Source organism: Nonomuraea aurantiaca, assembly GCF_020215705.1.
GTDB lineage: Bacteria > Actinomycetota > Actinomycetes > Streptosporangiales > Streptosporangiaceae > Nonomuraea > Nonomuraea aurantiaca.
In genome coordinates this window covers 166,089-275,934 of sequence record NZ_JAIWNB010000008.1, presented here as the reverse complement: position 1 = coordinate 275,934, position 109,846 = coordinate 166,089, and the positions used below count along the sequence as shown (strand labels likewise).

Genomic DNA, 109,846 nt, shown 5'->3' with positions numbered 1-109,846 from the left:
CACCGCCCCGCCGGGCGCCACATGCCGGGCGCAGGCCGACAGCAGCGCCCGCCGGTCGTCCTCGTCGGCCGTGTTCACCAGGTACGAGCCCAGCATGACCGCGTCGAACCGCCGCTCCAGCCGCAGATCCTGCACCCGGGCCCGTACGGTCCGCGCGCCCCGTACGTGGGCCAGCATCTCGGCCGACTCGTCCACGGCCACCACCTCGAAGCCGTGCTCCAGCAGCGCGTGCGTCACCCGGCCGACGCCCGCGCCCAGCTCCAGGACGGAGCCGCCACCCGGCACCACCCCCGCGACCAGCTCCGCCTCGCCGCGGGGCTTCAGCAGCGTGTAGTACTCGACGGGGGAGCCGTCAGGAGTGATCGAGCCGGGGCCGGTACCGGAGCGGGGGGTGATCGCCATGCCTTGGAATCTAACTCCGGGTGAGCGCACATGGGATCCCGTTCTCGCGGGGACGAAGCTTGCTGTGTCCCCTCAGGTGCGTCATCTGATCGGCGCGGTGGCCGGGTCGGCCGCGCTGCCCCTCGTCTACTACCTGACCGAGGCGGGCGCCCGGGCCCTGCGAGCGGCGTACGCCGCCTTCCGGCCCGCGCCCGCCGGGCTCGGCTACCTGACGGCCGTGGCGGCCATCGTGGCGCTGCTCGCCGCCTGGTCGTGGCTGTCGCCGCTGGCCGCGCTGGTCTGCGGGCTGCCGCTGACCGCCACCGCGGCACTGTTCGCATTAGACCTCGACGTCGCACTCGACCTGGCGGGCCGGCTGCCGAGCTTCGCAGTGCCCACCGGTCAGCCGGAGCCCACCGGTCAGCTGGTGGGCGCGGTGGCCGGCGAACCGCCGGGCGCCCTGGCCGGGGTGACGGGCCTGTACGCCGTCATCGGCGTCCTGCTGGTGCTGTCGGCGCTGCTGCCGCGCAGGCGGCGATCTATCCTGGGCGGATGAGCGGACGGGACCCGGATCGGCGCAAGGCGCTGCTGGACGCGGCGGACCGGGTCATCCTGCGCGAGGGCCCCGAGGCGTCCATGGCCGCGATCGCCGCCGAGGCCGGGATCACCAAGCCGATCCTCTACCGCCACTTCGGCGACAAGAGCGGCCTCTACGAGGCACTGGCCGACCGCCACGTGCGCACGGTCATCGCCCAGCTGCGGCCGGGGTTCGCCGGGCCCGCGTCCGACCTGCGCCCGGGGTTCGCCGAGACCCCGAACGACCTGCGGCCGGGGTTCGCCGAGGCCGCGGCCGATCTGCGCGGCCGGGCCAGGACGACGATCACCGTCTACCTGGACCTGATCTCGGCCAACCGCAACCTCTACCGGTTCTTGTTCCACCGGGCCAGCGCCGAGGACACCCGGATGCGCTCCCACATGACCGCGCTCGTGCGCAGCCTCGGCGAGGAGCTGGGCGGGGTGCTGGCCGCCGAGCGGGTGGTGCCGGAGTCCGTACGCGCCCAGGTGCTCGGTCACGCGTTCGTCGGCATGGTGCAGACCACGGGCGACTGGTGGCTGGAGCATCCGGAGGTGGATCGGGCGGAGGTCGTCGAGGGCCTGGTGGACGTGATCGTCGCGGCCGTCAGTCACCGAAGCGGGAGAGCCTCCCATGCCGCCGGGCGTAGTTGAGCGCCCACCCGAACACCGCCAGCGCGGCGGCCAGATAGACGGTGTTGAGCCCCATCGCCCACGCCATCCGGTCCCACGGCACCGCACCGCCCGACATGACCGTGCGCATCCCCTCGAAGACGTGCGAGGCGGGCAGGAACCACGCCACGGTCCGCACGGGCGCGGGCAGCACCGACATGGGGTAGAAGATCCCGGCCAGCGGTTGTACGAAGAAGACCACCGACCAGGCGATGACCTGCGCGTTCTCGCCGAACCTGAGCACCGCCGAGATCCCGACCAGCCCGAGCGACCAGCCGAGCAGGAGCAGGATGCCCATGAACGGCACCAGCCCCACGCCCAGGCTCGTCACCCCGAACCCGTAGAGCACCAGCGCGAGACCCGACATCACGGCGACCGCGAAGACCACCTTGCCCAGCGAGAACAGCATCAGCCCGATCAGGTATTCGACGCTGGACAGCGGGCTGACCTGCACGTTGAGCAGGTTGCGCGACCAGATGTCCTCCAGGAAGGCCATCGAGATCTCGTTGCTGGCCTTCTGCAGCACCTGCCAGAGCAGCACCGCGCCGATCAGGAACGCCACCACGAAGGGCACCTGCTGCGTCCGGAGGAACAGCGTGACGAACCCCCACAGCAGCAGCTCCACAGTGGGCCAGAACAGGATCTCGAACATCCGGACCGGGCTGCGCCGCAGCGCGGCGAAGTCCCGCCGGATCACGCCGGAGATCCGGCTGCGCCGGGCGGCGAGGCCGAGCGGGGGCAGGGTGAGCGAGGACGAGGGGGGCGGGGACGGGGACGGGCTGAGGGATGTCATCCGCGTGCCACCTTCAGGAACACCTCTTCCAGGTCGTCGACCCCGTAGTGGCTGGCCAGCTCCTCGGCGCTGCCCGTGGCCACGATCCGGCCGTCGGACATGAAGTGGATCCGGTCGCACATCCGCTCGACCTCGCGCATGTTGTGCGAGGTGATCAGCATGGCGCTGCCGCTCTCCTCGGCCAGGCGCGACAGCAGGCTGCGGATCCGGTCGCCCACGTCGGGGTCGAGGTTGGCGGTGGGCTCGTCGAGCACCAGCAGCCGGGGCGCGTTGAGCAGGGCCTTGGCCAGCTGCACCCGGGTGCGCTGGCCGGAGGACAGGTCCATCATCCGGCGCCTGCGCAGCGGCCCCAGCTCGAACAGCTCGACCATCTCGTCGACCCGCGCGGTCGGCCGCCGCAGCGCGTAGAGCCGGGCGAACGCGTCGAGCACCTCCTCCACCAGCAGCGGTCCGGGCAGGTCCACGTAACTGGCGGCGAAGTTGACCCGGCTCAGCACCTCGATCCGGTGCCGCGCCAGGTCCTGGCCGAACAGGTTGACGCTGCCCGCGTCGGGGGTGATCAGGCCGAGCAGCATGTGAAGCGTCGTCGACTTGCCCGCGCCGTTGAGGCCGAGCAGCCCGATCACCTCCCCCTCGGCGACGGTGAGGCTCAGGTCGCGGACCGCCGTCACGGACCCGAACCGCTTGACCAGATGGGTCGCCTCCAGGATGGTCACCCGACAAGAGTGCGGTCCGTACACGATCACCGGCAACGGGTTTTCCATCGAGCGGCCGCGGAACAGGTCCTCAGGCGAGCAGCCGCAGCAGGTCCCACTCGTTCTCGCACACCCTGCGCCCGATCGCGGCCAGCTCGACCGAGCGAGCGCCGCCCCGCAGGTGGCGCATCGTCTGCATGACGCAGAGGATGCCCCACTTGAGCACGCCGAACGTCTCCCACCAGCGCAGCGCGTCACGGTCGACGGGCTGCCCGCCCGCCTTCTCGTACGCGCTCACCAGGTCGTCGTAGCCGCCGAAACCGCCGACCGGCAGCGGCGAGCCGAACCGCCACGCCTTCACGCACAGCCAGCCGAGGTCCTCCACCGGGTCGCCCGCGTGGGCCAGCTCCCAGTCGAGCACCGCCCGGATCCCCTCGGGCCCGACGATCAGGTTGCCGTTACGGAAGTCGCCGTGCACCACGGTCCGCCGCGCGCCCGGCGGCCGGGTCGCCGCCAGCCGCCGGAAGGCCAGCTCGAACACCGGATGCGGCTCCCCGCACTGATCGAGCACGTCCCGCCACTGCCGCAGCGGGTCCTCGGCCACGGGAACGGGGGGCAGCGCCGCCAGCGGCATCCGGTGGATCGCCGCGAGCGCCTCGCCGCACTGGGCGGCCAGCCGCGGCCGGGCCCGCGCGTACGCCTCGTCGCGCAGGATCCTGCGCGGGATCGTCTCGCCCGCCACGCGCGTCATGAGGATGTACGTCTCACCGGCCGCCACGATCCGCGGCACCGGCACCCCGGCCTCGGCGGCGGCCCGCATCAGCGTGGCCTCGCTCGCCAGGCTGCCACCGGCCTCCAGGGCGGCGCCGGGGGAGTCGAGGCGCAGGATCAGCTCGTGCCGTTCGTCCCCGTCGAGCACGTCGAGCGCCCACGTCTCGCGTGAGGCCCCGCCGGGGAGCCGCGCGCTGAAGGGCACCGACGCGCCGGGCCCGAAGACCTCGCGGACGATCGAGTGGACCGTCTCCGTCATCGCAGCCCGAACTCCCAGTTCCCGCCCGCCGCGTAGGCGCCGAGTATCCGCCGTCCCACGGAGTCGATGTGCACCTCGTCGGGGCCGTCGTAGATCCGCCCGGCCCTGGCGTGCCGGTACATCCGGTCCAGCGGCGTGTCCGGCGTCAGCCCCGCCGCGCCGTACACCTGGATGGCCCGGTCGATCACGTTGTGCAGCATGCGCGAGCCCACCACCTTGATCGCGCCGATCTCGACCCGGGCCTCGGAGCCGGCGTCGATGGCCCGCGCGGCGTCGAGCGTGAGCAGCCGCGCGGCCTGGATCTCGGTGTAGGAGTCGAACACGTGCTGCCGCATGAGCTGCTTGGCGGCCAGCGGCTCGCCGAACGCGCTCCGCTCGCGCAGCCGGCGGCACATCAGGTCGAAGGCCCGCTGCGCCTGGCCGAGCCAGCGCATGCAATGGAAGATCCGTCCCGGCCCCAGGCGCCGCTGCGCGATCACGAACCCGTCGCCGCGCCCGCCCAGCAGGTTCGAGGCGGGCACCCGGACGTTGTCGTAGCGGACCTCGCAGTGCGCGCCGTCCAGCCCCAGGACCGGCGTCTCGCGGATGATGTCGTAGCCCGGCGTGTCGGTCGGCACGAGGATCATGGAGAAGGACCGGTGCGGCGCCGCGTCGTCCTCCGTCCGGCACATCACGGTGGTGTACGCGGCCCGGGACGCGCCGGTCGTGAACCACTTGTGCCCGTTGATCACCCATTCGTCCCCGTCGAGGACGGCGGCCGTCCTGAGCTGCGTCGGGTCGCTGCTCGACACGGACGGCTCGGTCATCGCGAAGCTCGGCGAGATGTCGCCGCGCACCAGCGGGTCGAGGTAGCGCTCCCGCTGCTCGGCCGAGGCGTGCTCGTGCAGCATCAGCGAGTCCTGCAGCGTGTACGTCCCCAGCGCGATCTGCCCGAACTCGCTGCGCCCCTGCACCTCGTTGACATAGACGTAGTCGAGGAAGGGCAGCCCGCCCCCGCCCAGCTCACGCGGGTGACCGAGGGCCCACAGGCCCTCCTTCTTGGCCTCCGCCCGCAGCTCGTCGAGCGCCGCCCCGGCGGCGGGCCCGCCCTGATGGAGCACGTTCTCGGCGGGCTCGACCCGCTCGGTCATGAACGCGTGCACGGCATCGCGGATGGGACGGACGCTGTCCGGGACGGCGAAGCTCATGACAGGATCACAACCGATAATCGTTGCCCGGTCAACGGATTCGGTCGCGTTTCCAGGCCGCCAGCCGGCTCGATGCGGCAGGGTCAGCACACGCCGGGCAACCTGCACACCTTGGCCGCCATCTTCCTGGCCTCCTTGGTCAGGCCGCCGGGGTCGTAAGCTCCCTCGTCGGTCGTGTAGATCATCAGCGCGCTGCCCTTGCGTGCGACGATGCCGGTGACCGTCTGGTTCACCTGGCCGCCCTGCCGCGTCTGGTACCCCATGCCCAGGGCCTCATCGGCCGCCTTGGCCTTGCTCGTCCGCCACCGGATCGACAGCTCGGGCGACGACGGGTCGCCCTTGCGCGCGCATCGCTTGACCTCGGCGCGCAGCCGGGTGAGCGCGGCATGGGCGGCACGCGAGCTCTTGTAGACGATGAGCTGTTCGGAGGAGCCGCTGGGGGCGGAGGTCCCGCGCGTGATCGTGCGGGCCGCCAGCCGGCCACCATCAACGGCACGCCGGTGCCAACACGGGTTCAGCTCCAGCGGCCTGGTGAGTCTGTCGCTGATCTCGTAACTGACTTCAGCGGCCTCGTCAGGGCTCAGCGGCTTGCGCGCGTCGCGCTCCATGAGCAGGAAGTTCTTCGGAATCTCGGTCATGGTCACCGGGGACAAGGCCAGCGCCAGGGAAAGAGCTACATGGATCATGAAGGGTTGGACGCCGGCAGGGACGACATTGTTCGCGCGGCGGCGGCACCGCGCCGTGCGCCCGCTACGCGACCGCGTCGGCGGCGGACCTGGGGGGATCACGTAGCCGTCGGGAGCCGTGCCCCTTCCACGGGATCCACCTGCCGGTGAGTGGGATGCTACGGCACAGCTCGAGGATCAACGGATGAGGAGTTCCTTATGGCGGCCCCGCACGACGTCCCCTCGGCGGCCCACCTGGTGGCGGCCGTCCGCGACTTCCTGGCCGACGACGTGCTGCCCGCGGTCGAGGGGCGGGTGCGCTTCCACACCCGGGTGGCGATCAATGTGCTCGGCATGGTCGAGCGGGAGATCGAGCTGGGCCCGGCCCAGGCCGGGGAGCATGAGCGGCGGCTGGCCGGGCTGGGGGTGGCCGACGACGCGGAGCTGGCGGCGGCGGTGCGTGAAGGCCGCTTCGACGACTCGGCTCTGGTCGAGGCGCTCAGGGACGCCGTACGGGCCAAGCTGGAAGTGGCCAACCCCGGATATCTCGGCGACTAGCCGATCCTGACCGGCTGCGGCTGGTTCCCAACCGGGAACCGGCCGTCAACCGGTCAGGAAGGCGATCAGTGCGACGCCGCCAGGTCCAGGTCCTTGACCTTGGGGTCGCCCTCGTCGGCGAAGTAGTCCTCGCGAGAGGTCACGTCCGGTCCGTCGGCCACCTTCAGCGCCCGGAACACCAGCGTGCCGAGCGCCGCCACGATCAGGTTCACGGCCAGCGCCAGGAAGCCCGCGTAGATCGTCATCTTGGTGTCGATCCCGAGGTTGGACAGCCCGAACGCCGACCCGCCGAAGTGGGCCTTGCCGTTGGCCGGGTTCGGGACCATGTACAGCATCCAGATGCCCGCGCTCATCCCGGCGACCCAGCCGGCGATCAGGCCGCCCTTGTGGAACCAGCGGGTGTAGAGGCCCAGCCCCACGGACGGTAGCGTCTGCAGGATGATCACGCCACCGATGAGCTGCAGGTCGATGGAGAACTGCGGGTCGAGCAGCAGGATGCAGAGCACCGCGCCCACCTTGACCACCAGGGACACCAGCTTGGAGACCCTGGCCTCCTCCGCGTCCGTGGCGTCCTTGCGCAGGTATTCGCGGTAGATGTTACGGGTGAACAGGTTCGCCGCCGCGATCGACATGATGGCCGCCGGGACGAGCGCGCCGATGCCGATGGCCGCGTAGGCGACGCCCGCGAACCAGTCGGGGAACATCTGGTCGAACAGCGCCGGGATGATCGTGTTGTTGTCCACCTTGCCGTTCGCGCCCACGACCCCCTTGGTGCCCGCCGCGATCGCCATGAAGCCGAGCAGCGCGATCAGGCCGAGCAGGAAGCTGTAGGCGGGCAGCGCCGCCATGTTCCGCTTGATGACGCCGCGGTTCTTGGAGGCCAGCACGCCGGTGAGGCTGTGCGGGTAGAGGAAGAGCGCCAGTGCCGAGCCGAAGGCCAGCGTGACGTACTGGAGCTGGTTGTTGGCGTTGAGGGTGATCCCGTCGCCGGGCGCCGGCGACGCGGCGAACTTGGCCTTGGCCAGGTCGAAGATCGATCCCCAGCCGCCCAGCTTGGCCGGGATGTAGATGACCGCCGCCAGGATCACGATGTAGATCAGCGTGTCCTTGACGAAGGCGATCAGCGCCGGCGCCCGCAGCCCCGACTGGTAGGTGTAGGCGGCCAGGATGGCGAAGGCGATGATGATCGGCAGGTGCCCGGTGATGCCCATCGTCTTCAGCACGGCCTCGATGCCGACGAGCTGCAGCGCGATGTACGGCATGGTGGCCACCAGACCGGTGATCGCGATGATCAGCGCCAGCGTGGGCGACCCGAACCGGGCCCGGACGAAGTCGGCCGGAGTGACGAACCCGTGCACGTGCGACACCGACCACATCCGGGCCAGCACCAGGAACACCAGCGGATAGACCACCACCGTGTACGGCAGGGCGTAGAAGCCCAGCGCTCCGGCCCCGAAGACCAGCGCGGGCACGGCCACGAAGGTGTAGGCGGTGTAGAGGTCGCCGCCGACCAGGAACCAGGTGATCCAGGAGCCGAAGTTCCGGCCGCCCAGCCCCCATTCGTGCAGGCTCTCGATGTTCTCGGGCCGCCGCCATTTGGCCGCCACGAAGCCCATCACGCTCACCGCGAGGAACAGCAGCGCGAAGACGACCAGCTCGGTCACGTTGGCGTTCACTTGGTCATCCTGTACACGATCGTGGTGCAGCCGACGCCGACGATGATGAAGGCGATCTGCAGCCAGTAGAACAGCGGGAAGCCGAGCAGCCGGGGCTCATCGGCGTTGAACAGGAAGGTCAGCAGCGGCAGCACGATGGGCAGCACCAGCAGCCAGTTCCAAGGGCTGCGGTCACTGCGTGCCCGCCCGGGTTCCCCGGTTGTCATCGACCCCTCCGAAGCATGGATCAGGAGCCGGTCCATGCTCTGAACCAGCTCCTGACATATCGTCAATGGGAGGAGATTAGCTTTACCAGGGGATTAATCCCAATGTCGGCTGGGTTACGGTTTGGCCTAAATGTCGGCTGAGCTGAGGGTCACGTCGAACCGGACAGATTGAGGTCCTTGATGCGCGGGTCTCCCTCGTCGGCCGTGTAGTGCTCGGGCGCGGTGCCGTCGGGGCCGTCGGCGACCTTGAGCGCCCGGAACAGCAGCGTGCCGAGCAGCGCCACGATCAGGTTCACGGCCAGCGCCAGGAAGCCCGCGTAGATCGTCATCTTGGTGTCGAGGCCCAGCTTGGCCAGCGCGAACGCCGAGCCGCCGAAGTGCTCGTGCTTGGTGGCCGGGTTGGCGACGTTGTAGAGCATGAGGATGCCGGCGCCCATCCCGGCGACCCACCCCGCGATCAGCCCGCCCTTGTGGAACCAGCGGGTGAACAGGCCGATGGCGACCGACGGCAGCGTCTGCAGGATGATCACGCCACCGATGAGCTGCAGGTCGATGGAGAACTGCGGGTCGATGAACAGGATGAACAGCACCGCGCCGATCTTCACCACCAGCGAGGTGACCTTGCTGACCCCGGCCTCCTGGGCGTCGGTCGGATCGCGGTTGATGTACTCGCGGTAGATGTTGCGGGTGAACAGGTTCGCCGCCGCGATCGACATGATGGCCGCCGGGACGAGCGCGCCGATGCCGACGGCCGCGAACGCGACGCCCGCGAACCAGTCGGGGAACATCTGGTCGAACAGCTGCGGCACGACGGTGTTGACGTCGGTGCCGATCGGCTTGATCTTCGCCGAGATCGCCATGTACCCGAGCAGCGCGATGAGCGCCAGCAGCAGGCTGTAGGCGGGCAGCGCCGACATGTTCCGCTTGATCACGTCGCGGTTGCGCGAGGCCAGTACGCCGGTGACGCTGTGCGGGTAGAGGAACAGCGCCAGCGCCGAGCCCAGCGCCAGCGTGACGTACTGGAGCTGGTTGTTGGCGTTGAGCAGGGTCCCGTCGCCGGGCGCCGGGGTCGCGGCGAACTTGGCCGTGGCGTCGCCGAAGATCTGGCTCCAGCCGCCCAGCCGGGCCGGGATGTAGATGATCGCGACGAGGATGACCAGGTAGATGAGGATGTCCTTGACGAAGGCGATGAGCGCGGGCGCCCGCAGCCCCGACTGGTAGGTGTAGGCCGCCAGGATCACGAACGCGATGATCAGCGGCAGGTCGGTGAGGAGCCCGCTGCCGGACACACCCATCGTCTTCAGCACGGCCTCGATGCCGACCAGCTGCAGCGCGATGTACGGCATGGTCGCCACGATCCCGGTGATGGCCACCAGCAGCGCCAGCGTCGGCGAGCCGAACCGTACCCGCACGAAGTCGGCCGGCGTGACCAGGCTGTGCACGTGCGACACCGACCACAGCCGGATCATGATGAGGAACACGATCGGGTAGGTGATCACCGTGTACGGCACCGCGAAGAACCCCGCGGCGCCCGCCCCGAACAGCAGCGCGGGCACGGCCACGAAGGTGTAGGCGGTGTAGAGGTCACCGCCGATGAGGAACCAGGTGATCCACGCCCCGAAGCTGCGCCCGCCCAGCCCCCACTCGTTGAGGCTGGCCAGGTCGGTGGGCCGGCGCCACCGGGCGGCGAAGAAGCCCATGCCGCTGACCACCAGGAACAGGACGGTGAAGACGATGATCTCGGTCAGGTGCTCGCTCACCGCTGCCTCCGGCGCTTGGTCATCTGATAGACCAGCGTGGTCGTGACCACGCCGAGGACGATGAAGGCGATCTGCAGCCAGTAGAACAGCGGGAAGCCCAGCAGCCGGGGTTCGTCGAAGTTGTACAGGAACGTCATCAGGGGGATGGCGATGGGGAGGAGCAGCAGCCAGTTCCAGGGGCTGCGGTCACTCTTGTCATCGGGCAAGGCGGTCTCCTTGGGGAGATGCGGCTCTTGCCCTCGCAGACTAGTGAGGTGATTATTTCGGTCAGGTCACTGATCGACGAGTGGTCGTCTCCCCGCGACGAACGGTCGGTCCCACGATGAGGCTGGGACGCCTGCCGCGGCGTCAGACGGTCCGCTCGGCGGCGGTCCTCGGCTCGTGCCGCACGTCACCGGCTGCCCGACCGGCCGGGTCCAAGCGGCGAACTCGACCAGCACCCCACCGGGGTCCTCAAAGTATATCGACCGGACGAACGCGCCGTCGTGCACCTCCGCCGCCACCTGGGCACGCCCTCGGGCGTGCCGGGAAAGATAAAACATGACATGAGATGTCCTCTTTCCGGGCGAGCATGGGCCCATGATTGCTCTGGTGGCGGGCGCGACCCGCGGAACGGGACGAGGAATAGCGGTCCAGCTGGGCGCGACCGGCGCGACCGTCTACTGCACCGGCAGATCGACGCGGGAGGGCCGCTCGGAGCTGAACCGGCCCGAGACCATCGAGGAGACGGCCGAGCTGGTCACGCGGGCCGGCGGCACCGGCATCGCGGTGCGGGTGGACCATCTGGACCCGGCACAGGTCAAGGCGCTGGCCGAGCGGATCGAGCGCGAGCAGGGACGGCTCGACGTGCTGGTCAACGACGTGTGGGGCGGCGAGGGGCTGTACGAGTGGGACACGCCGGTGTGGAAGCACGACCTGGACAACGGGCTGCGCCTGCTCAGGCTGGCGATCGACACCCACCTCATCACCAGCCACCACCTGCTGCCGCTGCTGATCCGCCGGCCGGGCGGGCTGGTGGTCGAGGTGACCGACGGCACCACGGGCTACAACGACACCCACTACCGGGTCTCGCCGTACTACGACCTGGCCAAGGTGTCGGTGAACCGGCTGGCCTTCAGCCAGGCGCACGACCTGGAGCCGTACGGCGGCACGGCGGTGGCGCTCACCCCGGGGTTCCTGCGCTCGGAGGCCATGCTGGAGCTGTTCGGCGTCACCGAGGAGACCTGGCGCGAGGCGAAGCCCGACCCCGCGTGGGCGGTGTCGGAGACCCCGGCCTACGTGGGCCGCGCGGTCGCCGCCCTGGCCACCGACCCGGACAAGCGGCGCTGGTCGGGCCGGTCGGTCTCCAGCGGCGAGCTGGCCCAGGTGTACGGGTTCACGGACATGGACGGCAGCCGGCCGGAAGTGTGGCGCTTCATCACCGAGGTCCGGGAAGCCGGTAAAGAAGCCAACCCGGAGGACTACCGGTAGAGGGCCGCCAGCCGGGCCGCCGCCCCGGCGACCAGGGCGCGCAGCTCCGGCGGCTCGAGCACCTCCGCCTCCGGGCCGAAGCGCAGCACCTGGCTGTAGGCCACCTGCACCGACTCCACCCCGAGCCGGACCGTGCCGTCGGGCCGGAGCGAGGCCAGCGCGTCGGGCAGGGCGGCCGGGTCGGCGATGTGGCGCAGCAAGCGCACGCCCGCCTCGCTCAGCCGCAGCGTGATGCTCTCGCGCAGCAGCGAGCGGGTGAACGCCGCCGACTGCCCCGCCCAGAAGGCCGCCAGGTCGAAGCCCGGGTCACGCTCGAAGACCCGGGCGAGCACCTCGATCTCCCCGAACCGGTCCACCCGGAAGATCAGGAACCGCTCGCCGCTCCTGGCCGCCAGATACCACGCGCCGGCCTTGAGCACGAGCCCGTACGGCTCCACCGTCCGCTTCGCGCCCTTGTAGAAGGCCGTCACGGCGAGGTCCCGCCAGACGGCCCTGGCCAGCGGCGCGAGCGCGGCCGGTGGCGGGGAGTCGCCGGCGAACCAGCCGGGCGCGTCCAGGTGGAAGCGCTGCGCGGCCGTCGCGGGCGCGTCGCGCACGCCGGGTGACAGCGCCGCGGCGGCCTTCAGCCGGGCCGTCGCGGCCACCTCCTCCAGCCCCATCTCGCGCAGCGCCGCGGGCACCCCCGACAAGAACAGCGCCTCCGCCTCGGCCCGGTCGAGCCCGGTCAGCCGGGTACGGTAGCCGTCCAGCAGCCGGTAGCCGCCGCCGCGCCCCCGGTCGGCGTAGACCGGCACGCCCGACTCCGACAGCGCGAGCACGTCGCGGTGGATGGTCCGCTCGGACACCTCCAGCTCCCCGGCCAGCTCTGCGGCCGTCATCCCGCCGCGCCCCTGCAGCAGCAGGAGCAGCGACATCAACCGCGCGGCGCGCACAGCGGCAGGATCATGGCCGAGGGGTGCTCGGGGGAGTGGAACACCTCGACGTCGGCGGGCACCATCTCCCCGCCCAGCCCGAGCGAGCGGCCGGTGCCCGGATTGCGGGCGATCGTCGGGTAGGCCCCGGCGGCGACGTGCACCCGGATCCGGTGGTCGCGGGCGAAGCGGTGCCCGATCGGCCACAGGTCCACCAGCACCCGCCGGATGTCGCCGGCCGCCGAGCCGGGGCCCAGGCGCCGCACGCCCTCGCAGACGTTGAGCGAGCGGCCGTCCGGATGCACGTCGCAGACGCGCACGACCACGTCCACGTACGGGGTGCTGGACCTGACGAACAGCTCGGCGCCGACCGGCCCGATCAGCTCCATGTCCGACTCCAGCGCGGCGGAGCTGTAGACGAGCACGTCGCGCCGCGCCTCCAGCCGCCGCTGGTCCCTCGGCCTGGAGTCGGCCAGCAGCACCGGGCCGCCGAGCACCGGCGTCGGATGGTCGGGGTGGTAGCGGAAGCGGTCGGGCTCGTCCTCGCGCGGGAGCTCGGTGCCGAGCCCGAAGCCGTGCTGCAGGTGCCAGCGCTCCGGCCGCATCGCGGGCACCGGCCAGTCGGGGTAGTCGCGCCACTCCTCGGCCCCGGTCACGTACAGCCGTACCGGATCGGGGCGCAGCCCGGACGGATCGTCCAGCAGGTGCGCGCGGAACCAGGCCAGCGCGTCGGCCATGGCGGGCCGCCCGTGCCGGCGGTCCACGTGGTACCAGGGCCCGATCGTCAGGTACGGCCGCCGCCCGGCCGCCCGCATCGCCTGGTAGTCCTTGAGCTGCCACGGCAGGAACACGTCGTACCAGCCGCCCAGCATGGTGACGGCCGCCTCGACCTTGCCCACCTTCGGGGAGAAGTCACGTTTCTCCCAGTACGGCACCGCCGGGTCGGCATGGTGCTCCAGGAGGTTCTGGAAGAAGGGCAGCGGCCGCCCCGCCGACACCTGGTCCAGCTCGGCCACCGGCCGCCCGGACAGGACCGCCCGGCGGGTGAGCCGGGGCGCCGTCAGCATCGCCGTGCCGCCGAAGGGGCGGGATATGGCGTCGGTCAGCGTGGTCCAGCTCAGCGCGGACTCCAGCGCGAACGCCCCGCCCACGTAGGCGGCGTCCCTGAACTGCGAGGCGGTGATCTGCGTGGCCATGGCCTTCAGCTCCGGCCCGGCCTCGGCCGCGATGGCCCACTGCGCGTAGCCGAGATAGGAGGGGCCGAACATCGCGAACGACCCGCCGTACCAGGGCTGCGCGCGCATCCAGGCGACGGTGGCCAGGCCGTCGTCGTGCTCGTCGCCGAGGGGGTCCAGCGTCCCGCCCGAGCCGAAGCCGCCCCGGCAGCTCTGGATCACCACCTGGAAGCCGCGCCTGGCGAAGCCCCGGCCGCACATCCAGCCGAACAGGCCGCGCCGGCCGTACGGGGAGCGGATCAGGATCACCGGCGCGCGGTCCCCCCCGACCGGCGCGTAATGGTCGGCCAGGAGGGTAACGCCGTCGGGCATCGGAATGGGAAGGTCACGCCGGACCCGCACACGTCGCATTACCTACCAGTAACAGATGCCGCCCGGGGTCCGGTAGCCCGGGGGCACCCCAACGGCCGGGCGGTCAGTCGAAGTGCTGGTAGCGGGGCCAGGCGACGCTCCACGGTTGCTTGAGTCCCCGGCACAGGAAGATGCCCATGCCCTGCAGCTCGTTGTCGATGCCGAGGCCGTTGTCGACGCGGTCCTTCTGTTCGCAGCCGTTGTACTGGAAGTCCATGCCGCGCGGGCCGATGTTCACCATGACCGCGACGGTGGCGCTCTCGGGCGGCGGGCCGTACTCGTGGAGCTGGTTCTGGCCGCTGTAGACGCGCGGGATCCCGGCGCGCACGAGCGCGCCGTGCTCGCCGTAGCTGCCGGTCATGACGATGGCCCGCGCCTGGTCCGCCGGCGGCAGCGAGCGCAGCACGTTCTGGACCTTGGCCGCGAACTGCGGCCAGCCGATGGACTCGCGCACGACCTCGTCGATCGCCGGCACCGGGGTGGCGGCCAGCTGGGCGGCCGGGATGAGCGGCAGCGCGATCACGGCCGACACCAGGCCGTTCACCACGAGGAAACCCGTCGCCAGCCGTACCTTGCCCAGACCCGCCGCCTCCACGCTCACGCAGCCCGCCGCGAACAGCAGCAGGATCAGGCCGGCCGTGTAGTCGAAACGCCCGCCGCTGATCAGCGTCGCCACGGCCGCGGCGGGATAGGCGACGGCCAGCGCCCGCACCCGCCGGTCGCGCCACAGCCGCACCCAGCCGAAGGCGCCGATGGCCGTCACGACCGGCCCGAACAGCGTGAGCTGCATGGGCACGAACAGCGCCCGCATCTCCCCGCCCCGGTCCCCGCTCAGCGCCGCCGCCATCTTCAGCTGCGGCCAGTCGTGCGTGGCCTGATAGAGCAGGTTCGGTACGGCCAGCGCCGCCGCGATCAGCGCGCCGCCCCACAGCCAGGGACTGGCCAGCACCCGGCGCGGCCCCACGGCCACCAGCCCGACCGCGAGTCCCAGCACCAGCATGACGATCAGGTGCTTGTTGTAGGTCGCCAGCCCGACGATCACGCCGACGGCCGGCCACCACCGCGGCTGCTCGCGCGTCAGCGCCTTGGTCATGAACAGGATGGCCGCCGCCCAGAACGGCAGGTCGAAGCTGAGCGTCAGCAGCGTGTGCCCGGCGATGAAGGTGTAGGCGCCGGTCGCCGTGCCGAGCGCGGTCAGGATCTGCGCGACGCCACGGCCGCCCAGCTCGCGGGTGATGAGCGTGACGAGCACGACGAGGATCGCCGCGGCCAGCGCCGGCAGCACCCTGATCCCGAAGAGCGTGTCGCCGAACAGGGCGATCGACAGCTTGGCCGCCATCGGCGCGAAGGCGGGCTGATCGACGTAACCCCAGGCGGGATGCTCGGACAGCACCCGGAAGTACATCTCATCGCGGTGATATCCGTAGCTGCCACTGAGCACCAGCAGCACCGCGAACAACAAGATCGAGATCAACGTGACCGAGCGCCACGCTAGTAACGGGGGGCGTTCCATGATTGCTAAAGTTAGCCGCTCGTCAGAACTCCCGTCAGGAGTTGCGCACCCCTATTTGCCGGGCGTTTCGCCCATCTGGGGACCACCCGGCGCGGGCGCGTTGCGTGATCATCGCGCGCCGGTTACGCTTGCCACATGCGAATCTCGTTGCAGCTTCAGTGGTGGCGCCGCTAGTAGGCGGCGCGTGATTCGCATTCCACAACGGACGGCCGCCCCGGAAGGCGGCCTTTCTCGTGTCCGCCCCCGGGGCATCAGTGTCGGTGTTCGATCATCGATTTTCGACAAGGGGCAGCAGTGGAGACGAGCGGATATACCACCGCCGGGGGCATCGGCGTCGAGCGCGAGGTACGCCAGGTGCCTGAGGAGGCGCTCGAAGAGATCGTGACGGCGCTCGGAGAGAGACGCGGCGGCGCCTTCTCCTCCGGGATGGACTACCCGGGCCGCTACAGCCGATGGGCGTTCGGCTACGTCGACCCGTGCCTGGAGCTGGTCGCCAGGGGCCGCCACATCTCCGCCAGGGCGCTCAACGCCCGCGGCCGGGTCGTGCTGCCCGCCGTGGTCTCCTGCCTGCTGGCCGCCGGCAAGCCCGTCGAGGAGCCGACCGCCGACCACGTCGAGGTCTACGTGCCCGAGTCGGGCGACCTGCTCACCGAGGAGATGCGCAGCCGCCGGCCCACCGTGTTCACCGCGATCCGCGAGGTCATCGCCGCCTTCCGGGGCGACGACCCGCACCTGGGCCTCTACGGGTCCTTCGGCTACGACCTGGCCTTCCAGTTCGAGCCGATCAGGCAAGAGCTCGTCCGCCCCGACGACCAGCGTGACCTGGTGCTGCACCTGCCCGACAGACTGGTGGTGATCGACCGCCAGCGCGAGACCAGCGTCGAATACCGCTACGAGTTCACCGTCGACGGCGCCACCACCCGCGGCCTGGAGCGCACCGGCGAGTCCGTGCCCCTCACCGAGCCTGCCGAGGTGCCCGCCGACCCGAAGAAGGGCGACTACGCCAAGGTCGTGGCCGCCGCCAAGGAGAAGTTCAAGCGCGGCGACCTGTTCGAGGTCGTGCCCGGCCAGGTCTTCCACGCGCCCTGCACCGACCCGTCGGCCTTCTTCCGCGGCCTGCGGCACAGCAACCCGGCCCCCTACGAGTTCATCATCAGCCTCGGCGAGGGCGAGCACCTCGTCGGCGCCTCGCCCGAGATGTACGTCCGGGTGAGCGGCGACCGCGTCGAGACCTGCCCCATCTCCGGCACGATCGCCCGCGGCAGCAACCCGATCGAGGACGCCGAGGCCATCCGCACCCTCCTGACCAGCGTCAAGGAGGAGTCGGAGCTGACCATGTGCACCGACGTCGACCGCAACGACAAGTCGCGCATCTGCGTGCCCGGCTCCGTCCGGGTCATCGGCCGCCGCCAGATCGAGCTCTACTCCCGCCTGATCCACACCGTCGACCACATCGAGGGCCGGCTGCGGCCGGAGTTCGACGCCCTCGACGCCTTCCTGACCCACATGTGGGCCGTCACGGTCACCGGCGCGCCCAAGACCTGGGCCATGCAGTTCATCGAGGACCACGAGGCCACCACCCGCCGGTGGTACGGCGGCGCCATCGGCTTCATCGGCTTCGACGGCTCCATGAACACCGGCCTGACCCTGCGCACCGCCCAGATCAAGAACGGCCTGGCGACCGTCAGGGCCGGCGCCACGCTGCTGTTCGACTCCGACCCCGAGGCCGAGGAGCGCGAGACCGAGCTCAAGGCCAGCGCCCTGCTCGGCGCCCTGGCCGCGGTCAACCAGCCGCACGCCCAGCCGGCCGTCCCGGTCCGCGAGCAGCCGGGCCAGGGCATAAAGGTGCTGCTCGTCGACCACGAGGACTCCTTCGTCAACACCCTGGCCGACTACTTCCGCCAGGAGGGCGCCGACGTCGTCACGTTGCGCCACGGCTTCCCCCCGGCCATGCTCGACGACATCGCGCCCGACCTCGTCGTCCTGTCGCCGGGCCCCGGCTGGCCCTCCGACTTCGGCATGTCGGCGCTCATCGACGAGATCTACGCCCGTGACCTGCCGGTCTTCGGTGTCTGCCTCGGCCTGCAGGCGATGGTCGAGCACGCCGGCGGCTCGCTGGAGCTGCTCGACTACCCCGAGCACGGCAAGCGCGGCCAGGTCACCCGGCTGGGCGGCGGCGACGCGCTGCTCGACGGGCTGCCCCAGGAGTTCGTCGCGGCCCGCTACCACTCCCTGCACGCCAAGCGCGTCGGCGTGGTCGGCTTCACCCCGACCGCGCTGACGCCCGACGGCAACGTCATGGCGATCGAGGACACCGAGAGGCGCCGCTTCGCCGTGCAGTTCCACCCGGAGTCCATCCTGACCGCCGAGGGCGGCGCGGGCGCGCGCGTCATCGCCAATGTGCTCCGCCTGGCCCGCCGGTGAGGGTTCTCACACGTGAGGATCTAGCGCGTCTATCGGGTAGGTAAAACGGCCGCGGGGGCGTGCGGAGGACACCTAGAGTCTCCGCATGCTCCCCGTAGATCTTCCCGATACGGTGCGTGACGCCCTCCTCGCCCCACTCGTCGACCACCACTGTCACGGGGTGCGCCGCGACGACCTGACCAGAGCCCAGTTCGAGCTGCTGATCAACGAGGGCGGCTGCCCCGCGCCGCCGGGCACCACCCACTTCGACACGCCGATCGGCGCGGGCATCCGCCGCTGGTGCGCGCCCGTGCTCGGCCTGGAGCCGCACACGCCCCCCTCCGTGTACCTGGCGCGCCGGGCCGACCTCGGCGCCGAGGAGGTCAACCGGCGGCTGCTGCGGGCCGCCGGGATCGGGGCGCTGCTGGTCGACACCGGGATGGAGAGCGCCGAGCTGCTGACGGCCGCCGAGCTGGCCCGCTACGGCGACGCGGCCGCGAACGAGGTCGTCGGCATCGAGCAGATCGAGCAGGACGTCGTGGAGATGGCCGAGACGGCCCTCGACTACATGGACAGCCTGGCCGAGGAGCTCACCGCCAGGGCCGCCAGGGCCGTGGGCATGGCGACGGTCATCGGTCACCGGTGCGGCCTCGCCTTCGACCCGTCGAGGCCGAGCAGAGGCTCTGTCATCGCGGCGGCCAACCGCCGGCTGTCCGACCCCAAGGAGCCGCTGACCGACCCGATCCTGCTGCGCCACCTGCTGTGGACCGCGGTCGACGTGGCCAGGGACCGCGGGCTGCCCCTGCAGTTCCACGCCGGATTCGGCGATCTGTCCTACTCCGGCCTGCATCGCACCGACCCGGCGCGGATGACCACGTTCGTCAGGGCGCTGCAGCCGGCCGGCGTGCCGGTGGTGCTGCTGCACGGCTACCCGTTCCACCGCCAGGCCGCCTACCTGGCCGGCGTCTTCCCGCACGTCTACGTCGACGTGGGCCTCGCGCTGACCCACAGCGCCGCCGGGTCCGCGCGGATCATGGACGAGCTGCTGGAGCTGGCGCCGTTCCACAAGCAGTTCTTCGGCTCCGGCTGTCACGGCGTGGCCGAGACCGGCCACCTGGGCGCCCTCTACTTCCGCCGGGCCCTGGGCGCCGCGCTGAAGTCGCGGGTCGACGCGGGGGAGTGGAGCGTCGCCGACGCGGCCAAGGTGGCCCACATGATCGGCTCCGGCAATGCCCGCCGGGTCTACCGGCTCTGAACTCCTCCTTGGGGAGGAGGTGGGCGCGGTGCTCGAAGCCACCAACTTCCATCCGGGCCGCACGGCCCTCAACCATCTCCGGATGCTCTGCGCGGCGGCCCGGCTGCCCCGCGAGCGCGCGACGGAGGCGCTGGAGCAGGCCGGCCTCGCCGACGTGGCCGGCAAGCGGGTGCAGGTCTTCTCGCTCGGCATGCGGCAGCGGCTGGCGCTGGCCACCGCGCTGATCGGCCATCCCAAGGTGCTCATTCTCGACGAGCCCGCCAACGGGCTCGATCCGGCGGGCATCCAGTGGCTGCGCGGCTTCCTGCGCTACCTGTCCCACGACCAGGGCGCCGCCGTCCTGGTCTCCAGCCACGTGCTGGCCGAGGTCGAGCAGATCGTCGACAACGTGGTGATCATCGCCAAGGGCCGGCTCGTACGCTCGTCCCGGCCCTCGAACGTGCCGGCGCCGCGGTCGAGCAGCAGGACGGGTTCCTGCGCGTACGGGGCCTCGGTGCCGAGGACATCGGCCGGATCGCGCTCGACGCGAAGGTCGTGCTGAGCGAGGTCGCGACCGAACGCTCCGACCTGCAGCAGGTCTTCCTGGAGCTGACCGGGGAGGGGCAGGGCTGATGACGCTGATCAGGGCGGAGCTGCTCAAGCTCCGGACCACCAGGCTCTGGTGGGTGATGCTGGGCGTCACGGTCGCCTACGTGCTTCTGCAGCTCGGTCTCACGATCGGGTTCGCCGGACAGGCCGCTCAGAACGGCCGGCAGGTCTTCCCAGCAGGGGCTCCGCGCCGTTCCAGGAACTCCTGTGGGGGCTCGGCTCGAGCGGCGCGCTGTTCCCGATGATCCTCGGGGTCGTCATGATGACCGCCGAATACCGCTACCAGACCATCACCACCACGTTCCTCGCCACGCCCCGGCGCGAGCGGGTGGTCGTGGCCAAGCTCGGGGCGGGGGTGGTCGTCGGACTGGCCTTCGGACTGATCGTGCTGGCGCTGACCGCCATCGCGGTGGTCGTGTCGGTCCTGCTGTCCAGCGGTGAGCTGGTCCTGTCCGCGAAGGTCCTGCGCATCGCCACGGGCGTGCTGCTCGTGCTCGTCCTCTACACGCTGTTCGGGGTCGGGCTGGGCGCGCTGATCAAGAACCAGCTCGGCGCGATCATCGTCGCGGTGGTGTGGGTGTTCATCGTCGAGGCGCTGGTCAACGCGATCCCGGCGCTGCAGCCCGTCGGCAAGTGGACGCCGGCCGGCGCGGGCAGCGCGGTGACCAACAGCGGCGTCGACCTCGGGCTCGGCACCGACTACCTGCTGCCGGCCTGGGCGGGCGCCCTGGTGCTGCTCGGGTACGCGGTGCTCTTCTCGGCGGTCGCCTCGGCCACGACGATCCGGCGCGACATCACCTAGCCACACCCGGTGGGGGCCGGGCCCTCTCTCCCGCGGTCGTCCGCCATGCAGGCGCCGAGCTTGGCTCCGACGCTCTGCATGGCGTCTGCCAGCGCGGCGACCTGCTCGGGCGTGAGGTGGTCGAACAGCACCTCGCGCAGGGCCCGCGCGTGGTCGGGCGCGATCGCGGTGATGACCGCCCGCCCCTCGGGGGTGATCTCGGCGACGCTGGCCCGGCCGTCGCTCTCGTCGGGCCGCAGCAGTACGTAGCCGCGCTCGACCAGCTTGCTGACCCGGTGGCTCAGGCGGCTGATCGAGACGTTGCCCAGGGTGGCCAGGTCGCTCAGCCGCAACGGCCCGGCGGCCAGCGTGTTGAGCAGGCCGTATTCGATGTGGACCAGCCCGTGCGCCCGGAACGTGCGCTCCACCCGCGGAATGCCGACGAGCATCACGGCGAGCAGGCCCTGCCACGCTCGCTGCTCGTCATGGCCGAGCCCTTCGACCAACAGACCCCCAGCGTCAGAATCGGCCGACCGCGACGATGACCGTCAGCGCCAGCAGTACCAGGTTAACCGCGAAGCTCTCCTTGCGCCGCCGGTGCACCTGGGCGGCGACGATCATGGTGATGGCGAGCCCGGCCGCCGCCAGGGGCGTGAGGATCGGGGCGATGCCGGTGGCCCAGGGCAGCACCAGGCCGAGCGCGCCGAGGATCTCCACCGCGCCGATACCCCTGACCTGCGCCTGGCTGAAATCATCCACCCATCCCATGCGCGGCTGGAGCGTCTCCTTGGGCTGGGTGGCCTTCATGAATCCGCCGAAGAGGAAGGCGGCGGCGAGCAGGGCTTGGAGGACCCAGAGGACGACGTTCATAAGTTGTCCCTTCAAGTATCGAGGGTCTGACTGTAGGGCGAAAAACTTGAAGCTACAAGTGTTCAGGCGGGCCTCGCGCCGAGTCGCGCGCAGGTCCGCGACCTGGTTTGCTGGGGGCCATCACATCGCCTAACCCGAGCGGGGGCTCGCCCATGCGCACCGTCGAACCCGAGGTGTACCTCATAGCCCGTCCAGACCTCGACTACGACGAGCTCGCCCGCTACCTGGGCGAGGTCGGCGGCGAAAGCTGGCTGGAGCGGCTCGACCGGGGCGACCTCGACGCCCAGAACCTGGCCGAGTTCGCCGGGCGCCTGTGCTACCGCTCCTTCGAGCCCGGACTCAACCCCAACGTCGTGCGCATCCGCGAGGACCAGGGCGACTACCTGCGCAACATCCTGGCCAGCGCCCACGGCTCGGTGCTGGAGCATCTCAACTTCAGCTTCGTGCTGCACAACGTCAGCCGCGTGCTCACCCACGAGCTCGTCAGGCACCGCCCCGGAGTGGCCATCTCGCAGGAGTCGCTGCGCTTCGTCCGCCTCGACGAGCTGCCGTTCTGGTTCCCCGAGTGGGCCCAGTCCGATCCCGAGCTGATGAAGCGGGCCACGGCCATGCTGGAGCAGATGGAGCAGTTCCAGATCTGGATGGCCGATCACTTCGGGCTCGACGAGGAGGGGGTGCCGTTCTCGGAGAAGAAGCACCGCACCTCGTTCATGCGCCGCTTCGCCCCGGAGGGGCTGGCCACCGGGCTGGTCTGGACGGCCAACGTACGCACGCTGCGGCACACGATCGAGGCGCGCACGGCGGCCGGGGCCGAGGAGGAGATCCGGCTGCTGTTCCAGCACATCGGCGCGCTCATGGTCAAGGAGGCGCCCGCCCTGTTCGGTGACTACGTCATCGAGGACGGGGCCTGGGTCCCCGGCTGGCGCAAGGTGTGAGGTGAATCAGCGCGGGTGATCAGGCCAGCGCCGGCATGACATAGACCTCGGCGCCCGGCGGCAGCGCGCAGTCGAGGCTGCCGAGGCCGCGGGCGTTCTCGCCGCACACGATCATGTTGATGTGCCGGCGAATACGCCCGTAGTCGTCGCGCAGCCGCTCCTCCAGCAGCGGATGCGTACGCCGCAGCATGTCGAGCGCGGAGCCGAGCGTCGGCGGGGTGTGCTGGTCGGCAGCGACGGCGAAGACCTTCACCTCGCTGTCGCCGCTCACCCAGCGGCGCAGCGAGTTGGGCAGGACGAAGACCACCATCATCACGTTCTTGGCCATGGACTACAGCACCGCCGCGCGCACGCTGAGCACGTCGGGCAGGTGCCGGACGACCGTCGACCAGGTGCCGCCGTCGTCCCGCGAGCAGTAGACCTCGCCGTCGCGGGTGCCGAAGAACACCCCCGCCTCGGAGGCGGTCATCGCGTCACGCAGCACGCTCGCGTGCACCGGCCCCTCGGGCAGCCCGCGCTCCAGCGGCTGCCAGGTGCCCCCTGCGTCCTCGCTGCGGAAGACCCGGTAGCGGTGGCCGACCGGGGTGCGGTCGATGTCGGCGTTCAGCGGCAGCACGTAGACCGTGTCGGGCCGGGCGGGATGCACCACGATCGGGAAGCCGAAGTCGGACGGCAGCGACGAGCCGATGTCGTGCCAGGTGCCGCCGAAGTCGTCGCTGCGGTAGACGCCGAAGTGGTGCTGCAGGAAGAGCCGCTCGGGCCGGGACGGGTGCATGCCGACCTTGTGCACGCATTGCCCGTATTCGGGATATTGCTGCCCCTCCGGCATGAACGGCGCGCGGATGCCCTGGTTGGCGGCCTCCCACGAGAGGCCGCCGTCGGTCGTGCGATAGAAGCCGCCCGTCGAGACCGCGACGCCCATGACGTTCGGATCGGTGGGATGACTGACGACCGTGTGCAGGCACAGCCCGCCGCCGCCCGGGGCCCAGTGCTGCCGGTGCGGGTGCTCCCACAGCCCTTCGGCCAGCTCGTAGGTGACGCCGCGGTCCGCCGAGCGGAACAGCGCGCCCGGCTCCACCCCGGCCCAGACCACCTCGGGCTCGGCCGGCGACGGCATGAGCTGCCACACCCTGGTCAGGGTCGCGCCCGTCTTCTCGGGGAAGGCGATGGGGGGACGCTCGGCCTCCTGCCAGGTCTCGCCGAGGTCGTCGGAGTACATCACCGAGGGGCCGAAGTGGCCGTACTCGATGCCCGCCAGGATCCGCGGCGTGCCGGCGCGCGTGTCGATCGCCACCGCGGTCACGCCGACCGTGGAGAACTGGATCGGCGCCACCTCGAACGGGCCGCCGTCCGTCGAGCGGGCGAGGAACAGGCCCTTGCGGGTGCCGATCGCGAGCACTGCGTCGCTCATAACAAGCTCCCATCGCTCCCGTGTTCGCTTCCCGGCCATCGTGCCACGCCGTGACCAGGAGCGCCGAGGACTGGGCGATTTGCCGCGCGATTACTTCCGAGGTAATCGTGCTGCTTCCCTGCCGTTCGGTAGCGTTGCCGTATGGGGTCGGTCAATGGCGCGTTCGCGGTGGGGGATGAGTCGTTCGGGGATCTGCTGCGATCCTGGCGGCAGCGGCGGCGGGTGAGCCAGCTCGATCTGGCGATCGAGGCCGAGGTGTCGGCTCGCCACGTCAGCTTCCTGGAGACCGGGCGGGCCCGGCCGAGCCGCGAGATGGTGATGAAGCTGTCGGAGGAGCTGGAGGTGCCGCTGCGCCACCGCAACAGGCTGCTGGTCGCGGCGGGGTTCGCACCGGTCTTCCCCGAACGCGAGGTACGCGCCCCCGAGATGCAGGCCGTCCGGCAGGCGCTCGACAAGATCCTCGCCGGGCACGAGCCCTACCCCGCCCTGGTCGTGGACGCCGCCTGGAACCTGGTGGCGGCCAACTCGGCGACCGCCCTTTTCATGGACGGGGTGCCCGCGGAGCTGCTCAAGGAGCCGGTCAACGTGATGCGGCTGTCGCTGCACCCCGAGGCGATGGGCGGCCGGCTGGTCAACCTGGCGGAGGTACGCGCCCACCTGCTGCACCAGCTGCGCAGGCAGGCGGAGGCGTCGGGCTCGGGGCAGCTGGCCGAACTGCACGACGAGCTCGCCGCCTACACCTACCCCGGCGTGGATCTGAACGTGGTGCACGTGCCGGGCCCGGCCGACCTTCTGGTGCCGCTGCGGATCAGGCACGGCACGCGGATCCTGTCGATGTTCACCACGATCGCCACGTTCGGAACGCCTCTGGACGTGACGGTCGCCGAGCTCGCCATCGAGACGTTCTGGCCCAACGACGACGAGACCGCCGCCGCGTTCCAGCGGCCCGCCGCCCCCTAGTACTACAGCCTTGCCTCCCCGCTGTCTGGTCGGCGTGCACGGCTCGTACACCTGCGTCCGCACCTCGCGTCTTGGCCATCTGTACCCGGGCGGCCCCTGCACGTGCTCGCCCTGGGCCGTCGGCGGCGACGCGGGGATGTGGCATCGGGAACTGGTCAACGTACGCGAGCTCGCCCGGCCGATCCCGTGCACGTGTTCCAGAGCCGGACCGCACAGTCGGCGGGGCATCGCTCCAGCCCATCTGCCTGACGGTCTGGACGTCCCGGGCAATGGACGCGGGTACGGTCACCGGCCTGCCCCGCCCGGCCATCGATGACCCCGCAGGCGCGACCGTACAGGATCGCCCGGATCGCCCGCTTGCGGATCGGACGGCGCGCCGGCTGGGCCGACGAGGCCGTGGAGGTGGGCGTAGGAGACGGCGTGGATCCGGTCGCGCAGGTTCAGTTTGGTGAGGATGCGCGAGACGTGGGTCTTGACGGTCTCGTCGCCGATGCCGAGGCGGCCGGCGATCTCGGCGTTGCTGTGCGCCTGGGCCAGCAGGAGCAGTACCTCGTGTTCCCGGGTGGTGAGGAGGTCCAGGCCAACCGGGGCGGGAGGGGGTGCGATGCCGTCGGCGAGGCGGGCGCTGAGCCGGCGGGTGACCGAGGGGTCGATGAGGGTGTCGCCGCGGGCGGCCACCCGGATGGCGGCGATCAGCTCCTCCGGCGGGAGGCTCTTCAGCAGGAACCCGCCGGCCCCTGCCCGCAGGGCGCGATGGACATAGGTGTCCTGGTCGTAGGTGGTCAACAGGATCACCTTGGTGGAGTTGGCGGGGTCGGCGAGTATCGCCTCCGTGGCGCGCAGGCCGTCCAGGCGCGGCATGCGAATGTCGATGATCGCCACGTCGGGACGCAGCCGCAGCACTTCGCTCACGGCGCTCCGCCCGTCCGCTGCTTCTCCCACGCACACCAGGTCGGCCTGGGTGTCCAGGACGGCACGCAGACCGGAGCGGAACATGGCGTGGTCGTCGGCGATCAGGACGCGCAAAGTCATGAGGAGTCCAGGGGGAAGGTCACGGTGGTGATCCAGGCGCTGCCGTCGGGAGCGGGCCCGTAGCTGGTCGACCCCGCGAACATGGTGACACGGCTCCTGATGCCCTGCAGGCCGCGGTGCGGCGAGTCGGGCCGGGCACGGGTCCGGGTGGCCAGGGGGTTGGAGGCGGTCAGGGTGAGGCCGGCGCGGTCATGGCGCAGTTCGACCTCCGCCACGCCGCCGGCGCCGTGCCGCAGGGCGTTGGTGAGCATCTCCTGCACCACCCGGTAGGCGGCGATGTCCAGCGACTCCGGCAATCGGGACGGGACGCCGTGGACGGTCACCCGGGCACGCAGGCCGACGGCGCGCAGGGTTTCGAGCAGTTCGGGCAGGTTGTCCAGCCCAGGCTGGCTGTCCTCCGCGGCCGGGTCGCCGTGCAGGACGTCCAGCAGGCGTCGCAGGTCGAGCATGGCGGCCCGGCTGGAGGTCTCCACGGCGGCCAGCGATGCCGTCAGGTCCTGGGCGTTCGCCGCCGTCGCGGGCCCCCCGCGGGGGGCCGCGGGCGGGCAGGCGCGGGGGCGGCGCGGGGGGGGGGCCCCGCGTTGCCGACTGGCCGTGGGCGTCCCCCGCCGCCGGGCCCCGCATGCGGGCCGCGACGGCGTGCATGCCGATGGCGCTGACGTGGTGGGAGATCACGTCGTGCAGATCGCAGGCGATGCTGCTGCGCTCCTCGGCGATGGCCGCGGCCATCGCCTGCCGGGCCGCCGCCTGCTCCCGCTCGGAGCGCCTTTCCAGCTCGGCGATGTACGCGCGGCGCGCGGTGGTGTACCGGCCGACGAGCCAGGGCAGCAGCGCGTCGCCCATGACGTTGAGCAGGACCCGTCCCGGTTCGAGGGGCGCCCCGCCGAGTAGCGGCCGCGTGACCGCTCCCGCGGCGAGGCAGAGCAGGGACAGCACCGCCGGCCCTCGCTCCAGCCAGGCGCCCGCCCGGTAGGCCGAGATGAGCAGGCCCGCCCTGTTCAGCGGGGACATCGGCCTCGGCCCGGCAGGCAGGTCCTGGCCGGCATGGACGAGCAGGGCCGTACCCGCCACCATGACGGCGGCCTGGGCGACGGCCACCACGCCCGACAGGCGCGGCGCGCCGGCCAGACCTGCGTCCACCACGACGATGGCCGCCAGCACGGCCCAGTTCCACCCCGCCGGCAACGAGGTGGAACTGGTGGAGAGGTCGAAAGACAGGACATCCACCATCAGAACGACCACGGCGATCACGATCGCCTGGCGGGTCAGCGGCCCGCTGACGTCGCGGACGGGCCCGGCTCCGCGCCCCTCGCGCCCTTCCCTGTCGGGCACCGGCACCCCTTCCGCCCTTCGTCCCGACGGCCCGCGGTTTGGTGGGCGGGCGGTCACAACCACCCATAATGTCTGGTCACGGACCATGCGCGAGTCCCCCGGGCGGGGGACCTGCATCCCCTGACACCGTGACGACAGCGGCAGGCGGGCCTTTCTAGGCTGCCCGCACGATGAACGCCCCCTCAGCCGCCCGCCGTCTTGGCGCCGTGCTCGCCATCCTGCTGAGCACGCTCGGCCTTCTCATGCCCCCTGTGGCCGAAGCGGACTCCGCCGCCGTCGGCGACCTGCACGTCGCCCAGACGCTCGGCGGCCGGGAGCTGACCGTCATCCTGCGACGGGTCACCGGTGTGCCCGGACCTCTGCACGTGGACGTGATCACCCACAAGGGCACCGCCGCCGGCCGCCTCGACCTGGCGGTGGTCCCCACGGGCGTTTCCACGTCCGCGTCCGCCGCGTCGGTGTCGGGCACGACCGTTGACACCGCCGCGGTCGCCTTGAGCGGCCGGCCCGGGACCTGCTCCGCCGTACTGGACGTCACCCGCGCCGGCCCGTGGGAGCTGTCCCTCAGCGATGGGAACAGGACCGCGACGATCCCCTTCATCGTGCCCAAGCAGCTCACCTCGCCGCCCGAGACCGCGGTCTACCTGGGCTTCAGTGGCGCGGGTGTCCTCCTCCTCGTCACCCTTCTGGTCGCCGTACGCGCCCGCCGCGGCTGGTGGACACTGGTGCCGGGCGGCGCTCTGGTCGCCTGCCTGGCCGTGGCGGTCACCGGCGCGCTGTTGTCGTCCCGGCTACCGCCGCCACCGTCCCAGGGCGGCCAGGTCGATGCCACCATCGACGGCGTCGACGATCCCTACGCCTACTCCGGGCAGCGGATCGGCGACTACTCCCGCCCGCCGGGCACGCTGCTGCTGTCGTCCTCCACGACCAGAGCGGGCGAGGTCGCCGATGTGCGGCTGGCCCTGTCCGACGCGTCCACCGGTCTGCCCCTGGACGACGTCGTCGTGCACGACGGGGCGCTCCTGCACCTGCTGGTCGTCGGCCCTTCCGGGCAGTTGTGGCATTTGCACCCGATAAGGACCGGCGCCGGGGTGTTCGAGGTTCCGCTGTCCCTGCCCGAGGGCGGCCACTACGCGGTCAGCGCCGAGTTCGCCCGCCGGGGCGGCGGCGTCCAGCAGCTCCGCTCGGCCACCGGCATCGACGCGGTGCCCGCCACCGGCCGGACGACAACCGGCTCCCGCCCGGAGGTCGCCGCCCGGACGACAGCCGGCGATCTCCAGGTGGGAGCCGGTGCGCGGACGGTGGCCGACGTCCAGGTACGGCTCTCGGCATCGTCGCTGGTGGCGGGCCAGGCCGCCGTACTGAGCGCCCGCGTGGGCGACACGGCGACCCTGCAGCCGTGGCTGGGCATGCTCGGGCACCTGATCGTCGTCGGCCCGCTCGCGCCCGAGGCAGCGGTGGGTACGGCGACGCAGAACGCCCAGGTGTGGGCCCACTCCCACTCCATGGGCGCGATGCCGGACCGTACCCACGACACGAGCGGCACGGACGGGACGGCACACGCGCCGGGCATGGGGCCGCACTCACCCTCCCCGGGCCTGGACCCGGACATGCCCGGGATGGGCGGGCTGACCTCCGTCAACGGCGACAGCACCGCCGACGAGACGGTCGCCGCCTACGGCCCCGACATCTGCTTCGTCCACACCTTCCCGGCGCCCGGCTACTACCGCATCTGGATCCAGGCCGAGCGCGGTTACACCGTCCTGACCGTTCCGTACCTGCTCCACGTGACCGGCACCGTGGAGAAGAGGCCATGAGCCGGCGGTTCCTGGTCGCCGCGGTGGTCCTGGCGGCGACCCTGCTCACCGCGCTGTCGGTGCACGCCCTGTGGGCGCCGTGGCCCGGCGCGGCCCGGCCCGCCTCCGACGCCCCGCGGGGCGCGATCACGCTCACCGGCGGCACCGCCCGCGACATGGTGATCCTCACGGTTTCCGCGCCCGTCACCGGCAGCACCGCGCTCGACGTCCGGCTCGTGCCGCGCGGCGGCACGGCGACCGGCGGGCCGGCGCCGGTGGTCATGGTCTCCGCGGCGCTGCCCACCGCGGGCCACGCGGTACCCGATTGCACCGCCGTACGAGCCCCGGACGGCCACTACCACGTGGCCGCTCTACCGCTGATGATGCCCGGCCGCTGGCAGGTCCTGGTCACCGTCGACGGCGACGGCCACCGCGACCGGCTCGTCTTCCCGCTCAACGTCCCCCGTTGATCCGCCAGAAAGGCACAGAACTCCGATGAACCCCGCTCCCGCGTACACCGTGCTGGCCGGCACCCTGATGTCGCTGGCCGGCATCCACTGGGACGTGCAGTGGCACGTCGACGTCGGCCCGGACACCTTCTTCACTCTCCCGCACCTCATGCTGTACTCCGGCAGCGCCATCGCCGGCATCGCCAGCCTGGTGATGGTGCTGCGCGTCACCTCCGCCCAGCGGGCCGGGCACCCGGCCGACCCCGCCGTCGGCGGCAGCCCGGTCCGGGTTCTCGGCGGCAGGTTCACCGCGCCCCTCGGTTACCTCGTCGCCGGCACCGGCGCCGCGTTGTTCCTGCTGTACGGCCTTCTTGACCTGTGGTGGCACTCCCTGTACGGCTTCGACGCCGTCCTGGACTCCCCGCCCCACGTCGCCCTGTTCATCTCCATCAGCCTGACCATGGTCGGCAGCGTCATCGTCTTCGCCGCCGCCCGCGCACAGCCCTGGGGGCGGATCGGGCTCGTCGCCGGCATCCCCGTGCTGATCATGTTCACCCCGCTCACCACCAACGCCTTCAGCAGGCTGGGACTGCCCATCGACGCCCGGCTCGCGGGCAGCGTCTTCTTCGCAGTCTGCCTCGTCCTGATGGGCGCGATCACGCTGCGCCGCCGGCGGGTGGCCCTGTCCATCGCGGTCGTCCTCGGCCTGATGCAGCTGTTCCTCTGGTGGTTCTCGCCGTGGGCCGCGAGGGTCTACGCAGACTACGTGGGGTTGCCCCTGCGCGACAACCTCGTGGGCGTCCCGCCTCTACTGCCTTCCATCCCGATGTTCATGCTGGTCGCGGCCCTGGTGATCGAGGGGCTGCTTGGGCTCGGGCGCCGGCGCGGCTGGTCGGCCCGCTGGCTGCCCCAGCTCGTCGGCGCCGCCGGCGGCGTGGTGGTGAGCCTGTCGATGCTGGTGCAGATGTCGTCGCTGAGCGGCGGGGCAGGGCCGGTGGGCCGCTCCGCCGCATCCGTGACGGCGGTGGTGAGCGACGTGCTGCTCGGGCTGACGCTCGGTGCCCTGGCCGGGTTCCTCGCCGCCCGTTTCGCAGTCCTGCTGCACCTCAACGCCCCCGCCGCCGACCAGGAAGGCCGCTGAACCGATGCGCCTCACCACGCTCCTCGCCCCGTACGTCATGGGCGCGGTCATGCTCCTCACCGCCGCGCCCGCGCAGGCCGAGCCTGAGCAGGCGTACGCGCCGGTCGAGGTCGTCCACACCGAGCAGGTGCAGGCCGGCCCCTACCACCTGACCGTGGGCTTCTCCACCTGGCCGCTGCGCGCCATGCAGTCGCTGGACTTCACCTTCGTCCCCGACGGAGGGCTGAGCGGAAAGTCCGGCACCCTCGCCATGACCGGCCCCGGCCTGAAGCAGGGAATGCGCAGAGAGAGCCCGCTGTCCCGCCATCCGCGCAAACGGGACGTCTGGGGCCTGGACATCCAGTCCCTGCCCACGGCCGGGCAGTGGAGCTTCACCTTCACCGTCAACGGCCCGCGAGGGCAGGGCACGGGCACTCTCGGCAACGTCACCGTCCTGGAGCAGCCCGGCCCGCCGCTGGCACTGAGCTGGACCCTGTGCTCCCTGCCCGTCCTCGGGCTGATCGCCTTCCTGGCCGTCGCCTGGCGGCGCCACCGCCCGTCCCGCCGCCTGGCGCTGATAGGCGTCTTAAAGATCCGAACTCCATACAGGCCCTAGCTAGCACCGTCGCCTGCGTGACCACCATGGTCCCCCGGATGGTTCGTGACGGTCCGTGGTAGCTGGTGTCCTTTTGGGGCTGTACCCCCTCCGGGGGAGCGGAAGAAGACGGTCCGTCGTGGCGGAGGTCGCCATGAAAGGAGGAGCGGAGACCCGGCGGAGGGTCGTGATCACCGCATCAGCGTTCTCCCTGGACGATGTCGCGGTGGATGCGGGACAGCGGTACGCCGTCGATCCGCAGGCGCCGGACCGTCTCGTTGACCATGCCGGACGGCCCGCACACGTACACCTCGTGCTCGGCCCACGAGTGGAAGCGCTGGGTGACCTCCGGCAGCCGGCCGCGCATCCCCTCGTAGCCGGCCTGGCCGGACACCACCGGTAGCACCCGCAGCCAGGGGAAGGACGACTCCATCCGGATGAGGTCCGGCAGGTCGTACAGCTCCGCCGCCGTCCGCGCGCCGAACAGCAGGTGGATGTTGGGGCGGCGGCCCGACGCGATGATGTGCTCGATGATCGCCTTGAGCGGCGCCAGCCCGGTGCCGCCCGCTACGCACAGCACGTCGCGCGGGCTGCGGTCGCACAGCGTCATCGTGCCCATCGGCGGCCCCAGCATGATCGTGTCGCCGATGCGGGTGTCCCTGGCCAGCGTGGTGGACACCCAGCCGCAGGGGACCGAGCGCACGTGCAGCGTGATCGTGTTGTCCGGGCGCGGCGCGTTGGCGATGGAGAACGTGCGCCACACGCGCGGCCACCGCGAGACCTGCACGTTGACGTACTGGCCCGCCGTGTACGGCAGGCGCTGCGTCGGCCGCAGTGTCAGGACAGCGATGTCCGGGGTGCGGAGCTCGTGGTCGACGACCTCGGCCAGCCACCACGCGGGCGAGACCCCGGAGTCGGCCTCGGCCGATTCGATCATGAGGTTGGCGGCGGCGGTGTAGGCGGCCGCCCAGGCGGCCTCGATCTCCTCGTTCCAGATGTCGGCGGCGAACCGCTTGATGGTCGCGAGCAGGGCGTTGCCGACCGCGGTGTAGTGCTCCGCGATCACGCCGTACTTGCGGTGGTCCCGCCCGAGCTGGCCGAGGAAGGACGCCAGGCTGGCCGGGCTGTCCAGGCTCCACACGATGCGGGTCAGAGCGCCGAAGAGCCGGTCGCGCTGCAGGTCCATGGCCGGCGGGAACATGCCCCGCAGCTGCGGACTCTCGGCGAACAACCGGCCGTAGAAGTAGGCGGCGGCCTTGTCGGCCACCGGCTCCACGGCGGAGAAACTCTCCTTTACCAGGCGCGGATTCAACGACATGAAATTAACCCCACCCTTTGACCGGAATATTCTTCCGGTCGTGTCGTTACACCTCCCTGACGGTTCCGGGTAATGAGCGTGCGGCGGGCCCCGGCACGACTGCTCGCTCGAATTCGAGTCTTACACCACCTCCTGAGCGTCACAACCGTTTCGCCCCGATACAGTGCAGAGCAAAACTGTCCGTGACGATAACGTGATTTTCCGCGTTCGAGGTGTGGGAGATCTCGGTCATCAAAGTGAAAGTGTGTCTTATTCGCATATGTGATGGAAGTGAACGGACCGAGGGGGAGCCGTCGGCGGCACGGCTCCCGGGGCGGAAGTCAGGCGGGCCGTACGTTCTCCGCGAAGTGGCCGGGCTTATTGCCGGGCGCCTCGAAAACGAAGACGATGTACGTCTCGTAGAAATCCGGGCCCCGTCCGGCCACGCGTCCGGCGCCCATCCGCCGGCTCTCCCTCCATACCAGCTGGGTGAAGTGACCGCAGTCGGCGACGTTTTCCGGGTCGGCGAAGTCGTAGCCCTTGATTTCCTCGTACCATTCGGCAACCGCTTTCCCCGCGTCGAGCGGCCGTTGTTTCGAGCCGGCGCCCCAGAAAAGGTTCTCCCCGGTGCCTTCCCGTAACCCCTCGTGCCCGGCCTCCGTGTCCGGGTATTCCGATCGCGACGCGGCGCGGGATCTGGCGTACTCGACCAGCTCCTGGTCCAGGACCAGCGGCGGGGCGTGGTGCTCGGCGCGGAGGGCATTGGCCTCGGCCAGCGCCTCGGCGAGGAAGGCGGCGCTCGTGGCGTCCGGCAGAGGGGCGCGATAGCGGGCCACCGTCAGCACCTCGTTTGCGAGGGGCCGTACGCGAATACGTCATTGTTCGCAGGCACGATGAGTTTCCTTCCTGTGGTCCGGCGTTGTCCTCTGGATTGTGGGGGACGAGTTTTGCCCGGACAAGAGCCGAAGGGGGCCCAGATATTATGGCGATGACATTTCGGGTGGTCCTTATCGGGCTTTTCCTGGCTGGATAGGAAGACGCGATTCATTGACAATATTGGCCGGGAATTGTCAGGCGCGCCGCCGCTCCAGAGCCGGACATATGCCGACAAAACAGGATAAAATGCACCTTTGTGATATATCTGACAGGCGGCGGGGAATGGATTGACTCATTCAGTAGAGTCGGAATAATCGGATCTTGGCGGACGCGTCGCCACTGGGAGTGACGCAGAGGCAACGGACTGGAAGGGGAGATGCCGCTTGCTTCGGCAGAGGGGGTCTCCGTAGCCGCCTCCCGCTTGAGACCAGCGCATACTCCAGCCCGTTCGCAAAGGTGACCATGGCTCGCTCCCAACCCCCACCGCCCCAAGCTCCGGTACGTCGGACACCGTCACCTCAGTCGACCGCTCCCCAGCGGCCCGCGACGCAGACGCCGGCGCCGGCCGCTCAGACGCCGGCCACCCCGTCACCGCAGACGCAGTGGCTCTGGCCGGCGGCGCTGGCCCTGCCGGCGGTCGCCGCCTGCTGCGCCTTCGCCGCCCTGCTCCTCGGCAGCCGCAGCGGCGTCGTCTGGGCGTGCGTGGCCGCCGCGGCGCTCTCGCTCCTCGCCCTGGCCGCCGTGGCGGCGCTGCGCCAGGCGCACCAGGAGGCCCTGCGGACGATGAGCCGCCGCGAGAGCGCCATGCGCCAGCGCGAGGCCGAGTTCCAGCACCACCTCCAGCAGCGCAACACCCAGTGGAGCAAGCACGTCGCGGCCCGGTCCAAGGCCCTGCAGGAGGCGGTCAGGCACCTGGTGGACGCGCGGATCCCGGCCGTGATCGCGCAGGAGGCGGTGCCGCCGCCGTACCAGAGCCAGGGGCTCGACGAGGACGCGGCCGAGCTGCTGGAAGAGGTGCTCGACGCGGTCGGCGAGGCCGCCGAGCAGGACCGCGAGCGGCAGGAGTCGCTGCGGCTGGCCCTGCTGGCGCTGGCCCGGCGCGTACAGACCTCCGCCCACCGCATCCAGGAGAACGTCTCGGTGATGGCCGAGCGCCACCCCGGCAACCCGGACGTGCTGGAGACCAGCATGCAGGTCGACCACGCCGCCGCCCAGCAGGGCCGCCACGCGCAGAGCCTCGCCGTGCTGTGCGGCGAGTGGCCGGGACAGCAGTGGCCCAATCCGCTCGCGCTGGTCGACGTGGTGCGGGCCGCGTCCTCCAGGATCGTCGCCTACAAGCGGGTGGAGGTGTCGGGTGACCCGGACACCGCCGTCGCGGCCCACGTGGTCGAGCCGCTCATCCACCTGGTGGCCGAGCTGCTCGCCAACGCCACCCAGTCCTCGCCGCCGGCCACCACGGTGCTCGTGGCGGTGCGCAACGTACAGCGCGGCGCCGTCATCGAGATCGACGACGGCGGCGTCGGCATGGACGACCACCACCTGGAGCAGGCGCGCGAGATCGTCTCCGGGCGCCGCTCCGTCGACGTGGGCGAGGTGGGGGAGATCCCGCAGACCGGGCTCGCGGTCATCGGGCACTACGTACGCCGCCACGGGTTCCTGGCCGACCTGATGCCCTCGCCGTACGGAGGGGTGCGCGCGGTCGTCCTGGTGCCCGGCCCGGTCGTGGAGACGCTGGAGCCGGCCGAGGCGCCGCCGCGAGCCCGGCCCGCGCGCCACGAGGGCCGGCCGATCGAGACGGCCCAGGACCACCCCACGCTGGACGAGCCCGTGCCGGACGAGCCCGTCCCGGACGTGCCCGGTCCTCTGGGCGTGCACGTCGCCGGGACGGGCGGCACGACGGAGGGCACGGCGGGCGGCGGCGCGCTGCCGCGCAGGCGCTCACGCCGCGGCGAGGCGGGCTCCGACGCCGAGCGGCTCGCCGCGGCCGGACTGGCCGCCGAGCCGCCCGCCACTCCGGAACAGGCGGGCGAGTGGATGGCCGCCTTCTTCGACCACGACCCCGACGCAGGGGCACGAGACGACTGATGGCGAACGACGGACTGACGGCGAACGACGGACTGATGGCGAACGACGACTGATGAACGGGGTACCGATGCACCAAGACCAGGACTGGATGATCGCCGAGGTCGTCTGGGTCCCCGGGGTCCGCCACGTCGTCGTCCTCAGCTCCGACGGCCTGCTGAAGGCCCGCTCGGCCGGTACGGACAGAGACGTCGCCGACCGGCTGTCGGCCGCCTGCTCCGGGCTGCAGTCGCTGGCCCAGAGCGTGGGGCGCGAGTTCGGCGGCGGCAACCGGGCCGTCAGGGAGCTGATGGTGGGCTTCGAGGGCGGCTTCCTGTTCGCCCGCGCCGCCGGATCCGGCTCCCATCTGGTGGTCATCACCGATCCGGTGGTCGACCCGCGGCTCATCGCGCAGCAGATGCAGGCCCAGGTCATCAAGATCGGCGAGAGGAACTTCAGCACCCCCGCACGCCGGGCCGCGCGCAGATGAGCGGCGAGTCCCACGACAGCGGCGAGTACCACGACAGCGCGGTACGGCCCTACGTGCTGACCCAGGGCCGGGCCCGCCCCACCCGCAACACCATCGGCCTCGACACGCTCCTCGTCGTGGCCGACGCCGGCAAGCCGCTGTCGCCCTCCGCCACCCGCCAGTCGCGCGACCTGCTGCGTATGTGCGCGCGGCTGCTGTCGCTGGCGGAGGCGGCGGCGCACCTCCGGCTGCCGCTGAGCGTGGCCGGGATCTTAGCCTCCGACCTGGTCGACTCCGGCCACCTGATAGCCCGCTCCCGTATCCCGGAGGCCGGGCGTCCCGACCTGACGACCCTCCAGGAGGTGCTCAATGGGCTCCGCCGGCTCAGCTGACCGCTACCTGCCCGACACCGTGCAGCAGGCGGTCAAGATCCTCGTGGTCGGCGACTTCGGCGTCGGCAAGACCACCATGATCGGCGCGGTCAGCGAGATCGAGCCGCTGCGCACCGAGGAGACCATGACCCAGGCCAGCGTCGGCGTGGACGACCTGGCCGGGCTGGGGAGCAAGACCACGACCACCGTGGCCATGGACTTCGGCCGCATCACGCTCAGCCCGTACACCGCGCTCTACCTGTTCGGCACGCCCGGCCAGCGGCGCTTCTGGGACCTGTGGGCCGGCCTGGGCGAGGGCGCCGTGGGCGCGCTCGTCCTGGTCGACACGCGCCGCATCGAGGGCAGCTTCGAGGTGATCGACCAGCTCGAACTCCGGGGCGACCTGCCCTTCGCCGTCGCCGTCAACCACTTCCCCGACTCCGCCGACCACAGCCCGCAGGCGCTGCGGGAGGCCCTGGACCTGGAGCCCGGCACACCCATCGTGAACTGCGACGCCAGGAGCCGCTCCTCCTCGGTGGACGCGCTGATCACCCTCGTCGAGCACGCGCTCGCCCTGCAGAAGGGCCCCTCATGATCCCTCTGTCCGCCACCACGACCTGCCCCGATCCGCGCGGCGTCTTCCGCGGGCTGCGCCGTGAATGGGGCGACGTCGCCTGGGTGGAGCTGGAGCCGGGCGTCGGCGCCTGGCTGGTCATGGGCTACCAGGAGCTGCTGACCATCACCCGGCAGGAGAAGCTGTACTCGCGCGACGCCCGTAACTGGCGGCTGTTCCAGGAAGGCGTCGTGCCGCTCGACTCGGGGCTGGGGCCGATGATGTTCTGGCGGCCCAACGTGATCGGCGCCGACGGGGCCGAGCACCGACGCCTGCGCCGCCCGATCGACGACGGGGTCGCCGCGATCGACCAGCGCCGCATGCGCCGCTCCGTCGAGACCATGTGCCGCGAGCTCATCGAGGGCTTCGCCGACCGTGGCGGCGCCGACCTGGTCGGCGACTACGCGGCCGTCGTCCCGATGCTGGCCATCGCCGGCCTGTTCGGCCTCGACACCGGCCAGGGCCACGAGCTGCTGGCGGCGTTGCGCGCCCTGTTCGGCAGCGCCGAGGACTCCCAGGCGGGCAACAGGAAGTTCGAGGAGATACTCGGCGGCCTGCTGCGCGCCAGGAAGGAGACCCCGTCCGACGATCTGACCAGCCACTTCCTGGCCCACGCCGACCTGCGCGACGAGGCCGAGGTACTGCAGTCGATGGTGGTGATGATCTCCGCCGCGCAGGAGACGACGACCACGTGGATCGCGCAGACCTTCCGGCTCATGCTGACCGACCCGCGCTTCGCCGGCCGGGTGCGCGGCGGGCGCCTGGGCGTCGACGACGCGCTGGACGAGGTGCTCTGGCGCGACCCGCCCATGACGAACATGCCCGCCCGGTACGCCCTGCGCGACACCGAGCTGGGCGGCCGGCGCATCGCCCGCGGCGACGCGCTCGTCCTGGGCCTGTCGGCGGCCAACGACGACCCGCGCGTCCACGGCGGCGCGACGGAGATCGAGCTGGGCAACCGCGCCCACCTGGCCTGGAGCGCCGGCCCGCACGTCTGCCCGGCTCCCGTCCCCGCCCGGCTCATCACCCGCACCGCCGTGGAGACGGCCCTGCACCTGCTGCCCGACGTACGCCTGTCCGTGGACGCCACGGAACTGACCCCGCACCCGTCACCGTGGACCCGCTGCCCCGCCTCACTGCCCGTCCACTTCCGCGCGCTTGGAGACCGTTCATGATCCCTGTAGTCACCCTCGACCCCGCCGGGACCGACCACCACGGCGAGGCCGCCCGGCTGCGGGAGCTGGGCCCCGTCGTCCGCGTCGTTCTGCCGGGCGGCGTGGAGGCGTGGTCGGTCAACCATCACGCGCTGCTGGCCGAGCTGCTGACCGACCGCAGGGTCAGCAAGGACTGGCACAACTGGACGGCCATCCGTGACGGCCGCATCGCCGACGACTGGCCGCTCATCGGCATGGTCAAGGTCACCAACATGCTCACCGCCGACGGGCGGGAGCACCACCGGCTGCGCAAGTTCGTCACCCAGACGCTCACGCCGCGCCGCGTCCAGAGCATGCGGCCGCGCATCGCCGGGATCGTCGGCGGGCTGCTCGACGACCTGCCCTCGCACGCGGCCGCCGACGGGACCGTCGACCTGCGCAGGCACTTCGCCTACCCGGTGCCCATGCAGGTGATCTGCGAGCTCGTCGGGGTGCCGGAGGAGGAGCGCCCGGAGCTGCGGGAGCTGGTGGACAGCATCTTCCGCTCCACCACCTCCCCGGAGGAGGTGCTCAAGACCCAGCGCGACATCTACCTGCTGCTCGACCGGCTCGTCGCCGCGCGGCACGCCGAGCCCGGCGACGACCTGATCAGCGACCTGATCGCCGCCCAGCGCGACGACCCGGAGCGGCTCACCGACGAGGAGCTGGTCGGCACGCTGTGGCTGATGCTCGCCGCCGGGCACGAGACCACGCTCAGCCTGATCGTCAACGCCGCCCGCGCCCTGCTCACCCACCCGGAGCAGCGCGCGCTGGCGGTGGCCGGCGGCGAGGAGACCTGGTCGGCCGTGGTGGAGGAGACGCTGCGCTGGGACGCGCCCATCGGCAACTTCATGGCCCGCTACCCGCTGGAGGACATCGAGATCGCCGGCGTCACCATCCCCGCCGGAGAGGCCGTCCTGGCCCCGTACAGCGCGGTGGGACGCGACGAGGCGCAGCACGGCCCGGACGCCGCGCGCTTCGACATCACCCGTGCGCAGCGCAGGCACCTGGCCTTCGGCGGCGGTCCCCACCTGTGCCTGGGCGCCCCGCTGGCCCGCCTGGAGGCGACCGAGGCACTGCCCGCCCTCTTCCGCCGCCATCCCGGCCTGACGCTGGCCGTCCCGCCTGCCGCGCTGGTCCCCGTACCGTCGCTGTTCTCCAACTCCGCGGCGGAGCTGCCGGTCTTCCTGGCCGTGCCCTGATTCCGCCTGATACGACAGGGATCTTCAGGAGAGGTGACATAACCGAAATGGTGTGCGCCATGATGGGCGTGCGGCCGTCGTCACCACCGGCGGCGGCACGTACTCCACCAGGCACCCTGGAGCTCGCATGTCCCGACCGCTGATCGGCATCACCGCCTACTTCGAAGCCGCCCGCTGGGGCGATTGGGTGCGGGAGGCGGTGCTGTCGCCCCCGTCCTACGCCAAGGCCGTCGAGCGCGCCGGGGGCGCCCCCGTGGTGCTGCCGCCGCTGAACCTGCACGCGATCGACGACTACGTACGAGGGCTGCGGGGCGTGGTGCTGGCCGGCGGGGTCGAGGTGGGCGGCAGTGCCTACGGCGAGGAGCAGGACGAGCGGGTGCCCGAGGCGCAGGGGCACCGCGACAGGTTCGAGCTGGCCCTGGCCCGCGCCGCCGTCCAGGCCGACGTGCCGATCCTGGCCATCGATCGCGGCATGCACGTGCTGAACGTCGCCCAGGGCGGCACCCTGATCCCGTGGCTGCCCGAGGTGCTCGACAGCGAGCGGCACGCCGAGCCGGGCACGCCGCACGTCATCCAGGTGAGCGTGTCGAGCAAGCTCGGCAAGGCGGTGGGCGACAAGGTCGAGGTGGTCGCGCCGCACACCCAGTCGGTACGCCGGCTGGGCAACGGGCTGCTGGCCGTGGCCTGGGCCGAGGATCAGATCGTGGAGGGCATCGAGCTGCAGGGTCACCGGTTCGGGGTCGGCGTGCAGTGGCACCCGGAGCGGGCCGAGGACGGCCGGATCTTCGATGCGCTCGTGGAGGCGGCCCGCTAGGCTTCGATCATGCAACTGCACCCCCAGGCGCAGGAGTACCTCGAGCGCTACCCGTCCGATCCCGGCCCCAGGCCGGACCTGGCCGGGATCCAGGAGGCCCGGGACCGGGACGACCTCGCGCTCCAGCGCGGGCCGCTCACCCACCTGCCCTTCGTCCGCGACGAGAGCGCCGAGGACGTGCCCATCCGCGTCTACCGCGCCGACCGGGGCGACGGCCCGCTGCCCGTGGTGGTCTACTTCCACGGCGGCGGCTGGATCACCGGGGGCATCAAGCGCAGCGACGCGCTCGGCCGCGACCTGGCGATCCGCACCGGCGCGGTGGTCGTCTCCGTCGGCTACCGGCTGGCCCCCGAGCACCCCTTCCCGGCCGCGGCCGACGACGCCTGGACCGTGGTGCGCGACATCTTCGCCCGCCCCGCCTTCTACCAGTGCGACGGCGCCGTCGCGGTGATGGGCGAGAGCGCCGGCGGCAACCTCGCGGCCGTGGCCGCCTGGCAGGCCCGCGACGCCGGGCTGCGGCTGGCCCACCAGGTGCTGGTCCACCCGGCGCTCGACGCGGCCATGGATTCCCCCAGTTTCACCGAGTTCGCCAAGGGCTTCGGCCTCGACGCCGAGGACGTCGCGTGGTGCCTGGACCACTACGCCGGCCAGGCCGACCCGGCGGATCCGCGGCTGTCCCCGCTGCGGCTGCCGTCCGTCGCCGGGCTGGCGCCCGCGACTGTGGTGACCGCCGAATGCGACGTGCTCCGCGATGACGGCGAGCGCTACGGCGCGCGGCTGGCCGAGGCCGGGGTGCCCGTCGAGACACGCAGGTTCGACGGGGCGATCCACGGCTTCTTCGCCCTGCCCGGCCTGTTCGACCAGGCCGTCGAGGCCCGCGACTACGTGGCCGCCCGGCTGCGGGAGGCCCTGTGACGTACCGGGACGCGTACGAGAAGCTGAAGATCGACACGCCCGCCGACGGCGTGCTGCGGATCACGATCAGCGAGCCGCGCAGGCGCAACGCCGTCGACATGACCGGCCACCGCGAGCTGGCCGAGATCTGGCGCGACGTCGACCGCGACGACTCCGTCAGGGCGGTGGTCGTCAGGGGAGAGGGCGAGGCGTTCTCCGCGGGCGGCGATCTGTCGATGATCGAGGAGATGACCCGCGACCACGCCACCCGGCTGCGCGTGTTCGCCGAGGCCCGCGACATCGTCTACAACGTGCTCAACTGCGCCAAGCCGATCGTCTCGGCCGTCCAGGGGCCCGCGGTGGGCGCCGGGCTGGCCGTCGCCCTGCTGGCCGACATCTCCGTCGCCGGGCGCACCGCCCGCATCATCGACGGCCACACCAGGCTCGGCGTCGCGGCGGGCGACCACGCCGCGATCATCTGGCCGCTGCTGTGCGGGCTGGCCAAGGCCAAATACCACCTGCTGCTGTGCGAGCCCGTCACCGGCGCGGAGGCCGAGCGGATGGGCCTGGTGAGCCTGTGCGTCGACGACGACCAGGTGCACGACAAGGCGATGGAGATCGCCCTGCGGCTGGCGGCCGGCTCCCAGGAGGCCATCCGCCTCACCAAATACTCCCTGAACAACTGGCTGCGCATGGCCGGGCCCACCTTCGACGCCTCGCTGGCCATGGAGTTCCTCGGCTTCAGCGGTCCCGACGTGGTGGAGGGTGTGCGGGCGGTGCGCGAGAAACGGTCACCGGAGTTCGGCTGACCTGCGGTTTCACCCGCGTGCCCAGGGTAGGCGTGACCTTTGGACGGTGTGGAAGGGCTGCTGCCGCACCAGCGCCGGATCGGGGCCTGTCCGCCGAGGCCGAGAACGCCGCCCCGGGAGACGAAGCCGTGGCTCGCCGGTCGCTGGTGCGCGTGGCAGATCGGCCACACCGTCGGCCGGTCAGAAGCTGCGCGGCAGCCCCAGCACCTGGGTCGCGAGGTAGTTGAGCAGCAGCTCCTCCGTCACGGGCGCCACCTTCCCGATGCGGGCGTCCGTGAGCAGCCTGGCCACCGGATACTCCAGCGAGTACGCCATCCCGCCGTGCGTCTGGAAGGCGGCGTCGGCCGCCTCCCACGCCGCCTGCGAGGCGGTGAGCTTGGCGATGTTGGCCTCGGTGCCGCACGGCAGGCGCCGGTCGAACGACCACGCGGCCTTGTAGATCATCAGGCGGGCCAGCTCGATCTTGGCCTTGACCTGGGCCAGCGGGAACGCGATCGCCTGGTTGGCGCCGATCGGCCGGCCGAACACCTCGCGCTCCTTGGCGTACTGCACCGCGACCCGCAACGCGACCTCGGCCCCGCCGAGCGCGGAGGCGGCGAGCAGGACGCGCTCGGGATTGAGGATGTCCCACAGCACCGCCGCGCCCTGGTCGATCTGCCCCACCACACTGGAGGCGGGCACCCGGAGGTCGTCGATGAACACCATGTTCGACGGCGTCGTGTTGGCGCCGAGCTTCGGGATCGGCTGGTAGGACAGCCGCCCGGCCGCCACCGCCTCCGGCACGTTCACCAGGAAGACCGTCAGCCCGTGGGTGCGCGGCCTGGCCTCGGCCGCCGGGACGGTCCTGGTGACCAGCAGCATCCAGGTGGCCCGCTGCACGCCGGTGATCCAGATCTTCTGACCCTTGATCACGTAGTCCTCGCCGTCACGCCGGGCCGCCGTCGTGATCGCCAGCGAGTTGGAGCCCGCGTCCGGCTCCGTCAGCGCGAAGCACGTCTCCACCTCACCCGTGGCCAGCCGGGGCAGCAGCTCCGCCCGCTGCTCGGCCGTGCCGTGCCTGGCCAGGGTGAGCGCGCCGAACCCGGGCGTCAGCACGTACGTGAACGCCGAGCCGCCCGCCGCCCCCGAGGCGGCCAGCGTCTCGGTCGCCACCGCCAGCTCCAGCAGTCCCTGGCCGCCCCCGCCGAACTCCTCGGGTACGGCCAGACCCAGCCACCCGCCCTTGGCCAGCTCCGCCCAGACCTCCTCCGGCCAGCGCTTGTCCGCCTCGCACCGCTGCCAGTAGTCAAGGTCATAGTGTGCGCAGATGTCGCCGATGCCGCGCTGGACGGCCAGGGCGCTTTCGGGAAGGGTGAAATCCATCACCCCATCGTAGAAGTAAGTTCTGTTCAGGGTCGAGGCCGGCGGGCGTGGAACACGAACGCCGGAGGCGCGTTGCGCCACACCGTACGGCCCCTCACGACCTCCTCGAACCGCTCGGCCAGCAGCGCGCGGAAGCGGCGCGCCGAGTTCAGCGGGACGGCGTGGATGTAGGAGAAGGTGGTGAATGCCCCCGCCGGGCTCAGCGTCGAGGCCACCGCGCCGAGCAGCCCGCGCTGCAGATCCTCGGGGAAGGCCGCCCAGGGCAGCCCGCTGACCACCACGTCCGCCTGCCGCAGGCCGCGCTCGCTGAGCAGGCGGCGCAGCTCGGTCGCGTCGTCGTGCGCGACGTCCACGGTGGGGAACCGCTCGGCCAGCAACGCCGCAAGCGACTGGTTGACCTCAACGGCCAGGTGGTGGCCCCGCCCGTCCAGTCGGCGCTGGATCTCGGCGGTGAAGGGCCCCGTACCAGGGCCGAGTTCGACCACGGTCGGCTCGCCGCGTTCCGGGACCGGCGCGCAGACCGCCGCCGCGAGCCACCGGGAACTGGGCGCGAGCGCCCCGATGGTGGCCGGAGCGCGCAGGAACTGGCCGAGGAACATTGCGGTGTCATTGGGCATACCACAAACGTAAGGGAGTTCTCGCCCCGATTTCGTCCCCCCAAGGGACGATGCCGCGGCCACTTGGAGGAGACCGCCTCCTCCGGCGGGAGGAGTGGCGAGGGGGCCGGCGGGCGCGCGCCACCCGGATACCGTGGGCGCATGCGATGGCGTGGTGTGCCGCTCGACCTTGTGCTCGCGGCCGCGGGGACCGCTCTCGACGTGTTGCTGTCGGCCAAGGGCGGCGGCTCCGCGCTGCTGCCGGGCAACGAGGTGATCCCGATGGCCGTGGGCGTGGGCGCGCCCATGGGCCTGGTCAGGCGCGCCCCGCTGGCGGTGAGCCTCTACCTGGCAGCCTTCCTCGTCTTCACCGACCAGGTGGAGTCGTTCACCTCCAACACCGCCCAGATGCTGCTCTGCGTCTCCATCGGCCTGGTCGCCTACCGCTCGGGCCGGCGGCAGACCTGCCTGGCGCTGGGCGTGGCCATCGCGGCGACCGCGGTCAACCTGGCCGACCCGGGCATCGCGTTCACCACGAACGCGTGGATGTACTCGGTGCTCGTCCCCGCCCTGCCCGTCCTCATCGGCGCCTACCTGCGCGGCCCCGCCGGGCGGCTGAAGGACGCCGACCTCACCCCGGACGTGCTGCTGGCCGGCGGCGGAGTGGCTTTCACGGTGCTGAGCACCTGGACCGACTGGCACAGCGGCACCCAGCCGGTCTGGGTCGTGGGGCTGCTCGCGGTGCTGGGCGGGCTCTCCCTCGGCGTCGCGCGGCGCTTCCCCGGCCTGGTGTTCATGTTCCAGAGCGCGCTGCTGATCGCCGCCGACCAGTATCTCAACGACACGGTCACCACCTGCCTGATCCTGACGCTGATCGCGCTCTGCGTGTTCGCGATGCGGATCGCCTCCTGGGCCTGGATCACGGTCACCTACGTGACCTGCACCATGCTCGCCTCGATCGCGATCGTCCAGGACTCGACCGAGGTCACCGCGTTCCGCGTCGCCGTCCTGATGGCCCTGGTGACCACCCCCGTCGCGATCGGCCGCTACCTGGGCGTACGGCAGGCGGCCGCCGAGGCCGAAGGGCTGCGGCTGCGCGAGTCGGCGCGGCTGGCGGTCGCCCAGGTACGCGCCGACCAGCTCCTCGAGCGCGAGAACATCGCCCGCGAGGTGCACGACATCGTGGCCCACCACGTGGGCGCCATGGTCCTGCGCGCCGGCGCCGCCCGCTACGCCGCCCCCGAGGGGCCCGTCGCCGACGCTCTGGCCGACATCCGCGAGACCGGCCACCAGGCGCTGGAGGACCTGCGCGGGCTGCTCGACGTGCTGCGCGACCCCGGCCGCCGGCCCGACATGGCCGCCGACCCCGCGGCCGTCATACGCGAGTCCGCCGAGCGGATGACCGCCGCCGGCCTCCAGGTCGAGCTGGAACTCGACCCCGCCACCGCGCACGCCCCCCTCGTGGCCCGCGCCTCCGCGGCCCGCATCGTCCAGGAAGGTCTCACGAACGTGCTCAAGCACGCCGGTCCCGGCACTCAGGTGAGTGTCGCCGTCACCTCCGCCGGCCAAGGGCTGACCGTACACATCCGCAACGGCTCCCCGCCCACCACCATCGAACGCCTGCCCTCGTCCGGCCGCGGCCTGGCCGGCATGCGCGAGCGCGTCCGCGCGCTCGGCGGCACGCTGAGCGCGGGCCTCGACCAGGAGGGCGGCTGGCTGCTCACCGCGAACATTCCCGCCGCCCCGCACACCACGGAGCCGCCCGCCGCCCCGCACACCACTGAGCCGCCCGCCAGCGAGCCCGTTGGTGAGCGCACGGGGTGCGTCACCGACCGCTTTCTCGCCCGGGACCTCATGGGAGGTGACGCGTGATCCGCGTGCTGGTCGCCGACGATCAGGCGCTGGTCCGCGCGGGCGTACGCATGCTCCTTCAGGTCACGGGCGACATGGAGGTCGTGGCCGAGGCCGAGGACGGCGCCGAGGCCGTACGCCTGGCCGAGCTCCACCTGCCCGACGTGATCCTGATGGACCTGCGCATGCCCAGGGTCGACGGGCTGGAGGCGATCAGACGGATCCTGGTGGCGCGGCCGGCCACCAGGGTCGTCGTGCTCACCACGTTCGCCGAGGACTCCAACGTCTACGCCGCCCTGCGCGCGGGCGCCGTCGGCTTCCTGGTCAAGGACGACGAGCCCGAACGCATGGTCGACGCCGTGCGCAGGGCCGCGACCGGCGAGCAGCTCCTGGCCCCCTCCGTGCTGCGCCGGGTGGTCGCCCGCTTCCTGGCCGCCGAGGAGGCGGCGAGCGTACCGGTCCCCGCCGGGCTCACCGACCGTGAGCTGGAGGTGCTGGCGCTGGTCGGCACCGGCCTGTCCAACGCGGAGATCGCCGAGGAGCTGAGCGTCGGCGTCACCACGGTCAAGTCCCACGTCGCCGCCGCCATGGACAAGCTGGGGCTGCGCAACCGGATCCAGGCCGCCGTCGTCGCCTACCGCACCGGCCTGGTGGACGCGGCGTTCCGCCCGGTACACCACCCCTTGCGCCAGCCCCTCCGCCCCTCCCGCGGCGGCCCTCCGGGTGATCCCCTGAGCTGACCCGCACGCTGGCCGGGGTCCTTGCCCCGCGCGCTGTTCGGGGGTTGCCGGGGTCCCGGTCGCCGCCGTCCGCTCGGGGTCGCCCAGGGTCCCGGTCGCCGCCGTTCGCCGTTAGGGTCGACGGTGTGTACGTGAAGATCTGCGGGTTGAGCGAGCCCGAGCACGTGGCGGCCGCCGTCGAGGCGGGCGCCGACGCCATCGGGTTCGTGCTGACCCGAAGCCCTCGTCAGGTGACCCCCGAGCGGGCCGCCGAGCTGGCCGCGGCAGTCCCCGACCACGTCCTCACCGTCGGTGTGTTCCGCGGCGAGACCCCCGAGGCCGTCCGCGCCGCCACGATCGCCTCCGGAGTGCGCGGCGTCCAGCTGCACGGCCGGCATCCGCACGGCGACTTCACCGCGCTGAAGGATCTCGGCCACACCCTGGTCCGGGCCGTCGACGCCGAGGCCGACCTGCGCTGCGGCGCCTACGACGAGGACCTGCTCATCGTCGACGCGCCCCGCCCCGGCTCCGGCGAGCCCTGGGACTGGTCGGCTGTACGCGGCCGCCCCTCGGGGCGTTGGCTGCTCGCCGGCGGCCTCGACCCGTCCAACGTCGCCCAGGCCGTCGCCGCCGCGGCGCCGTGGGGCGTGGACGTGTCCAGCGGGGTCGAGCTGGCGCCCGGGGTGAAGGACTCCGCCCTCATCAGACGCTTCATCGCGGCGGCCCGCCCATGACCGACGGCGCCGGCGGCGAGTCCCAGGATGACTTCGCCCGTAGTGCCTCGTTAACCCATGACTTCGCCCGTAGTGTCGCCTTCACGCACGAGTTCACCCGGCGGAAGGCGGGGCGGATCGTCGAGGCGCCGGGCGGCTTCGCCGTGCTCAACGACCGCTATCCCGGCTCGTACGAAGACAACAAGCTCGTCATCTGGTCCGGCGACGATCCAGGGGCGGTGCTGAAGGCGGCCGACCAGGTGCTCGCCGGATATGCCCACCGGCTGGTCAACGTCGACGACGACCGCCTGGGCCGGGCGTACGCGCCCGCCTTCGAGGCCGCGGGCTACACCCACGAGACCAACGTGGTCATGGTCTTCCGCGGCACGTTCCCTCACGACGCGGCACCCGTGGAGCACCTCGACCTGCCCGCCCTGCTGCCCACGCTCCGGGCCGGCTGGCGCGAGACGCTGCCCGAGGCCACCGCCGACGTGATCGACCAGCTCGCCAGGCGCGTCGAGGAGCGGCTGCGCGGCGCCGACACGGTGGGCTTCCGCGGCGTACGGGCAGAGGACGGCGAACTGGCCGCGCGAGCCGACATCTACCGGCACGGCGACGTCACCCAGATCGAGGACCTCTACACGGGGGATCGCCACCGCGGCAGGGGCCACGCCCGCACCCTGATGAGGGCGCTCCTGGCCGAGGCGGCGGGCGGCGAGCTGGTGTTCCTGCTGGCCGACGCCGCCGACTGGCCCAAGGACTTCTACGAACGGCTCGGCTTCACGCCGACAGGCCACACCCACAGCTTCCTCCGCACCTGACCGCCCACCCGCCTCTGCTCACCCTCCCTCTGGCCACCGTCCCTTCGGTCGCCCGCCCGCTGCCGGACCCCTTCTGGCCGACGGTCCCCGGCTGATCCCATCCGGCCGACCCTGTCATACGGACCCCGCCCGCCCCCTGCCGCCGCCGACGGACCCTGTCCGGCCAATTCCGTCTGACCGTCCCTTGGGCCAACCGCCTGGCGGTCCCCGGCTGCCCCGTCCGCCGCCGATGGACCCCGCCTAAAGACCCTGTCCGATCGTCCCTCAGGCTGATCGTCCCTCGGGCCAACCGTTGCCCACGGACCCCGGCCGACGGTCCCCGGCTGACGTCGCTCCGGCCGACCGCCGCCGATGGACCCCGACCGACTGTTCCCGACGGTCTCCGGCCGACTGACCCCGGCCGCCTCTGGTCGACGGTCTTCGGCCGACGGTCTCCGGCCGACCGACGCTGCCGACCGTCGCCTACGGACCCCGGCCGACGGTTTCCCGACGGTCCCCAGGCTCACGTCCCTCCGGCTGACGTCCCTACGGCCGCCTGGCCCTCCGGCCAACTGGCCCCGACTGACCCCGGCCGCCTCCGACCGACCGACCTCGCCCGGCCAACTGTCCCTCCGGCCGACCGCCGCCTACGGGCCCCGACCGACCCCGACCGGCCGCCCCCGATCGCCGCAGCCGTCAACCCCCGTTGGTGGCGGCTGCCGATGGCGGTTTCGGGCGGTGGCGGAGCTCGGGGTGGTGCGGTACAGCCCGGGGCGGGCGGCTTGGCGCCAGCGGTCAGACACGGGTCTCGGGCTGGTCGGTCAGAAGCGGCCATGGGGTGGTCAGATGCGGGTCTCGGGGCGGTCAGACGAGGGTTGTGGGGCGGTGGCGGGTGGTGAGGCCGAGGGTCAGGGTCAGGGCCGTCACGCCCAGGTAGGCCGCTCCCGCCACCACAGCCGCCCCGTGCAGCCCCCCGATGAAGCGCGGCCCGCCGGGAGCGCCCGCCATCGCGCCGAAGGCGGCGACGCCGATCGCGCCGCCCGCCTGCCGGGCGGTGTTGTTGATCGCGCTCACCAGCCCCTCCCTGCCGGGCGGCGGGTCGCTCATGGCCAGGGCGACCACGCTCGGCGTCAGCAGCGCCGCGCCGAGCCCGATGACGGCCAGCGCCGGGAGCAGCACCAGGTACGGCGCGGCCGGCCGCACCAGGAGCAGCAGCCCCATGCCCGCCGCCAGGGTGAGCAGCCCGGCGACCATGACGGGACGCGGCCCGTAGCGGCCGGCCAGGCGCCCGAAGGGGGCGGACAGCAGCGCCAGCGGCACGAACAGTGGCAGCAGCGCAGCGCCCGCCGTCATCGGGGACAGCCGCAGCACGCCCTGGAGGTAGAGGGTGATCAGCAGCATCATGCCGTTGATCCCGAAGTTCATGGTCGCCGAGCCGATCGTGCCGACCGCGATCGAGGGACGCCGCAGCAGCCCCAGCGGCAGCATCGGCGCCTCCCGCCGGCTCTCGATCACCACGAACGCCGCCAGCAATGCCGCGGCGACCGCGAACAGCCGCCAGTCGGGCCCGTCGCGGCCCGCCTGGATCACCGCGTACGTCAGGACCAGCAGCGTCCCGGCGCCCGTCATGGTGCCCGGCAGGTCGATCGGCCGGCGCTCGGGCTCGTCGGCCGGAGCGGCCCGAAGCACCGCTACGAAGATGATCAGAATGAGCGGCACGTTGATGGCGAAGATCGACGGCCAGCCGAACGCCTGGATCAGCACCCCGCCGAGCAGCGGTCCGGCGGGCAGGGCCGCGCTGCCCACCGCGGCCCAGACTCCGATGGCCCTGGCCCGTTCCTGGTCGCCGGGGAAGATCCGGGTGATGACCGCGAGCGTACCCGGCAGGAGCAGCGCGGCGCCCACCCCCTGCACCGCTCGCGCCGCCACCAGGGCCCCGACGCCCGGCGCGAGCGCGCAGCCCGCCGACGCCAGACCGAACAGGGCGAACCCCGCCAGCACCACCCGCCGGTGTCCGAAGCGGTCGCCCAGCGTGCCGCCCGTCAGCAGCAGCCCGGCGAGGGCGATCTGGTAGCCGTCCACCACCCACTGCAGGTCGGCGAGCCCGGCGTGCCGGCCGGTGGCGATGGACGGCAGCGCCACGTTCACGATGGTCACGTCCAGCAGGACGACGAACAGGCCCGCGCACATCACGATCAGGACGTTCCTCTTCATCCGCTACACCTGCGCGGTGAGGGCCGCCACTAACCTCCCGCGACGCGCCGATCCGAGCGGTGCCGATCCGAGCGGTGCCGCCGGCAAGGTCGCCAGGAGAACCGCAGGCAAGGCCGCCGGGAGAGCCGCAGGGAAGGCCGCCGGAAAAGACGAGCGGAAAGGATGAGCCGATGCCGACCCCGCTGCGGAGAAAGGCGACGCAGTAGGGTCGGCAGCGTGAGCGAAACTTCCGCCGAGGATCGGATCTGGACGGTTCCGAACCTGCTGAGCTTCCTGCGCCTCCTCGGCGTTCCTGTCTTCCTCTGGCTGGTGTTGGGACCCAAGGCGGACGGCTGGGCGATCCTCGTGCTCGCGGTCGCCGGATTCACCGACTGGCTGGACGGCAAGATCGCTCGCGCCTTCAACCAGATGAGCAGGCTCGGCCGGATCATCGACCCGGCGGCCGACAAGCTCTATGTCTTCGCCACGATCCTGGCGCTGCTGGTGCGTGACGTCATTCCGTGGTGGCTGGTGGCGATCATCCTGGGTCGCGACCTGTTCGTCGCGTGTTTCATTCCCGTACTTCGGAAGAGCGGTTACAAGGCACTTCAGGTGCATTTCCTGGGCAAGGCCGCCATGTTCAACCTGATGTACGCCTTCCCTCTGCTCTTCCTTGCCTCCCACACTGGGTGGTATGCCGATATAGCACGAATTGTCGGGTGGGCCTTTGCGCTCTGGGGAACGGGCCTGTACTGGTGGTCGGGGGTGCTGTATGGGGTACAGGTACGACGGCTCGTAACCGCGGCCAAGGAGGAGTGATCGGGTGAAGGCGGTCGTCATGGCGGGTGGAGAGGGCACTCGGCTGCGTCCGATGACGGCCAACCAGCCCAAGCCCCTGCTGCCCGTGGTCAACCGCCCGATCATGGAGCACGTGCTGCGGCTGCTCAAACGGCACAGCATCACCGAGACCGTGGTCACCCTCCAGTTCCTGGCCGCGCTCGTGCGCAACTACTTCGGCGACGGCGACGAACTCGGCATGAACCTGCAATACGCCACCGAAGACGTTCCCCTGGGCACGGCGGGCAGCGTGAAGAACGCCGCGGCCCGCCTGCGTGACGACCGATTCCTGGTGATCTCCGGCGACGCCCTGACCGATATCGATTTGTCGGATATGGTCCGGTTTCATCGTGAAAATTCGGCGCTTGTCACTATCGGGTTGAAACGGGTGCCCAACCCCCTCGAGTTCGGCATCGTGATCGTCGACGAGGGCAACCGCGTCCAGCGCTTCCTGGAGAAGCCCACCTGGGGACAGGTCTTCTCCGACACCGTCAACACCGGCGTCTACATCATGGAGCCCGAGGTCCTCGACGCGGTCGCCTCGGGAGAGCCCGTCGACTGGTCGGCCGACGTCTTCCCCACCCTGCTGGAGCGCGGCGCCCCCATCTTCGGCTACGTCGCCGAGGGCTACTGGGAGGACGTCGGCACCCACGACAGCTACCTCAAGGCCCAGGCCGACGCCCTGTCCGGCAGGGTCGCCGTGGACATCGGCGGCTTCGAGGTCTCGCCGGGCGTCTGGGTGGCCGAGTCGGCCTCGGTCGACCCCGATGCGGTGCTCAAGGGCCCGCTGCTCGTCGGCGCGTACGCCAAGGTCGAGGCCGGCGCCGAGCTGCGCGAGTACACGGTGCTCGGCAACAACACGGTCGTCCGCGAAGGCGCCTTCCTGCACCGGGCGGTCGTCCACGACAACGTCTACCTGGGCCCCGGCAGCCACCTGCGCGGCTGCGTGATCGGCAAGAGCACCGACGTGATGGCCGGGGCCCGCATCGAGGAGAACGCCGTCATCGGCGACGAGTGCGTCATCGAGCCCGAGGCGTACGTCTCCAGCGGCGTCAAGGTCTACCCGTTCAAGACCATCGAGGCCGGCGCCGTCGTCAACACCAGCGTCATCTGGGAGTCGCGCGGCCAGCGCAGCCTGTTCGGCCCCCGCGGCGTCAGTGGCCTGGTCAACGTGGAGATCACCCCCGAGCTGTGCGTACGGCTGGCCAGCGCGTACGCCACCACCCTGAAGAAGGGCGAGCACGTCGTCACCTCGCGCGACTCCTCGCTGGCCGCCAGGGCGCTGAAGCGGGCCGTGATCGGCGCGCTGAACGCCAGCGCCATCAACGTCCTCGACCTGGAGGCCGCGCCACTGCCGGTGGCCCGCTTCCACACGGCCAGGGAGTCGGCCGCGGGCGGCATCGCGCTGCGCACCACCGCGGGCGACCCGCAGAGCATCGACATCGTCATCATGGACGACCGCGGCGCCGACCTGCCCCCGGCCGCCCAGCGCAAGCTGGAGCGGGTCTTCTCCCGCCAGGAGTTCCGGCGCGCCTTCCCCGGCGAGATCGCCGAGCTCCGCTTCCCCGCCAGGGCGGTCGAGGACTACGCGTACGAGCTGCTGCGCTGCGTGGACATGACCGGCATCAGGGACATGAAGGTCGTCGTCGACTGCGCCGGAGGGACCTCCGCGCTGGTCCTGCCCACGCTGCTCGGCCGGGTGGGCGTCGACGTGCTCACCGTGAACGCCCGCCTGGACGACATCTCGCCCACGGAGACGTTCGCCGAGCGCCGAAGGGACCTGCAGCGCCTGTCGGAGCTCGTGAGCTCCTCCAGGGCGGCCTTCGGGGTGCGGTTCGACCCCGTGGGAGAGCGCATCGCGCTGGTGGACGAGATGGGCCAGCTGATCGGCGAGGAGCGGGCCCTGCTCGTCGTGCTCGACCTGATCGCCGCCGAGCGCAGGACCGGCCGGGTGGCGCTGCCCGTCACCACCACCAGGGTCGCCGAGCAGGTCTGCCGCTTCCACGGCGTGCAGGTGCGGTGGACCTCCACGGCGGTCGACGCCCTCACCTCGGCCGCGGTGGACGACGACATGATCTTCGCGGGCGACGGCAGGGGCGGCTTCGTGGTGCCCGAGTTCGGCCCGGCGATCGACGGGGTGGCGGCGTTCATGCGGCTGCTCGGCCTGGTCGCCCGCACCCGGCTCTCGCTCAGCCAGATCGACGCGCGCATCCCCGAGGCCAAGCTGCTCAAGCGGACGGTGCCGACCCCGTGGGCGGCCAAGGGCGCCGTCATGCGCTCGGTCATCGAGGCCGCCGAGGCCGAGCCGGACGGCTGCCGCGTCGACACCACCGACGGGGTGCGGGTGGCCGCCGAGGACGGGAGCTGGGTGCTGATCCTGCCCGCCGCCACCGAGCCGGTCACCGATCTGTGGGCCGAGGCCGCCGACGTGGACACCGCGCAGTCGCTCCTGGAGCACTGGGCCCGCGTGGTCGAGGAGGCGGCATCCTGACCCTCGGGACCGAAATTCTCCGGCAATTCGCACGGAACCGTCACGCAGAGTGACACTGGCGGATCGGTGGCGGCGGAACGTGCAAGATCGTAATGTAGAAACGCGCGGCGGCATGGACCTTGGGGCGCGGGCGGCGGTAACTTTGTCACCGTCCGAACCCGTCGTCCAGCGCCCCGCCTTGACCTTTGCCGCTGATCAGCGTAAGTTGCGGCATTCGCAAACTTGAAGAGCGAAGCGAGGCGCGCCCAGATCCCCGTTGCCGCGTCTTCGCGGTAGGAGGCCGAGCCGATCGATGCCGAGCGTCTACTGCACGCAGTGCGGGCACGCCAACCCCGAGGATGCCCGTTTCTGTTCCCGTTGTGGGTCACCGTTGACCAGAACCGAGGTCGCCGGGGACACCACATCGACGATCTCTGTCGCGGGAATCGAGGCGTACGAGGCTGAGACCGGTGACATGCTCCTCGCCGAGCGCGCGCTGGTGGAGCAGCTGCCGCCTGGCACGGCGTTGCTCACGGTGACCAGGGGGCCCAACGCCGGGAGCCGTTTCCGGCTCGACAAGGACCTCACCACCACGGGGCGCCATCCCGAGAGCGACATCTTCCTGGACGACATCACGGTCTCCCGGCGGCACGTCGAGTTCTACCGCCTTCGCGGCGGCCAGTTCTCCGTGCGCGACGTGGGCAGCCTCAACGGCACCTACGTCAACAGGGAGCGCATCGAGGAGGTGCCGCTGCACTCCGGTGACGAGGTGCAGATCGGCAAGTTCCGCCTCGTCTTTCTGATGCGGACCGCCGTCGGCGCATGAGCGAGCGCAGCGGGCGACCGACGGTCACAGCGTTCATGCGGCTCACGGAGGAAGCCGCATGAGCGCGCAGGCGGCACGCTCGCACATGAGCATCGGGGAGGTGCTCGCCATGCTCCAGGGCGAGTTCCCCGATGTGTCGATCTCCAAGATCCGCTTCTTGGAGGGCGAGGGGCTCATCGAGCCGGAGCGCAGCCCGTCGGGCTACCGCAAGTTCACCCACCTGCACGTCGAGCAGCTCCGCTACATCCTCACCGAGCAGCGCGACCACTACCTGCCGCTGCGGGTGATCAAGGACAAGATGGCCGAGCACTTCGGCCGCCCGCGTGCCGTGACCGACCGGCCGGAGACGCGGGAGGTGCGGCTGAGCCGCGCCGAGCTGCTGGAGGCGGCCGGGCTCGACGAGGACACCCTCGCCGAGCTCGAGGACTACGGCCTGCTCGCGGCGACGGCCAGGCGCTACGACGAGGAGGCGCTCAACGTGGCGCGCAGCGTCGGCGCCCTGGCCCGGTTCGGCCTGCACGCCCGGCATCTGCGCGCGGTCAAGGCCGCGGCCGAGCGCGAGTGCGGCCTGGTGGAGCAGACGGTCGCGCCCATACTCAAACGCCGCGCCCCAGGGGCCATCGGAGAGGCCGACGAGGCCGCCAGGGAGCTGTCGGCTTTGCTGCTCGACCTGCACGCCGCTCTGGTGCGTACGGGCGTGCGGACCGTTCTAGGCCGATGACCGGACCAGCGGGACATACAAGGCCCCTCGGGTGTTACGTTGAAATGCAGAAGCGGACCGGCCCAATAGCTGTGCCGGGGTCGCCGACCAGTCGAATATGGAGCAGCCCGTGTTGCAGATGGAGGTCGTGGGCGTCCGCGTAGAGATGCCCACAAATCAGCCGATCGTCTTGCTCAAGGAGGCACACGGGGAGAGGTTCCTGCCGATTTGGATTGGGATGACCGAAGCCACGGCCATCGCTCTGGCCCAAGCGGAGGAGCCTCCAGCCCGGCCACTCACGCACGACCTGTTCAGGGACGTGCTGAGCGCTCTCGGCGTGGGCCTGCGCGCGGTCAACATCGTCGCCCTGCGTGACGGTATCTTCTTCGCCGACCTGGTGTTCTCCAACGGCGTAGAGGTGAGCGCGCGGCCCTCCGACTCGATCGCGCTCGCCTTGCGCACCGGAGCACGTATCTTCGCCAGTGAGGAGGTCGTCCAGGAGGCCGGGGTGATCATCCCCGACGACCAAGAGGACGAGGTGGAGAAGTTCAGGGAGTTCCTTGACACGATCACCCCCGAAGACTTTGGCCGGGCGGGGTAGGTATTTCAGTGCATTTACGCTTCACGACGCGCCGAGCCGGATCGTTGACTGCGCATGGTCACGGTCCTACGGTGCAAGTGAAACCCATGGCCGCGCTTTTACGAACCCCCAGATCAGGCCATGGGATGAGAGAAAGCCGGAGGTCCGCGTGGCGGTCAGCAGCGGCGAGGGAAAGACGGCCGGCCAGGAAGATCCGGTGCGGCGTGAGAGTGCGCGGCAGCGTGCCGGAGAGCAGGGCTTGCTCTTCGACGAGCAGCCCACGACACTGCCGGGAGACATCGGATACCGCGGCCCGACGGCGTGCGCGGCGGCCGGCATCACCTACCGGCAGCTCGACTACTGGGCGCGCACGGACCTGGTCCAGCCCACGATAAGAGCCGCGCACGGTTCGGGCTCCCAACGGCTCTACAGCTTCCGCGACATCCTGGTGCTCAAGGTCGTCAAGCGGCTACTCGACACCGGAGTCTCCCTCCAGCAGATCCGTACAGCCGTACAACACCTGCGTGACCGCGGGGTCGGCGACCTCGCGCAGATCACGCTCATGAGCGACGGCGTCAGCGTCTACGAGTGCACCTCGGCCGACGAGGTGATCGATCTGCTCCAGGGCGGCCAGGGCGTGTTCGGCATCGCGCTCGGCCGGGTCTGGCGTGAGGTCGAGGGCTCCCTCGCGGAGCTGCCGGGGGAAAGAGCGGCGGTCGAGGACAGCGTCCCGGCCGACCACCCCGCTGACGAGTTGGCCCAGCGGCGCCGGGCGCGCCGCATAGGGTAGTAACGCCGCATAGGGTAGCAATGCCGCATAGGGTAGCAATACGGTAGTAACCTTAGAGGGCAAGGCTGACGACCCCCTGCGGGAGAGTCCCGGGCTGGTCCCGGGGCGCCGAAGGAGCAACCCTCCCCGGAATCTCTCAGGCACCCGTACCGCTCGGGGTAGGCAACTCTGGAAAGCAGGCACGCCCGCCAGGCGCGCCTCACCGACGGTGCAAGCCCTCATGGGGGTGAAGCTCTCAGGTCGCCATGACAGAGGGGGAGATCCGGCACTCGCCCGCGCCCAGGCGCCGGTCTCCATAGCCCTCGGGAGGCACCTCCATGACCGATCTGTCAGCTCCGCCGTTCTCGACCCGGCACATCGGCCCGTCCGAATCCGAGCAGCAGCGCATGCTCGAGGCCGTGGGTTTCGAGTCGGTGGGCGACCTGGTGGCGATGGCCGTCCCGGAGTCCATCAGGATCAAGGACCGGCTCTCGCTGCCCGCCGCGGCCAGTGAGACCGAGGTCATCGCCGAACTGCGGGCCATCGCGGACCGCAACAAGGTGCTCACCTCGATGATCGGCCTGGGTTACCACGACACGATCACCCCGGCGGTGATCCGCCGCAACCTGCTGGAGAACCCGGGCTGGTACACCGCCTACACCCCCTACCAGCCGGAGATCTCGCAGGGCCGCCTGGAGGCGCTGCTCAACTTCCAGACCGTCGTCTCCGACCTGACCGGGCTCGACGTCGCGGGCGCCTCCCTGCTCGACGAGAGCACGGCCGCCGCCGAGGCGATGACGCTGGCCAGGCGCGCGGGCAAGTCCAAGAGCGCCGTGTTCGTCGTCGACGCCGACGCGCTGCCCCAGACCAAGACGGTGCTGGCCACCCGCGCCGAGCCGCTGGGCATCACGCTGGTCGAGGACACCCTCGACGGCGAGCTGCCCGAGTGCTTCGGCGTGCTCGTCCAATACCCCGGCGCCTCTGGCCGGCTGCGCGACTTCCGCGCCGTGGCCGAGCGGGCGCACGCCGCGGGCGCGCTCGTCGTGGCCGCCGCCGACCTGCTCGCGCTGACCCTGGTCACCGCGCCGGGCGAGCTCGGCGCCGACATCGCGATCGGCTCCTCACAGCGTTTCGGCGTGCCGTTCGGCTTCGGCGGGCCGCACGCCGCCTACATGTCCGTACGCGAAGGGCTGCAGCGGCAGATGCCCGGCCGCCTCGTGGGCGTCTCCGTCGACGCCGACGGCGCGCCCGCCTACCGGCTGGCCCTGCAGACCCGCGAGCAGCACATCAGGCGCGAGAAGGCCACCAGCAACATCTGCACCGCGCAGGTCCTGCTCGCCGTCATCGCCGGCATGTACGCCGTCTACCACGGCCCCGACGGGCTGCGCCGCATCGCCGCCCGCGTGCACCGGCACGCCGCCACGCTGGCCGAGTGCCTGCGCCGCGGCGGCGTCGAGGTCGTCCACCGGGAGTTCTTCGACACCGTGCTGGCCAAGGTGCCCGGCCGGGCCGCCGACGTCGTCCGGCAGGCCGCCGAACGCGGCGTCAACCTGTGGCAGGCCGACGCCGACCACGTCTCCATCGCCTGCGACGAGAAGACCACGGCGGCCGACCTCGAGCAGGTCGCCGCCGCCTTCGGCGTCAGCGGGCCGGCGGCCGGCCTCCTCACCGACGAGGGGCTGGACACGCTGCCCGCCGCGCTGACGCGGGAGTCCGGCTACCTCACCCATCCGGTCTTCCACAGCCACCACTCCGAGACCGCGATGCTGCGCTACCTGCGCAGGCTCCAGGACAAGGACATCGCCCTCGACCGGTCCATGATCCCGCTCGGCTCCTGCACGATGAAGCTCAACGCGACCACCGAGATGGAGCCCATCACCTGGCCGGAGTTCGCCGGGATCCACCCCTTCGCGCCCGTCGGGCAGGCCGCGGGCTACCGCCACCTCATCGAGACCCTGGAGGAGTGGCTGGCCGAGGTGACCGGCTACGACGCGGTCTCCATCCAGCCGAACGCCGGGTCCCAGGGAGAGTTCGCCGGGCTGCTCGCGATCCGGGCCTACCACCGCGACCACGGCGACGAGCACCGCGACATCTGCCTCATCCCGTCCTCCGCGCACGGCACGAACGCGGCCAGCGCCGTCATGGCCGGTATGCGCGTCGTGGTCGTGGCCTGCGACACCGAGGGCAACGTGGACCTGGCCGACCTCGACGCCAAGATCGACAAGCACCGTGACGCGCTGGCCGCGATCATGCTCACCTACCCGTCGACGCACGGCGTCTTCGAGGAGACGATCACCGAGGTCTGCGCCAAGGTGCACGACGCGGGCGGCCAGGTCTACGTCGACGGGGCCAACCTCAACGCGCTGGTCGGGCTGGCCAAGCCGGGTGAGTTCGGCGCCGACGTCTCCCACCTCAACTTGCACAAGACGTTCTGCATCCCGCACGGGGGTGGCGGCCCCGGCGTCGGCCCGGTCGCGGTCCGCGGCCACCTGGCCGCCTACCTGCCGGGCCACCCGCTGCGCCCCGGCTCCCCGGTCGGCGCGGTCGCGGCGGCCCCGTACGGCTCGGCGGGCATCCTGCCGATCTCCTGGGCGTACGTCAGGATGATGGGCGGCGACGGCCTGGCCGCGGCCACCGAGCAGGCGATCCTGTCGGCCAACTACCTCGCCCGGCGGCTGGCCCCGCACTACCCGGTGCTCTACACCGGGCGCGGCGGGCTGGTGGCCCACGAGTGCATCGTCGACCTGCGGCAGATCACCAAGGAGACCGGCGTCACGGTCGACGACGTGGCCAAGCGGCTCATCGACTACGGCTTCCACGCGCCGACCATGTCGTTCCCGGTCGCCGGCACGCTGATGATCGAGCCGACCGAGAGCGAGGACCTGGCCGAGCTGGACCGGTTCGTCGACGCGATGGTGGCCATCAGGGGCGAGATGGCACGGGTCGCCTCGGGCGACTACGACCGCGCCGACAACCCGCTGCGCAACGCCCCTCACACCGCCGAGGCCGTCGCGGCCGACGAGTGGGCTCACCCGTACAGCCGTACCGAGGCGGCCTATCCGCTGCCGTCGCTGCGGGAGGGCAAGTACTGGGTGCCGGTGCGGCGCATCGACCAGGCTTACGGTGACCGCAACCTGGTGTGCTCCTGCCCGCCGCTGGAGGCGTACGAGGACTGACTTGGCGTCACGTTCCCGACTAATCCGGCCGTTGCGCCCGTGACCGACCCGTACGTCACGTTCGCGTGATCGTGGCTTTCTCGGCTGCGGGACCGTGGCCCTCTCCGCCGCTGCGTTCGGTAGGGGAGGGCTACGCCCGTTTTCCGGGATTTTTTCCCGCCACCCAGGCTGAACGTGGTCAGTGAGAAGACATGATCACCGGAACTCGTTAGGCTCGGTCCGACCGTCGCCTAAGGAGCTCTCTTGACGTTCTCAGAGCTGCAGGTCCCGCCTCTCGACACCGCTCGCCGCCTGGCCGAGCACGGTGACCTCGACGGTGCGGCGGCCATACTCAGCGAGCTGGCCGCCGACCCCGAGGAGCCCGACCGGGCGCAGGCCGCCGTGGGCCTGGCCGTGGTGCTCGACGAGCGGGGCGACCCGGAGGGGGCCCGGGCGGCCGCCCGGGTCGCGCTGGCGACCGGGCATCCGGAGTTCGCCGCTCAGGCGGCCTGTCACCTCGCGCAGGGGTTTGAGCGCGAGGGCCGCACCGAGCAGGCCAGGGGTGCGTGGCAGGCGGTCCTGGGCGTCGGCACGGCCGCCTACATCCCGCTGGCGCGTCTCGCCCTGGCCCGGCTGGCCGTGCTGGCGGGCGACTACGACGAGGCGGAGAACGAGCTGCGGGCCGCGCTGGCCGCCGCCGGGCCGGACGTGGGCGCGCACGCCGCGCAGCAACTGGCCGAGCTGCTGCTGGAGCGCGGGGAGCCGGGGGAGGCGGCCGAGGTGCTGCTGGAGGCGCTCGAGGTGGCCTCCCAGGACGACGTGGCCCGGCTGCGGGTGCAACTCGGCATCGCGCACCTGGAGCTCGCCTGCGCGGAGTTCGCGGGCGCGGTGGAGGACGGCGGTGACGCGCCGACGAGCGGACTGGCCATCGAGCTGCTGGCCAGGACCCTGCCGCTGCGTGGCCGCGCCGACGATGCTGGTCGCGTCTGGACGTACGGGCTGGAGCACGAGGACGAGACGCTGGCTGCGGAGGTGCGGCTGCGCTACGACCGCGACACCTGACCAACCACCCTGTCCCGCGAGCCTTCGTCTCTCCCGATCGGGCGCTACAACGGTACGAGGTTCAGCAGCAGGGCGATGACGCCTACCGTCGTTGTGAGCAACGTCGTGCCAGGATGCATCCCGATCGACAGCCGCAGATCCTTCTTGCGCCAGACGAGCCAGACCCCCGGCAGCATGAAGACCACTCTGGACAGGAACCCCCAGGGCGACCAGAAGTGGTACAGCGAGAACAGAGCGGTGTTGACCACCGGCGTCCACCGGCCCAGCCGGGAGAGGCGGGGCATCAGGAAGCCGCGGAAGTAGAGCTCTTCGATGATCGGGAACGCCAGTCCGGTGAGCGGAACGCACGACACCAGCGAGACGATGACGGCGGTGCGTGAGCATCCGGTGAGGTATCCGGTGACGCTGCCGGCGCCTTCGAACGGGACCCACCGGAACAGCCACTGGTAGACGAAGTTGTCCACGGGTATCAACGCGAACGACAGCACCACCATCTGCACGATCAGGGCGGCGACGATGGCGACAAGCTTCCCGCGTGGGATCGGCTTGTCCAGATAGCTCACCACTCCACGCAGCGATAACCGGCCATTTCGCCGGCGGCCCAACCACAGCAGCAGGCCGAGCTGGGCCGGCGCCAGAGCCAGGCACATGGCGATCGCCCAGCCCAGGAACGGCGGATAGCCCATGGCCTTGACGAGCGGTCCGGTGATGAGCAGGTAGACGGCGACGATCAAAGCTCCAGGGACGAGGTGGAGCGCGATGGACAGCGGCAGGGAGTGGTGGTCGCCCAGCAGCCGCTCAACCATCCGGTCCGGTCGGGAGTCTTTCGTTGCGGCCATAGCTGTACCTGACGGGTGTGTGACGTCATGGAGGTTCGCCCCCTGGCGAGTCCAGGCGGCTGCTTCGGTGGCGACGAAACGGTGCGGCGCAAGTGCGGCCTCTGTCGGAGGCCGCTTCATGAGCAGGCTCATGGCCACTGTCAGCCAGGGCCGGCCGCACCTGGTGGGTGAGTGCGCGCAGCTGTTAGGAGATCTTTCGGCGGTAAGTGGCCATGGCGAAGATCCACGTGGCGATGGGGAGGCCGACACACCAGGCGAGGGCGGTCCAGATGTGGGTGTCGACCGGCTGCTGGGTGAACAGGTTGACGATGGAGGTCACCGGCTGGTGTTCGGCGAAGGCGCGCAGCGGGCCGACATGGTGGCGGTGGGCACGAATGCCGCGCTGAGGAACGGCAGGAAGATGACCGGGTAGGAGAACGCGCTCGCGCCGGCCGCGGACTTCGCGGACAGACCGGGGATGACGGCGAGCCACGTCAGCGCCAGGGTGAACAGGATCAGGATGCCGACCGCCGCGAGCCATGCCGGCGCTCCCGCCGCCGAGCGAAAGCCCATGAGCAGGCGACGAGCACGACGACCGCTCTGTCGTCTGTCACGGCTTGTCGCCCGTGGCGCGATCGATCACCCGGGGGTGGAGGTGCGGAGGTCAGCCGCGGCGCATGATGGCGGCCGCTGCGGCGACGTTGATCAGGACGATGGCGAACCAGACGATGGCTAAGCCGAACCCACCTCCCCGGGGCGCCGCGATGGCCGTCAGCGGGATGCCCATGCCCATCGACCCCAGCGCGATCGGGATCATCGCCGCCCCCGGGCTCTTGGACCTGCTCGGGCCGGGGCCGGTGCCGTGGGCCTGGAGTTCGGCGCGCACCCGGGCGGCGATCGTGACGTCGAGTCGCTCCACGAACGACTCGACCAGGGCGGCCTCGTATTCGGGGCCGAGGTCGCGGCGGGCGTCGAGGGTCGCCTGCAGGTCCTCGCGGATGGGGCGCGTCTCTGGCATGAGGCTCATCATCGCGGCTGCGCGGCACGCCGTCATCAGCCCTGAGGGCCATGGTGAACTCATCCCCAGGTACGGTTCTGACATGCGGATCATGACCCCGCGTGGGCCGGCGCACGTCGAGTTCGACGAGGTGGAGCGGCCCCGGCTGCTGCTCGTGCTGACCCATGGGTCGGCCGGGGGAGTGGACGCGCCCGATCTGCTGGCGGTGCGCGACGCGGCGCTGAACGTGGGGGCCGTGGTGGCCAGGGTGACGCAGCCGTTCCGGCTCGCGGGGGCGCGGGCGCCGGGCTCGGCCGTCCGGCAGGACGAGGCGTGGGAGGTCGTGCTGGGTGAGCTACGGGCGCGGTGGCCGGGGCTGCCGCTGGTGCAGGGTGGCCGGAGCAACGGGGCGAGGGTGGCCTGCCGTACGGCCGAGGTGGTCGGCGCGGTCGCGGTGGTGGCGCTCGCGTTCCCGCTGCACCCGCCGGGCAGGCCGGAGAAGTCGAGGGCCGGCGAGCTGCGTGAGGCGGGCGTGGACGTGCTGGTGGTCAGCGGGGACCGCGATCCGTTCGGCGTGCCCGACGCCGCCGACGCGGCACGCCTGGTTGTGCTGCCGGGCGAGGGGCACGACCTGAAGAAGGACCCCGCCCGGGTGGGCGAGGTGGTCGCCGAGTGGATCGTCGGCTATGGGTGAGTGGCGTGCCTGAGGGGAGCCGTGCGTCCACCGTCCGCGCCGCGGACGGGCCGCGGACTCAGAGGCCGCGGACTCAGGGGACATGGCCCATGAGACACGGTCCAAGGGCCGCGGGTTCAGGGGACGCGGGGGCGGGTGGTGGCTCCGAGGCTGCGTGTGAGCGGTCAGTGGCTCTGGAGGCGCCGATGAGCCGGTTGGCGGCTCAGGCGGCGCCGACGAGCGGATCCGGGCGGTGCGGAGCGATGACGGTGCCGCCAGGCAGGAGCTCCCCGGTGTCCTCGAAAAGGACGACGCCGTTGCAGAGAAGGCTCCACCCCTGCTCGGGATGGCAGGCGAGGGTACGTGCGGCCTCGCGGTCGGGCGCCTCGGCTGCCGGACAGGCCGGGTCGTGCGGGCACATCGGCGTGCCTCCGATATCTCGTGATTGGCTCCCGCGGGTCAGAAAGGGGCGGGAACACCGTGGGTGTTGTCTTTCTTTCAAGTGTGCGGCGTATGTCACACGTTCGGACATAGTCCGTTAGGACTGTTACAGGAGGATGCGAAAGTGTGACCTTCGACACAGCGTGCCTTATACAGGATAACGGTCCAAGCGAGACACGCCCACTAGCTTTGCAAGCCCCTGAGCAAGGCGTCGAGACCGCGCTCGAAGTCGACGTCGGCGCGCTCGTCGCGCCTGGTCCACTCGTCGACCTCGGGGTCGGCCCAGCCCGACTGCTGAACCTCGACCGCGACGCTGCCGAACACGAAGGCCCGCAGCGCCCGTACGGCTTCCGGCGCGTCGTTCAGGCCCGCGTCGGCGAGTTGCTCCGTCTGCTCCCTGATGGCCAGCGCGGTGCCGCCCTTGGGTGGTTTGGTCAGCGCGAGCGCCAGGACGCCGGGGTGCTCGCGCAGCAGCTCGCGACCGGCCCGGCACCACGCCCTGGCCGTGTCCTGCCAGGTGGGTCCCTGCTCCACGTGGACCGCCGTGACGTGCTCGGCCAGCGCGTCCATCAGCGCTTCCTTGCCCCGGGGCAGATGATGGTAGATGGCCATGGCCTCCACCTGCAGGGCGTCGCCGAGCCTGCGCATCGTCAGGCGCCTGAGCCCTTGGGAGTCGGCGATGTGGAGGGCGGCGTCGATGATGCGCTCGCGGGAGAGGGGAATCGGCGGTCTCTTTGCGGGCATGGAGATCATCTTACTATGTAAAGGGCCCAACGCGGGTCCGATTATGGAGCGTGTCGCGGTCGGGCGTACCCTGGTCGCCTGATACGAGCCGATTGAGATGAGGGGCAGAGTCGATGGCGTTTTTCCGGCCGCGGGTGAGCCGCGAGGCCGAGGTCCGCTACCACGCGGACGTGGAGATCTCCAAGAGCTACCCCGAGCTGCTCGACAGGGCCAGGCAGGCCGAGGGGACGCTGCGCGACCTGCGGGCCGCCGCCGCGGATGAGCTCGAGTTGCTGGCCGCCGGGGTGGCGTTCGACAAGGCGCTCACCGAGGCGCTGCGGGCGGCCGAGAGCGGGCAGCGGGCCACGTTCGGGGTCAAGGCCTATGACGATCGCATCGCCCGCCGCAAGGCCAAGGCGACGCCCGCCGGGGCCACCTGGACCGCCGAGGTCGATCGGCTGCGTACGTTGCGCGAGGACAATCGGCTGTGGGGCATTCCGCGGGTGCCGCGCCCGGTGCCTGCCGTTCGCTAGCCGTCCGCCACTTCCCCGGGTGGTTCGTCACGCGACCCTCTCGATCTCTGTGACGGTCTGTGGTGGCTGGTGTCCTTTTGGAGGGACCCTCCTTCGGGGGAGGCGGCGAAGGCGGGCCGCCGGAGACATGACGAAGCCCCGGCACGAGGAGTGCCGGGGCTTCGTCGCGGATCAGCTGGCCCAGTCGAGCAAGGGGCGGGTATTGCTCGGGTGGCGCAGCTTCGAAAGCGATTCCTTCTCGAGCTGCCGGATGCGCTCCCGGGTCAGGCCCAGGTGCTTGCCGATCTCGTCGAGTGTGTGCGGTTTGCCGTCGACCAGGCCGAAGCGCAGAGCCATGATCTTCGCCTCGCGCGGCGTGAGGTTGCCGAGCACGCCGCGCAGCTGGTCGCCCAGCAGCTGGCGGTCGACGATCTCCGACGCCTCGGGGGAGTCGACGTCCTCGATGAGGTCGCCGATCGTGGTCTCGCCGTCCTCGCCGATCGTCGCGTTGAGCGAGATGGGCTGGCGGCTGGTGCGCAGCAGCTCTTCGATCTGGTCGGGGGTCTTGTCGAGCTCGATCCCCAGCTCCTCGGGCGTGGGCTCGCGGCCCAGCCTCTGGTGCATGTCGCGCTCGATGCGCGACAGCTTGGAGAGCATCTCCAGCACGTGTACGGGCAGGCGGATCGTCCGGGCCGAGTCGGCGAAGCCGCGCTGTATGGCCTGCCTGATCCACCACATGGCGTACGTGGAGAACTTGAAGCCCTTGGTGTAGTCGAACTTCTCCACGGCCCTGATCAGGCCCAGGTTGCCCTCCTGGACCACGTCGAGCAGGGACATGCCGCGGTCGGTGTACTTCTTGGCGACCGAGACGACGAGCCGGAGGTTGGCCTCCAGCATGTGGTCCTTGGCCGCCCTGCCGTCCTCGATGACCAGTTCGAGGTCGTCGCGGGCGGCGGCGGACAGGCCGGGGTGGGTCTCCAGCTTGTACTCGGCGTACAGGCCGGCCTCGATCCGCCGGGCCAGCTCGACCTCCTGGGCGGCGGTGAGCAGCGTACGGCGGCCGATCGACTTGAGGTAGGTGTGGACCGAGTCGCCCATGACCGACTGGTTGTCGTCGAGGTCGATCGTTTCGGACTCCAGCTCGGCGGCGTCCGGGCCCGCGGCGTCCGGGCTCAGCGCGAGGTCGTCGGGGGCGTCCTCGTCGTGCGCGGCGGACTGGGCCGACTGCGCCGCCGGCTCCGTCTTTGGCTCCGCGGCCTTCGAGCGGGTAGACTTCGCTCGCTTGGTCGTGGTCTTACGGGTGGTCTTGCGTGCGGCCGCCTGCCCGAGGGACGGCTCGTCCTCGGCGGCGAGGCTGACACCAGCCTCGGTGAGCTCGCGCAGGATCGAACGGCCGTCCGAAGGGCTGATGCCGGCTTCGGCGAACGCGTCACGCAGCTCCGCCAAGGAGAGGTGACCCTGAGCTCGCCCTCGGTCAATCAGCTGGTCGAGGGTCGTGGATGGGGTCGCCACGGCGGTTCGGGGCATGAGGACACCTCCTCCATACGGAGTCGAATTCGTTCAGACCAAGATTGTGGTGGGGCGGCTGCGGCCGCTCGGCGCACCAGTATCAATAACGCCGTTGAGCGCTATTTGTTCCCGGAGGGACAAAAAAGGGGGCGGAGCGCCCTAAAGGTGACCCACCCCACACGCGAGGAACGTCACTCCCCGACGGTGAACTCGCCCGGCTTCACCTCGGGCATCGGCATGGGCTGGGCGTCCTGCATGCGCTTGTCCGTCCAATACTCGATGACCTTCTGCGGGTCCTGGTTGAGCTCCTTGGACGCCACGCTGCCATCACTCGGCGCGGGCGAGACGGTCAGCTCGGAAAGCCGATCGGTCTGAACGGACGGCTCCTTCTCCACCACTGCTTTGGTCTCCCTGTCGACCCGTTGGAGCCTGCCCGCCGAGGCGGCCGCCGCGACTGAGGCTCCGCCGACGAGGATCACGCCGACGACCGCCGCGGATGCCCACATCTTGCGGGTCTGGTTCATGAAGGCCCTCTCCTTGCTCTCCTCCATAAGACGCACCCGCAACTCATCAGGTTCCTGTCCTAAGGCGAACGAGATCCGTTTTACCATTCGCTAGCAGCGGCAAACGGGACATCAGCCGCAGTTGGCGCGGCGCGGCGTAGGCGGGGAGCCGGTCGGTGGAGTAGGCGCGGAGCTGGTCCAGCGTGGGCGGGCCGGCCGGGTCGGCGGGCACCACGACGGCCACCACGATCTCTCCCCATTCGGGATCCGGCCGGCCGATCACGGCCACGTCGGCCACCTCGGGGTGGCCGCCGAGCACCTCGGCCACCGAGGCGGCCACCACCTTCTCACCGCCGGTGTTGATGACGTCGTCGGCCCTGCCCAGCACGCGCAGTCGGCCTCCGGTCAGCTCGCCCAGGTCGGAGGTGACGTACCAGTCGCCGTCGAAGGGGGCGGGCTCGCCGAAGCGGTAGCCGGAGAAGAGCACCGGGCCGGCGACGCGGATGCGCCCGTCGTCGCCGATTTTGAGATCTACATTGTAAAGGGGCTGGCCGTCGTACACGCAGCCGCCGCTCGTCTCGCTCATCCCGTACGTCGTGACCACCCGAGCGCCGAGCGCCCGAGCCTCGGCGACCAGGCCGGCCCGCGGGGCGGCGCCGCCGAGCACGATGGTGCGGAACACCGACAGGTCGGCGTTCAGTTCGACCAGCCGATGGAGCTGGGTCGGCACCAGCGACACGTGGTCGCCGCCCGACGCGAGCACCTCGTGGGGGTCGAAGTGCGGGTGGATGATCGGCTCGCTCTCGCAGAGCAGGGCGCGGACCAGCACCTGCAGGCCCGACACGTGAGAGGGCGGCAGGCAGCACAGCCAGCGCTCGCCCTTGACCGCCTCCAGGCGGCGCAGTGAGGAGGCCGCCGAGGTGCGCAACGCGGTGGCCGACAGCATCACGCCCTTGGGCGCTCCCGTGCTGCCGCTGGTGGCGATGACCACCGCCACGTCGCCGGGCACGCCCTCGCCGTCGTCCTGGCGTACGCCGTTGACGTGCGTCGGGCGCAGCGCGCCGGGGGCGCTTCCGGCAGGCAGGGGGAGGATCGCCGGGCCGTCGCCCGACAGGGCGTCACGGATCGCCGCGAAGAGCTCGGGCCCTGGGGATCCGACCACGGCGTGCAACGGCCGGTCCGGATGCGATGGCTTCCTCAACATGCTCGTAAGGTTAATGGCGACAGGTCGGTCAGCGGTGCAGGGAGGGTCGTGACGCGTTCTCCCGTGCATTTCCGGGCTCCCGTCGTCTTCCGGGTCGCGATGCGCACCCGTTTCCGGGGTCAGACCGTCAGGGAAGGGGTTCTGCTGCACGGTCCGGCCGGTTGGGGCGAGTTCTCGCCCTTTCCCGAGTACGGTCCGCGCGAGTGCGCCCGCTGGCTGGCGTGCGCCCGCGAGGCCGCCTTCGAGGGCTGGCCGGAGCCGGTGCGCGACAGTGTGCCGGTCAACGCGACCGTGCCCGCCGTGGCCGCCGAGCAGGCATTCGAGCTCGTCCGCGGGTCGGGCTGCGCCACGGCGAAGGTCAAGGTGGCCGAGCGGGGTCAGACGTTCGCCGAGGACCTGGCCCGGGTGGAGGCGGTGCGTGACGCGCTCGGCCCGGCGGGCAGGCTGCGCGTCGACGCCAACGGCGCCTGGGAGGTCGGCGAGGCCGTACGCCACCTGAAGGAGCTCGACCGCTTCGACCTGGAGTACGCCGAGCAGCCCTGTGCCACGCTGGAGGAGCTGGCGGCGGTGCGGCGGGCGCTCGACGTGCCGATCGCGGCCGACGAGTCGATCCGGCGCGCCGAGGACCCGCTGCGGGTCAGGGCCGCGGAGGCGGCCGACATCGCGGTGGTGAAGGCGCAGCCGCTCGGCGGGGTGCGCAACGCGTTGCGGGTGGTGGAGGCGTGCGGGCTGCCGGCGGTGGTGTCGAGCGCCGTGGAGACCTCGGTGGGGCTGGCGGCGGGGCTCGCGCTGGCCGCGGCGCTGCCGGAGCTGCCGTATGCGTGCGGGCTGGGCACGATGCCGCTGCTCATGGGTGATGTGGTGGACGATTCGCTGGTGCCCGTGGACGGGCGGCTGGCCGTACGACGTCCTGCGGTGAATTTTCAGCTTTTGTCGGCATTTGAGATTGAATCTCCCTCGTGGCTTCGCCGGATGCAGGAGGCGTCACTGTGAACCCCGCTACCGCGCTGGCCACGGTCCTGGTCGACGAGCTTGTGCGCTGCGGCCTCACCGACGTCGTGCTCGCGCCCGGCTCGCGCTCCGCCCCGCTGGCGCTGGCGCTGCACGCCGAGTCGCGGGTGCGGCTGCACGTGCGCATCGACGAGCGGTCGGCCTCCTTCCTGGCGCTGGGGCTGGCCAGGCGCGCCGAGCGGCCGGTCGCGCTGATCTGCTCGTCCGGCACGGCCGCCGCCAACTTCCACCCGGCCGTCGTGGAGGCGAGCGAGTCGGGCGTCCCGTTGTTGGTGCTCACCGCCGACCGCCCGCCCGAGCTGCGCGGCACCGGCGCCAACCAGACGATCGACCAGATCAAGCTGTACGGCTCGGCGGTGCGCTGGTTCGCCGAGGTCGGCGTGCCCGAGGACCGGCCGGGGCAGGTGGCCTACTGGCGATCGCTGGCCTGCCGGGCCTACCAGCGCGCCTCCGGGCCCGCCGCGCCGGGGCCGGTGCATCTGAACCTGGCGTTCAGGGAGCCGCTGATCCCCGACGGCGACACCTCGTGGTGCGAGTCGCTCGACGGCGACGCCAACGGCCCCTGGGTGCGCGCCCGCGTCGCGCCGCCGCCCATCGCCCTGCACATCCCGCCGACCAGGCGCGGCGTGCTCGTGGTCGGCGACGGCGCCGCGAACGTCCGCCGCTACGTCGCCGCGGCCGGCATGGCGGGCTGGCCGGTGATCTCGGAGCCGAACGGCGGCGGACGCTACGGCGACCACGCCGTGTCCACCTACCACTACCTGCTCGGCACGCCGGAGTTCGCCGACGCCCACCGCCCCGACGTGGTGGTCACGCTCGGCCGTCCCGGGCTGTCGCGGCCGCTGCTGTCGTGGCTCAGGCGGGCCGGGGAGCACATCGTGGTGGCCACCGATCTCGACCGCTGGCCCGATCCGACCCGGTCGGCGACGCAGGTGGCGCAGGCGGTGGAGATCCCCGTCGCCTCGGGTGACGACACGTGGCTGCACGCCTGGCGGCAGGCCGACCAGGCGGCCAGGTCGGCCATCGACGAGGTGCTCGACGCCTCGGGCACCAGCGAGCCTCGGCTGGCCCGTGACCTGGTCGACGCGATGCCCAATGGGGCGCTGCTGTTCTGCGGCTCCTCGATGCCGATCCGCGACCTGGACCAGGCGATGCGCCCGCGGCGGGGGCTGCGGCTGCTGGCCAACCGGGGCGCGTCGGGCATCGACGGGCTGGTGTCGTCGGCCATGGGGGCGGCGCTGGCGCACAACGGGCCGTCCTACGCGCTCATGGGCGACCTGTCGTTCCTGCACGACCAGAACGGCCTCATCCTGGGCCCCCGGGAGCCGCGGCCCGACCTGTGCCTCGTCGTGGTGAACAACGACGGCGGCGGCATCTTCTCGCTGCTGCCGCAGGCGGCGGTCAGGGATCCGTTCGAGCGGGTCTTCGGTACGCCGCACGGCGTCGATCTCGGTTACGTGGCCGCTTCGACGGGCACCCCGTACCAGCTGGTGGAGGACCTGTCCGACCTGCCCAAGGCGCTGCGCGGCGAGGGGTTGCGCCTGGTGGAGGTGCGTACGGACCGGGAGGCGAACGCCGTGGTGCACGCCCGCCTGCGCGAGGCCGCCCACGCCGCGATCCGGGACTGCATGACCTGATCCGTCAGGTGGGTGATTCCCGGTGATTTGGCCGGTCTTCGCGTATCCTGCGGCTGTGGGATCCGAGTCTCCTACGGCGGTGGACACCGAGCCGGCTCAGACGCGCGTCGCGGCGGCGGCGCCGGCGGTATCGGGGCGGGGGGTCGCGGAGGCGTTCGTCGCTCTGGCCGACACGCTGGTCACCGGTTCCGACGCGGCCGACTTCACGCGCTTGCTCGCCGGACACAGCGTGGAACTGCTGGGTGTGGACGCCGCCGGGCTGCTGGTGACCGATCAGCGGGGGGAGCTGCGGCTGATGGCCGCCTCCGGCGAGCGGGCCCGGTCGCTGGAGCTGTCGCAGCTGCGGTACGCGCAGGGGCCCTGCCTGGACTGCCTCGGCGGCGGCGAGGTCGTGCACTGCCCGGACCTGTACGGCGCCGAGGCGCGCCGGAGCTGGCCGCGCTTCGCCCAGCAGGCCCGCGGCCATGGGTTCGCCGCGGTGAGCGCGCTGCCCCTGCGGGTGCGCGAGGAGGTGATCGGCGTGCTCGACCTGTTCCGTGAGATGCCCGGCGACCTGCATGCCGACACCGTCGCGTTGGGGCAGGCGCTGGCCGACATGGCCACCATCGGGCTGCTGCACGAGCGGGCCGTGCGGGCCGAGCGGCTGCTCGCCGAGCAGCTGCGGAGCGCGCTCACCAGCCGCGTGGTCATCGAGCAGGCCAAAGGGGTGCTGGCCGAGCGGCACGGCTGGGCGATGGAGGAGGCGTTCGCGCGGTTGCGCGGGCATGCCCGCGACCACAACCGGCGGCTGGCGGAGGTGGCGCGGGAGGTCGTGTCGTACGGGGGCGACCTCGACGACCCGTCCGTGGAGCGCCGTTAGTCCTATAGGGGTTTGTACGGCGGCGCGCCCGTGGGGAACTGGCGGTTGAGCCCGGTGATCAGGAGTAGCCGGTCGATCTGCGGTGGGACCCCGGACAGCAGCAACGGTATGGCGTTGCGCCGCGCGTGGTCCTGAATACTCACCAGAGCGCCCAAGCCGGCCGCGTCGATGAACGACAGCCCGCTCAGCTCCATGACGACCTCGTCGATCTTCCGGTGCCCGTTGGAGGTCTCCCTCAGGATGTCGAGCAGGTGGTCATGCAGCACCGATGTGGTGGCGATGTCCAGCTCCCCGGAGACGTGCACGATAACTTTCGCCCCCTGACGGTTCGTCGTCAGGTGCAGTGGCTCCATGCGCTCGGCTCCCCTGTTGTGTTCCCACACTGGAACATCTGCCGACTGTGGGAGCCTTCTGGGGTATGCCCGGCCGCCAACTTCGACACCTGACGTGGCGCGGGGTCCGGACGCCACGAGGAATCGCAAATGCGATTTGCACCAGATGTGTGGATTGTCACTTTGTGTAACTGTGTGCTTCCAGAACGAAGTGTACAAGTCCTTTGGCGCTCGTAGGGTCAAGAGCTGTGATACCAGCCAGAAATGATGACCACAGTTCACCAACTGCTCGGACGGGCGCCTCTGGGGCTTGCTGTAGGCCTGGGGGATTCCCACCAGATTTGCCTGATATGTACTGATACCGGCTCGCTAGGCGACCCCGACGCCGCCCGGTACCTTGGCCGCGAAGCTGCGTAGCGCGGGACCCGCTTCGGCAGGACTGGGTTCGACGATTCGCCCGCGCCGCGACTTGTGCTCGCGAGGGAGCCTCCCGGCACCCGCCGCGCAGGCGTTCCAGGTCCGAGATCGCGACCCGGGCAGGAACTCCAGCACCTCGGCTCGCCAACGCCGTTCACCGGTCGGTTGCCGCTCAAGCCCCGGTGCCGGCGGCGTTGTCGCTGGTGAATATGCGCTGAGGTGTGGCGGAAGCGGTGACACTCATGCCCAGGGGTGTCGTTCAGCTGATGATGGGGGAGGCGATGACGACGGTGACGTCGGCCGCCTCAGGGCCGGTGCGGTAGACGTGCGGGGCGTCTCCCGCGAAGGCGAGCAGGTCGCCGGATTGCAGGTCGGTGGGGGCGTCGGCGGGCCCGGCGGCGAGGCGGCCGGAGGAGACGAGCAGGTGCTCGATGGTGCCGGTCGCGTGCGGGACGCCGTCCAGGTGCGTGCCGGGGGGCATGCGCAGCCGCCAGATCTCCAGGCTGTTGCCGCTGCTGATACGGCGCAGCAGCTCGCGTCCCACTTCGCCGGCGGCCAGGTCGGTGCCGGGTACGAGCACCGGCCCCGGGTCGGTGTCGCGGGCCAGGAGGTCGGTCAGCGGGATGCGCAGGGCGATCGCGAGCGCGTCGAGGGTCTCGATGGTCGGGTTGCCCCGCCCGGCCTCCAGCTGCGACAGCGTCGCCTTGCTCAATCCCGCCCGGCGGGCCAGCTCGGCGCTGCTCATGCCGCGCTGCTCACGACGCTGGCGGATCTGCGCCCCGACCGCGATCGCCGTGCTGCTGGCGGGCCGGCGGTCGCCGGATGAAGGTGTCATCAGCGTTCCCGGTGGGCGGCGCTGTAGGAGAGGCGGATCCGGCCCTTCTTGACCTTCAGCGTGGGCAGCACGATGCCGGCGAGGTCGCCGAGGCTGCGCACGTGGGTTCCCCCGCACGGAGCCGAGTGCAGATGGGCCAGGTGCACGATGCGGCGTCCCTCGGCGTCGTTCGCCCAGGTCACGGGCAGGTCTTGTGCGATGGCGTCGGCGACCTGCGTCCGCAGTGCCTCGGTGGCCTCCTCCCGGCCCTCCGGGGTCTCCAGGCGGGCGTCGGGCCGCGGTGCGGTGAACTCGATCCGGGCCTGGCCGGGGAAGTGGTTGCTCGCGGCCAGCACCCAGCCCTGTGCCCGTCCGGCCGCCTCGATCAAGTGGCCGGCCGTGTGCAGCGCGGCATGCGCGATGCGCAGCGGCAGGTCGATGCGGACCTTGACCGGCTGCCCGACCGAGAAGACCGGCAGCGCCGTCTCACCGGAGGCCACGGCCACGACCAGCCCCAAGCCCTGGTCTCGTACGGGGGCGATCTCGTGGCCGTCTATCCACCCGCGGTCGGCGGGCTGGCCCCCGCCCTGCGGATGGAACAGACAGTGCTCGACCGCCACCCACGGCGCGCCATCACGCTCACCTACAGCGGTGACCTGGGTAAGGGCCTGTTCTTCGTACGTGTCGGCGTAGTAGGCGGGGACCTGCATTTACACCCTCGCTAGTGAAGATTGGCGAACTCTACGTTCACTATAACGAACGATTGCGGTGTCGTGTTAGGCCGCTGCGACGCCGAATTACAAGGACCTCACGCAGTGCGTACCCTCACGATCATGTTTCCAGCAGGACGCGCACGTCCCAGGGGCCGAGCCGTACCTGTGCGCCGGGCTCGTGCCCGATGTCGTCGAGCACATCGCGCACTGCGACCGGGATGGTCACCGTCGTCTCCTGCCAGGTCCAGTTGTGCAGGAAACGGACCCGGCGGCCGTCTGTGGCGGTGGCGCCGGTGCAGGTGACGCCGGTCGGCAGCAGTCCCCAGGGTTCGGCGTCCGGCAGCAGCCAGCGGAACAGGGACTCGCCCAGGGCGGGGTTCGGGATGGTGCCGACGTAGGTGATCCGGCCCTGCCCATGCCGGTGGGTGGTGACGGCGGCGAACCGCCCGAAGTGCGGGTGGTCATAGGCGGCGAGAACGTCGGCGCCGTCGGTGTGCAGCCCGTCCGCCCAGCGGGTGCCGGCCGCGCCTTCGGGCAGGGTCAGCGGCGAGCCGTCAGGGGCCTGCAACGGCAGCTCCGCGTCGAGGTTGCTGAACTCGTCGTACCAGGCTCCGGCGGCGTCGGCGAGGCGGGCGGGCTGGACGTCGCGGCGGGCGCGGGCCTCGTGGTCGGCGTAGCAGGACCGCGGCCCCAGGACCAGGTGCCCGCCTGCACCGGCGTAGGCGGCCAGCCAGTCCAAAGTGGCGTCGTCGGCCACGTACAGTCCGGCGGCCACCAGCACCGGGTGCCTGTTGGCCATTTCGGCCGGATCCTCGGCAACGGCTTGCCCGGCATGCAGCACTCGCGTCTGAAGGCCGGCGTCGAACGCGCCCCGGTAGAAGGCGTCGAAGATGGCCTCGTACGAGCGCCCGTCCGGGCCGCCGTCGGATGCGGCCAGGGCCGGCTGGGCGATCATGGCCCACTTGCTGGGGTGGGAGTACAGCATCGCGACGTCCGCGTCCGGCGTCAGATTCGCCACCAGGTCGCCGGCCCGCTCCAGCTCGACGCCGATGCGGGCGATCTCCCGATAGGTGCGGCCGGGACGCCCGCTGTGGGGCAGCACGCCGCCCCAGTAGGTTTCGCCGCCGAACACCAGCGTCCGCCAATGCCAGTACTCGACCATGGACGCGCCCCGGGCGACGAGCGCCCAGGCGGCCTGGCGCCACTGCCCGTCGTATCCGGGCTGGTTGACCCAGGACGGGCCGATGGCTTGGGCGTTGGTCTCGGTGACGAGGAACGGCTCCTGGCGGGAGGAGTACATCCTGTCGGCCGCTCGGTAGAACGCCCACGTGTCCTGGCTTGCCCAGTTCTGGCCGCCGCCTCGCTGTGCCGGCAGGGCGAGAGCGTCCTGCATCCCGTAGTACGGGTTGCCGGTGGCGACGTCGAGCCGGCGGGTCAGGTCGTCGTCGGCGAGCCGTCCGGCGTCCACAGATCGGCCCAGTCCGACAGCCGGTGCGACCAGTAGACCAGGCCCCACTCCTCGTTCAGCCTCCGCACGTCGCCGTACTGTTCGCGCAGCCGGTTCACGAAGCGCTGGAAGACGCCGTGGTTGTGCAGCAGGTGCGGGCCCGGCTCGTTGTCGACCTGGTAACCGATGACGGCCGGGTGATCGGCATAGCGCTCGACGACCTTACGGATGATGCGCTCGGCGTGGAAGCGGAACGCCGCGTGGGTGAAGTCCATTTCCTGGCGCGCACCCCAGCCCATACGCTGCCCGGTCGCCGCCTCGCCGGCGATCTCCGGGTAGAGGCGGGCCAGCCATGGCGGCGCGGCGTAGGTGGGCGTGCCGAGGATGACGCCGATGCCGCGCTCGTGCGCGCCGTCCAGCGTCGGTTGCAGCCAGTCCAGGTTGAAGTGGCCGTCGTCCGGCTCCCAGGTGGACCAGACGGATTCGCCGACCCGGATGACGGAGAAGCGCGCCTCGGCCATCAGGTCCAGATCGGTCTTCAGCAGGTCGGCGGGGTGGTATTCGGGGTAGTACGCGGCGCCGAACAGTACGCGCGACATGCGGATTCCTTTGCGGTCGTGGTCTCGGACAGGAAGGCGCGCTCACTGCTGGTGAGCACGCGGGGCTTGCCGATCAGCTCGAACGATCCGGTCAGCGCGCGGTCGTCGGAGTCGAAGCCGAGGAAGACCCCGACGGTGGCGGGTTCGACGGCGAAGTCGTGGGCCAGGTTGGTGCAGCCGAGCTGGGCGGCCGAGACGTGGAAGGTGACGCGGCAGGACTGGCCGGGGGCGAGTTCGACGCGGTGGAATCCGGCGAGCTGCTGCGCCGGGCGCGTGACGCCCGAGGTGTTGATCCGCAGGTAGAGCTGGACGACCGTGGCTCCGGCGAGCGCTCCGGTGTTGGTGACGGTGGCGCTGATGCTGCCTGCCGTGCCGGTCGTGTCCACCTCGGGATCGCATGCCAGGTCGGTGAGCGTGAAGTCGGTTTAGCTCAGACCGTGGCCGAAGGCGTACAGCGGCGTGGCCTCCATGTCCAGGTAGTGCCGGGGGATGTGGGCCGGGAGCGGGCTGCGGTAGCCGGTGCCTGCCTTCTGGTGGTGATGGACCGGGATCTGGCCGCTGTGGCGGGGGACGCTGTAGGGCAGCTTGCCACTGGGATTGACGGCGCCGAAGAGCACCTCGGCCACCGCCTTGGCCCCGTACGGCCCGCCGAAGGTGCTCACCACGATCGCGGCGGCCTCGCGTACCACCTCGGGCAGCGCGTAGGCCCGCCCCTGGACGAGCACCACCACGAGTGGCTTGCCGGTGGCGGCCACCGCCTCGGCGAGCCGGGCCTGAGCGGCGGGCAGCGAGATGTCGGCGGAGTCGCTGTCCTCTCCCTCGGTGCGTTCACCGGTGAACCATAGACTCGCGCCGCCCAGGGCCAGCACCACGACATCGGCTCGGTGGGCGGCTTCCACGGCCCGCTCCACCGATTCCTGCCCGAGTGGCCGGGTCATCGTGCAGCCCGGCTCGGTCAGCACGTCGCCGGCGAATGCGGCGATCTCCTCGGCGAGCGGACGGGCTCCATAACGGTCGCGGGCCAGGGCCGCCACGTCCACCGGTGAGAACAGCCTGTCGAACCATGAGGATTTGATCTCCTCGGCGCCCGCCATGGTGCCGTGTTCGCCGAGCTCCAGGCCGTTGACCGCCTCCCGCCACGCCGGATAGGTGTAGGCGGCGAACTGCCGGATCACGGCGTCGGCGTGCGGGCCGATGACCGCTACGGTCAGCCCCTCCTGAGGCAGGGGCAGGGTGCCGTCGTTCTTGGCGAGCACCACCGACCGGCGGGCGAGCTGCTGCGACAGCGTCTCGCCCTCGCGCGCCACGGCGGTGATGTCGATGTGCTCCTGCGGATACGGGTTCTCGAACAGTCCGAGCTCGAACTTGGCCCGCAGCACCCGCCGTACGCAGGCGTCGACGTCGCGTACGTCGAGCCGCCCCTCTTCCACCTCCGCGACGAGCGCGGACCCGTAGGCGAACGGTGTCGGGAACTCGACGTCCAGCCCGGCGGTGATCGCCAGCCGGCCCGCCTCGCCGGGGGTCGACGCGGCCCGCTGCCGGGTGACCACTTGTTCGAGGGTCGCGTAGTCGGCCGACACGAAACCGTCGAAGCCGAGTTTCCCGCGCAGCAGGCCGGTGAGCATCTCCTGGGAGATGCCTGCCGGGACGCCGTCGATGTCGGCGTAGCCGTTCATCACCGACTTCAGGCCGGCGATCTGGATCGCCGCCTCGAAGGGGTAGGCGAACAGGTCCCGGGTCTGCCGGGAACCCGCCTCGAACGCCGACTGGTTGCGCCCGCCCGCCGTGACGGCATAGCCGAGGAAGTGCTTGCCCGTGGCGACCACGCCCTCGGCGAGGTCGGCGCCCTGCAGACCGCGGGTGAAGGCGACGCTGAAGGCGGCCGCCAGGTACGGATCCTCACCGTAGGTCTCGTGCACCCGGCCCCACCGGGGATCGAGCGCGACGTCCATCACCGGTGACAGCGCATGCGGCAGCCCTGTGCGGCGCATCTGGCGGCGGATGAGGTCCGTCATCTCCTCCACCAGCTCAGGGCTCCAGGTGGCGGCGAGCCCGATGGCGGTGGGGAAGACCATGTGACCGCCCGCGAGGAACCCGTTCAGCGCCTCGGCATGGAGCAGCGCCGGAATGCCGAGCCTGGTCCCCGTCACGAACCGGTGCTGGATCGTTCCTACCAGGCGGGCCAGTTGAGCGGGGTCGTCGACGATCAGCTGGGCGACATGACCCGGCGGATTCACCAGCAGCTCCTCGGCGCCCTCCGCAGCTGAGCCGTCCGCGCGGACCAGGGACCACGGCATGACCGAGGTGAGCTGGCCGCACTTCTCCTCCAGGGTCATCTCCCTCAGCAACAACTCGGCTCGGTCATCGGCCGGCAAGCCGGTATCGCAATAGTTCGTCACTGTCGGTCGTCGACATGCAGGCCGGCGTCGCGGATGAGCGCACGGGGCGCGCGTTCACGTCCGACACCCTCGTGCTGACGTACTCATGCACGAAGGGCATGGCGTCGGTCCTGGTGGCGATGCTCATGGAACGCGGTGCGCTGCCTGCGCTGGACACCCCGGTCGTCGAGCTCTGGCCCGAATTCGGCGTACACGGAAAGGACGGGGTGACCATCGGCGACGCTCTGGCGCACCGGGCCGGTCTGTCGGCTCCGCGCCGCGACCTCACCTTCGAGGAGGTGCTGGACAACCTGCTGACGGCGGAGGCCCTCGCCGCCCAGGAGCCGCTGTGGGCGCCCGGCGAGCATCACCAGTACCACGCGGTCACGCACGGGGCGATCACCGCCAAGCTCGTCACGCTCGGCACCGGCCAGGTGATCGGGCGCTGCTTCGAGGAGCACGTCGCTCGCCCGCTGAAAGCCGACGTCTGGATCGGGCTTCCGGACTCGGAGGAGCCACGCGTGGCCCGTGTCGTCACGGACGCGCTGGAGGAGGCAACGCCGACGGGCGACCCCGAGGGGATCTTCTGGCTGGAACGCACGATAAACCTGGGTTGTGGTCTCACGATCGACCACCTCACCGAACCGCGCTTCCGCCGTGCCGGCCTGGCCGGCGTGACCGGCATGGCGACGGCGAGCGGACTGGCCCGGATGTGGTCGGCGACCGTTACGCCGACGAACGGCGTGCGCCTGATCAACGACGACACCGTGCAAGCGCTGTGCGAGGTGCGCAGCGAGGGCGCCCCGTACTTCTTCGTGGGGCCGCCGCCCTATCAGTCCTGGGGCGCCGGGGTCATGGTGCCCTCGGACTGGCAGCGATACCTGTCGCCGACGTCCTTCGGGCATGACGGGGCGGGCGGACAGGTGGCGTTCGCCGATCCTGAGGCACGGATGGGGTTCGCCTATCTGACGAACCGCATGGGCGATGGGGATCGCGGCAAGTCCGTCGTGGCGGCCCTCGCCCAAGCACTCGGCTGAAGCCGGCTGAGAGGAGAACTTCCTGCTTTTGGAATGATGGTCTAACATTCGGAATCATGTCCGAGCCTATGGAGGAACCCAAGCTCGTCGGGTCCGACCGGGTGCTGGCGGTGCTGGCCGAGCTGGCCCGCCACCCCGACGGGATCGGCCTGGAGGAGATGGCCCGTGCGGTGGCCAGCCCCAAGCCGACCGCGCATCGCGCCCTGGCCGCGCTGCGCCGTGCCGGGTTCGCCGCCCAGAACGGCCACGGCCAGTACGTGCTGGGGGATGAGTTCCTGCGGATGGCCTTCGCCCACCACGAGGCCCGGCCCGACCACGTCCGGGTCACCCCGATCCTCAAGGCGCTGTGCGAGCGCTACGGCGAGACGGTGCACTACGCGGTGCTGGACGGCCCCTCGGTCGTCTACCGCTCCAAGCTGGACCCGGCCGCCGGTGCGGTGCGGCTGACCTCGGTCGTCGGCGGCCGCAACCCGGCCCACTGCACCGGTGTCGGCAAGATGCTGCTCGCTCACACCTTGCCGGACGAGGACGCGGTGCGCGCGTGGGTGGGCGGCCGGACGCTGGAGCGGCCGACCGAGCGCTCCGTCGGCACGGCCGAGGAGCTGCACGCCGAGCTGGCACGCGTCCGCGAGCAGGGCTACGCCGTCGACGAGGAGGAGAACGAGCCGGGCGTCAACTGCGTGGCGGTCCCGGCGTACCTGAACTCACCCGCCGTGCCCAGCGGCGCGATCAGCGTCAGCGGCCTGGCCTACCGCACGCCGCTGGACAAGCTCGTCGCCGACCTGCCCGCCATCCGCGCCATCGTTTCCGGCAAGGACCTCTTGTGAGGTCCGCCACCGCCCCACTGCTGATTCACGGAGACTGATCTTGTATCTCATGCGCATCGGCGCGCCCGGCGCCGAAAAGCCCGTCGTCCGCGTGGACGACACCCACTACGTGGACGTCTCTGACCTGACGCCCGACTTCGACGAGCGCTTCTTCGGCTCCGGCGGCACGGCGCTGCTGGCCGGACCGGTCGCCGAGCGTATCGCCGCCGGCCAGGTGGCGGAGTTCGCCGGAGAGCGCGTCGGCGCGCCGATCGCCCGGCCGCACCAGATCCTGTGCATCGGCCTCAACTACAGCGACCACGCCGCCGAGACCGGCCAGGCCGTGCCGGACGAGCCGATCCTGTTCACCAAGTCGCCCAACACGCTTATCGGCCCCTACGACGAGGTGCGCATCCCGCGTGGCTCGACGAAGACCGACTGGGAGGTGGAGCTGGGCGTCGTCATCGGCCGCCGTACCTCCTATCTGGACTCGGTCGAGCAGGCGCGCGAGGCCATCGCCGGCTACTGCGTGGTCAACGACGTCAGCGAGCGCTCCTTCCAGCTGGAGCGCGGCGGGCAGTGGAGCAAGGGCAAGTCCGCCGAGACGTTCAACCCGGCCGGCCCGTGGCTGGTCACGCCCGACGAGATCGCCGACGTCACCGACCTCGGCATGCGGCTGGACGTCAACGGCGTGCGCCGCCAGACCGGCACCACCAAGACGATGATCTTCGATCCGTACGTCATCGTGCACCACCTGAGCCAGTTCATGGTGCTGGAGCCCGGCGACCTGATCAACACCGGCACCCCACCCGGCGTCGGCATGGGCCACAATCCGCAGATCTGGCTCCAGCCCGGCGACGTGATGGAGCTCGGCATCGACGGGCTCGGCGGCCAGCGCCAGCGGGTCGCAGGGCCCCGCTAGTGCGCGCCCTCGTCCTGACCGGACCGGGCAAGGCCGAGGTCCAGGAGGTCGAGCCGCCGCTCGCCGCCCGCGGCGAGGTGGTCGTCGACGTCGAACGGGTCGGCGTGTGCGGCACCGACGTGGAGCTGTTCACCGGCGAGATGAGCTACCTGCGCACCGGCCGGTCCTGGTACCCGCTGCGCCCCGGCCACGAGTGGATCGGGGTCGTCAGCGCGGTCGGCGCGGGCGTGGACGGTGGCTGGCTGGGCCGCCGGGTCACCGGCGACACCATGCTCGGCTGCGGCCACTGCGACCGCTGCCGGGCCGGCCACCACCACGTCTGCGCCGACATGGTGGAGATCGGCATCAGCCGCGGCCGTCCCGGAGCGCTGGCCGAGCAGCTCGCCCTGCCCGCCACGGCCCTGCACGCGCTGCCCGGCACGATGGACGCCACGCTCGGCGCGCTGGTCGAGCCGGGCGCCAACGCGCTCAGGGCCTTTCGCGCCGCCGGGCTGCGGCCGGGGGAGCGGCTGCTGGTCCTCGGCACGGGTACGATCGGCCTGCTCGTGGCGTTGTTCGCCCGCGCCGAAGGCGTGGAGGCGCACCTGATGGGCCTCGGCACCCCGGAGGTCGCGCGGGCCGTCGGCCTCACCGGCGTCTGGACTCGGGAGACGCTGCCCGAGCTGCCGTGGCATGCCGTGGTCGACGCCTCCAACGCCCCGCACCTGCCCGCCCTGGCGCTCGACCTGGTCGAGCCCGCGGGACGCGTCGTCTACATCGGCCTGGCCGGGACACCGAGCACCCTCGACACCCGCGACCTGGTGCTGCGGGACGTCACCGCCGTCGGCATCCTCGGCGGCTCGGCCGGGCTGGCGGGCGCCATCGCCGCCTACGCCGACGGTTCGCTGGACGCCCGCCCGCTGGTGGCCGCCACGGTGGGCCTGGCCGCGACGGCCGACGTCCTGGCCGGGCACCGGCCCGACGACGCCGGGCCGGGCCCGAAGATCCACATCGATCCGCGACTGTGAGATCCGCGACTCTGAGATCCACGACTCTCAGATCGCGACTGTGAGATCCGCGACTGTGAGATCCGCGACTGTGAAAGAAGCACGCGTGAGCAGCACACTGCCCGTCCCCGATCCCGCCGTACTGTCGGCGGTGGAGGCGGCCGTCCCCGGCATCGCCCGCACCCGGGCCAGTGACCGGCTCGGCATGGCGCACGACGCCTCGCACTACCTGCTCACGCCGCAGGCGGTGCTGGTGCCCGAGAGCGCGGAGCAGGTGGCGGCGCTGCTGCGTACGGGCCTGCCGCTCACCTTCCGTTCCGGTGGCACCAGTCTGAGCGGGCAGGCGGTCAGCGAGCACCTCCTGGTGGACACCCGGCGCCATTTCCGCGGCATCGAGGTGCTGGACGGCGGGGCGCGGGTGCGGGTGCAGCCCGGCGCGGTGCTGCGGCAGGTCAACGCCCGCCTCGCGCCGTACGGCCGCAAGCTCGGCCCGGACCCGGCCAGCGAGTCGGCCTGCACGATCGGCGGCGTCGTGGCCAACAACTCCAGCGGCATGACCTGCGGCACGCACGCCAACGCCTACCAGACCCTGGAGTCGATGACGCTGGTGCTGTCCAGTGGCACCGTCATCGACACCGGCGCCCCCGACGCCGACGAGCGGCTGCGCGCCCTGGAGCCCGCGCTGGCCGAGGGCCTGGAACGGCTGCGCGACCGCGTGCGCGGCAACCCTGACTCGGTAGGCCGCGTCACCGCCCAGTTCGCGCTGAAGAACACCATGGGCTACGGCCTCAACAGCTTCCTCGACCACTCATCGCCCGCGCAGATCCTGGCCCACCTGGCCATCGGCAGCGAAGGCACCCTGGGCTTCGTCGCCGAGGCGGTGCTGCGCACGGTCCCCGCCCACCGGCTGGCCGCCACCGGCCTGCTCGTCTTCCCCACCCTGCGCCAGGCCATGGCCGCGATGCCCGCCCTGGTCGCCGCCGCGCCCGCCGCCGTCGAACTGCTGGACGCCGAATCCCTGCGCGTCGCCCAGAGCGACCCCAAAGCCGACGACGTGCTGCGCGGGCTCGCCGTCGCCGAGCACGCCGCCCTGCTGATCGAATGGCAGGAACCGGAGGAGGATCTCCTGGCCGAACGAGAACGGACGGCCGCGGACCTGTTCCCGGCGCTGGCGCTGTCCGCCCCGGCCCGGCTCAGCAGGCAGGCGGACGGCCGGGCCGCGTTGTGGCACATCCGCAAGGGCCTGTACGCCTCCGTCGCCGGCGCCCGCCCCAGCGGCACCACCGCCCTGCTGGAGGACGTGGCCGTTCCGGTGCCCGCCCTGGCCGACCTGTGCGACGAGCTGATCGCCCTGTTCTCCGAGCACCGCTACGAGCGCAGCGTCATCTTCGGCCACGCCAAGGACGGCAACCTGCACTTCATGCTCAACGAGCGCTTCGACACCGACCTGGAGCGCTACGCCGACTTCACCGAGGACATGGTGCGGGCCGTCCTGGCCCGGGGCGGCACGCTCAAGGCCGAGCACGGCACCGGCCGCGTCATGGCCCCGTTCGTGCGCCGCCAGTACGGCGACGAGCTGTATGAGGTGATGCGCGAGGTCAAGCGCCTGTGCGACCCGGCCGGCGCGCTCAACCCCGGCGTCGTCCTGACCGACCGGGACGACGCGCACCTGCGTGACCTCAAGGCCGTCGTCACCGTCGAGCCCGAGGTGGACCGGTGCGTGGAGTGCGGCTACTGCGAGCCGGTCTGCCCCAGCCGCGACCTGACGACCACCCCGCGACAGCGCATCGTGCTGCGCCGCGAGCTGGCCGCCGCCCACGCCGCGGGCGACCACGAGCTCGCCCGCCGGCTGGAGGAGGAGTACGGCTACGACGCCGTGGACACCTGCGCCGTGGACGGCATGTGCGCCACCGCCTGCCCGGTCCTGATCAACACCGGCGACCTGACCAAGCGTCTGCGCGGCGAGCGCCACGGCCGCCTGGCCCAGAAGGGCTGGAAGGCCGCCGCCAAGCACTGGACCGGGGTGACCGGCGCGCTCGACCTGGCACTGGACACGGCCAAGGCGGTACCGCCCCATCTCCCGGAGGCTGCCAGCCGTGCCGCTCGCGCCGTCGCCGGCCCCGAGGCCGTTCCGCGATGGACCCGCGACCTGCCGCGAGGCGGAAAGCGCCGCCGCTCCGATCCGGTGGAGAACGCGGATGCGGTATATGTCCCGTCCTGCCTGAACACCTTGTTCGCCCCCGCAGACGGCGGCCCCGGCGTAATGGAGGCGTTCGCCCGCCTGGCCGCCCGGGCGGGCGTGCGGCTGCACATCCCGCAGGGGATCGGCGGCCTGTGCTGCGGCACTCCCTGGTCGTCCAAGGGCTACACCGACGGCCATGACGCCATGGCCCGCCGCGTCTGCGACAGCCTGCTCGAAGCCACCGGCCAGGGCCGGATCCCGGTCGTCAGCGACGCCGCCTCCTGCACCGAGGGCTTCCACCGTCTGACCGGCTCGCTGGGACAGGCCCTGCGGGTGCTCGACGCGGTCGCCTTCACCGCCGAGTACCTCCTGCCCCGCCTGACCGTGGGCCGGCGCCGTCCCTCCCTGGCCCTGCATCCCACCTGCTCCTCCACCCGCCTCGGCCTGGACGCCGCCATCGCCCGCATCGCCGAAGCGGTCGCCGAGCGGGTGGTCGTCCCTGAGGGGTGGCAGTGCTGCGCCTTCGCCGGCGATCGCGGCCTGCTCCACCCGGAGCTCACCGCCTCGGCCACCCATGCCGAAGCCGCCGCCGTACGGGCCGGTGACTTCGCCGCGCACGCCTCGGTCAACCGCACCTGCGAGCTCGGCCTGACCCGCGCCACCGGCAAGCCGTACCACCACCTGCTCGAACTCCTCGACGAGGCCACCGCCTGAAGACGGACGTCCGCCAATGGCGGCCCGCCGGGCTAGGGTTGCTGCGTGCACATCGACGAACTGCTGCAGGCCATCCCGCCCGCGTGGCTGTGTGCCCTGGTCGGCCTGGTGATCGGGATCGAGAGCCTCGGCATCCCGCTGCCCGGCGAGATCGTGCTGGTCAGCGCCGCGCTGCTGGCCGCCAAGGGCGTCGTCAGCCCCGTGTGGGTGGGCGTCTGCGCGAGCGCGGGGGCGATCGTCGGCGACTCCATCGGCTACGCCATCGGCCGCAAGGGCGGCAGGCCGCTGTTCGAGCGGCTCGGCCGGCGCTTCCCCAAGCACTTCGGGCCCCGCCACATCGGCAAGGCCGAGCACTATTTCGACCGGTTCGGGGTGTGGGCCGTGTTCGTCGGGCGCTTCATCGCGCTGCTGCGCATCCTGGCCGGACCGCTGGCGGGGGCGTTGCGCATGCCGTACTGGAGGTTCCTGGTCGCCAATGTGCTCGGCGGGATCGTCTGGGCGGGCGGCACCACCGCGGTGATCTTCTATCTCGGCGTGGTCGCCGAGAAGTGGCTGAAGGGCTTCTCGTGGGTGGGGCTGGTGGCGGCGGTGCTGTGCGGCATCGCCACCACCTGGTTCGTCAAGCGGCGCGCGGCCTCAGCGCTCGATGAGGGTGACCTCGAGGGAGTAGAGCGAGGCCCGGTAGACATGTGAGCCGTGCTCGACGGCCCTGCCCTGGTCGTCGTAGGTGGTGCGGAGCATGGTCAGGAGCGGGGCGCCGCGCCGCTCGTCCAGCAGCTTGGCCTCGGCCTGGTTCGCCGCGCGGGCGCCGATGCGCTGGTTGGCCACCCGCATCCGCACGCCCGCGCCGCGCAGCAGCTCGTACAGGCCGCGGCCCTCCAGGTCGGCCGCCGTCAGCTGGGCCAGGCCCAGCGGCAGCCAGTTGTGCAGCACGGCCAGCGGCTCGCCGGCGGCGAAGCGGAGCCGTTCGAGGTAGAGCACCTCGGCGCCGGGCTCGACGCCGAGGACGGCGGCGATCTCCTCGCTCACCGGCCGGGGCTCCAGCGCCAGGACCTGGGTCGCCGGCTCCTGACCCGAGCGGCGCAGGTCGTCGTAGAGGCTGGTGAGCTCGACCGAGCGCTTGACCTGCCCGTGCACCACCTGGGTGCCGACGCCGCGCTTGCGGACCAGCAGGCCCTTGTCCACCAGATATTGGATGGCCTGGCGGATCGTGGGCCTCGACAGGCCCAGCTTGTCGGCGAGCAGGATCTCGTTGTCCAGCCGGGAGCCGGGCACCAGGTCGCCTCGCCGGATCGCCTCGGCGATCTGCTCGGCCACCTGGAAATAGAGCGGCACGGGGCTGGAGCGGTCCAGGTCGATCGCCAGGTTCGCGGTCATGCTGATCAGATTAACCCAGGTCAGAATGTCCTGACAAATCTCGCGAGTAGGCAGTAGGTCGTGACAATCTGTTGTCCTGACATGATCGGCCGAGGTATGTCGAACACGCGGAATTGGGCATGACCGTGCTGATGACGTGAAGTGCCCCTGGAGGAGACATGGACGCGACACAGTTGCTCGACACCGCCTCGGAGGCGGCCAGGGCGGTCGGGCCGAGGCTGCGCAAGGCTTTCAGGTCGAGGCCGGCGGTCGCCACCAAGCGCGACTTCCACGACCCGGTCACCGAGCATGACCGGGCGGCGGAGGAGACGATCCGCACCGTCATCACCGCCCGCTGGCCCGGCAGCGCGATCGTGGGGGAGGAGGGCGGCGTGACCGGCTCGGGTGAGCTGCGCTGGTACGTCGACCCGATCGACGGCACCGCCAACTTCGCCGCCGGCCTGCCGTTCTTCTGCGTCTCCATCGCCGCCGCGGTCGCGGGCGAGCTGGTGGCGGGCGTCGTGTACGACCCGGTGCGGGACGACGAGTTCACCGCCTCGACGCTGGGCGCCTGGTGCAACGGCACCCCGATCCGCAGCAAGGGGGCGAGCCGGGACAGGGAGGCGATGCTGCTGTCCAGCTACCCCACGCCGCTGGACCTGGAGCTCGACGGGGAGCGGGCGCTGCGCCGCTTCGGCCGCTTCCTGGAGTCCTTCGCCGCCGTGCGCCGGCCGGGCAGCGCCGCGCTCAAGCTCGCGCACGTCGCCGCCGGGTGGGCCGACGTCGCGTACGGCACCCGCTCCCACCCGTGGGACGTGGCGGCGGGCGCCCTGCTGGTACGGCAGGCCGGCGGCGTCTACGTCGGCGACCCGCTGGAGGAAGGCGACTATCTGGCCCACGTGGGCGGTTTCGACCTGCGCGGCTCCGCCCTCGCCGAAGTGGCGCCCGGGGCGGGTTCGTAGATATGCGTGCCGGAAGTGATCGCTTAGGGTGGCTGTCGTGCATCACCAGCACGGCCTCGTCGCGCCGCGCGAGTCGACCGTACGCATCCTGCTGTCCCTGTAGTGGCTGACCGGCTTCCTAGCGCTGGAGGACCACGCGCGGGTCATCTACACCTACAGCCCGCAGCACGTCCCCCGCTGCTGCAGACCCGCGCCTACGCCGAGGCCGCGGTCCGCGCCGCCCACCACCCGGGCGCCACCTCCGAGCAGATCGACGGCGGCGCCGATCTGGTCATGCGCAGGCAGGAGCTGCTCGACAGGTCCGGCGGCCCGCGCCTGTGGGCGGTGCTGGACCGCAAGGCGCTCACCGACCCGCCGCTGACCCGCTCCGGCGACCGGCTGGAGCAGGTAGACGCGCTGGTCTCGGCCGCCAAGCGGCCCAACATCGCCGTGCAGATCGCCCGGCCCAGCGCCGAGACCGGCTACCTCTACCACGGAGCGCCGTTCACCCTGCTGCGCTTCCCCGAGCGTGACCGGCCCGACATGCTGGTGCTGCACCTGCTGCACGGGTCGGTGCTGGTCGAGGACCGGCGGCAGGCGGAGGACTACCGGCAGGCGTTCGCCCGGCTGTCGCTGTCGGCCTTCCGCGTGGACCGTACCTCCGGCGTGCTGGACGAGGTCCGCGGGACGCTCACCGGCTGAGACCGCCCGGCACCCGGTCAGTGGCCCTTGCGATAGTCGCCGGCCTGGCGTACGTGCTCGATCATGATGTGCTCGGCTGCGGCGCCGTCGGCGGCGGCCAGCGCGGCCAGGATGCCTTCGTGCGCGTCGAGTTGCAGGTTGACCTGCTCGTCGTCGAGCCACAGTGACGCCCCGGCGGGCACGGGGAAGCTGTCGCGGACCGCCCTGGCGTGCTGGCCGAGGAAGGCCGGGCCGCCGATGTCGGCGATGCGCAGGTGGAACTGCCTGCTCTGCTCGCCCAGCCGCTCGGGCCGGCCCTCCTCGGCGTCGCGGAGCATCGAGGCGTGCAGCTCGCGCAGCTCGGTCAGATCCGTGGCGGTGATGCGGGCGGCGGCCAGCCGGGCGCCCAGGCCCTCGACGACCGCCCGCAGGCCGTAGTACTCCTCCAGCGCGTCGTCGCCCAGGTCGACCACGGTCGCGCCGTGGTGGGCCTCGTAGCTGATCAGCCGGTCCTTCTCCAGCCTGCGCAGCGCCTCGCGGACCGGCGTGACCGAGACGCCGAGTCTGCGGGCCACCGCCCCGGCGCGCAGGGCGGTGCCGCCGGGGATCCTGGCCGTGCGGATCTCCTCGAGCAGCACGCTGTAGACGTATTCGGCCTTGCTCATGGGAGGACGCGGCTCGCTGGTCGGCATGACCATCAGTGTCCCGCAATCTGAGAAACATATTGACCTATGAGATATTTCTTATAAGTTACCTCGTTATGACGAGCCTCGCCGACCTGCGGGTCATCGACGCCGCGACGTTGTTCGCCGGGCCATCCGCCGCGATGATGCTCGGCGACTTCGGCGCCGACGTGATCAAGATCGAGCATCCGCGCCGCGGCGACCCCTCCCGCGGGCACGGCGCCTCGGTCGACGGGGTGGGCCTGTGGTGGAAGACGCTGTCGCGCAACAAGCGCGCCGCCGCCGTCGACCTGTCGCGGGCCGAGGGGCAGGAGATCCTGCGCCGCCTGGTCGAACGCTCCGATGTGCTGGTCGAGAACTTCCGCCCCGGCACCCTGGAACGCTGGGGCCTGGCACCCGGCGACCTCATGGACATCAACCCCCGCCTGATCGTGGCGCGGATGACCGGCTTCGGGCAGTTCGGCCCGATGTCCGGCCAGCCCGGTTTCGGCACGCTGGCCGAGGCGATGAGCGGGTTCGCGGCCATGACCGGCCAGCCGGACGGCCCGCCCACCCTGCCGCCCCTTGCCCTGGCCGACGGCATCGCCGGGCTGGCCATGTCGTACGCGATCATGGTCGCCCTGCGCGCCCGCGAGCAGAGCGGGCGCGGGCAGGTCGTCGACATGGCCATCATCGAGCCGATCCTGGGCATTCTCGGCCCGCAGATGAGCGCCTTCAAGGCGCTCGGCGTCGTGCCCGAGCGCACCGGTAACCGCTCCAGCAGCAACGCGCCGCGCAACACCTACCGCACCCGCGACGGCCGCTGGCTGGCCATCTCCACCAGCGCCCAGCCCATCGCCGAACGCGTGGTCACCCTGGTCGGCCGGCCCGACCTGGTCGAGCAGCCCTGGTTCGCCACCGGCCAGGGCCGGGTCCAGCACGTCGACGAACTCGACGAGGCCGTCGCCTCCTGGATCGCCGAACGCGACGCCGACGAGGTCATCGCCCGCTTCAAGGAGGCCCAGGCGGCGGTCGCCCCCATCTACGACGTCTCCGACATCGCCAAGGACCCGCAGTACGCCGCCCTCGACACCTTCATCGAGGTGCCGGACGAGGAGCTGGGCACGGTCACCATGCAGAACGTGCTGTTCCGCCTGTCCGACACACCCGGCGCGGTCTCCTGGCCGGGCCGGCGCCTGGGCCACGACACCGACCAGGTGCTCGGCGAGCTCGCCTACGGGTGCGAGGAGATCGCCCGGCTGCGCGAGGACGGGGTGATCGCGTGAGCACCCCCGTCACCTGGCTGTACGTCCCCGGCGACCGGCCCGAGCGGTTCGACAAGGCCGCCGCCTCCGGGGCGGACGTGGTCATCATCGACCTGGAGGACGCGGTCGCGCCCGCCCGCAAGGACGAGGCCAGGGCCAACGCCGCCGCCTACCTGGCCAGCCCTGGCGGATCCGTCGAGGTGCACGTCAGGATCAACGACCTGGCGAGCGGGCGCGGGCGGGACGATCTCGACGCGCTCTCCGGCCTGCCGGGGCTCGCTGCGGTCCGGCTGCCCAAGGTCGAGTCGGCCGGTGTCCTCGACGGGCTGGGCGTCAGGGCGTACGCGCTGCTGGAGTCCGCGGCCGGGATCGTCGCCGCCCAGGCCATCGCCGCCCACCCGGCCGTGGCGGGCATCGCGCTCGGCGAGCAGGACCTGACGGCCGAGCTGTCGATCACCGACGAGACGGCCATGAACCACCTCCGGCTGCAGGCGGTCATCGCCGCCGCGGCCGCCGGCCTGCCCCCCGTGCCGATGTCGGTCTACCCCGACGTCAAGGACGAGGCCGGTCTGGCGGCCTCCTGCCGGGCGGGCCGCGCGCTGGGCCTGTTCGGCAGGACCGCGATCCATCCCCGCCAGATCCCGGTGATCAGGCGGGCGTTCGCTCCCACGCGGGAGGAGACGGAGCGGGCCACCGAGATCGTCCAGGCCGCCGAGCAGGCCGAGCGGGCCGGGACGGGCGCCGTCGCGCTGCCCGACGGCCGCTTCGTCGACGCGCCGATCGTCGCCAGGGCCCGCCGTACGTTAGACCTCGCCGAGCGGCTCGCGCCCGAGGACTGACCTTTCGCGGGGTCACCGGCCTGTTCGGCTTCGTGATGTCGTACCTGTTCCGCTGGAAGGCGGGGGAGGACTGAGACCGGATCAGGGCGACCTGGGCGTCCAGCGGGCGCGCAGTTCGGTGTCCTGCGGCGGCGGGCCGGGCAGCGGCCGGTGGGCCGGCGGGCGCCGCAGCGAGTCGAGCAACAGCGCCAGGTAGCGGTGCCGGAGCTGTTCGGTGCGCTCGTGCTCGCCCAGCTTGACCGAGGCCAGCTGCTCGAACAGCAGCGCCACGTCCGACACCGTGACGTCCGGCCGCAGCACTCCGGCGCTGGCGGCCTTGCCGTGCACCTGGGTCGCCAGATCACCGGCCCGCACGGCGGCGTGGTACAGCTCCTCCGTCGGCTGGAACGTCCCGGCCAGCGCGATCGTCAGGGAGTGGGTGTCGGCGTCGACGACCTCCCGCATGAACGTGGCGAAGGCGTCCCAGGGGTCGCCCTGGTCGGCCACCGCCTTCTCCGCGGCGGCGATGTACACCATCAGCCCGTCGAAGCAGAGCTTCTGCAACAGGGCTTCCTTGCTGGGGTAGCGGCGGTAGAGTGCGCTGATCCCGACGCCCGCCCGCTCCGCCACCGCGGCGATCGGGGCGCCCGGGTCGGCGGTGAACACCGCCCGTGCCGCCTGGAGGATCAACGCGTCGTTGCGGGCGGCCTGTGCCTTGCGGCCGCTCATCGGTGCTGAAGTCGTCATCCCTCCAGCATACGGGAACGTATGATTCCGTTCTACTTCCGGGCCAGGTAGGCGGCGTAGAATCGAAGGCGATCGCGGCTCCTGTCGGTCGACGTCGTCGAGCTCATCTTTCCTGGGATCTGTGACGACCATCATGTCCTGACATCAGGACGAAACCATGATTGTCACCATTGGTCCGCATGTCTATACAAGCAGATGACATTGGGGTAGAACCAGGGACGAGCCCGTTGGTCTTGGAGGTGTCGGATGAGACGAATCCCGATCGTGGTGGCGTTGCTGGGCGCTCTGGCGTTGAGCGGCTGTTCCTCGGCGCAGCAACCCGCCGCGCAGAGCAGCGCACCCGCCGCAGGATCCGCGCCCGCCGCGGCGAGCGGCGGCACCTTCGCCGTCATCACCCACGCAGGCCCTGGAGACTCCTTCTGGGACGTGGTCAAGAACGGCGCCGAGGCCGCCGGCAAGCAGTACGCCGTGAAGGTCACCTATCAGGGCGACGGCGACCCGGCCAAGCAGTCGCAGCTCATCGACCAGGCGGTTTCGGAGAAGGTCGATGGCGTCGTGGTGTCCATGGCCAACCCCGACGCGCTCAAGGAGGCCATCGGCAAGGCCGTCGCCGCCAAGATCCCCGTCGTGACGATCAACTCCGGCGCCGACTCCTCCAAGGCGTTCGGCGCCATCACCCACGTCGGGCAGTCCGAGGAGGTGGCCGGGCGCGGCGCGGGCGAGCAGCTCAAGGCCGCCGGCGTCACCAAGCTGCTGTGCGTCATCCACGAGGCCGGCAACGTCGGCCTCGACCAGCGGTGCAAGGGCGCCGAGGCCACGCTGGGCGGCACGGTCGAGCGGCTGCAGGTCGATGTGAGCAACCTGGCGGACGTGACCTCCAAGGTCACCGCCAAGCTGCAGTCCGACAAGCAGCTCAACGGCGTGCTCGCGCTCAACCCGGCGGTCGCCATCGCCGCCCGCGATGCCATCAAGGACGCCGGGACGCAGACCAAGCTGGGCACGTTCGACCTGTCGGGCGACGTGGTGGCCGCGATCAAGGACGGGGAGATCCTGTTCGCCGTGGACCAGCAGCAGTACCTGCAGGGCTACCTGCCGATCGTCTTCCTCTACCTGTACAAGAACAACCTCAACACCGTCGGCGGCGGCCTGCCCGTCAACACCGGCCCCGGCTTCGTGACCAAGGACAACGCCGAGCAGGTGGCCAAGCTGGCAGAAGCGGGCACCCGGTGACCACTGTTCCGGCCGATGAACGGATCGGCAGCGTCGGCCTGGCCCGCCGGCTGCTGATCCGCCCGGAGCTGGGCGCGGTGGTCGGCCTGATCGCGGTGTTCGCGTTCTTCGCCGCCCAGTCACCGGTGTTCCGCTCGCCCGCCGGCATCGCGAACTGGCTCGACCCGGCCGCGACGCTCGGCATCATGGCCGTGGCGATCGCGCTGCTGATGATCGGCGGCGAGTTCGACCTGTCGGCCGGCGTGCTGACCGGCACGACCGGGCTCATCCTGGTCACGCTGGCCACCCGCTACGGCTTCGACGTGTGGACGGCCATGCTCGTCGGGCTGGTCGTCGCGCTGCTCATCGGACTGGCCAACGGGCTGGTCGTCACCAGGACGCGGCTGCCCAGCTTCATCGTGACGCTGGGCACCTTCCTTATGCTGCAGGGCATCAACCTGGGCGTCACCAAGGCCCTGACCGGCACCGTGCAGGTCAGCGGCCTGCGCAGGGCGGCGGGTTATGAGACCGCCCGGACGATCTTCGCGGGCACCATCGACGTCGGCGGCACCTCCTTTCGCGTGGCGATCCTGTGGTGGGTGCTGGTCACCGCCGTGGCGACGTGGGTGCTCATGCGTTCCAGAGCGGGCAACTGGATCTTCGCGGTCGGCGGCAACGAGCAGGCCGCCCGCGCGGTCGGCGTGCCCGCCGCCCGTACCAAGATCGCGCTGTTCATGACGACCGCGGTCGCGGCCTGGCTCGTCGGCTCGATCCTGGCCCTGCGCTACACCTCCGTGCAGGCCAACATCGGCATCGGGCAGGAGTTCATCTACATCATCGCCGCCGTGATCGGCGGCTGCCTGCTCACGGGCGGGTACGGCTCGGCGATCGGCGCCGCCATCGGCGCGGTGATCTTCGGCATGGCCGACAAGGGCATCGTCTTCCTGGGCTGGGACGCCGACTGGTTCAAGTTCTTCCTCGGCGCCATGCTCCTGCTGGCCACGCTGGCCAACCGCCTGGTCCGGCGGTACGCCGAGGAGGTGAAGCATTGATCATCCAGACGCGCGACATCGGCAAGACCTTCGGCTCGGTCCTGGCGCTGCGCGAGGTGTCGATGAGCGTCGAGGCGGGCCAGGTCACCTGCGTCCTGGGCGACAACGGCGCCGGCAAGTCGACGCTCATCAAGATCCTCGCCGGTGTGCACCAGCACGACACCGGCTCCTTCCTCGTCGACGGCGCCGAGGTACGCTTCGGCAGCCCGCGAGAGGCGCTGGACCGTGGCATCGCCACCGTCTACCAGGACCTGGCGATGATCCCCCTCATGTCGGTCTGGCGGAACTTCTTCCTCGGCTCCGAACCCCGCAAGGGCCTGGCCTTCGACGTGGCCACGGCCCGGCGGGTGGCCCGCGAGGAGCTGCGGGCCATGGGCATCGACATCCGCGACGTCGACCAGCCCGTCGGCACGCTGTCCGGCGGCGAGCGGCAGTCGGTGGCGATCGCCAGGGCCGTCCACTTCGGCGCCCGGGTGCTCATCCTCGACGAGCCGACCTCGGCGCTGGGCGTCAAGCAGGCGGGCGTCGTCCTGCGGTACATCGCCAGGGCCCGCGACCGGGGCCTCGGCGTGGTCTTCATCACGCACAACCCGCACCACGCCTATCCGGTGGGGGACCGGTTCCTGCTGCTCAACCGGGGGACGAGCCTGGGGGAGTACCGCAAGGGGGACATCACGCGCGAGGAGCTGACGGGGCTGATGGCGGGGGGAGCGGAGCTGGAGCAGTTGTCGCACGAGCTGTCTCACGAGCCGGACCGGGAGTGAGATCGCGTAGGCGCTGCCGAGCCGTTGGAACCTCGTCGGGCCGGTGACTCCCGGCCGGTTTTTGTCGGTGCCGTCGTTCATGATGCTCGCATGACGTCGTGGAAAGAGTTCGAGATCCAGGCCCCCGAGCTGGCGGCGATCGCTCGGCGGGTGATGGAGCGTCACAAGCACAAGGTGCTGGCCACGCTCCGCAAGGACGGCTCTCCCAGGGTGAGCGGCACCGAGTCGCGGCTGGACGGTGGCGAGCTGTGGATGGGATCCATGCCCGGCGCGGTCAAGGCGCTCGACCTGCGGCGAGATCCGCGCATGGCCATCCACGTCACCTCACCCGACCCCGATGAGGGGGATCCGTCATCATGGGCGGGCGATGTGAAACTGGCCGGCCGGGCGGAGGAGGTGACTGATCCGACGGTGCTGGCCGAGGCGGGTCTGCCCGACGCCGACTCGCACCTGTTCAGGATCGACCTGTCCGAGGTGGTGTGGACTCGGGTCGAGGGCGACGAACTGGTCATCGACACCTGGCACGAAGGCGCGGAAGTGCGACACATCCGCCGCAAGTAATCTACAAAGTAAAGGCGCCCGGCCGATTCAGTGCACGAAAAAGCCACCATCGACAAACAGCATCTGCCCGGTGACAAACGCGGAGGCGTCACCGGCCAGAAACACCGCGGCACCGGCGAAATCGTCAGGCACGCCGTTACGCGCGACCATGTGGCGAGCGGCGAGCTCCTCGACCCGGCCGGGGATGGCCTGGGCCGGCTCGGTCAGCGGCGTCAGCACGAATCCGGGGATGATCGTGTTGACGCATACGCCCCGGCTTGACCAGGCTTCGGCCTGCGACCGGGTGAGTCCGGCGATCCCAGCCTTGGCCGCCCCGTACACACCGCTGTTGCCGAAGGCGCTGACGGTCTGCTGGGAGCCCACGTTGATGATCCGCCCCCAGCCCCGCTCGGCCATGCTCGGCCCGAAGTGCTGGCCGAACAGGTAGGGCGCGGTCAGGTTGACCGCGATGGTCTGCTCGTAGTCGTCGTCGGTGAGCTCGGCCATGGGTTTGCGGATGTTGTTGGCGGCATCGTTGACCAGAATGTCGATCCGGCCGGCGCCGGCGCAGACCCGCTCCACGGCGGCGCGGTCGCCGAGGTCGGCACTGATGCGGGAGGCCGTCACGCCGTGCTGCCGGAGCTGGTGCACGGCCTTGTCGAGCTCGGCCTCCCGGCGAGCCACGATCACCACCTCGGCTCCGGCACGGCCGATCGCCTCGGCCATGGCATAACCGATCCCTGAGCTACCGCCGGTCACGAGGGCTCGCCGGCCGTCCAGGGAGAAAAGATCACGCAGGTAGTCAGACACGAAGGGTCAAACTAGCATCCGAGCAGTCCCCACGCTGGCCGACGCCCGCGCCCGTGTGCCCCCTACCGCCTCCTACCAACATCGGCCGACGTCCGCCGACAGTCCACCGCGTTCCAACCATGTTCGCCGGCGGTGGCCGAGGTCGGGGAACGTCTGCCTACGTTCGCCAACCTCGGCCGTTCACCGACGTGAGACCACGGGGCCTCCGTGGGGCGGTACGCCGGGGGCTTACACGGTGGGGAGTGGGTTCTGGCCGAGGAAGCGGTGGCCGTTGTCGGCGGAGGCGCGTACTGCGGCGAACCCGTAGCCGATCATGGCGGCTTCGTATGCGCGCAGCGCCGCGACCAGCGGGCGGCCGTGTGCCGCCTCGTTCAGTGCGTCCGCCAGCGTGGCCGCGTCGCGCAGCGCGGTGTTGGCGCCCACCCCGCCTGCGGGGCTCATCGCGTGGATGGCGTCACCGATCAGGGTGACGGCGCTGGTGGGCCATGGCTCGATGGGGACGCTGGTACGCAGGATGGCGGGGAAGATGCTGGCTGGATCCCACTCCTGCACGATGCGCTGGACGCGGGGATGCCAGCCGTCGATCAGGTCCAGCACCATCGCGCGGAGTTCGGTGCCGGTCATCTGGTGGAGTTCGTCGTCGGTGCGGGGGAGGTGCTCGCGGCGGGTTCCGAAGCTGACGGTCATGTAGTCCCGTACGTCGCGGAGCAGTACATCGGGGGCGTGCCGGGCGATGGCCTGGTCCATCGGCTCCGGGAACTCCACCGGAGCCACGCCGACGAAGGCGCTGCCGGGGCCGACGATCGCGGTGAAGACGTTGAACATGTCGTCGCTGAACAGCGTTCTGGTCTGGGCGGTCAAGGGGATCTTGCCGTACAGCTGGCGCAGGCCGGTGTCGATGACGCGGGCGTGGGGGAGGAGCTGTCGGCGGATGACGGAGTTCACGCCGTCGGCGGCGACCAGTACGTCGCCGGTCACGGTGCTGCCGTCGGCGAAGTGGGCGGTTATGCGGCTGTTCGCGGTGGCAACGATGGGTTCGTTCGTGGCGCTGCCACGGCCGTTTGCTGAGATGTGACTGGGCGCCATGACGGTGTGGCTTGTGGCGATGGCTGTGGTGGCCGTAGTGGTGCGGTTTGTGATGGTGTTGGCGTGGTTTGTGGGGGTGTCGTCGGTCGGGGTGCTTTCGAAGCCGGTGCAGGTCTTGCCGAAGGTGACGACGTCTTCCAGTCCGGCCAGCAATATCTGACGCAGGGTCAGCCGGTCGGCCGCCAGTGGCGCGGGCCCGGAGTCTGCCTCGGCCGTCCATCGTGGAAGGAGTTGTTCGTCGAGGAACACCGAGCGGGGTCCGGGTGTCCCCGCGGTGCCCAGGAAGAGCTGCCACAGCTGTGGCGGGAGGGCGTGTTCGAGGGCGCGCCGGCCGTCGGCGTTGATGTGGAGGCGGTAGCCCTGGTGGCGGAAGGCCGGTGTCGTGTCTCGCTCGTGTACGGAGACGCTGATGCCGAGCCGGCGCAGGCGTTGTGCCAGGCACAGGCCGCCGAGTCCGGCGCCGATGACGATCACGTGCATGGTGGTGATTCCCTTCTGGTCATCGGCAACTGTCGGTGTCGGGCCGGGGTGAGGGCGATCCAGGTGCTGTGGCGTGGCGGTTTCCGGCATGACGGGGGTCAATCAGCCGAAATCCGGCGAGCGGTCTCAGATCGCGCCGAGCCCCTCTTGGCGGAGGCGGGCCTCTCTTGGCGGAGGCCGGACCCCTTCTAGCGGAAGCTGGGCGCATCCTGGTGCAAGCCGGGCAGGATGGCGCCTGCTCGCTTGACGGTCCGGATCAGCGGGGCCGTCTCCACATGCCGTACGGCCTTCAAGGATCCGATGCGCTCGGTCAGGTACCGATACAGGTCGCGGGAGTTGCGGCAGGTGACGCCCGCGAAGAGGTTGGCCGGACCTGTGGTGGCGGCGGCCACCGTGACCTCCGGGTGCTGGGCGAGGGCTTCGCCCACGGCGGCGAGCTTGGCGGGCTTCACGGACATCCACAGCCAGGCCTCGGCGTGGAAGCCGAGGGGTTCGGGTGGGATGTCGACGTCGAAGTAGAGGATCCCGGTCTGCCGCAGGTGCGCCATGCGTCGACGTACGGTCGACTCCGACCAGCCGGTGATCGCGGCCAGGTCGGTATGGGTGGTACGCCCGTCCTTTGACAGGGTCTCCAGCAGCGCGTGGTCCGCTTCGTCGAGCTGGACGGTTTCGTCGATGGGCGAGGCGGTGTCCTCGTGCACGATCGGATCGGGGAGGAGTTCGGCTGTTTGCTCGGTGGACAGCGCTCGCAGGCCCGCCCAGCCCGCCGGGCCGCCCGCGAACCTGTGCAGCATGCGGTGCGCGGTGACACCCACCACCTGCCGGCTGCGGGGGAGTTTCTCCATCAGGAACGCGTCGCGTTCGGCCGGTGTCCGGGCCAGTGTGCCGCAGGCGATCTCGGTGCCGCCGGAGAGCAGGCTCACCCAGGCGGTGTCGTTGCGGCGTGCCAGGGCGGTGGCGACCGCGCTCGCGGCGTCGGGGGTGCAGCGGAGCCGGATCGCCCAGGAGACGTGGTCGAGCCGGAGTCCGTCGACCACGCCGACGACGCGGAGTATTCCGGCCGATCGCAGCCGCCGGTATCGGCGGGCGACCGTGTTCTCGGAGACGCCGAGCACTTCGCCGATCTTGCTGAAGGGCGCTCGGCCGTCGATCTGGAGCGCGTGTGCCAGGCAGCGGTCCAGGCGGTCCAGTGTGACGGTTTCCATCTGGGTACGGTATCCCGGCGCCGGTTACCGGCATGATGATCGCGCGGCCGGTTGCGGGGTCGGGTCCCGTACTGGCACGATCCGGCTGGAGCGGTGGCGCCGGCCCGTCCGTGGCGGGTGGCGTCAAAGGTGAACAGCGTTTCAGGCGGGCGGCAGGGTTTGCCATGGCGCCTTTATGGCGTCATAGTGATGTCATGGATCTGGCGCCGTACGTCGACAATCTGCGCCGCGAACTCGCGGTAGCCGCCGAGGCGGGTGGCGATGACGCGCGCGCTCTCGCCGAGCGTCTCACCTTGCCGCTGGAGTCGGCGACGCGGCTTGTTCTGCTGGAGGCGTTGTCGGCCGCCGCCGACGAGATCACCCGGGAGCTCGCGCCGGGCTCGGTCGACGTACGGCTGCGCGGGCGCGACCCCTCCTTCGTCGTGACGCCGCCGCCCGCGGACCGCCCGTTCGAGGACGGGGGCGAGGGCGGTTTTGACGCCTTGCCCGGTGCGGCGGGTGGTCGGCGGCGGACGGCTTCGGGCGGCACGGCAAGTCCGGGGGGATCGGGTGCTCCGGGAGTCCGGGGGCCTTCGGAGGCCGGTGTGGCGGTGCCGCAGGACGGTGAGGACGGCGGCACGTCGCGGATCTCGCTGCGTGTCCCCGAGCAGCTCAAGCCGCGTATCGAGGAGGCGGCGGGTCGCGAAGGGCTGTCCGTCAACGCCTGGCTCGTCCGGGCGGTCTCGGCCGCGCTCGAACCCGAGGGTGGAGGGCGCCGTTCCGGATGGCGGGAGGAGCCGAAGGGCGGTCGCCGCTACACCGGCTGGGTGCGCTAGCGCCTTCCACCGCGCAGGTGGTCGCCGATCGCCGACGGGTAGGTCGAGTTCCACGGCGTTCACGACCGGGCCGAGGATGGCGAGCCGGTCATCCTGATAGAAAGATCATCGTTATATGGCGATCGAATGAGATCGATGCAGGAACCCACTTTCCTGATCCTTGCCGCGCTCGCCGCCGGCCGTGATCCTGCCGTTCGTAGGCACTGACCTCAAGGTCAGAGATAGGTTCGATCGCTACCGCGACCCCTGAAATCCCATGCCCGACCCGGCCGTGGCGATCACGGCGTCGCGGAGTGGCTCGCCTCTGCGGCGACGTCCTGGTCCGCGATCCACGCGCAGCCGTTGTCCGGGCTTTCGGTGCTCCGGATGACCGCGTCCAGGCGATCACGGGTACGGGTCAGCGCGGCGATCTGGGCATCGATGCGATTGCGCTCGGCGGCGAGCCGGGCACGCGAGTGCGGGGTGCTGACCTTGGCCTCGACGCAGGGCAGCAGTTCGGCGATGGTCCGGCTGGACAGGCCGGCCGCGTAAAGCATCTGGATCAGCTGGACACGGTCGGCCGCCGGTTCGGGGTAGTGGCGCTGCCCGGAGCCGCTCCGGTGCGCCGCCAGCAGTCCCTGCTCCTCGTAGTAGCGCAGGGCCCGCACGCTGACGCCTGACCGTGCCGCCAACTCGCCGATACGCACCGTGACCTCCATCACAAGACTTGCCTCTGACGTCAACGTCAGGTTTTAGCCTATCCGCATGCAGATCAACGGAGCACATGTGCTGGTGACCGGGGCCAACCGCGGCCTCGGACGGCAATTCGTCCTGTCTCTCCTGGACCGCGGCGCGGGCAGGGTGTACGCCACCGCCCGCCGCCCGGAGACCATCGACGTACCGGGGGTCATCCCGCTGCGGCTCGACATCACGGATCCGGCCTCGGTGGCCGCCGCGGCGGCAGCGGCACCCGATGTCAAGATCGTCATCAACAATGCGGGAATCTCGACGGGGGCGAATCTGGTCACCGGGGACCTGGACACGATTCGCCGTGAGATGGACACCCACTTCTATGGCACCCTCAACGTGATCCGTGCCTTCGCGCCCCAGCTGGCCGACGGTGCGATCCTCAACGTTCTGTCCGCGATCTCGTGGCTCGCCTTCGACGGTGCGGGCGGCTACCACGCGGCGAAAGCCGCCGAGTGGGCGCTCACCAACGCCGTACGCCTGGAGCTGGCCCACCAGCGCACGTTGGTGACGGGCCTGCACCTGGGCGCCGCGGACACCGACATGATGGCCTGGTACGACGGCGACAAGAGCGCCCCCGAGGTGATCGTCGCGGCGGCCCTCGACGGTATCGAGGCGCACCGGCCCGAGGTGCTCGCCGACGACTGGAGCCGCCAGGTGAAGGCGTGGCTGTCGGAGGACCCGACGGTCATCTATCGGGAAGCGGCGGCCGCCCTCACGGCCTGACTTGCCGCCCCTGCTGGTCACGGTACCCGCGGCCGCGCCTCTACACGTTGAGCCGCACCCGCCACCTGGGTGGTACGGCGAGGCGGCCGCGTCGTTTCCGGCGAAAAGCCACCTTTCCTCTCGGCGGTCACTTGTACGGGCTTTACAGACCTGTAAGTATGGCGGGGTGGAGAAGTACAGTCCCGGCGGGCGGCGGTTGCTGGAAGTGGCGACCGAGGTCTTCTACGCCGAGGGGATCCGGGCCACCGGCGTTGACGCGCTGGTGGAGCGAGCCGGGGTGTCCAAGCCGACCCTGTACGCCCAGTTCGGGTCGAAGGAGAACCTGGTGGCCGCCGTACTGGAGTGGCGGCGGGCCGTACGGCAGGCGGAGCTGACCGAGTTCCTCCTCGACAGCGGCGGGTCGGCTCAGGAGCGGCTGCTGGCGGTGTTCGACTGGCTGGCGCGGGGGCATGGGCGCGAGGGGTTTCGCGGGTGCCCGTTCACCAACGCCGCGGTGGAACTGCCCGATCCGGACCATCCGGCGCGCAGGGTGATCTCGGCGTACAAGGGGTGGCTGCGGCAGCGGCTGACCGAGCTGGCCGAGCAGGCGGGGCTGGCCGACCCTGACGGGCTGGGTTATGCGTTTTTGCTGCTCATCGACGGGGCCAATGCCCGGGTCGTGGTGGATGGGGATCGGTCGGCGATGCTGCGGGCCAAGGCCGCGGCCGCCCGGATGATCGGTGGAGTACATGGCTGAAGGGCTGGTCGCGGGGCTGGAGCACGAGTTCGCGTTCCTGGTGCCGGAGAGCAAGATCGTGGCGGGGCTGTATCCGGAGTCGGCGGAGTTCGGGGTGATGCCGCCGGTGTTCGCCACCGGGTTCCTGGTCGGGCTGCTGGAGTGGACGTGTGTCCGGGCCGTCCTGCCGTACCTGGACTGGCCGCGTGAGCAGACGGTGGGCACGCGCGTCGACATCACCCACCAGGCGCCCACGCCGGCGGGGATGACGGTGACCTGCCGGGTGCGGCTGGTGTCGGTGGAGGGGCGGCGGCTGCGGTTCGAGGTGGTGGCCGGTGACGGGGTGGACGTCATCGGTGAGGGTACGCACGAGCGGGTGATCATCGACGCCGAGCGGTTCACGGCGCGTGCCCTGGCCAAGGGCAACCCCTCCTGAGCCCCGCCGACCCGACATCCTCCGATTCGCGGGCCGGTTCGGCTCGACCAGCCAGGGCGCGCCACCCGTCGGCTCGGCCGGCTGGTGCGTGCGACCCGCTGGCTCAGCTCGGCCAGCTGCTGCGCCCACCTGGATCGGCCCGGGAGCGCCGCTGAGGAGTTTCAGAGCAGTGTGCGGGCAAGGTGTTCGGCGAGGGCGACGACCGGGAGGTTGGTCGTGGCTCGGGGGATCGCCGGGATGATCGAGGCGTCGATGACCCAGAGGTTGTCGCTGCCGTACAGCCGCCCGGTGGCGTCGACGACGGCTCCCGCGGCCGGGTCGGTGCCGATCGCGCACGTGCCCACCGGGTGCCAGTAGTGGGCGGCGGCGGCACGCATCGCGGCCTCTCGCGAGCCCGTGGGCTTGCCGCGGGACGGATCCGTGGCGAGTCCGTCGCGCGGGTCCTTGGCGAACTCGTTCAGCCAGCCCGCGGTGAACTCGTCGAGGGGCGGCCCCAGCAAGGGGGCCAGCGCCGGCGAGGCGGCCATGCGCCGGCACAGGTCGATGCCGTACCGCAGCACCTCAAGGTCGCTCCCGTCGGGGTCCGTCAGGTACGCGTGGTCGATCAGAGGTCTGGCTCCGGGGTCGGGTGAGGTCAGTCGCAGTGTGCCCCGGGATCGCGGCGTGAGACACGCGGCGGGCAGTACGCAGGTCCAGCCCCCGGGCTCCTTGCCGGTCCATGGGAGGAGATGCAGGTCGTACGGTGCCCGCCCGCCGGCCGACAGGGCCTTTCCGATGACCTGCTCGTCCGGGACCGGCCGCCCGCGTTCGTAGTCGGCCAGCCGGCGCGCCAGTTCCTCGCTCGCGGCGAACCGCAGTTCCAGGGTGGGGTGGTCGTGCAGGTTGCGGCCGACGCCGGGCAGGTCGAGGCGGGGCGCCACGCCGAGCGCCGTCAGCTCGTCGGCCGGGCCGATGCCGCTGCGCAGCAGTACCTCGGGGCTGCCGTAGGCGCCGCCGCACAGGATGAAGCGCTCCGCCTCCACGGTGAGGCGCTCCTGCCCGCGGCGTACGTGCGCGCGGCGGACCACTGAGCCGTGGAGTTCGAGGCGCTCGACCAGCGCGTGGTCCACCACGCGCAGCCGCCGATCGCTCCGCTCCGGCTCCAGGGAGTCGCGTACGGGGTCCAGGTAGGCGAAGGCGCTGTTCCAGCGGACACCGTCAGGGTTGTTGACCGGGGAAGGTCCGCAGCCGGCGCCCCCGAAGAGGTCGTCCAGGTCGTCCGTTCGCGGTACGCCACAAAGGATCATGGCCTCCATCGCCGCCGCCTGGAACGGGGTGAGGTCGTCGTCGGAGTCCCGGCGGACGCGCAGTCTGGCGGCCGCGTGACGCATCGACTCGGTGAGCGAGGCGTCGGTCCAGGACGGTCCCCATGTCCGGTAGTCGGCGGCGTGGCCGACGGTCTGGGAGCAGCCGTTGTGCGAGGAGCAGCCGCCGATGACGCGGGCCCGGTCGAGCGGCAGATCGTGTCCGGGGGTGGCGCCGGGGCCCCGGTATCCCCAGTCGTGTGTTTGCGGCAGCGTGGAGCTGTCGAGCAGTTCGTGCGGCCACCGTCCGGCGTCGAATGGCCCGTAGTCGGGCCCGGCCTCCACGACCACCACGGACAGGGAGGTGTTCTCGATCAGGCGCCCGGCCACGACCGCGCCGGCCGTGCCGCCGCCGAGGACGGCGATGTCCGCGCGAACGCGCTGGTCTAAGTCGTTTCCAACGCTTACCATGGAGCGAGTTTAATCGATCGGTCGATAAAATCAATCGTGCCGGACGTGCCCAGAACTGAGACGAGAGCAGGCAAGAACGTGGACGTCGCCATCCTCATCTACGAAGGTTTCACCTCCCTCGACGCCACCGGGCCGTTCGAGGTGCTGAGGCGCCTGCCCGATCCGCGGGTGCGCTTCGTGTCGGGGACGCCAGGGATGTGCGCCGCCGATCAACCCGGTTTCGGGCTGGTGGCCGACCCGCTGGAGAGCATGGCGCGGCCGGAGGTCGTGGTGGTCGCCGGCGGCAGCACCACCCAGGGCCTGCTGGCCGATGAGAGGGTCCTGACCTGGCTGCGCCGGGCGTATGAGACGAGCACCTGGACGACGTCGGTGTGCACCGGCTCGCTGCTGCTCGGGGCCGCGGGTCTGCTCCAGGGACGTCAGGCCACCTCGCACTGGTACGAGCTGGAGAGCCTGCGCTGCTTCGGCGCCGAACCGGTGTCCCGGCGGGTCGTGGAGGACGGGAAGATCATGACGGCCGCGGGCGTGTCCTCCGGCATCGACATGGCGCTGCTGCTCTGTGACCGGTTGGCGGGGCCGGCTTACGCCCAGGCCGTACAGCTGGGGATCGAGTACGACCCTCAGCCGCCGCACGAGGCGGGCTCGGTGGACAAGGCCCCGGCCGAAGTGGTCCGGTTCATGCGCGACAACATGGAGCGGCACTACGGCCCGTCCTGGGACCGGCGCTCCGCTCAGAGCGCGTAGCGTCACTGCCGATGGAGCGCCGCCACGGGCCCGTCCCGGGATCGGCGCTCCGCTCAGAGCTCGTGGCGCCAGGCGAAGTGGCACCACACCCGCTGCCCGTCCCGCCGCTCCTCGGACGGCTCCGACGTGCCGCACCGCGCCGCCGCCCGCGGGCAGCGCGGGTGGAAACGGCAGCCGGGCGGCACGTCCAGCGGGCTCGGCGGCTCGCCTCCGAGCCTTCCGACCCCTCCGACCCCTCCGAGCCCCCCGGGTCCCGGACCCGCGGTGCCGGAGCGGCGCCGGTCGCGGGAGGGGACCGCGTCGAGCAGCACGCGGGTGTACGGATGCCCCGGCCGGGCGAAGACCCGCGCGACGGGCCCCTCCTCCACGATGGATCCCAGATACATGACGGCGACGCGATCGCACAGCCCCCGTACGGTCGCCAGGTCGTGCGAGATGAACAGCACGGACAGGCCGAGCCGCTCGCGCAGGTCGCTCAGCAGGTTGAGCACGGCGCCGGCAACGGAGGCGTCGAGCGCGGCCACGGCCTCGTCGGCGACCAGCACCTCCGGCTCGACGGCCAGGGCGCGCGCGATCGCGACGCGCTGGCGCTGGCCGCCGGACAGCTCGCGAGGGAGCGCGTGTGCCTGCCGCTCGCCCAGCCCGACCATCTCCAGCAGCTCTCGTGCCCGGTGCGCGATCTTCTCGGCGGGGACGGTGCGGCGCAGCGGTTCGGCGAGCGTCTGCGAGACCGTGCGGCGCGGATCGAGTGAGGAGCCCGGATCCTGGTAGATCATCTGTATTCGGCGGCGCATGCCCGGCGGGCGTCGCCGGGGTACGGGCGCACCGTCCAGCAGTACGCCTCCAGCGGTCGGCGTTGCCAGGCCGACGATCGCGCGGGCGAGGGTGGACTTGCCGCATCCGCTCTCGCCCACCAGCCCCAGGATCTCGCCGCGCCCCAGCTCCAGGTCCACCCCGTCGACCGCGCGCAGGCGGCGCCGGCGCAGGAATCCGGCACGCACCGGATGGTCCACGACCAGGCTGTGGACTCGGATCAGCGCGCTCATGTGGCCTCCGGCTCGTGGACGCAGGGCGAGTGGTCGCTGGGCGAGTGGTCGCAGGAGGAGCGGATGCAGGCCGATCGGTGCCCGACGGCGAGCGCGTCGATGCCGGGCACGACGCCCGAGCAGGCCGCGACCTGGTGGGCGCAGCGAGCCCTGAAGCGGCAGGAGGGGGTGTAGCCGGCCGGGGCGGGCGGGCGCGCCCGCGATCGGGCGGAAGCGGCCGATGGGCCCCTCCAGCGTGGGGACGGCGTCGATCAGGGCTCGGGTGTAGGGGTGGCGGGGGCGGTCGAGCACGTCGGCCACGGGTCCGGCCTCGATGATCTGCCCGGCGTACATGACCGCGACCACGTCCGCGATCTGCCGGATCACCGCGATGTCATGGCTGACGAAGACCATGCCGAGCCCCCGCTCGGCGCGTGCCGCGTCGAGCAGCAGCAGGATCTCGGCCTGCAGCGTGACGTCCAGCGCCGTGGTCGGTTCGTCGCACAGCAGTACCCGGGGGTCCGTGGCCAGGGCCAGCGCGATCGCGACGCGCTGGCGCATGCCGCCGCTGAGCTCGTGCGGGTAGGAGTGGAAGCGCAGGGCGGGGTCGGGGACGCCGACCGCGGCCAGCAGTTCCACGGCCCGTCTCCTGGCGGCGGCACGCGAGGCGCCGGTGCGGCGGCGGACGATGTCGGTGACGAAGGCTCCGACGCGGGTGGTGGGATCGAGTGAGGCATGCGAGTCCTGGAAGACCATCGCCAATCCGCGCCCCGCCGCCTGCCCGGCGGGGACGGCGGTGGGTGCGGCATCGGCTTGGTGGCTCAGGCGGATCTGGCCCCCCGTGCGCTCGACGCCCGCGGGCAGCAGTCCCATCGTGGCGCGCAGGGTGAGCGACTTGCCGCACCCCGACTCGCCGACGATGCCGAGGCACTGCCCGGCCGCGACCGCGAAGGAGAGGCCGTCGAGCAGGGTCGGCGCCGTGCCGCGCCGCTGGAGGGCGACACGCAGCCCGTCGACTTCGAGCAGCGGGTAGGAGGTCATCCGCTCTCTCCTCGATCGCCCAGCCGGTCGCCGAGGGCCGCGATGCTCGATCCGAGGATCACGATCGTCAGGCCAGGGAACGCCGCCAGCCACCAGTGGCTGCGCAGGAACACCTGGGCCTCCGCGACCATGGTGCCGAGCTCGGGGGTGCCCGCTTTGACGCCGAGCCCGAAGAACGACAGGACCGCGATGCCCTGCAGCGCCATCCCCATGTCGGTGGCGAGGTAGACCAGCGACTGGCGCAGCGCGTTCGGCAGCACGTGCCGAAACAGCACCGCGGTGTGCGACAGGCCGAGCAGGTAGCCGGCCGAGACGTAGTCGCGTTCGCGTACGCGGCGGACCTCGGTGCGGATGATCCGCGCGTACACGACCCAGCCCAGCACGCTGAAGGCCACCAGCAGCGAGGAGGTGCCCGGTCCCAGCACGAACACGAAGGCGATCAGCAGCACGTACACCGGTAGTGCCTGGAAGATGTCGGCCGCCCAGCGCAGCGCGGCGTCCAGGACGCCGCCGCGGTAGCCGGCCACCGCGCCGATCAGCGTGCCGAGGAGCATCGGCAGGCCTGCGGCGAACACCATCAGCAGCAGGTCGGTACGCAGCGCGAACAGCAGGCGCGACAGCACGTCCCGGCCGAGCGCGTCCGTGCCGAGCAGGTGGGCGGCGCTCGGTGGCCGGAGCTGGTCGAGCGTCAGCTGGGCCGGGTCGGCCGGAGCCAGCAGCGGTGCCAGGAGGGCGGCCAGGACCGCGAGTGCCGGTAGCGCGAGGGCCGCCGGCCGCCTCCAGCCGAAGGCGCGGCCCGCCCGCGAGCCCACGGGTACGGCGCTGTCCAGCAGCGGCGGGGGAGTGGTCATCGCCATGTCGTCCTCGGATCGAGCAGGGCGACCGCCAGGTCGGCGAGCAGGTTGATGCCGATGATGGCCGTGCCGAAGATCAGGGTGAGGGCCTGGACGACCGGGAAGTCACGCTGGCTCGCCGCGTTGACCATCTCCGCCCCCAGCCCCGGCAGGCCGAAGGTCTGCTCGACGATGACCGCGCCGAACAGCAGCGCGGCGGCCTGGACGGCCAGCAGGGTGACGGCCGGTGGCAGGGCGTTGCGCAGCAGGTGACGTCGTAGCAGTGGCCATCCGGACAGGCCCAGCGACCGGGCGGTGGTGATGTGGTCGGCGGCCAGTACCTGGCGCAGGCTCGCGGCGCCGCTGCGGGCCAGCAGCGGCATCGCCGCCAGCCCGATCGTCAGTGACGGCAGGACCATCGAACGGAGCCGGTCGCCGGTGTCCTCGCCGAAGCCGCCGACCGGCAGCCAGCCGGTCCGCAGCGCCAGCACCGAGGCCAGCATGAGCCCGACCCAGAAGGGCGGGCAGTTGAGGATGATCGTGAGCGAGCGCGCGCACAGACGTGCCGCCACCGAGCGCGGGCGCAGCGCCATCACCAGCGCGGCGGGCACGGCCAGCAGCGTGCTCACCAGGAGGCCGCCGGCCAGCAGCCATACCGTCACGGCGGCCCGCTCGCCCACGATGGCGGAGATGGGGATCCCGGTGCGGTTGGAGCGGCCCAGGTCGCCGTGCGACAGGTGGGTCAGGTAGGTCCAGAACTGGCCCGCTGTCGACTGGTCCAGTCCGAGGTCGTGGCGTACCCGCGCCACCTGTTCCGCGCCGGCCCGCGGCCCGGCGATGACGCGCGCGGGGTCGCCGGGCATCAGCTGCTGGAGCAGGACGACGATGAGCAGCAGCGCGAGCAGCACCGGCACGACCTGTAGCAGCCTGCCGGCCACGAAGCGCAACCGTCCGGCCGGCATGCTCACGCCGCCCAGAGCAGGTCGGCCGGATAGGACAGGAAGGGAGTGACGTTGAGTCCCTTCACCTTGGGGGAGACGGCGAAGAGGCGATCGGGGAAGGCGGTCGGGATGTAGGGCAGGTTGTCATGGATCCAGGTCTCGGCTACGCGCACCGCCTCGGCCCGCTCCTGGTCGGTCCGCGCGACCTCCAGGCGGGCGAAGGCGTCGGAGATGGTCTTCATCGGCAGGCCGGAGTACAGCCCGCCGGTCGCCACGATGAGGCCGAAGATGTCGCCGACGGTCGGTGAGACGCTGCCGACCTCGCCCAGTGACAGGTCGTAGGCGCCTTTGGCCTGCCGGTCGACGAGCACCTGCACCTCGAGCTTTTGCAGGTCGACCTCGATGCCGGCGGCGCGCAGCAGCGCCGCGGCGGTCTCGCCGGCGCGGGTGGAGAAGGGCGTCGTGGCGTCGACGACCAGCTCCACCTTCGTTCCCGGCCGGTAGGAGGATTGGGCCAGCTCCCGCTTGGCCTTGTCGAGTCCGGTCTCGTAGGTGCAGCCGCACCCGACCGAGCCCTGGACGCGTGGCGGCAGCCCGCCGGTGGCCGGTGCGGCCAGGCCGCCGAAGACCGCCTGGATGTAGCGGGCGCGGTCGATGGCCAGGCTGACCGCGCGCCGGAAGTGCAGGTCGTTGCCTGGTTGCCGGGCGGCGTTGACGAAGATGCCGTGGATCGTGGCCGAGGGGTGGACGATGACCTGTTCCTCGCGCGGGATCTGCGCGGCCAGATCGAGCGGTACCGCCTCGATGGCGTCGGCCTGGCGGCTCTGGTAGCGCAGCATCTGCTGGTTGGGATCGGCGACGACGTCGTAGGTGAGGCGGTCCAGGTAGGGGCGGGCGGGGTCGTGGTAGCGCGGGTTGCGTTCGAGGACGAGCTGGCGGCCCGGCCGGTAGGAGGTCACGACGAAGGGACCGGCGCCGATCGGCTTGGCGAAGAAGTCCTTGCGGTTCATGCCGCCGAAGTCCTTCGGCACGATGACCGAGGAGCCGTTGCTGAGCCAGGTGAGGGTGAACGTGCTGGCCTTGCTCATCTTGATGACCAGGGTGCGCGGGTCGGGGGTGGCGGTGGCGGTGATGGCCGCGTACAGGGTGCCCAGGGACAGTCCCTTGCGCCACAGCTCGACGGAGAACGCGGCGTCCTGCGAGGTCAGCGGCCGCCCGTCGCTGAAGGTCAGGCCGGGGCGCAGCGTGAAGGTGATGGTCTTGGCCTTGGCGTCGAGCTTCCAGCTTTCGGCCAGGCCGGGTTCGATCGACTTGCCGTCGGGCGCGTAGCGGACCAGGCCCTCCATCACCTGCGGCAGGGTCTGGAACGTGGCCAGCTGGATGGCCTTGTCCGGATCCCAGCCGTCGATGTCGGCGGCGCGCAGGATCGTGAGGCTGCCGCCGCGTTTGGGCGTCCCGGCGTCGCGCGAGGCGCTGTTGCCCGCCGGTTCGTTACCGCAGGCCGCGGCCAGCAGGGCCATCACCAGCAGGACGCATCCCACCGCTTTCCTTCGCATCATGGGCAATCACCATTTCGAACGATCGATAGATTATGTGGGGGAGGTACGGCACTCCTGAGCTAGAAAGGCCGGCGCTCAGCGCAGGCTGGCCATCACGTGCTTGACGAGGGTGTAGTCCTCAAGCGCGTACGCCGACAGGTCCTTGCCGTGACCGGACTGCTTGAAGCCGCCGTGCGGCATCTCCGAGGCGAGCGGGACGTGGTCGTTGATCCAGACGCAGCCGAAGCGCAGCGCCTTCGACATGCG

Annotated in this window: 116 protein-coding genes, 1 pseudogene and 2 riboswitches (2 of these 119 only partly in view); of the genes and pseudogenes, 63 read left to right on the top strand and 54 right to left on the bottom strand. The window is 71.3% G+C overall.

The genetic code is table 11. The annotated features are described in order from the left end of the window. A protein-coding gene (locus LDL49_RS21445; RefSeq protein ID WP_225292882.1) for a class I SAM-dependent methyltransferase crosses the window boundary here: on the bottom strand, positions 1 to 402 show its 5' portion. It extends 288 nt beyond the left edge of the window; the window shows 402 of its 690 coding nt (coding positions 1-402); it begins with the start codon at positions 400 to 402; its stop codon lies beyond the left edge, outside the window. A gap of 64 nt (positions 403 to 466) precedes the next feature. On the opposite strand from LDL49_RS21445, the gene LDL49_RS21440 reads away from it, so the two are divergent. Together LDL49_RS21440 and LDL49_RS21435 are read left to right on the top strand one after the other, a co-directional pair. Continuing rightward, complete coding sequence (locus tag LDL49_RS21440) at positions 467 to 937, top strand: hypothetical protein (protein WP_225292881.1); 471 nt, start codon at positions 467 to 469, stop codon at positions 935 to 937. Further along, the gene (locus LDL49_RS21435; protein ID WP_225292880.1) at positions 934 to 1,608 is read left to right on the top strand and encodes a TetR family transcriptional regulator; all 675 of its coding nucleotides are present in this window, start codon (positions 934 to 936) and stop codon (positions 1,606 to 1,608) included. Before LDL49_RS21440 ends, LDL49_RS21435 begins: the two co-directional genes overlap by 4 nt. On the opposite strand, the gene LDL49_RS21430 is transcribed toward LDL49_RS21435, so the two are convergent. The 5 genes from LDL49_RS21430 to LDL49_RS21410 form a co-directional block, all read right to left on the bottom strand. Further along, positions 1,562 to 2,419 carry an ABC transporter permease gene (locus LDL49_RS21430; protein WP_225292879.1) on the bottom strand — a complete coding sequence of 286 codons (858 nt, stop codon included), beginning with the start codon at positions 2,417 to 2,419 and terminating at the stop codon, positions 1,562 to 1,564. The two genes, LDL49_RS21435 and LDL49_RS21430, sit on opposite strands and share 47 nt — an antisense overlap. Beyond that, complete coding sequence (locus LDL49_RS21425) at positions 2,416 to 3,135, bottom strand: ABC transporter ATP-binding protein (protein ID WP_225292878.1); 720 nt, start codon at positions 3,133 to 3,135, stop codon at positions 2,416 to 2,418. The genes LDL49_RS21430 and LDL49_RS21425 overlap by 4 nt, the downstream gene beginning before the upstream one ends. A 70-nt stretch (positions 3,136 to 3,205) precedes the next feature. After that, entirely contained in the window at positions 3,206 to 4,144 is a 939-nt protein-coding gene (locus LDL49_RS21420; RefSeq protein WP_225292877.1) for a phosphotransferase family protein, read from the bottom strand. After that, positions 4,141 to 5,331 carry an acyl-CoA dehydrogenase family protein gene (locus tag LDL49_RS21415; RefSeq protein ID WP_225292876.1) on the bottom strand — a complete coding sequence of 397 codons (1,191 nt, stop codon included), beginning with the start codon at positions 5,329 to 5,331 and terminating at the stop codon, positions 4,141 to 4,143. Before LDL49_RS21415 ends, LDL49_RS21420 begins: the two co-directional genes overlap by 4 nt. 83 nt (positions 5,332 to 5,414) lie before the next feature. After that, on the bottom strand, positions 5,415 to 5,969 hold the full coding sequence (locus tag LDL49_RS21410) for a hypothetical protein (protein WP_225292875.1): 555 nt from the start codon (positions 5,967 to 5,969) through the stop codon (positions 5,415 to 5,417). Positions 5,970 to 6,215: 246 nt separating this feature from the next. Between LDL49_RS21410 and LDL49_RS21405 the strand changes: the two genes are divergently transcribed. Next, on the top strand, positions 6,216 to 6,554 hold the full coding sequence (locus LDL49_RS21405) for a DUF6285 domain-containing protein (protein WP_225292874.1): 339 nt from the start codon (positions 6,216 to 6,218) through the stop codon (positions 6,552 to 6,554). Positions 6,555 to 6,619: 65 nt separating this feature from the next. Here the strand turns inward: LDL49_RS21405 and mctP (LDL49_RS21400) are convergent, their stop codons facing one another. The 4 genes from mctP (LDL49_RS21400) to LDL49_RS21385 form a co-directional block, all read right to left on the bottom strand. Then, entirely contained in the window at positions 6,620 to 8,230 is a 1,611-nt protein-coding gene (gene mctP, locus LDL49_RS21400; protein ID WP_308016167.1) for a monocarboxylate uptake permease MctP, read from the bottom strand. Continuing rightward, positions 8,227 to 8,436 (bottom strand): DUF3311 domain-containing protein, encoded by a 210-nt coding sequence (locus LDL49_RS21395; RefSeq protein WP_225292873.1) that lies wholly within the window; start codon positions 8,434 to 8,436, stop codon positions 8,227 to 8,229. The genes mctP (LDL49_RS21400) and LDL49_RS21395 overlap by 4 nt, the downstream gene beginning before the upstream one ends. A 149-nt stretch (positions 8,437 to 8,585) precedes the next feature. Next, positions 8,586 to 10,196 (bottom strand): monocarboxylate uptake permease MctP, encoded by a 1,611-nt coding sequence (mctP, locus tag LDL49_RS21390; protein WP_225292872.1) that lies wholly within the window; start codon positions 10,194 to 10,196, stop codon positions 8,586 to 8,588. Beyond that, positions 10,193 to 10,402 carry a DUF3311 domain-containing protein gene (locus LDL49_RS21385; RefSeq protein ID WP_225292871.1) on the bottom strand — a complete coding sequence of 70 codons (210 nt, stop codon included), beginning with the start codon at positions 10,400 to 10,402 and terminating at the stop codon, positions 10,193 to 10,195. The genes mctP (LDL49_RS21390) and LDL49_RS21385 overlap by 4 nt, the downstream gene beginning before the upstream one ends. Positions 10,403 to 10,775: 373 nt before the next feature. Between LDL49_RS21385 and LDL49_RS21380 the strand changes: the two genes are divergently transcribed. Beyond that, positions 10,776 to 11,666 carry an SDR family oxidoreductase gene (locus LDL49_RS21380; protein ID WP_225292870.1) on the top strand — a complete coding sequence of 297 codons (891 nt, stop codon included), beginning with the start codon at positions 10,776 to 10,778 and terminating at the stop codon, positions 11,664 to 11,666. Here the strand turns inward: LDL49_RS21380 and LDL49_RS21375 are convergent. The 3 genes from LDL49_RS21375 to LDL49_RS21365 all read right to left on the bottom strand — a co-directional run bounded on the left by LDL49_RS21375 (position 11,657) and on the right by LDL49_RS21365 (position 15,676). After that, entirely contained in the window at positions 11,657 to 12,598 is a 942-nt protein-coding gene (locus LDL49_RS21375; RefSeq protein WP_225292869.1) for a helix-turn-helix transcriptional regulator, read from the bottom strand. The genes LDL49_RS21380 and LDL49_RS21375 overlap by 10 nt on opposite strands. Beyond that, entirely contained in the window at positions 12,580 to 14,124 is a 1,545-nt protein-coding gene (locus LDL49_RS21370; protein WP_225292868.1) for a CocE/NonD family hydrolase, read from the bottom strand. The genes LDL49_RS21375 and LDL49_RS21370 overlap by 19 nt, the downstream gene beginning before the upstream one ends. 103 nt (positions 14,125 to 14,227) lie before the next feature. Continuing rightward, a complete protein-coding gene (locus LDL49_RS21365; RefSeq protein ID WP_225292867.1) occupies positions 14,228 to 15,676 on the bottom strand; it encodes a glycosyltransferase family 39 protein in 1,449 nt (482 codons plus the stop codon). A gap of 294 nt (positions 15,677 to 15,970) precedes the next feature. Here LDL49_RS21365 and LDL49_RS21360 point away from each other — a divergent pair, with 294 nt between their 5' ends. The 6 genes and pseudogenes from LDL49_RS21360 to LDL49_RS21340 all read left to right on the top strand — a co-directional run bounded on the left by LDL49_RS21360 (position 15,971) and on the right by LDL49_RS21340 (position 20,724). Beyond that, complete coding sequence (locus tag LDL49_RS21360) at positions 15,971 to 18,100, top strand: anthranilate synthase component I (protein ID WP_225292866.1); 2,130 nt, start codon at positions 15,971 to 15,973, stop codon at positions 18,098 to 18,100. 85 nt (positions 18,101 to 18,185) lie between these two features. Then, positions 18,186 to 19,334 (top strand): amidohydrolase family protein, encoded by a 1,149-nt coding sequence (locus LDL49_RS21355; protein WP_225292865.1) that lies wholly within the window; start codon positions 18,186 to 18,188, stop codon positions 19,332 to 19,334. After that, a pseudogene (locus LDL49_RS59860) lies at positions 19,309 to 19,629 on the top strand (ATP-binding cassette domain-containing protein); the annotation flags it as partial. The gene LDL49_RS21355 and the pseudogene LDL49_RS59860, both read left to right, overlap by 26 nt. Then, complete coding sequence (locus tag LDL49_RS59855) at positions 19,623 to 19,946, top strand: DUF8746 domain-containing protein (RefSeq protein WP_504854013.1); 324 nt, start codon at positions 19,623 to 19,625, stop codon at positions 19,944 to 19,946. The pseudogene LDL49_RS59860 and the gene LDL49_RS59855, both read left to right, overlap by 7 nt. Next, on the top strand, positions 19,946 to 20,167 hold the full coding sequence (locus LDL49_RS21345) for a hypothetical protein (RefSeq protein WP_225292863.1): 222 nt from the start codon (positions 19,946 to 19,948) through the stop codon (positions 20,165 to 20,167). Before LDL49_RS59855 ends, LDL49_RS21345 begins: the two co-directional genes overlap by 1 nt. Then, positions 20,164 to 20,724, top strand: a complete 561-nt coding sequence (locus LDL49_RS21340; RefSeq protein WP_225292862.1) for an ABC transporter permease — start codon at positions 20,164 to 20,166, stop codon at positions 20,722 to 20,724. Before LDL49_RS21345 ends, LDL49_RS21340 begins: the two co-directional genes overlap by 4 nt. Here LDL49_RS21340 and LDL49_RS21335 read toward each other — a convergent pair. Together LDL49_RS21335 and LDL49_RS21330 are read right to left on the bottom strand one after the other, a co-directional pair. Next, a complete protein-coding gene (locus LDL49_RS21335) occupies positions 20,721 to 21,209 on the bottom strand; it encodes a MarR family winged helix-turn-helix transcriptional regulator (protein WP_225292861.1) in 489 nt (162 codons plus the stop codon). The two genes, LDL49_RS21340 and LDL49_RS21335, sit on opposite strands and share 4 nt — an antisense overlap. Positions 21,210 to 21,222: 13 nt before the next feature. Further along, a complete protein-coding gene (locus tag LDL49_RS21330; protein ID WP_225292860.1) occupies positions 21,223 to 21,573 on the bottom strand; it encodes a DoxX family protein in 351 nt (116 codons plus the stop codon). Between the two features lie 152 nt (positions 21,574 to 21,725). On the opposite strand from LDL49_RS21330, the gene thyX reads away from it, so the two are divergent. After that, complete coding sequence (gene thyX, locus LDL49_RS21325) at positions 21,726 to 22,508, top strand: FAD-dependent thymidylate synthase (protein ID WP_225292859.1); 783 nt, start codon at positions 21,726 to 21,728, stop codon at positions 22,506 to 22,508. A 19-nt stretch (positions 22,509 to 22,527) separates the two neighbouring features. Here the strand turns inward: thyX and LDL49_RS21320 are convergent, their stop codons facing one another. Then, positions 22,528 to 22,836, bottom strand: coding sequence for a ubiquitin family protein (locus LDL49_RS21320; protein ID WP_225292858.1), 309 nt, complete (start codon positions 22,834 to 22,836; stop codon positions 22,528 to 22,530). Between the two features lie 3 nt (positions 22,837 to 22,839). Further along, positions 22,840 to 23,919, bottom strand: a complete 1,080-nt coding sequence (locus LDL49_RS21315; RefSeq protein ID WP_225292857.1) for a WD40/YVTN/BNR-like repeat-containing protein — start codon at positions 23,917 to 23,919, stop codon at positions 22,840 to 22,842. A 141-nt stretch (positions 23,920 to 24,060) separates the two neighbouring features. On the opposite strand from LDL49_RS21315, the gene LDL49_RS21310 reads away from it, so the two are divergent. Then, positions 24,061 to 24,879, top strand: a complete 819-nt coding sequence (locus LDL49_RS21310) for a helix-turn-helix domain-containing protein (protein ID WP_225292856.1) — start codon at positions 24,061 to 24,063, stop codon at positions 24,877 to 24,879. A gap of 285 nt (positions 24,880 to 25,164) precedes the next feature. On the opposite strand, the gene LDL49_RS21305 is transcribed toward LDL49_RS21310, so the two are convergent. Genes LDL49_RS21305 through LDL49_RS59225 form a run of 3 tightly spaced genes read right to left on the bottom strand, consistent with a single transcriptional unit; the run spans position 25,165 to position 26,640 of the window. Continuing rightward, positions 25,165 to 25,911, bottom strand: coding sequence for a response regulator (locus LDL49_RS21305; protein WP_225292855.1), 747 nt, complete (start codon positions 25,909 to 25,911; stop codon positions 25,165 to 25,167). Further along, entirely contained in the window at positions 25,908 to 26,162 is a 255-nt protein-coding gene (locus LDL49_RS59230; protein ID WP_225292854.1) for a sensor histidine kinase, read from the bottom strand. Before LDL49_RS59230 ends, LDL49_RS21305 begins: the two co-directional genes overlap by 4 nt. Next, positions 26,101 to 26,640, bottom strand: coding sequence for a histidine kinase (locus LDL49_RS59225; RefSeq protein ID WP_225292992.1), 540 nt, complete (start codon positions 26,638 to 26,640; stop codon positions 26,101 to 26,103). Before LDL49_RS59225 ends, LDL49_RS59230 begins: the two co-directional genes overlap by 62 nt. On the opposite strand from LDL49_RS59225, the gene LDL49_RS21290 reads away from it, so the two are divergent. From LDL49_RS21290 to LDL49_RS21265, 6 genes are read left to right on the top strand one after another with little or no spacing between them, the layout of a single operon-like run. After that, on the top strand, positions 26,534 to 26,884 hold the full coding sequence (locus tag LDL49_RS21290) for a hypothetical protein (RefSeq protein ID WP_225292999.1): 351 nt from the start codon (positions 26,534 to 26,536) through the stop codon (positions 26,882 to 26,884). The two genes, LDL49_RS59225 and LDL49_RS21290, sit on opposite strands and share 107 nt — an antisense overlap. Positions 26,885 to 26,890: 6 nt before the next feature. Then, the gene (locus LDL49_RS21285; RefSeq protein ID WP_225292998.1) at positions 26,891 to 27,367 is read left to right on the top strand and encodes a hypothetical protein; all 477 of its coding nucleotides are present in this window, start codon (positions 26,891 to 26,893) and stop codon (positions 27,365 to 27,367) included. A 46-nt stretch (positions 27,368 to 27,413) separates the two neighbouring features. Then, positions 27,414 to 29,060, top strand: coding sequence for a hypothetical protein (locus tag LDL49_RS21280; protein ID WP_225292853.1), 1,647 nt, complete (start codon positions 27,414 to 27,416; stop codon positions 29,058 to 29,060). Next, the gene (locus LDL49_RS21275; protein WP_225292852.1) at positions 29,057 to 29,509 is read left to right on the top strand and encodes a hypothetical protein; all 453 of its coding nucleotides are present in this window, start codon (positions 29,057 to 29,059) and stop codon (positions 29,507 to 29,509) included. The genes LDL49_RS21280 and LDL49_RS21275 overlap by 4 nt, the downstream gene beginning before the upstream one ends. A gap of 25 nt (positions 29,510 to 29,534) precedes the next feature. Continuing rightward, positions 29,535 to 30,629 carry a hypothetical protein gene (locus LDL49_RS21270; RefSeq protein WP_225292851.1) on the top strand — a complete coding sequence of 365 codons (1,095 nt, stop codon included), beginning with the start codon at positions 29,535 to 29,537 and terminating at the stop codon, positions 30,627 to 30,629. 4 nt (positions 30,630 to 30,633) lie between these two features. Then, positions 30,634 to 31,224 (top strand): hypothetical protein, encoded by a 591-nt coding sequence (locus LDL49_RS21265; protein WP_225292850.1) that lies wholly within the window; start codon positions 30,634 to 30,636, stop codon positions 31,222 to 31,224. A gap of 178 nt (positions 31,225 to 31,402) precedes the next feature. Here LDL49_RS21265 and LDL49_RS21260 read toward each other — a convergent pair whose 3' ends face one another. Then, positions 31,403 to 32,521, bottom strand: a complete 1,119-nt coding sequence (locus LDL49_RS21260; RefSeq protein WP_225292849.1) for a globin domain-containing protein — start codon at positions 32,519 to 32,521, stop codon at positions 31,403 to 31,405. Positions 32,522 to 32,841: 320 nt separating this feature from the next. Further along, positions 32,842 to 33,336 carry a CAP domain-containing protein gene (locus tag LDL49_RS21255; RefSeq protein WP_225292848.1) on the bottom strand — a complete coding sequence of 165 codons (495 nt, stop codon included), beginning with the start codon at positions 33,334 to 33,336 and terminating at the stop codon, positions 32,842 to 32,844. Positions 33,337 to 33,838: 502 nt separating this feature from the next. Between LDL49_RS21255 and LDL49_RS21250 the strand changes: the two genes are divergently transcribed. The 9 genes from LDL49_RS21250 to LDL49_RS21210 all read left to right on the top strand — a co-directional run bounded on the left by LDL49_RS21250 (position 33,839) and on the right by LDL49_RS21210 (position 41,802). Beyond that, complete coding sequence (locus tag LDL49_RS21250; protein WP_225292847.1) at positions 33,839 to 35,461, top strand: ATP-binding protein; 1,623 nt, start codon at positions 33,839 to 33,841, stop codon at positions 35,459 to 35,461. A gap of 67 nt (positions 35,462 to 35,528) precedes the next feature. After that, positions 35,529 to 35,927: a roadblock/LC7 domain-containing protein gene (locus LDL49_RS21245; protein ID WP_225292846.1), complete on the top strand. Its 399-nt coding sequence runs from the start codon at positions 35,529 to 35,531 to the stop codon at positions 35,925 to 35,927. Then, positions 35,924 to 36,298 carry a DUF742 domain-containing protein gene (locus LDL49_RS21240; RefSeq protein WP_225292845.1) on the top strand — a complete coding sequence of 125 codons (375 nt, stop codon included), beginning with the start codon at positions 35,924 to 35,926 and terminating at the stop codon, positions 36,296 to 36,298. The genes LDL49_RS21245 and LDL49_RS21240 overlap by 4 nt, the downstream gene beginning before the upstream one ends. Next, complete coding sequence (locus LDL49_RS21235; RefSeq protein WP_225292844.1) at positions 36,276 to 36,872, top strand: GTP-binding protein; 597 nt, start codon at positions 36,276 to 36,278, stop codon at positions 36,870 to 36,872. The genes LDL49_RS21240 and LDL49_RS21235 overlap by 23 nt, the downstream gene beginning before the upstream one ends. Continuing rightward, the gene (locus tag LDL49_RS21230) at positions 36,869 to 38,065 is read left to right on the top strand and encodes a cytochrome P450 (protein WP_225292843.1); all 1,197 of its coding nucleotides are present in this window, start codon (positions 36,869 to 36,871) and stop codon (positions 38,063 to 38,065) included. Before LDL49_RS21235 ends, LDL49_RS21230 begins: the two co-directional genes overlap by 4 nt. Then, positions 38,062 to 39,285, top strand: coding sequence for a cytochrome P450 family protein (locus tag LDL49_RS21225; RefSeq protein ID WP_225292842.1), 1,224 nt, complete (start codon positions 38,062 to 38,064; stop codon positions 39,283 to 39,285). The genes LDL49_RS21230 and LDL49_RS21225 overlap by 4 nt, the downstream gene beginning before the upstream one ends. A gap of 127 nt (positions 39,286 to 39,412) precedes the next feature. Next, entirely contained in the window at positions 39,413 to 40,099 is a 687-nt protein-coding gene (locus tag LDL49_RS21220) for a gamma-glutamyl-gamma-aminobutyrate hydrolase family protein (protein ID WP_225292841.1), read from the top strand. 9 nt (positions 40,100 to 40,108) lie between these two features. Further along, positions 40,109 to 41,014 (top strand): alpha/beta hydrolase, encoded by a 906-nt coding sequence (locus LDL49_RS21215; RefSeq protein WP_225292840.1) that lies wholly within the window; start codon positions 40,109 to 40,111, stop codon positions 41,012 to 41,014. After that, positions 41,011 to 41,802 carry an enoyl-CoA hydratase/isomerase family protein gene (locus LDL49_RS21210; protein ID WP_225292839.1) on the top strand — a complete coding sequence of 264 codons (792 nt, stop codon included), beginning with the start codon at positions 41,011 to 41,013 and terminating at the stop codon, positions 41,800 to 41,802. The genes LDL49_RS21215 and LDL49_RS21210 overlap by 4 nt, the downstream gene beginning before the upstream one ends. Before the next feature lie 180 nt (positions 41,803 to 41,982). Here LDL49_RS21210 and LDL49_RS21205 read toward each other — a convergent pair whose 3' ends face one another. Next, positions 41,983 to 43,164, bottom strand: coding sequence for an acyl-CoA dehydrogenase family protein (locus tag LDL49_RS21205; RefSeq protein WP_225292838.1), 1,182 nt, complete (start codon positions 43,162 to 43,164; stop codon positions 41,983 to 41,985). 26 nt (positions 43,165 to 43,190) lie between these two features. After that, a complete protein-coding gene (locus tag LDL49_RS21200; RefSeq protein ID WP_225292837.1) occupies positions 43,191 to 43,781 on the bottom strand; it encodes a class I SAM-dependent methyltransferase in 591 nt (196 codons plus the stop codon). Positions 43,782 to 43,922: 141 nt separating this feature from the next. Here LDL49_RS21200 and LDL49_RS21195 point away from each other — a divergent pair, with 141 nt between their 5' ends. The 4 genes from LDL49_RS21195 (at position 43,923) to LDL49_RS21180 (ending at position 47,864) form a co-directional block, all read left to right on the top strand. Further along, on the top strand, positions 43,923 to 45,632 hold the full coding sequence (locus tag LDL49_RS21195; RefSeq protein WP_225292836.1) for a sensor histidine kinase: 1,710 nt from the start codon (positions 43,923 to 43,925) through the stop codon (positions 45,630 to 45,632). Next, positions 45,629 to 46,351 carry a response regulator gene (locus LDL49_RS21190; RefSeq protein ID WP_225292835.1) on the top strand — a complete coding sequence of 241 codons (723 nt, stop codon included), beginning with the start codon at positions 45,629 to 45,631 and terminating at the stop codon, positions 46,349 to 46,351. Before LDL49_RS21195 ends, LDL49_RS21190 begins: the two co-directional genes overlap by 4 nt. Before the next feature lie 125 nt (positions 46,352 to 46,476). Further along, positions 46,477 to 47,064, top strand: coding sequence for a phosphoribosylanthranilate isomerase (locus LDL49_RS21185; protein ID WP_225292834.1), 588 nt, complete (start codon positions 46,477 to 46,479; stop codon positions 47,062 to 47,064). Then, positions 47,061 to 47,864: a GNAT family N-acetyltransferase gene (locus LDL49_RS21180; RefSeq protein ID WP_225292833.1), complete on the top strand. Its 804-nt coding sequence runs from the start codon at positions 47,061 to 47,063 to the stop codon at positions 47,862 to 47,864. Before LDL49_RS21185 ends, LDL49_RS21180 begins: the two co-directional genes overlap by 4 nt. A gap of 843 nt (positions 47,865 to 48,707) precedes the next feature. Here LDL49_RS21180 and LDL49_RS21175 read toward each other — a convergent pair. Next, positions 48,708 to 50,057: an MFS transporter gene (locus tag LDL49_RS21175; protein ID WP_225292832.1), complete on the bottom strand. Its 1,350-nt coding sequence runs from the start codon at positions 50,055 to 50,057 to the stop codon at positions 48,708 to 48,710. A 216-nt stretch (positions 50,058 to 50,273) separates the two neighbouring features. Between LDL49_RS21175 and clsA the strand changes: the two genes are divergently transcribed. From clsA to LDL49_RS21135, 8 genes are all read left to right on the top strand, one after another. Further along, the gene (gene clsA / locus LDL49_RS21170) at positions 50,274 to 50,855 is read left to right on the top strand and encodes a cardiolipin synthase ClsA (protein ID WP_225292831.1); all 582 of its coding nucleotides are present in this window, start codon (positions 50,274 to 50,276) and stop codon (positions 50,853 to 50,855) included. Positions 50,856 to 50,859: 4 nt separating this feature from the next. Further along, on the top strand, positions 50,860 to 53,364 hold the full coding sequence (locus LDL49_RS21165; protein ID WP_225292830.1) for a mannose-1-phosphate guanyltransferase: 2,505 nt from the start codon (positions 50,860 to 50,862) through the stop codon (positions 53,362 to 53,364). Between the two features lie 292 nt (positions 53,365 to 53,656). Then, a complete protein-coding gene (locus tag LDL49_RS21160) occupies positions 53,657 to 54,169 on the top strand; it encodes a double zinc ribbon and FHA domain-containing protein (protein ID WP_225292829.1) in 513 nt (170 codons plus the stop codon). A 58-nt stretch (positions 54,170 to 54,227) separates the two neighbouring features. Then, the gene (ftsR, locus tag LDL49_RS21155) at positions 54,228 to 54,890 is read left to right on the top strand and encodes a transcriptional regulator FtsR (RefSeq protein ID WP_225292828.1); all 663 of its coding nucleotides are present in this window, start codon (positions 54,228 to 54,230) and stop codon (positions 54,888 to 54,890) included. A 109-nt stretch (positions 54,891 to 54,999) separates the two neighbouring features. Next, positions 55,000 to 55,470 carry a bifunctional nuclease family protein gene (locus tag LDL49_RS21150; RefSeq protein ID WP_214634355.1) on the top strand — a complete coding sequence of 157 codons (471 nt, stop codon included), beginning with the start codon at positions 55,000 to 55,002 and terminating at the stop codon, positions 55,468 to 55,470. A 148-nt stretch (positions 55,471 to 55,618) separates the two neighbouring features. Next, on the top strand, positions 55,619 to 56,239 hold the full coding sequence (locus tag LDL49_RS21145) for a MerR family transcriptional regulator (protein ID WP_308016163.1): 621 nt from the start codon (positions 55,619 to 55,621) through the stop codon (positions 56,237 to 56,239). Between the two features lie 69 nt (positions 56,240 to 56,308). Next, positions 56,309 to 56,401, top strand: a riboswitch (glycine riboswitch). Beyond that, positions 56,402 to 56,501, top strand: a riboswitch (glycine riboswitch). A gap of 55 nt (positions 56,502 to 56,556) precedes the next feature. Beyond that, positions 56,557 to 59,394, top strand: a complete 2,838-nt coding sequence (gene gcvP / locus LDL49_RS21140; RefSeq protein ID WP_225292827.1) for an aminomethyl-transferring glycine dehydrogenase — start codon at positions 56,557 to 56,559, stop codon at positions 59,392 to 59,394. A gap of 243 nt (positions 59,395 to 59,637) precedes the next feature. Further along, positions 59,638 to 60,435: a tetratricopeptide repeat protein gene (locus LDL49_RS21135; RefSeq protein WP_225292826.1), complete on the top strand. Its 798-nt coding sequence runs from the start codon at positions 59,638 to 59,640 to the stop codon at positions 60,433 to 60,435. Positions 60,436 to 60,479: 44 nt separating this feature from the next. Here LDL49_RS21135 and LDL49_RS21130 read toward each other — a convergent pair whose 3' ends face one another. The 4 genes from LDL49_RS21130 to LDL49_RS21120 all read right to left on the bottom strand — a co-directional run bounded on the left by LDL49_RS21130 (position 60,480) and on the right by LDL49_RS21120 (position 62,271). After that, complete coding sequence (locus LDL49_RS21130) at positions 60,480 to 61,274, bottom strand: CPBP family intramembrane glutamic endopeptidase (protein WP_225292825.1); 795 nt, start codon at positions 61,272 to 61,274, stop codon at positions 60,480 to 60,482. A 184-nt stretch (positions 61,275 to 61,458) separates the two neighbouring features. Beyond that, positions 61,459 to 61,593: a hypothetical protein gene (locus LDL49_RS58425; RefSeq protein WP_308016162.1), complete on the bottom strand. Its 135-nt coding sequence runs from the start codon at positions 61,591 to 61,593 to the stop codon at positions 61,459 to 61,461. Beyond that, complete coding sequence (locus LDL49_RS58420; protein WP_308016161.1) at positions 61,590 to 61,826, bottom strand: hypothetical protein; 237 nt, start codon at positions 61,824 to 61,826, stop codon at positions 61,590 to 61,592. The genes LDL49_RS58425 and LDL49_RS58420 overlap by 4 nt, the downstream gene beginning before the upstream one ends. Before the next feature lie 91 nt (positions 61,827 to 61,917). Then, a complete protein-coding gene (locus LDL49_RS21120) occupies positions 61,918 to 62,271 on the bottom strand; it encodes a PIN domain-containing protein (RefSeq protein WP_225292824.1) in 354 nt (117 codons plus the stop codon). Positions 62,272 to 62,353: 82 nt separating this feature from the next. Here LDL49_RS21120 and LDL49_RS21115 point away from each other — a divergent pair, with 82 nt between their 5' ends. Then, positions 62,354 to 62,944, top strand: a complete 591-nt coding sequence (locus LDL49_RS21115) for an alpha/beta hydrolase family protein (RefSeq protein ID WP_225292823.1) — start codon at positions 62,354 to 62,356, stop codon at positions 62,942 to 62,944. Positions 62,945 to 63,146: 202 nt separating this feature from the next. On the opposite strand, the gene LDL49_RS21110 is transcribed toward LDL49_RS21115, so the two are convergent. Together LDL49_RS21110 and LDL49_RS21105 are read right to left on the bottom strand one after the other, a co-directional pair. Then, a complete protein-coding gene (locus tag LDL49_RS21110) occupies positions 63,147 to 63,344 on the bottom strand; it encodes a DUF5999 family protein (protein WP_225292822.1) in 198 nt (65 codons plus the stop codon). Positions 63,345 to 63,547: 203 nt separating this feature from the next. Next, positions 63,548 to 64,108, bottom strand: a complete 561-nt coding sequence (locus LDL49_RS21105) for a TetR family transcriptional regulator (protein WP_225292821.1) — start codon at positions 64,106 to 64,108, stop codon at positions 63,548 to 63,550. Between the two features lie 113 nt (positions 64,109 to 64,221). Here LDL49_RS21105 and LDL49_RS21100 point away from each other — a divergent pair, with 113 nt between their 5' ends. After that, positions 64,222 to 64,620 carry a hypothetical protein gene (locus LDL49_RS21100; RefSeq protein ID WP_225292820.1) on the top strand — a complete coding sequence of 133 codons (399 nt, stop codon included), beginning with the start codon at positions 64,222 to 64,224 and terminating at the stop codon, positions 64,618 to 64,620. Positions 64,621 to 64,791: 171 nt separating this feature from the next. On the opposite strand, the gene LDL49_RS21095 is transcribed toward LDL49_RS21100, so the two are convergent. From LDL49_RS21095 to LDL49_RS21085, 3 genes are all read right to left on the bottom strand, one after another. Then, positions 64,792 to 66,126 carry a sigma-70 family RNA polymerase sigma factor gene (locus LDL49_RS21095; RefSeq protein WP_225292819.1) on the bottom strand — a complete coding sequence of 445 codons (1,335 nt, stop codon included), beginning with the start codon at positions 66,124 to 66,126 and terminating at the stop codon, positions 64,792 to 64,794. Positions 66,127 to 66,299: 173 nt separating this feature from the next. Beyond that, positions 66,300 to 66,632, bottom strand: coding sequence for a hypothetical protein (locus LDL49_RS21090; protein ID WP_225292818.1), 333 nt, complete (start codon positions 66,630 to 66,632; stop codon positions 66,300 to 66,302). 46 nt (positions 66,633 to 66,678) lie between these two features. Further along, positions 66,679 to 67,815, bottom strand: coding sequence for an AMP-binding protein (locus LDL49_RS21085; RefSeq protein ID WP_225292817.1), 1,137 nt, complete (start codon positions 67,813 to 67,815; stop codon positions 66,679 to 66,681). 99 nt (positions 67,816 to 67,914) lie between these two features. Here LDL49_RS21085 and LDL49_RS21080 point away from each other — a divergent pair, with 99 nt between their 5' ends. Genes LDL49_RS21080 through LDL49_RS21070 form a run of 3 tightly spaced genes read left to right on the top strand, consistent with a single transcriptional unit; the run spans position 67,915 to position 71,322 of the window. Beyond that, a complete protein-coding gene (locus LDL49_RS21080; RefSeq protein WP_372470392.1) occupies positions 67,915 to 68,808 on the top strand; it encodes an o-succinylbenzoate synthase in 894 nt (297 codons plus the stop codon). Next, a complete protein-coding gene (gene menD / locus LDL49_RS21075) occupies positions 68,805 to 70,463 on the top strand; it encodes a 2-succinyl-5-enolpyruvyl-6-hydroxy-3-cyclohexene-1-carboxylic-acid synthase (protein WP_225292815.1) in 1,659 nt (552 codons plus the stop codon). The genes LDL49_RS21080 and menD overlap by 4 nt, the downstream gene beginning before the upstream one ends. 55 nt (positions 70,464 to 70,518) lie before the next feature. Next, positions 70,519 to 71,322, top strand: a complete 804-nt coding sequence (locus LDL49_RS21070) for a GAF and ANTAR domain-containing protein (protein WP_225292814.1) — start codon at positions 70,519 to 70,521, stop codon at positions 71,320 to 71,322. A gap of 2 nt (positions 71,323 to 71,324) precedes the next feature. Here LDL49_RS21070 and LDL49_RS21065 read toward each other — a convergent pair whose 3' ends face one another. The 7 genes from LDL49_RS21065 to LDL49_RS21035 all read right to left on the bottom strand — a co-directional run bounded on the left by LDL49_RS21065 (position 71,325) and on the right by LDL49_RS21035 (position 78,019). Continuing rightward, positions 71,325 to 71,675: an STAS domain-containing protein gene (locus LDL49_RS21065; RefSeq protein WP_225292813.1), complete on the bottom strand. Its 351-nt coding sequence runs from the start codon at positions 71,673 to 71,675 to the stop codon at positions 71,325 to 71,327. A gap of 655 nt (positions 71,676 to 72,330) precedes the next feature. Further along, on the bottom strand, positions 72,331 to 72,906 hold the full coding sequence (locus LDL49_RS21060; protein WP_225292812.1) for a helix-turn-helix domain-containing protein: 576 nt from the start codon (positions 72,904 to 72,906) through the stop codon (positions 72,331 to 72,333). Continuing rightward, positions 72,906 to 73,595, bottom strand: coding sequence for an alanyl-tRNA editing protein (locus tag LDL49_RS21055; protein WP_225292811.1), 690 nt, complete (start codon positions 73,593 to 73,595; stop codon positions 72,906 to 72,908). The genes LDL49_RS21060 and LDL49_RS21055 overlap by 1 nt, the downstream gene beginning before the upstream one ends. A gap of 121 nt (positions 73,596 to 73,716) precedes the next feature. Continuing rightward, positions 73,717 to 75,066, bottom strand: coding sequence for a beta-galactosidase (locus tag LDL49_RS21050; RefSeq protein WP_225292810.1), 1,350 nt, complete (start codon positions 75,064 to 75,066; stop codon positions 73,717 to 73,719). Further along, positions 75,033 to 75,644, bottom strand: a complete 612-nt coding sequence (locus tag LDL49_RS21045; RefSeq protein ID WP_225292809.1) for a beta-galactosidase — start codon at positions 75,642 to 75,644, stop codon at positions 75,033 to 75,035. Before LDL49_RS21045 ends, LDL49_RS21050 begins: the two co-directional genes overlap by 34 nt. Then, entirely contained in the window at positions 75,584 to 76,030 is a 447-nt protein-coding gene (locus tag LDL49_RS21040; protein ID WP_225292808.1) for a fibronectin type III-like domain-contianing protein, read from the bottom strand. The genes LDL49_RS21045 and LDL49_RS21040 overlap by 61 nt, the downstream gene beginning before the upstream one ends. Before the next feature lie 39 nt (positions 76,031 to 76,069). Then, positions 76,070 to 78,019, bottom strand: coding sequence for a glycoside hydrolase family 3 protein (locus LDL49_RS21035; RefSeq protein WP_225292807.1), 1,950 nt, complete (start codon positions 78,017 to 78,019; stop codon positions 76,070 to 76,072). A 38-nt stretch (positions 78,020 to 78,057) separates the two neighbouring features. On the opposite strand from LDL49_RS21035, the gene LDL49_RS21030 reads away from it, so the two are divergent. From LDL49_RS21030 to LDL49_RS21005, 6 genes are all read left to right on the top strand, one after another. Beyond that, on the top strand, positions 78,058 to 79,059 hold the full coding sequence (locus tag LDL49_RS21030; protein WP_225292806.1) for a serine hydrolase domain-containing protein: 1,002 nt from the start codon (positions 78,058 to 78,060) through the stop codon (positions 79,057 to 79,059). Positions 79,060 to 79,115: 56 nt separating this feature from the next. Then, entirely contained in the window at positions 79,116 to 79,886 is a 771-nt protein-coding gene (locus LDL49_RS21025) for an IclR family transcriptional regulator (RefSeq protein ID WP_225292805.1), read from the top strand. Between the two features lie 40 nt (positions 79,887 to 79,926). Next, positions 79,927 to 80,787, top strand: a complete 861-nt coding sequence (locus tag LDL49_RS21020; RefSeq protein ID WP_225292804.1) for a fumarylacetoacetate hydrolase family protein — start codon at positions 79,927 to 79,929, stop codon at positions 80,785 to 80,787. Then, a complete protein-coding gene (locus LDL49_RS21015) occupies positions 80,787 to 81,794 on the top strand; it encodes a zinc-dependent alcohol dehydrogenase (protein WP_225292803.1) in 1,008 nt (335 codons plus the stop codon). The genes LDL49_RS21020 and LDL49_RS21015 overlap by 1 nt, the downstream gene beginning before the upstream one ends. A gap of 85 nt (positions 81,795 to 81,879) precedes the next feature. Beyond that, the gene (locus LDL49_RS21010; protein WP_225292802.1) at positions 81,880 to 84,669 is read left to right on the top strand and encodes an FAD-binding and (Fe-S)-binding domain-containing protein; all 2,790 of its coding nucleotides are present in this window, start codon (positions 81,880 to 81,882) and stop codon (positions 84,667 to 84,669) included. 45 nt (positions 84,670 to 84,714) lie between these two features. Continuing rightward, positions 84,715 to 85,362: a DedA family protein gene (locus tag LDL49_RS21005; RefSeq protein ID WP_225292801.1), complete on the top strand. Its 648-nt coding sequence runs from the start codon at positions 84,715 to 84,717 to the stop codon at positions 85,360 to 85,362. On the opposite strand, the gene LDL49_RS21000 is transcribed toward LDL49_RS21005, so the two are convergent. Next, positions 85,306 to 86,046 carry a GntR family transcriptional regulator gene (locus LDL49_RS21000; protein ID WP_225292800.1) on the bottom strand — a complete coding sequence of 247 codons (741 nt, stop codon included), beginning with the start codon at positions 86,044 to 86,046 and terminating at the stop codon, positions 85,306 to 85,308. The genes LDL49_RS21005 and LDL49_RS21000 overlap by 57 nt on opposite strands. 158 nt (positions 86,047 to 86,204) lie before the next feature. On the opposite strand from LDL49_RS21000, the gene LDL49_RS20995 reads away from it, so the two are divergent. Continuing rightward, entirely contained in the window at positions 86,205 to 86,987 is a 783-nt protein-coding gene (locus LDL49_RS20995) for an inositol monophosphatase family protein (RefSeq protein WP_225292799.1), read from the top strand. 102 nt (positions 86,988 to 87,089) lie between these two features. Beyond that, complete coding sequence (locus tag LDL49_RS20990; protein WP_225292798.1) at positions 87,090 to 87,668, top strand: Scr1 family TA system antitoxin-like transcriptional regulator; 579 nt, start codon at positions 87,090 to 87,092, stop codon at positions 87,666 to 87,668. Positions 87,669 to 87,685: 17 nt separating this feature from the next. On the opposite strand, the gene LDL49_RS20985 is transcribed toward LDL49_RS20990, so the two are convergent. Then, entirely contained in the window at positions 87,686 to 88,339 is a 654-nt protein-coding gene (locus LDL49_RS20985; RefSeq protein ID WP_225292797.1) for a GntR family transcriptional regulator, read from the bottom strand. Between the two features lie 68 nt (positions 88,340 to 88,407). Between LDL49_RS20985 and LDL49_RS20980 the strand changes: the two genes are divergently transcribed. Together LDL49_RS20980 and LDL49_RS20975 are read left to right on the top strand one after the other, a co-directional pair. Continuing rightward, the gene (locus LDL49_RS20980; protein ID WP_225292796.1) at positions 88,408 to 89,595 is read left to right on the top strand and encodes a CaiB/BaiF CoA transferase family protein; all 1,188 of its coding nucleotides are present in this window, start codon (positions 88,408 to 88,410) and stop codon (positions 89,593 to 89,595) included. After that, positions 89,592 to 90,413 (top strand): HpcH/HpaI aldolase/citrate lyase family protein, encoded by an 822-nt coding sequence (locus LDL49_RS20975; protein WP_225292795.1) that lies wholly within the window; start codon positions 89,592 to 89,594, stop codon positions 90,411 to 90,413. The genes LDL49_RS20980 and LDL49_RS20975 overlap by 4 nt, the downstream gene beginning before the upstream one ends. Positions 90,414 to 90,494: 81 nt before the next feature. Here LDL49_RS20975 and LDL49_RS20970 read toward each other — a convergent pair whose 3' ends face one another. Beyond that, positions 90,495 to 91,139: a TetR/AcrR family transcriptional regulator gene (locus tag LDL49_RS20970; RefSeq protein WP_225292794.1), complete on the bottom strand. Its 645-nt coding sequence runs from the start codon at positions 91,137 to 91,139 to the stop codon at positions 90,495 to 90,497. A 246-nt stretch (positions 91,140 to 91,385) separates the two neighbouring features. Between LDL49_RS20970 and LDL49_RS20965 the strand changes: the two genes are divergently transcribed. The 4 genes from LDL49_RS20965 to LDL49_RS20950 all read left to right on the top strand — a co-directional run bounded on the left by LDL49_RS20965 (position 91,386) and on the right by LDL49_RS20950 (position 94,725). Continuing rightward, positions 91,386 to 92,369, top strand: a complete 984-nt coding sequence (locus tag LDL49_RS20965; protein WP_225292793.1) for a sugar ABC transporter substrate-binding protein — start codon at positions 91,386 to 91,388, stop codon at positions 92,367 to 92,369. Then, positions 92,366 to 93,400 carry an ABC transporter permease gene (locus LDL49_RS20960; RefSeq protein ID WP_225292792.1) on the top strand — a complete coding sequence of 345 codons (1,035 nt, stop codon included), beginning with the start codon at positions 92,366 to 92,368 and terminating at the stop codon, positions 93,398 to 93,400. Before LDL49_RS20965 ends, LDL49_RS20960 begins: the two co-directional genes overlap by 4 nt. Continuing rightward, complete coding sequence (locus tag LDL49_RS20955; RefSeq protein ID WP_225292791.1) at positions 93,397 to 94,164, top strand: ATP-binding cassette domain-containing protein; 768 nt, start codon at positions 93,397 to 93,399, stop codon at positions 94,162 to 94,164. Before LDL49_RS20960 ends, LDL49_RS20955 begins: the two co-directional genes overlap by 4 nt. A 90-nt stretch (positions 94,165 to 94,254) precedes the next feature. Continuing rightward, positions 94,255 to 94,725: a pyridoxamine 5'-phosphate oxidase family protein gene (locus LDL49_RS20950; RefSeq protein WP_225292790.1), complete on the top strand. Its 471-nt coding sequence runs from the start codon at positions 94,255 to 94,257 to the stop codon at positions 94,723 to 94,725. A 27-nt stretch (positions 94,726 to 94,752) separates the two neighbouring features. Here LDL49_RS20950 and LDL49_RS20945 read toward each other — a convergent pair whose 3' ends face one another. From LDL49_RS20945 to LDL49_RS20935, 3 genes are all read right to left on the bottom strand, one after another. Then, positions 94,753 to 95,514 (bottom strand): SDR family NAD(P)-dependent oxidoreductase, encoded by a 762-nt coding sequence (locus tag LDL49_RS20945; protein ID WP_225292789.1) that lies wholly within the window; start codon positions 95,512 to 95,514, stop codon positions 94,753 to 94,755. 228 nt (positions 95,515 to 95,742) lie between these two features. Beyond that, positions 95,743 to 97,080 (bottom strand): FAD-dependent oxidoreductase, encoded by a 1,338-nt coding sequence (locus LDL49_RS20940; RefSeq protein ID WP_225292788.1) that lies wholly within the window; start codon positions 97,078 to 97,080, stop codon positions 95,743 to 95,745. A gap of 188 nt (positions 97,081 to 97,268) precedes the next feature. After that, a complete protein-coding gene (locus tag LDL49_RS20935) occupies positions 97,269 to 98,285 on the bottom strand; it encodes an Lrp/AsnC family transcriptional regulator (protein ID WP_225292787.1) in 1,017 nt (338 codons plus the stop codon). A 194-nt stretch (positions 98,286 to 98,479) separates the two neighbouring features. On the opposite strand from LDL49_RS20935, the gene LDL49_RS20930 reads away from it, so the two are divergent. Beyond that, positions 98,480 to 99,100, top strand: coding sequence for a hypothetical protein (locus LDL49_RS20930; protein WP_225292786.1), 621 nt, complete (start codon positions 98,480 to 98,482; stop codon positions 99,098 to 99,100). 278 nt (positions 99,101 to 99,378) lie between these two features. Here the strand turns inward: LDL49_RS20930 and LDL49_RS20925 are convergent, their stop codons facing one another. After that, on the bottom strand, positions 99,379 to 99,786 hold the full coding sequence (locus tag LDL49_RS20925) for a MerR family transcriptional regulator (protein WP_225292785.1): 408 nt from the start codon (positions 99,784 to 99,786) through the stop codon (positions 99,379 to 99,381). Between the two features lie 58 nt (positions 99,787 to 99,844). Between LDL49_RS20925 and LDL49_RS20920 the strand changes: the two genes are divergently transcribed. The 3 genes from LDL49_RS20920 (at position 99,845) to LDL49_RS20910 (ending at position 101,703) form a co-directional block, all read left to right on the top strand. Further along, on the top strand, positions 99,845 to 100,552 hold the full coding sequence (locus LDL49_RS20920) for an SDR family oxidoreductase (RefSeq protein ID WP_225292784.1): 708 nt from the start codon (positions 99,845 to 99,847) through the stop codon (positions 100,550 to 100,552). A gap of 166 nt (positions 100,553 to 100,718) precedes the next feature. Beyond that, positions 100,719 to 101,288, top strand: coding sequence for a TetR/AcrR family transcriptional regulator (locus tag LDL49_RS20915; RefSeq protein WP_225292783.1), 570 nt, complete (start codon positions 100,719 to 100,721; stop codon positions 101,286 to 101,288). Then, positions 101,281 to 101,703 carry a thioesterase family protein gene (locus LDL49_RS20910; protein ID WP_225292782.1) on the top strand — a complete coding sequence of 141 codons (423 nt, stop codon included), beginning with the start codon at positions 101,281 to 101,283 and terminating at the stop codon, positions 101,701 to 101,703. The genes LDL49_RS20915 and LDL49_RS20910 overlap by 8 nt, the downstream gene beginning before the upstream one ends. Positions 101,704 to 101,864: 161 nt before the next feature. Here LDL49_RS20910 and LDL49_RS20905 read toward each other — a convergent pair whose 3' ends face one another. Continuing rightward, positions 101,865 to 103,457, bottom strand: a complete 1,593-nt coding sequence (locus LDL49_RS20905; RefSeq protein WP_225292781.1) for a GMC family oxidoreductase — start codon at positions 103,455 to 103,457, stop codon at positions 101,865 to 101,867. 45 nt (positions 103,458 to 103,502) lie between these two features. Here LDL49_RS20905 and LDL49_RS20900 point away from each other — a divergent pair, with 45 nt between their 5' ends. Continuing rightward, the gene (locus tag LDL49_RS20900; RefSeq protein ID WP_225292780.1) at positions 103,503 to 104,201 is read left to right on the top strand and encodes a DJ-1/PfpI family protein; all 699 of its coding nucleotides are present in this window, start codon (positions 103,503 to 103,505) and stop codon (positions 104,199 to 104,201) included. A 53-nt stretch (positions 104,202 to 104,254) separates the two neighbouring features. On the opposite strand, the gene LDL49_RS20895 is transcribed toward LDL49_RS20900, so the two are convergent. The 5 genes from LDL49_RS20895 to LDL49_RS20875 form a co-directional block, all read right to left on the bottom strand. Then, entirely contained in the window at positions 104,255 to 106,267 is a 2,013-nt protein-coding gene (locus tag LDL49_RS20895) for a dipeptide ABC transporter ATP-binding protein (RefSeq protein ID WP_225292779.1), read from the bottom strand. Then, positions 106,264 to 107,118 (bottom strand): ABC transporter permease, encoded by an 855-nt coding sequence (locus LDL49_RS20890; protein ID WP_225292778.1) that lies wholly within the window; start codon positions 107,116 to 107,118, stop codon positions 106,264 to 106,266. Before LDL49_RS20890 ends, LDL49_RS20895 begins: the two co-directional genes overlap by 4 nt. Beyond that, positions 107,115 to 108,062: an ABC transporter permease gene (locus LDL49_RS20885; RefSeq protein ID WP_225292990.1), complete on the bottom strand. Its 948-nt coding sequence runs from the start codon at positions 108,060 to 108,062 to the stop codon at positions 107,115 to 107,117. Before LDL49_RS20885 ends, LDL49_RS20890 begins: the two co-directional genes overlap by 4 nt. A gap of 2 nt (positions 108,063 to 108,064) precedes the next feature. Beyond that, a complete protein-coding gene (locus LDL49_RS20880) occupies positions 108,065 to 109,600 on the bottom strand; it encodes an ABC transporter substrate-binding protein (RefSeq protein WP_225292777.1) in 1,536 nt (511 codons plus the stop codon). A gap of 75 nt (positions 109,601 to 109,675) precedes the next feature. Next, positions 109,676 to 109,846, bottom strand: partial view of a gamma-aminobutyraldehyde dehydrogenase gene (locus LDL49_RS20875; protein WP_225292776.1) — the final stretch only. Its footprint extends 1,254 nt past the window's final position; only the last 171 of its 1,425 coding nucleotides appear in the window; its start codon lies off the right edge, out of view; its stop codon occupies positions 109,676 to 109,678.

Coding starts and splice junctions, on each gene's coding strand:
- LDL49_RS21435 (WP_225292880.1), top strand. CDS start 934: ATGAGCGGACGGGACCCGGATCGGCGCAAGGCGCTGCTGGACGCGGCG.
- LDL49_RS21430 (WP_225292879.1), bottom strand. CDS start 2,419: ATGACATCCCTCAGCCCGTCCCCGTCCCCGCCCCCCTCGTCCTCGCTC.
- LDL49_RS21420 (WP_225292877.1), bottom strand. CDS start 4,144: ATGACGGAGACGGTCCACTCGATCGTCCGCGAGGTCTTCGGGCCCGGC.
- LDL49_RS21415 (WP_225292876.1), bottom strand. CDS start 5,331: ATGAGCTTCGCCGTCCCGGACAGCGTCCGTCCCATCCGCGATGCCGTG.
- LDL49_RS21410 (WP_225292875.1), bottom strand. CDS start 5,969: ATGACCGAGATTCCGAAGAACTTCCTGCTCATGGAGCGCGACGCGCGC.
- LDL49_RS21405 (WP_225292874.1), top strand. CDS start 6,216: ATGGCGGCCCCGCACGACGTCCCCTCGGCGGCCCACCTGGTGGCGGCC.
- LDL49_RS21395 (WP_225292873.1), bottom strand. CDS start 8,436: ATGACAACCGGGGAACCCGGGCGGGCACGCAGTGACCGCAGCCCTTGG.
- LDL49_RS21380 (WP_225292870.1), top strand. CDS start 10,776: ATGATTGCTCTGGTGGCGGGCGCGACCCGCGGAACGGGACGAGGAATA.
- LDL49_RS21370 (WP_225292868.1), bottom strand. CDS start 14,124: ATGCCCGACGGCGTTACCCTCCTGGCCGACCATTACGCGCCGGTCGGG.
- LDL49_RS21365 (WP_225292867.1), bottom strand. CDS start 15,676: ATGGAACGCCCCCCGTTACTAGCGTGGCGCTCGGTCACGTTGATCTCG.
- LDL49_RS21355 (WP_225292865.1), top strand. CDS start 18,186: ATGCTCCCCGTAGATCTTCCCGATACGGTGCGTGACGCCCTCCTCGCC.
- LDL49_RS21345 (WP_225292863.1), top strand. CDS start 19,946: ATGACGCTGATCAGGGCGGAGCTGCTCAAGCTCCGGACCACCAGGCTC.
- LDL49_RS21340 (WP_225292862.1), top strand. CDS start 20,164: ATGATCCTCGGGGTCGTCATGATGACCGCCGAATACCGCTACCAGACC.
- LDL49_RS21330 (WP_225292860.1), bottom strand. CDS start 21,573: ATGAACGTCGTCCTCTGGGTCCTCCAAGCCCTGCTCGCCGCCGCCTTC.
- thyX (WP_225292859.1), top strand. CDS start 21,726: ATGCGCACCGTCGAACCCGAGGTGTACCTCATAGCCCGTCCAGACCTC.
- LDL49_RS21320 (WP_225292858.1), bottom strand. CDS start 22,836: ATGGCCAAGAACGTGATGATGGTGGTCTTCGTCCTGCCCAACTCGCTG.
- LDL49_RS21315 (WP_225292857.1), bottom strand. CDS start 23,919: ATGAGCGACGCAGTGCTCGCGATCGGCACCCGCAAGGGCCTGTTCCTC.
- LDL49_RS21310 (WP_225292856.1), top strand. CDS start 24,061: ATGGGGTCGGTCAATGGCGCGTTCGCGGTGGGGGATGAGTCGTTCGGG.
- LDL49_RS21305 (WP_225292855.1), bottom strand. CDS start 25,911: ATGACTTTGCGCGTCCTGATCGCCGACGACCACGCCATGTTCCGCTCC.
- LDL49_RS59230 (WP_225292854.1), bottom strand. CDS start 26,162: ATGCTCACCAACGCCCTGCGGCACGGCGCCGGCGGCGTGGCGGAGGTC.
- LDL49_RS21290 (WP_225292999.1), top strand. CDS start 26,534: ATGCGGGCCGCGACGGCGTGCATGCCGATGGCGCTGACGTGGTGGGAG.
- LDL49_RS59225 (WP_225292992.1), bottom strand. CDS start 26,640: ATGGCCGCGGCCATCGCCGAGGAGCGCAGCAGCATCGCCTGCGATCTG.
- LDL49_RS21285 (WP_225292998.1), top strand. CDS start 26,891: ATGAGCAGGCCCGCCCTGTTCAGCGGGGACATCGGCCTCGGCCCGGCA.
- LDL49_RS21280 (WP_225292853.1), top strand. CDS start 27,414: ATGAACGCCCCCTCAGCCGCCCGCCGTCTTGGCGCCGTGCTCGCCATC.
- LDL49_RS21275 (WP_225292852.1), top strand. CDS start 29,057: ATGAGCCGGCGGTTCCTGGTCGCCGCGGTGGTCCTGGCGGCGACCCTG.
- LDL49_RS21270 (WP_225292851.1), top strand. CDS start 29,535: ATGAACCCCGCTCCCGCGTACACCGTGCTGGCCGGCACCCTGATGTCG.
- LDL49_RS21265 (WP_225292850.1), top strand. CDS start 30,634: ATGCGCCTCACCACGCTCCTCGCCCCGTACGTCATGGGCGCGGTCATG.
- LDL49_RS21260 (WP_225292849.1), bottom strand. CDS start 32,521: ATGTCGTTGAATCCGCGCCTGGTAAAGGAGAGTTTCTCCGCCGTGGAG.
- LDL49_RS21250 (WP_225292847.1), top strand. CDS start 33,839: ATGGCTCGCTCCCAACCCCCACCGCCCCAAGCTCCGGTACGTCGGACA.
- LDL49_RS21245 (WP_225292846.1), top strand. CDS start 35,529: ATGCACCAAGACCAGGACTGGATGATCGCCGAGGTCGTCTGGGTCCCC.
- LDL49_RS21240 (WP_225292845.1), top strand. CDS start 35,924: ATGAGCGGCGAGTCCCACGACAGCGGCGAGTACCACGACAGCGCGGTA.
- LDL49_RS21235 (WP_225292844.1), top strand. CDS start 36,276: ATGGGCTCCGCCGGCTCAGCTGACCGCTACCTGCCCGACACCGTGCAG.
- LDL49_RS21230 (WP_225292843.1), top strand. CDS start 36,869: ATGATCCCTCTGTCCGCCACCACGACCTGCCCCGATCCGCGCGGCGTC.
- LDL49_RS21225 (WP_225292842.1), top strand. CDS start 38,062: ATGATCCCTGTAGTCACCCTCGACCCCGCCGGGACCGACCACCACGGC.
- LDL49_RS21220 (WP_225292841.1), top strand. CDS start 39,413: ATGTCCCGACCGCTGATCGGCATCACCGCCTACTTCGAAGCCGCCCGC.
- LDL49_RS21215 (WP_225292840.1), top strand. CDS start 40,109: ATGCAACTGCACCCCCAGGCGCAGGAGTACCTCGAGCGCTACCCGTCC.
- LDL49_RS21205 (WP_225292838.1), bottom strand. CDS start 43,164: ATGGATTTCACCCTTCCCGAAAGCGCCCTGGCCGTCCAGCGCGGCATC.
- LDL49_RS21200 (WP_225292837.1), bottom strand. CDS start 43,781: ATGCCCAATGACACCGCAATGTTCCTCGGCCAGTTCCTGCGCGCTCCG.
- LDL49_RS21195 (WP_225292836.1), top strand. CDS start 43,923: ATGCGATGGCGTGGTGTGCCGCTCGACCTTGTGCTCGCGGCCGCGGGG.
- LDL49_RS21180 (WP_225292833.1), top strand. CDS start 47,061: ATGACCGACGGCGCCGGCGGCGAGTCCCAGGATGACTTCGCCCGTAGT.
- LDL49_RS21175 (WP_225292832.1), bottom strand. CDS start 50,057: ATGAAGAGGAACGTCCTGATCGTGATGTGCGCGGGCCTGTTCGTCGTC.
- LDL49_RS21160 (WP_225292829.1), top strand. CDS start 53,657: ATGCCGAGCGTCTACTGCACGCAGTGCGGGCACGCCAACCCCGAGGAT.
- ftsR (WP_225292828.1), top strand. CDS start 54,228: ATGAGCGCGCAGGCGGCACGCTCGCACATGAGCATCGGGGAGGTGCTC.
- gcvP (WP_225292827.1), top strand. CDS start 56,557: ATGACCGATCTGTCAGCTCCGCCGTTCTCGACCCGGCACATCGGCCCG.
- LDL49_RS21130 (WP_225292825.1), bottom strand. CDS start 61,274: ATGGCCGCAACGAAAGACTCCCGACCGGACCGGATGGTTGAGCGGCTG.
- LDL49_RS58420 (WP_308016161.1), bottom strand. CDS start 61,826: ATGGGCTTTCGCTCGGCGGCGGGAGCGCCGGCATGGCTCGCGGCGGTC.
- LDL49_RS21120 (WP_225292824.1), bottom strand. CDS start 62,271: ATGCCAGAGACGCGCCCCATCCGCGAGGACCTGCAGGCGACCCTCGAC.
- LDL49_RS21115 (WP_225292823.1), top strand. CDS start 62,354: ATGCGGATCATGACCCCGCGTGGGCCGGCGCACGTCGAGTTCGACGAG.
- LDL49_RS21110 (WP_225292822.1), bottom strand. CDS start 63,344: ATGTGCCCGCACGACCCGGCCTGTCCGGCAGCCGAGGCGCCCGACCGC.
- LDL49_RS21105 (WP_225292821.1), bottom strand. CDS start 64,108: ATGCCCGCAAAGAGACCGCCGATTCCCCTCTCCCGCGAGCGCATCATC.
- LDL49_RS21100 (WP_225292820.1), top strand. CDS start 64,222: ATGGCGTTTTTCCGGCCGCGGGTGAGCCGCGAGGCCGAGGTCCGCTAC.
- LDL49_RS21095 (WP_225292819.1), bottom strand. CDS start 66,126: ATGCCCCGAACCGCCGTGGCGACCCCATCCACGACCCTCGACCAGCTG.
- LDL49_RS21090 (WP_225292818.1), bottom strand. CDS start 66,632: ATGAACCAGACCCGCAAGATGTGGGCATCCGCGGCGGTCGTCGGCGTG.
- LDL49_RS21085 (WP_225292817.1), bottom strand. CDS start 67,815: ATGTTGAGGAAGCCATCGCATCCGGACCGGCCGTTGCACGCCGTGGTC.
- LDL49_RS21080 (WP_372470392.1), top strand. CDS start 67,915: ATGCGCACCCGTTTCCGGGGTCAGACCGTCAGGGAAGGGGTTCTGCTG.
- LDL49_RS21065 (WP_225292813.1), bottom strand. CDS start 71,675: ATGGAGCCACTGCACCTGACGACGAACCGTCAGGGGGCGAAAGTTATC.
- LDL49_RS21060 (WP_225292812.1), bottom strand. CDS start 72,906: ATGACACCTTCATCCGGCGACCGCCGGCCCGCCAGCAGCACGGCGATC.
- LDL49_RS21055 (WP_225292811.1), bottom strand. CDS start 73,595: ATGCAGGTCCCCGCCTACTACGCCGACACGTACGAAGAACAGGCCCTT.
- LDL49_RS21045 (WP_225292809.1), bottom strand. CDS start 75,644: ATGTCGCGCGTACTGTTCGGCGCCGCGTACTACCCCGAATACCACCCC.
- LDL49_RS21030 (WP_225292806.1), top strand. CDS start 78,058: ATGCAGGCCGGCGTCGCGGATGAGCGCACGGGGCGCGCGTTCACGTCC.
- LDL49_RS21025 (WP_225292805.1), top strand. CDS start 79,116: ATGTCCGAGCCTATGGAGGAACCCAAGCTCGTCGGGTCCGACCGGGTG.
- LDL49_RS21000 (WP_225292800.1), bottom strand. CDS start 86,046: ATGACCGCGAACCTGGCGATCGACCTGGACCGCTCCAGCCCCGTGCCG.
- LDL49_RS20995 (WP_225292799.1), top strand. CDS start 86,205: ATGGACGCGACACAGTTGCTCGACACCGCCTCGGAGGCGGCCAGGGCG.
- LDL49_RS20985 (WP_225292797.1), bottom strand. CDS start 88,339: ATGCCGACCAGCGAGCCGCGTCCTCCCATGAGCAAGGCCGAATACGTC.
- LDL49_RS20980 (WP_225292796.1), top strand. CDS start 88,408: ATGACGAGCCTCGCCGACCTGCGGGTCATCGACGCCGCGACGTTGTTC.
- LDL49_RS20970 (WP_225292794.1), bottom strand. CDS start 91,139: ATGACGACTTCAGCACCGATGAGCGGCCGCAAGGCACAGGCCGCCCGC.
- LDL49_RS20965 (WP_225292793.1), top strand. CDS start 91,386: ATGAGACGAATCCCGATCGTGGTGGCGTTGCTGGGCGCTCTGGCGTTG.
- LDL49_RS20950 (WP_225292790.1), top strand. CDS start 94,255: ATGACGTCGTGGAAAGAGTTCGAGATCCAGGCCCCCGAGCTGGCGGCG.
- LDL49_RS20940 (WP_225292788.1), bottom strand. CDS start 97,080: ATGCACGTGATCGTCATCGGCGCCGGACTCGGCGGCCTGTGCCTGGCA.
- LDL49_RS20935 (WP_225292787.1), bottom strand. CDS start 98,285: ATGGAAACCGTCACACTGGACCGCCTGGACCGCTGCCTGGCACACGCG.
- LDL49_RS20930 (WP_225292786.1), top strand. CDS start 98,480: ATGGATCTGGCGCCGTACGTCGACAATCTGCGCCGCGAACTCGCGGTA.
- LDL49_RS20920 (WP_225292784.1), top strand. CDS start 99,845: ATGCAGATCAACGGAGCACATGTGCTGGTGACCGGGGCCAACCGCGGC.
- LDL49_RS20910 (WP_225292782.1), top strand. CDS start 101,281: ATGGCTGAAGGGCTGGTCGCGGGGCTGGAGCACGAGTTCGCGTTCCTG.
- LDL49_RS20905 (WP_225292781.1), bottom strand. CDS start 103,457: ATGGTAAGCGTTGGAAACGACTTAGACCAGCGCGTTCGCGCGGACATC.
- LDL49_RS20895 (WP_225292779.1), bottom strand. CDS start 106,267: ATGACCTCCTACCCGCTGCTCGAAGTCGACGGGCTGCGTGTCGCCCTC.
- LDL49_RS20890 (WP_225292778.1), bottom strand. CDS start 107,118: ATGACCACTCCCCCGCCGCTGCTGGACAGCGCCGTACCCGTGGGCTCG.
- LDL49_RS20885 (WP_225292990.1), bottom strand. CDS start 108,062: ATGCCGGCCGGACGGTTGCGCTTCGTGGCCGGCAGGCTGCTACAGGTC.
- LDL49_RS20880 (WP_225292777.1), bottom strand. CDS start 109,600: ATGATGCGAAGGAAAGCGGTGGGATGCGTCCTGCTGGTGATGGCCCTG.